Origin of the sequence: Pseudorhodobacter ferrugineus DSM 5888 (genome assembly GCF_000420745.1) — a bacterium.
GTDB classification, from domain to species: domain Bacteria; phylum Pseudomonadota; class Alphaproteobacteria; order Rhodobacterales; family Rhodobacteraceae; genus Pseudorhodobacter; species Pseudorhodobacter ferrugineus.
Genome location: NZ_ATVN01000001.1, coordinates 169,834 through 282,260 on the forward strand (window position 1 = coordinate 169,834; position 112,427 = coordinate 282,260).

Consider the following 112,427-nt stretch of genomic DNA (forward strand, 5'->3'; position numbering starts at 1 on the left):
GTGGCGGCCTATGTTGGGTATACTATATCATTGGTGGCTTAAAACATGGCACGAGCACTCATCACAGGAGCAGGGCGCCGCTTGGGCCGCGCGATGGCGCTCTATCTGGCAGGGCGCGGGCATGACATCGCTGTCCATTACGCCACCTCGGCCGATGACGCGCAAACGCTGGTGGCTGAAATCACCGCAATGGGCCGCCGCGCTGTGGCCCTTCAGGCCGACTTGCTGGACGATGCGCAAACCGAAACCCTTGTTGGCCGCGCGACACAGGCCCTAGGCGGCCCGCTCACCGTCTTGGTCAACAATGCCTCGATCTTTGAATACGACACCATCCACAGCGCCACCCGCAGCAGCTGGGACCGCCACATCGGCTCCAACCTGCGCGCGCCCTTTGTCCTGACCCAATCCTTCGCCGCGCAGGCCCTACCCGCCACCACTGACAGCACGGGCGAACCCCTCGCCCCCTCGCTCATCGTCAATATGCTCGACCAGCGTGTCCGCAAACTGACGCCTGAATTCATGACCTACACGCTGGCCAAAATGGGACTCTGGGCGCTGACCCAAACCACCGCGCAGGCCCTTGCCCCGGCCATCCGCGTCAACGCCATCGGCCCCGGTCCCACAATGCAAGGCGCGCGCCAAACCGAACAACACTTCTCGACCCAGCGCGCCAACACCATCCTGCAACGCGGCGTAAACCCGTCCGATATAACGGCAGCACTTGGTTATTTCCTTGATGCGCCTGCCGTCACGGGTCAACTTCTCTGCGTTGATGGCGGCCAACATCTCGGCTGGAAAACCGCCGATGTCCTTGGGGTAGAGTAGGTTTCCAGCCTCACCCTGCGACAAGTTGTGCACCGCGCGCGATTTCGTTACCAAACCGTTACGTTTTCTTGTGTCTTTTCAACTGTTTGACAAGAGTATAATTAATTACCCATAAAAAACAAATACTTAATAAATCGCCTAAAAATTAGGCAATCACGTGAACCCTGCTAAAAACAAGGGAAAAACCATGGCGCCCGATTATTCCTAACAGACTTATCCACAGAAAGCGGGGATAGGTTTTCTCTTGCTCCCACCCGTGCTTCATTGCAGCACCTACAGGGAATCGATGAATGTCAAAGAAAGGTTTGACGTGACCGCAGCCAACAGCGCCCCACCGACAGGCCACGCAGTTATTCAGGCGTACCTCAAAACGCTTGATGGCTCGCCGGGCGTCTACCGGATGCTGAATGCCGCCAGCGAAGTGCTGTATGTCGGCAAGGCCCGCGCGTTGCGCAACCGCGTGTCCAACTACGCCCGCCCCTCGGGTCATTCGGGCCGCATCGCGCGGATGATATCCGAAACCGCGTCGATGATGTTCCTGACCACGCGCACGGAAACCGAGGCGCTGCTGCTGGAACAAAACCTCATCAAGCAACTTAAACCGCGCTACAACGTGCTGCTGCGTGACGATAAATCCTTCCCCAATATCCTGATCCCAACCGATCACGACTTTCCCATGATCAAGAAACACCGCGGCAAACGCTCGGAAAAAGGCCATTACTTCGGCCCCTTCGCGTCGGCGGGCGCAGTGAACCGCACCCTTAACCAGCTTCAGCGCGTGTTCCTTTTGCGCAATTGCACCGATGCCATGTTTTCCGGTCGCACCCGCCCCTGCCTGCAATATCAAATCAAACGCTGCGCCGGCCCTTGTGTCGGCAAGGTCAGCCAAGCCGATTACGCCAACCTCGTCGCTGACTCTAAGCGCTTCCTCGATGGCAAAACTACCGATGTACAGGCCAACCTTGCCACCGAAATGGCTCGCGCCTCGGATGATATGGAATTTGAACGCGCCGCGGCCTTGCGTGATCGCATCAAGGCACTCACTCAAGTGCAATCGGCCCAAGGCATCAATCCGGCATCGGTGGCCGAGGCAGACGTGATCGCCCTGCATATCGAAGGCGGCCAAGCCTGCGTGCAGGTCTTCTTCATCCGCGCCAACCAATCCTGGGGCAACCGCGATTTCTATCCCCGCATCCCCAATGACGCCGAAATCCCTGAAATCATGGAGGCCTTCGTCACGCAATTCTACGACGACAAGGAACCCCCACGCCTCCTCCTCCTCTCGCATCCCGTCGATAACGAAGATCTGGTCACGCAGGCGCTATCTGACCGCGCAGGCCGCAAGGTGGAAATCACCATCCCCCAACGTGGCGAAAAGGCCGAACTGGTCGAAAACGCCGCCCGCAATGCCCGCGAAAGCCTCGCGCGCAAAATGTCCGAATCCGCCACGCAAAACAAACTTCTGTCAGGTCTGGCCGAAGCGTTTGATCTCGACGCCCCCCCCAAACGGATCGAGGTGTACGACAACTCGCATATTCAGGGCACCAACGCCGTGGGCGGCATGATCGTGGCGGGCCCGGACGGGTTCCTAAAATCCCAATACCGCAAATTCAACATCAAATCGGCCGCAGGTGCCAATTCTGACGACTTTGGCATGATGAAAGAGGTGCTGACCCGCCGCTTTGAACGCCTGTTGAAAGAAGACCCCGAACGCACGTCTGAGGCTTGGCCCGACCTCTTGCTGATCGACGGCGGGGCAGGGCAGGTGTCTGCGGTGGAAAGCATCATGCTTGATCTGGGCGTCGATGATATCGCCATGATCGGCGTCGCCAAAGGCGTCGATCGCGACCACGGCAAAGAAGAATTTCACCGCACTGGCCAACGCCCCTTTGCCCTGCGGATGAACGACCCTGTCCTTTATTTCGTGCAACGCCTGCGCGATGAGGCCCACCGCTGGGCCATCGGCGCCCATCGCGCCAAACGCGCCAAAGCGGTCAGCGCCACGCCTCTTGATGATATCCCCGGCGTCGGTGCGGCTCGCAAACGCGCCCTTCTGGCCCATTTCGGCTCGGCCAAGGCCGTCAGCCGCGCCGCCATCCCCGACCTAATGGCCGTGGGCGGCATTTCTGAACCCCTCGCCCAAAAGATCAGCGATTTTTTCAACGCCAAGGGCTAGGCGTGTGCTCACGCGCACCAGCAAACTGAAGCCAACGCACATCTTACGCCAAGACCGAAACCTATAGCTAAAATTTATCTAAAATCCGCTTTCTTTTCGATCTAAATATCCCGGGGTGAATGCGCCAAAGGCGCAGGGGGGCAGCGCCCCCAAAACATTCAACGACAAACCCGAAAACTCCTCAACAAAGCCCCAAGCTTGCCGTGATGCTGACATGAATCCCCGTCATACAGATCCCAGTAGCGATTAATGTTGGCTTCGGTGGTTCGGACTTATTGCCCCCACCCAGACCGGATCACCGGGGTCAGCCCGCTACACCTAAAAGAACGCCGCCAGAACCGGGTAAGGGGCTGGCGGCGTTTCTTCATGTCAAAGGGCGACCAAGCCCCAGCTCACGCAAACCCGTCAGCCACCCGCAGGGTGCCGGTTTCAAACCCGCGCCGACTGCGTTCAATGGTGTTCAGGTATTTGCGCGTGGCCGGATGGTCGGCCTCCAACACGCCCAACTTGACCAACAAGGCGCAAATCGCAAGCTCGGCCCCCCGCGTGCCGCCATCCGTAACCTTCAACGCAATGCCCTTTTTCAACTCGGGGATAATCGCGATAAACACCGCTTCGGCGCCGGTTTTGATTGCAACCTTGCCACCCATCGCCCGCATCAACTCTGTACAGGCGCGCCCCTCACCCGCCACCATGTCCGGATGCGCCATCATCCCGCGTGACAAACGATATGCCGCATCCTGCCGCGCATCCGCACCGTCTTGCGCCGTGGCAAAATACGCCATCGCCCGGGCCAACCCGTGAACAGATGTCGAATAGTTCGGCGCCGAACAGCCATCGACACCGTATCCGGCGCTCGTCTCGCCCGTCACCTCTTCAAACGCCGCTTTAACGGCCATCTGCACCGGATGGTCGGCCTCAATATAATCGGCATGCCCACCCATGTGCTTGTTCAGCATCAAAAAACCTGCATGCTTGCCCGAACAATTGTTGTGGATCTGGCATGGACTCTCATCGCTTTTGATCAACCGATCCCGCTCCGGCCTGTCCGCAGGCTCTTGGCTGCCACAGCGCAAATCGGCCTCACCCAGCCCCATATCGGCCAACCACGCGCCAACCGCCTCTCGATGAATCGCAGCCCCATTGTGGCTGGCACACACCAACCCCAACTGCCGCGGCGTCAAATCCCGCCCCGCGCCGCTCTCCATCAACGGCAAGGCCTGCACCATCTTACAGCTTGACCGCGGGAAAATCACCGCCGCAGGGTCGCCCCACGCCGCTTCGATCGATCCGTCCGCGCCGCAAATCACCGCATGCCCCATGTGCACGCTTTCCAGCTGCCCACCGCGCCACAGCTCTGCCATTGCCACTGGTTTTGTCATTTTCCCCATCCTTTTGCCTGCAATCCACATCAAACATGCGCGATTTTCTGCGCATAGGGCTTTTACGGACTGCCCTTTTTGCGTTATGCATGAAATATCGAGTTGAAACGACCCGCGCCACAGGAAAAGCTTGGATCTAAGGGCTAAGTGGCTAGGGCACAGAGGCATTAAACAGCTGGAGGCTGTGAACGATATGAAATTACGCATCATTGGCGCGCTATTCGGCGCAGCACTTGGACTAGGGGCCTCCGCAGCCTTTGCCCAATCCGAAACCGAATGTGTCTCGGCCAAAACGGATTGGAGCGTTTGCGTCTGGCAACAACCCAAGGAATGCTGGGGCGTCTCCAAACCCAAGGAAACCGTGAACAGCAAAGACGGCAAGGTCGTCTCGGCCCGTCGCGGTGACATCTTGATGTTCGTCACCTTCCGCCCCGGTTCGGGTGCCAAGGGCGAAGTATCCTTCACCGGCGGCTACCCCTTCGCCTCCGGCTCGACCGTCAACGTCAACATCGATGGCAAACAGTTTGAACTCTTCTCCGATGGCGAATGGGCATGGCCAGCAAGCACATCCGATGACGCGGGCCTACTTGCTGCCATGAAGGCAGGCGGCTCGGCCATCGTTACCGCCCGTTCCGGCCGTGGCACACAAACCAAAGATACCTTCTCGCTTTCCGGCTTTACCGCCGCGATGGGTGAGGCGGAACAGCGCTGCAAATAAGCCGCTTATCCGAACGCACAACGCCCCCCGCGCAGGTCCGCTGGGGGCGTTTTCTTTTGCCCGAACATCCGCTATACGTCTGCCTTGCCCAACAGGATTCCCGCGCCATGACCGTCACGCCCTCTGCCCCCATCACCCAAGATGTCCACACCATCCCGCGCAAACTGCCGGACGGGGGCAAGATCAACATCATCGGCCTCACCCGCGATCAGCTGCGCGAGGCGCTTATCGTCGCCGGATGCCCCGAAAAGCAGGCCAAAATGCGCATGGGCCAAATCTGGCAATGGGTCTATTTCTTTGGCCTGCGTGATTTCAACGACATGACCAACCTGTCCAAAGATTTCCGCGCGCTTCTGGCCGACAAATTCGAACTGGCCCTGCCCGAAGTTGTCACCAAACAAGTCTCGACCGATGGCACCCGTAAATACCTTGTCCGTATTCAGGGCGGGCATGAAGTAGAGGTCGTCTATATCCCCGAAACCGATCGCGGCACCTTGTGTATTTCTTCGCAGGTCGGCTGCACCCTGACCTGTTCGTTCTGCCACACCGGCACGCAAAAACTGGTGCGCAACCTGACTCCGGGCGAAATTGTGGGCCAGGTTATGCTCGCCCGCGATGATCTGGATGAATGGCCCGTCAAAGGCGCCTCCAACGCCGACCCCGCCGCGCGCCTTGTGTCAAACATCGTGCTGATGGGCATGGGTGAACCGCTTTATAATTTTGAAAACGTGCGTGACGCGATGAACATCGTGATGGACGGCGAAGGCATCGCCCTTGGCCGCCGCCGCATTACCTTGTCCACCTCCGGAGTCGTCCCCGAAATCGCCCGCACCGCACAGGAAATCGGATGCCTTTTGGCCGTCAGCTTTCACGCCACCACGGATGAGGTGCGCGATACCTTGGTTCCCATCAATAAAAAATGGAACATCGCGACCCTGCTCGATGCCCTGCGCGACTATCCCGGCCTCACCAATTCCGAACGCATCACCTTTGAATACGTCATGCTCGACGGCGTGAATGACAGCAAAGAAGACGCGCATCGCCTGATCGACCTGCTGCGCGGCATCCCCGCCAAGGTGAACCTGATCCCCTTCAACGAATGGCCCGGCGCGCCCTACAAGCGCTCCTCCGGCAACCGCATCCACGCCTTTGCCGACATCATCAACGCCGCAGGCTACGCCTCGCCCATCCGCAAACCGCGTGGCGAAGATATCATGGCCGCCTGTGGCCAGCTGAAATCGGCGACGGAAAAGGCCCGCAAATCCCGCAAAGGGGTGGAGGCGGGGTAACCGCCCCCACGCCTGTGCGGCTATCCCTGTGCCGCCCAAACATAGGCCACATAGGCCAACACCAGCACCACGCCAACGCCCCGCCCGATGACCTTTTGGGTCAGCAAAAGGGCGGTCAGCACCAGCGATGCACACAGCATAATAGGCAGATCAAAGGTCAAAAACCTGTCAGCCACGGGAATGGGTTTTATCATCGCCGTAACGCCCAAAATCCCCAACACGTTAAAGATATTGGACCCGACCACATTGCCAATCGCAATTTCCGATTGTCGCCGGAACGCCGCGATCACCGATGTTGCAAGCTCGGGCAAGGACGTACCCACCGCCACAATTGTCAAGCCGATAAACGCTTCGGATATCCCGTAACCCCGTGCAATATTCACCGACCCTTCAACCAAGAACCGTGCGCCGAACATCAGCGTGACCAACCCGCCCAAAACCCAAAGCCCCGATATCAGCATCGCTGGCGGGGGCGTGGTGTCCTCTTCCTCGACGGCTTCGCCAGGCTTGATATAGGCCCAGATCAGATAGCCCGCCAAAGCAATCACCAGCATCAGGCCCGGCAACCGCCCCAATTCGCCCATCGCGAAAATGGGCACCAAGGCGGCGGCCCCTGCAACCATCACCGCCGTATCACGCCGCAACGTGCTGCCCGACACGCGAATGGGCCAAACCAGACAGGTCACCCCCACAATCAGCAAGATATTGGCGATGTTCGACCCCACGATATTGCCAATCGCAATATCCGGCACGCCGCGCCACGCCGCCTCGACCGACACCAACAGTTCAGGGGTCGATGTGCCAAACCCGACAACCGTCAGGCCTATCAACAGCGGTGAAATGGCAAGGCGGCGGGCAATCCCGACACTGCCCCGCACCAACCCTTCGCCACCAAAAAACAGCGCAAGCAAGCCTGCGATGACGTAAATATAATCCACGAGAGGTTCCTTTTGGGCAGACCGCCTGCCATTGGCATAGATGGAGGTGGGCTAATCCGCCTTTCAAGGGATAGTGTCGGGCCAACAAAAATAAATTTTTCAAATGGCCCACGAATGTAGCGAGGGTTAGGTGCGCATTCATTGCGCACCTAACCCTATCGACTTGCCTGCCGGCCGCGTCCGCATTAAAATTTGGTTAATGAAAATCTGAAAATCAAACAATATCAACACTCTACAAAAATGTCTGCGCGGGGTCACTTGGGCCTCTATCGCGTTCCACATCCCCCTGCTACCCTATCAAAATGACCCGCCAAACCCTCTCAAACACCCTCGCCCGCCGCCTGTTTTTGCATCGACATGAACTCGGAACCACCCCTTCCGGCACCGGAAAAGGGGCAGATCTTGCGGGCCTGATTGACCGCCTTGGCTTTGTTCAGGTCGATAGCATCCGAACCGTGGCCCGCGCCCATGATTTGATCCTGTTTTCCCGCCGCACTAATTATCGCCCCCCCGCCTTGAAACGCCTGTTGGAAAAAGACCGCGCGCTTTTTGAACATTGGACGCATGATGCCTCGATCATTCCAGCCCCACTTTTTCCGCACTGGCAACACCGTTTCGACCGCGATTCCGACCGTTTGAAACTGGGTTGGAAACGCTGGTTTCGGGATGGGTATGAGGCCCAGTTTGACACCATCCTGGCCCGCATCCAAAACTTCGGCCCCGTCACCTGTTCCGATGTGGGGCAGGGCGAGGCGCGTGGAAAAGGCGGCTGGTGGGATTGGCACCCGTCGAAAACCGCCCTTGAATGGCTGTGGCGTACAGGTGTTCTTTCCATCACGGGGCGCGACAATTTCCAGAAAATCTACGATCTCACCGAACGGGTCATCCCTGCTGCCCACCTCACGCCCAAACCGGACATTGCGAAGCATATCGACTGGGCTTGCATCGCGGCCCTTGACCGTCTCGGCTTTGCCACCGCCACGGAACTGTCGGCCTTTTGGGCCTCGGTTCCCATCGCTGCCGCCCGCGATTGGTGTTCGGGTGCCCTGAAATCCGGCCGGATCATTGAGCTGGATATTGAGGCCGCAGATGGTACCTTGCGTCCCAGTTTTGCCTTGCCCGATGTCATCCAATCCGCCAATAACCTGCCCCCCGCACCGCGCCGCATTCGTATTCTGTCGCCTTTTGACCCCGCCTTGCGTGACCGCGCGCGGGCCGAACGGCTGTTCGGGTTCTTTTACCGGATCGAGGTGTTCGTCCCCCAAGCCAAGCGCCAATACGGCTATTATGTTTTCCCCGTTCTTGAAGGCGAAGAGATCATCGGCCGCATAGATACCAAGGCCTTTCGCGACGAGGCCACCCTGCGCGTCACCGGCTTTTGGCCTGAACAGGGCGTAGCGATGGGCAAAGGCCGCCTGGCCCGGCTGGAGGATGCTTTGGAAAAACTTGCGCAGTTTGCCGAGTGCGACAGGGTGGCGTTTTCTTCTGACTGGCAGCGTGGCAGGTGACCAACGCCGGGGGCTGTCTGCCCCCGGACCCCCGAGGATATTTTTGCCGAAAAGAAAGCATAGGGCGCGCGCAAACGGGGTTGCCTGTCTTGCATCTGGCGCGGGGGCATGGAACCTAGAGACAAGCCTACGCAGGAGCTTCCATCCGATGCTGCCGATCCTCTTAAAAACCCTGCCCTTTTTCGCGCTGATCGGTTTGGGCTATTGGGCCGGGCGGGCGCGTTTTTTTACGCCAGAGGCCACGGCCTGGCTGACCAAATTCGTATTTTATTTTGCGCTGTCGGCGATGCTGTTTCGCTTTGCGTCGAACCTGTCACTGGCCGAAATTTGGGACGGGCGGTTTGTGGCGGCCTATTTGTGGGGCTGTGGGGTGGTCTATGCGATTGCGCTTGGCGTGGCCTTTTGGCGCGGTATTTCGGTTGAGGAAGCCGCGATCGAAGCGCAATGCGCGGTGATTGGGAACACCGGATTTCTGGGTGTGCCGATGCTAGTGGTCCTTATGGGGCCGCAGGCCGCAGGGCCGGTTTTGATGGTTCTGGCAATTGATTTGATTGTGTTTTCGACGATCATTACGCTGATCATCACAGGCGTGCGCCAAGGCCGGATGAGCCTTGGGGTGGTCAAGGCGCTGGCCATCGGTCTGTTGAAAAACCCGATGATTGTGTCGATGGCTTTGGGGTTGGCGTGGTCATCAACCGGCGTTGCCGTGCCTGCGCCGATCAATGATTTTATGGCGATTTTGGGTGGGGCGGCGACACCTGGCGCATTGTTTGCCATTGGCGCATCATTGGCCAGCAAATCGGCGGAGCGCGTGCAAATCGCGGGCTGGTTGTCGTTTTGCAAGCTGGTGTTGCACCCTGCCGCTGTGGCCTTTGCTGCGATTGTGTTGTTCAAGGTTGATCCCGACCCTGCGGGGGTGATGATTGCCGCTGCCGCCTTGCCAGTGGCGGGCAATGTCTACATTCTGGCCCAGCATTTCGGGGTGGCGCCGCAGCGGGTGTCGGCCTCGATCCTGATTTCCACAGCGGTCAGTATTCTGACTGTTACGATTGTTATGGCCCTTGTGATGGGCTGAAGGGGATACTTATGAAAACAATTTCCGAAAACCGTGCTTTTGGTGGCGTGCAAGGCGTCTACAGCCATGCGTCCGAGGTGTGCGGCTGCGACATGACCTTTGGTCTGTTCCTGCCCGAAGAGGCCGAGCATGAGCCGGTGCCGGTGATCTGGTATCTGTCGGGTCTAACCTGCACGCATGAAAACGCGATGGTCAAGGCGGGGGCTCAAGCCTGGGCCGCCGAACAAGGTGTCGCGCTGATTTTCCCCGATACCAGCCCGCGCGGCCCCTTGGTGGCGGATGATGATGCTTATGATCTGGGCCAAGGCGCTGGGTTTTATGTGAACGCGACCGAAGCCCCTTGGACCCCGCATTTTCGTATGTGGGATTACCTGACCGATGAGCTGCCGCATCTGTTGTTCAGCGCCTATCCGCTGGACGAAGGGCGTCAAGCGATTATGGGCCATTCGATGGGGGGGCATGGCGCGCTGACTATTGCGATGTCCTTTCCTGGTCGTTTCCGGTCCGTTTCGGCTTTTGCGCCAATCGCCCACCCCACGGCAAGCGATTGGGGGCGCAAGCAGTTCACGGCCTATCTGGGCCGCGATGAAACCAAATGGGCCGCCCATGACGCCACCTTGCTGATGAAAAAGCGCGGCTTTGACGGGCCGGTGCTGATTGACCAAGGCGGGTCGGATCAGTTCCTCGACAAGCTGATGCCCGAAGCCTTGGCCGAGGCCGCGATGGCCGCCCGTCAGAACGTGATTTTCCGCATGCAAAAGGGCTATGACCACAGCTATTTCTTTGTGTCCACCTTCATGCAAGATCATATCAGTTTCCACGCCGAGGCGCTGTATGAGTAGTTGTATGAGTAACTGGCAATGACCGTGATCTATATCGACGCCGATGCCTGCCCTGTTAAGGCCGAAGTGGAAAAGGTGGCCACGCGCCATGCCGTTCGGGTGATGATGGTGTCCAATGGCGGGATCCGTCCATCGGCCAATCCGTTGATCGAAAGTGTGTTTGTGTCCGATGGCCCTGATGTTGCGGATATGTGGATCGCGGACCGTGCGGGCGCGGGCGATGTGGTGATCACCGGCGACATCCCTTTGGCCGCGAAATGCGTGGAAGCGGGTGCATCGGTGCTGAAACACAACGGCGAAGAGCTGCACAGCCGCAATATTGGCCAAGTGCTGGCCACCCGCGATTTGATGCAGGATTTGCGCAGCGCCGACCCGTTCCGGCAAGGTGGCGGCAAGCCGTTCTCCAAGGCCGACCGCTCGCGCTTTCTAGACAGTCTGGAACGGCTGGTGCAGGCGGCAAAGCGCGCATGATGTCGCCCTTGGAACAGACGGGGCGCCCATCACGGGGCCAAATCGGCTTATGACCGACACCCAAACAGACCGCCGCGTTCTTTTGCTTGGTATTGCCAGTGCGATGGGCGCGTCCTGTTTCTTTTCCATCAATGACAGCGCGATCAAATTCCTCAGCGGTGGCTATGCCTTGCACCAAATTGTGCTGATCCGGTCGCTGATCGGCATGATGGTGATGTTCGCCATCATCGCGCATGCGGGCACGGGGCTGGCGGCGTTTCGCACGCGGCGGCTGGGCTTGCATCTTGTGCGCGGCGGCTTTGTCGTCACCTCGAATTTCTGTTTCTTTTTGGGCCTTGCCGCCATGCCCATTGCCGATGCCGTGGCGCTTTTTTTCATCGCCCCCTTGCTGATTACCGCGCTGTCTGTGCCAATGCTGGGCGAAAAGGTGGGGCCGCGGCGCTGGGCGGCGGTGGGTGTGGGGTTGCTGGGCGTTGTGGTCATGCTGCGCCCGGGGGCGGGGCTGTTTCACCCCGCCATGTTGCTGCCGCTGATTGCCGCCTTGTGCTATGCCATGCTGCATATGCTGACCCGCCGCATGGGGGGCACGGAAAGTGCGGTCACCTTGACGCTGTATGTGCAAATGACCTTTACGGCGGTTTGTATCCTCAGCGGCCTTGTGCTGGGCCACGGTGCCTTTGCCGGCCAGTCGGACCCCTCGCTGATTTTTCTGACCCGCGCGTGGGAATGGCCTGCCGCCGCCGATTGGCCCATCCTTGCGTTGGTGGGGCTTGCCTCGGCCATGGGGGCGCTGCTGATAACCCATGCGTATCGGTCGTGCGAGGCGGCACTGGTCGCACCGTTTGAATATATCTCGATGCCCTTGGCGATTATTTTTGGCTTGGTCATATTCGATGAATGGCCCGACCCGCTGGCATGGGTCGGTATCGCGCTAATTTGCGGTGCGGGGCTTTATACCGTGTGGCGCGAAACCCGCGCAAACCCGACCGCGCCACCCCTTGCATCGGTGCCGGGAAACCTGCGATCCTCGGCCGTGGGCGGAACAGAGGTGGCGGATGACAATGGTTAAGGCTGCGGTTAAGGCAGTGGTGTTCGACATCGGCAATGTGCTGATCGAATGGCAACCCGAACGCTATTACGATGCGCGGATCGGCGTGACGCGGCGGCAGGAATTATTCGCCGCCGTCGATCTGCACGCCATGAATGAACGCATTGATGCGGGCGGGTTGTTTCGCGAAACCGTCTATGACACCGCCGCGCAATACCCTGATTGGACAACAGAAATCCGCTGGTGGTATGATCATTGGATCGGCCTTGCCTCGCCGCGCATCGACCATTCCATAACCTTGCTGCGGCGCTTGCGGGCCAAGGGCGTACCAGTGTTTGCGCTGACGAACTTTGGCGATGACGCCTTTGCCTATGCCCAAACCCAATATGATTTTCTGACTGAATTTGACCGCGCCTATGTGTCGGGCCGTATGCAAATGACCAAGCCCGACCCCGCCATTTACGCGATGGTTGAGGCCGATTGCGGCATCCCGCCAAACGGGTTGCTGTTCGCCGATGACCGCGCCGAAAACATTGCCGCCGCCGCCGCGCGGGGTTGGCAAACCCATCTTTTCACAGGCCCCCAAGGCTGGGCCGACCGGCTGATCGCTGCAGGCGTTTTGACCGAACAGGAGGCCAGACCATGACCATCGAAATCGTCCCCCCACAGGCAGAGAGTATTCTGAACTGGCACACCCTGACCGAAGCGCTAGAGGCCGGCCACCGCTTGCCACGGGCCGAAGTGGCCGATAGTTTTCTCTATCGCGGCCCCGACACGCTGTTGAACCGCGCCGCGTGGATCGACGGTTTGGGCCAATTGGTCAAATGTGCCACCATCTTTCCGGGCAATGGCGCGCATGGTTTGGCGTCGGTCAACGGCGCGGTCACACTTTACGCCGATCAAACCGGCGTGCTTCAGGCGCTGGTCGATTTTCACCTTGTCACCAAATGGAAAACCGCCGGTGACAGCCTGCTTGCCGCCAAAAAACTGGCCCGCAAAGACAGCCGCAAGATTTTGCTGGTAGGTGCAGGCACCGTTGCGGGCACGATGATCGAAGCCTATTCCAGCGTGTTCACAGATGCCGAATTTACCGTCTGGGGCCGCAACCCCGTATCTGCACAGGCCTTTGCCGATGCGCATGGCATCACCGCCGTGACCGATCTGGAAACCGCCGTGCGCGGGGCCGACATCATCTGCACCGCCACCATGTCCAAGGAACCGCTGGTCATGGGCGATTGGCTGCAACCGGGCCAGCACCTCGACCTGATCGGCGCCTACCGCCCCGATATGCGCGAGGTGGATGACGCGGCGATAAAACGTGCCCGTCTGTTTGTCGATGCGCGGGCGACAACCGTGCATCACATCGGCGAGGTGATGATGCCCATCGCCAGCGGCGCGATCACCGAAGGCCATATCGTCGCCGATTATTATGACCTTGCCAAAGGCACCTTCGCCCGCCGCAGCGACGATGAAATCACCATCGCCAAAAACGGCGGCGGCGCGCATCTGGACCTGATGACCGCCACCTATATCCTGCAGGCGTGGCGCGCGCGTTAAAGCGTCTCTTTTGCCTTTTGAACCGAGGCAGACAGGCTGGCATAAAGGTTCGCGTAATCCTGCACGCGGGCTTTGACATCGGGGCGGCTGTCACAAATCTCGGCCACGGATGCCTGAATATCGGCCTGCGCGCGCGCCATTTCCTGCTGCACCCGCGCCAGCATGTTTGGAAACGGATTTTCGGCCAGTTGAAAGAAATCTTGCCGCTCGCCCGGTTTGGTCAGCCGCTTGATCAACGCACGATCTTCCAGCAAGCGGGTCGAGGTGCTGATGCTGCCACGGCTGACCTGCAATTCGCGGGCCAAATCGCCAAATGCCACTGCATCGCCATCAAACAACAACATCCCCAAAACGCGTCCCGCCACACGCGGGATGCCTTGGTTTTGCGCAATCAGCCCCGTCTTTTCAATAAATTCGCTGCGCACAATGCCCATCTGTTTGGTCATGGGGCGTCCACCTTTTGCGGTTGGTTCGCGCCCAGCACTGACACAAACCCCCGCCGCACGCGGGTTTTCATCCCGTTGATCACGCTGAACAAAGACGGCACAAACAGCAGCGACAACACGGTCGACAGCAACAACCCGCCAATCACTGCCACCGCCATCGGCGCGCGAAACTCGCCTCCCGGACCGATGGCCATAGCACTGGGTACCATGCCTGCGGTCATCGCAATCGTGGTCATCACAATGGGCCGCGCGCGTTTATGCCCCGCCTCCAGCATGGCCTTGTTGCGGTCCAACCCCGCCTCCATTTCGGTGATCGCAAATTCGACCAGCATGATCGCGTTTTTCGTCACAATCCCCATCAGCATCAAGAACCCGATGATGACCGACAACCCGATCCCCGCGCCGTAAATATACAGCGCAAAAATCGCACCACCGATGGCCAAAGGTAGCGACAGCAAAATGGTGATCGGCGTCACAAAGCTGGAAAACAGCAGCACCAACACCACATAAACCAGCAAAATTCCCGCGCCCATCGCCAACCCGAACTGGGTGAAAATCTCGCCCATAATCTCGGCATCGCCACCGGCCTTGATCGCGGTGCCTTCGGGCATGTTGCTGGCAAGCGGCACTGTATCCACCGCCGCTGTGGCTGGCCCCAACAACGCGCCGGGGGCCAGATCCGCCTCGATCGTCGTGCGGAACTGGCGGTCATAGCGTTCAATCCGCGTAGGGCCCGTCGACAGCGCCAATTCCGCTACCACACTTAACGGCACCGGCGCGCCTGTGGTGCTGGGCACCCGCAACCCTTGCAGCTGGAACAGATCGTTGCGCGCGCTTTCTTCAACCCGCACGATGATCGGGATTTGGCGGTCGCCCAAGGTGAACTTGGCCGAATTGCCGCCCGTTTCCCCCAAAGTCGCAATCCGCATGGTCGATGCCAGCGCCGAGGCCGACACCCCCATTTCCGCAGCCAATTCAGGGCGCGGGGTGATCTGGATTTCAGGGCGTACCAACGATGCCGCGCTACTGGCGTTCATTACCTCGGGCAGTTGGTTGAACTCGGTCGCCAGCGCGCGCGCCGCCGCGGCGGTTGCCGCATTGTCATCGCCCAACACATTTACCGAAATATCGCGCTGCCCGTCATCCTTCAGCACAAAAATCCGCGCGTCGGGATACGTCGACAAGCGCGCCGCAATGTCATCGGAAATCTCAAAGGACGAGCGGTCGCGATCCTCTTTCTGGCCAAATCCGATAATCAGGTTCGCCTTGGTCTGGCCCGCGTTGCCGCCATCGACCAATACCACCTCGACCTCGGGGATTTCCGCGATCAAAGCACTAACCTCACGCGCGGCTGTGCGCGTTTGGTCCAACAACGACCCGGGCGGCAGCTCAATCGACACCGCCGCACGCCCGGTATCGGAGGCGGGCACAAATTCAGTCGGCAGCAAGGTCGCGGAAAAAATCGATCCCGCAAAGATGAACACACCCAAAATCAGCGTCAGGGTCCGGTTGTGCAGCGTCCACGCCAAAACCCGCATATAGGCGCGCATCACGAGCCCGTCTTTTTCCTCATGTGCCGCAATGCCGTCTTTCATGAAATAGGCGGCCATCATCGGTGTAATCAACCGCGCGACAAGCAAGGAAAACAGCACGGCCACAGCCACCGTAATCCCGAACTGCTTGAAATACTGCCCCGCAATGCCGGACATAAAACTAACAGGCGCAAACACGGCCACGATGGTAAAGCTGATCGCGACCACGGTCATCCCAATCTCGGTCGCGGCCTCTTCCGATGCCTCATAGGCGGGTTTGCCCATCTGGATATGCCTGACGATATTCTCGATTTCCACAATCGCATCATCGACCAGAATGCCCGTGACCAGCGTGATCCCCAGCAAACTAACAGTATTCAACGAAAACCCCATCATCTGCATGACGATAAAGGTGGGGATAATCGACAGCGGCAGCGCCACGGCGGTAATCAACGTGGCGCGCCAGTTTTTCAGAAACAAGAACACCACGATGATCGCAAGGGCCGCCCCTTCATACAAAGTCTCCATCGCCGACTTGTAATTGCCTTCGGTGTAAATCGTCGCATCATCAATCAGCGAAAACGTGGCATTCGGGTATTCCACGGCAAGGCTGGCCAGTTTGGTTTTGGTGTTGTTGGCGGCGTCCAGATCACTGGCGCCCGTGCTGCGAAACACACCAAAGGCCACAACAGGCTGCCCGTTGAACAGTGCAAAACTTGTGGCCTCAACCGATCCTTCAAAGACTTTGCCAACCTGATCCAGCCGCACAATCGCGCCGGATGACAGGGTAATCGGCGTCGCGGCTAAATCCTCTAGGGTCGGCGCGCTGCCCAAGGCGCGGATCGAATATTCCTGCCCCGCCAAATCGCCGTTACCGCCGCCAAGGTCGATATTGCGTTGGCGCAATTGGGTGTTCACATCATTGGCCGTTAGTCGCAGGGCCAGCAAACGATCAGGGTTCAACTCAACCTCGATAGCCTGTTCATTACCGCCAATGCGGGCCACCTTGCCCACGCCACCAACGGTGGTCAGCTCGCGTGCCACCACCTCATCTACAAAATAAGACAGCTCTTCAATCGTGCGGGTCGGGTCTGATACGGCATAGGTCAGGATCGCGCGGCCCGTCACATCAACGCGCTGGACATTGGGTTCGGTGATGCTGTCAGGCAGGTCGCCACGGGCGCGGGTCACGGCATCCTTGATGTCATTCAACGCGCGGTCCGTGTCGGTTTCCAGCGCAAATTCCACTGTAATACTTGCCACGCCATCCGTGGCCGTGGCGCTGACATGTTTTACGCCTGTCACATCGGACACTGCGGTTTCTATCGGCTTGATAATCTGGTTGGCAATTTCAGACGGGGCTGCACCCGCTTGGCCAATGCTGATCGTGATGATCGGAATGTCGATATTGGGGAATTGCGTGACAGGCAGGCGGAAAAACCCGACCATCCCCACAATGCACAGCACCAAAAACAGCGCAAGCGACGGGACAGGTTTGCGGATCGCCCAAGTTGACATATTCATGGCTTGGTCCCCACACCCGTATTTGCACCCGTATCCGCATCTTCGCGGATCGGGTTGATGCGGTCACCATCGCCAAAGAACGCACCAGCCTTTGCAATCACCAATTCGCCCAATGCAACGCCGTCCATAATTTCGCGGGCTCCGTCCCAAATCAGCCCCGCTGCAACGGCTCGCTTTTCGATCAACCCGTCCTTGGACACCAAAACATACGTGCCTAGCGCATCGGTCAGCACGGCGGCGGCAGGCACAGTCGGGGCGCTGCGCTTGGCGGTAATAATCCAACCGCTGGCAAACAACCCTTCGCGCAGGCCCTTTGCATCCGTTTCAATCCGGATCTTGCCCAGTCTGTTCAAAGCATCAACCGTGGGCGAGATTTGACGCACCGTCCCCGCAGCCTTGCCCACGCTAGCAATTGTCAGCTCGGCCGTGTCGCCAAGGCTGATCTCTCCCAGCGCGGTTTCCACCACCTCGGCTTCAATCTCTAGCACGCCACCCGCGATCATGCGGAAAATCGGGTCGCCGCCGGAACTGGCAATCGCGCCAATCTGGCCGTTGCGCACTGAAACCAACCCCGCGACAGGCGCGCGCAGCGTGGCGTGGTCAAGGTTCAAAGCGGCAATATCCAGCTGTGCCTGTGCCTGTTGCAGTTGCGCTTCGGCCACCAGCAACCCGTCCTTGGCCGACGCAAGCCCCGCATCGGACGTGCGCGCCGCCGCAATCGCTTGATCCAGCGTCGATTGGGTCGCACTGCCCGCTTTGAACAAAGCTTGGGTGCGGGTCAGCGCCGAATTTGCCTGTTCGGCCCCCGCAGCGGCCGAGGCAATCTGGCTGCGCGCCTGACTGATCGCGGCCTCAACCCGCGCATATTCGGCTTGCGCCTGCGCCAATTGCGCGGTCAGGTTGCGGTTGTTCAGCGTCGCCAAAACATCTCCTGCCCTAACCTGCGCGCCGATATCGACATTCAGCGTTTCAATCGTAAAGCCGTTGACTTGCGGATAAATCAGCACCTCGTCGCGCGGCAGCAAAGTGCCAGATACGGGAACACGACCAATCACCTCTCGGGTCGAAACTTCGGCCACCGTGACCGTGGCAAGGTGCACGGTCGGGGCTGCCAGGGCGCTGTCTTGGGCGGTCGCAGGCATAACGGATGCGGCGCACAACGTCAGAGTATAGGCAAAAGCAAGGCGGAAACGCATGAGGGCAGTCCTTTGGTTTTCGAAAGCTGGGCAAACTGCCAACAAGAGGCTGTTGGCTATCACGCCGCTATCCGATGTCAATATAATTCGTTCAGAATGAATTGAACGACGTCGTGATTCTGCTGAAAAAGCTGACCAAAGTGCAAATTGCACTGACGGGGTTGCGCAATGGCGGCTTTAAATATTTGGGGCAAACTGCGCGAACCAAGCCGATGAAAATGTTTTTGTCTAAGCACGGTGCCCCTTAGGCGCGCAGGCCTACTTTGACCCCTTTTCGCGCCGCAACAAAAGGCTGATCCGTGGTAAGGTGCCCGTTTCATGCCGCGTCCGCGATTCCAGCACAGGGCTGTTCTTGGACACTTTCCCGCGGCTTTCGCGCAGCACAATATACAACCCGCTCGCCATGATGACCCCCGCGCCAATCAGGGTCAACCGGTCCGGCGTCTCGTTGAAAATCAGATAGCCGAAAATTGCGGCCCAGATCATCTGGCTGTACTGCATCGGCGCCACAATCACCGCCTCGGCCGACCGATAGGCCGCGATAACAAACAGACTGGCAACAAATCCAAATGCGGCGATCACCGCGACCATGCCCAAATGCTCAATCGGCATCGGTTTGTACACAAACGGCAAAGCAAAGCCCAGAACCACGAAATTTGCGATCATCGGAAACAACAACAGCACGACCGACCGCTCTTCTTGTCCGATCTTGCGCACAATCACTGACGCAAGCGATGAACATACCGCAGCGGCCAGCGCCGCCAAATGGCCCAACCCCAGCTCGGCTCCTGTTGGGCGCAGCACAATCATCACGCCGGCAAGGCCCACCACAATCGCAAGACCCCGCCGGATGCCAACCTTTTCCCCCAAAATCGGAATCGCCAGCAGCGTTATCAACAAAGGTGCCGCGAACAAAATCGCATAGGTCTGCGCCAGTGGCAGCACCGAAAAGGCATAAAACGCCGTAACTCCGGTGATCAGCGTCGACACTGTGCGCACCAGCGTCCACCACGGATGCTTGGGGCGCAAATTGCCATCATTGCGGTCCCCGATCAACATCATCGCAATCAGAGGAAAACTTAAAATGACCGAGAAAAAGATGATCTGCACCGGCGAATATTGCCCGCCCAGAAACTTAACAAACACGTCATGCGTGGAATAGATCGCGAATGCGATCAGCGCAAACAGCGCTCCCCGCAGATTGGATTTCACAATGATCATGACGGTTCTCGGTTCGACTAGCAATCTCTTGATAGTGCGCCTGTTAGCGCTAATGTGCAAGGCCCATGACACGCATTTCGGGCCAAACCCGACCAGCCGCGGTTTTGCACAGCCCCTCATCCGCCCTTGCACATCATCCCGAAACCGGCACTGTGGCCCCAAATCCAAAGGTGCGCGCATGACCCCAAACCCAATTCCGCCGACAGCCGTCAAACCGCTTGCAGGTCTGCTGCTTGGCTTTGCAGGCGTTGTCATTTTCGGGGCAACCCTGCCTGCGACACGCATTGCCCTTGGCGGCTTTGACCCAGCGTTCATAACCTTTGGCCGCGCCTGTCTGGCGGGGCTTGCCTCGGCCATTGCTCTTTTGATTGCGCGCAAACGCTTTCCTCGGGACGATCTCGGGGCCTTCGCGCTTATCGGGGTAACGCTGGTGTTCGGCTTTCCCGCCTTTGTGAATGTGGCGATGCAAACGGTGCCCGCGTCACATGGCGGCATTGTGCTGGGCGTGTTGCCGCTGCTGACCGCCGTTTTTGCAGCCGTGATTGGCGGCGAAAAACCGGGGCTGGCCTTTTGGCTTTGGGGCGTGGCCGGCGCCGCCCTTGTGCTGGGCTTCACCTTGCGCGGTGGCGGGTTCGTGCCCGGCGTCGGGTATCTCTGGCTGGGCTGTGCCGCCATCGTCTCGGCCTTTGGCTATGTCGTGTCGGGCAAGCTGTCGCGCAAACTGCCAGGGTGGGAGGTGATCGCTTGGGCGCTGGTTTTGTGCCTGCCGCTCACGGGGCTCGGCAGCGCGCTGACATGGGGGGCGGGAGTACATGCGCCCAGCCACGCGGCGCTTTGGGCGATGGCCTACCTTGCCTTTGGGTCGATGTTCGCCGGGTTTTTCTTTTGGAATGCAGGGCTTGCTCTCGGCGGCATCGCCCGCGTGGGCCAGGTGCAACTGCTGCAAACCTTTGTCACGCTGGCTATTTCCGCTTGGCTTTTGGACGAACAGATCACCCCTGTCATGCTGGTCTTTGCCTGCGCCGTGGCGCTGGTGGTGTGGTGTGGCCGCAAAGCGCGGGTGGCGTAACGCCAAACAGGCGGCGGTCTATGCTCCGCCGCGTTCCGCAACTGCACCTTGCCCTGCCAGCAAAGCCATCAGCGCAGGGTGCGGAAACTTGCGCGGCAAAGTCACGGCAAAGAACGGCTCGGAAATACCAAGGTCAAACGCGGCTGTTTTCAACACTCCGCTTGCAATCTCATCTGCCACAACCACCGTGGGCGCAATTGCAACGCCAGCCCCTTCGCGCGCCAGCAGGCGGACCATCGCCATATCATCCACGCTCGCCAAAATGTGCGGGCGTATCCCCAATGTCGCTATCAGGTTCTCGAATTCGGCCCGTATCACACTTTCGGTGGGCACAATCAGCGGCTCATGGGCAAGCAGCATCGCCAGCGTGTCGTATTCCAGCCGGTCGGGCCGCCCGTGCAGATAAACCGGCTGTTCGGCAATCAGCTGTGCCGCGAATTGAAATTGCGATCCGGTTTGCGGTACTTCGGTCGTCAAAACCACATCAAGCGCAAGCGTTTCCAGATCTTTCAACAGCACGTCCGTATTGCCTGATTTCAGGGAAAATTTGCACGCATCCATCGCCAAAAGAGGTTTCAGAAACTGCAATTGAAAGTTGCGCGATAACGTCGACAACGCACCAATTCGCAACGGCGGCTTTGCATCACCGTTTTGGTGCAGCGTGGCCAACAATTCATCTCCGGCCGTAAAAATCCGGTCGGCGTGGTCCAGCGCAATGCGCCCCGCCTCTGTCAAAACAAGCGACCGGCCAGCGCGGTCAAACAAGGCATAGCCCAACCGGTCTTCCAGCTGGCGCAGCTGAATAGACAACGCTGATTGCGCCACGTTCAGCCGCTCGGCGGTGCGCCCCAAATGCCCTTCGGTGGCAATTTCGCGAAAATAGCGCAGATGATGATAATTCAAACGGGATGACATTCTTTTTTATAGAACAGTAATGGCATAAAGATATATTTTTATTTGAAGCGCCAATCTCGTATCCCCGCAGCACATATCCAGCGGGAGCGAAAACATGGATCTTATCTTTACCATCGCCACCACAGTTGTTGAACAACTTCAAAAACCAACGCTCGCCTTTCTGATCGCAGGCATGATGTTGGCGGCACTTGGCAGCAAATTCGAAATACCGGAACCTGTTTACAAATTTATCGTCATTCTTCTTTTGCTCAAGGTTGGCATGGGCGCAGGCATCTCGGTTCGCGATGCAGACCTTGTGTCTCTGGCAGTCCCCGCACTTGGGGCCACGTTGATTGGGATCATAATCGTCTTTTTGGGCAGTAAAACCCTTGCACGGATGCGCGGCGTGTCCGAAGTCGACGGGCTGGCGACGGCCGGTTTGTTTGGCGCCGTATCGGCCTCGACTTTGGCGGCCGGAATGGCGATGCTGGATGACAGCGGCATCGCCTACGAGGGCTATATCGGCGCACTGTACCCTTTCATGGATATTGCCGCCTTGGTAACCGCGATTGTTTTGGCCAAACTCGGTCTTGCGCGGCGCGCGGCAACCCAGATGACGATCAACAGTGATGGAACAGCGTCTATGGGAGGCCCGTTGTCTTTGAACAGCGGTTCAGGCAGCGACACCACATCGGGTTTGGTCAAAAGCATTATGGTGGATACCTTCCGCAGCCCCGCCATCTCTGCCTTGGTCGCAGGCTTGTGCCTTGGCATCCTGTCCGAACCCGACAGCGTTTACAAAAGCTTTTACGATCAACTCTTCCGGGGATTGCTGTCGATCTTGATGCTGATCATGGGCATCGAGGCATGGACACGGATCGCCGAGCTGCGCAAGGTTGCTCATGCCTATATCCTCTACGGGATCGCCGCTCCCATCTTGCACGGTCTTTTGGGGTTCGGCGTCGGGTTGATCGCCCATCATCTCACAGGCTTTTCAGAAGGCGGGGTGATCTTGCTCGCGGTCATGGCCGCATCCAGTTCGGACATCTCTGGCCCACCCACATTGCGTGCGGCACTGCCCGAAGCGAACTCATCGGCCTATGTCGGCACCTCAACCGGCCTCGGCACACCTGTGGCCATCCTCAGCATCCCTCTCTTTATCGGCTTGGCCGAGCTGGTGATCTAACCGCCGTAAAAGTAGAAAGCCGCGCCGCCCGATTAAGAAAGGGGTGGCGCGGCTTGCTGCGTCCAAAGGTTAAGTCCAAGTTAACAAAAAATGAAATATGTATTATTTACAACAGCTTATGAAAATGTCCGCGCGCGAACATTTCTGTAAAAAAGGGGCATAGCTGCCCCTTTTCCGTTCCAGTCAGGCTTTAAAGCGACGCATCCAAAGCCGCCAAAATCGCATCCCCCATCTGGGTCGTGCTGATTGGCGTGCCGCCATCTTTTGCCATCAAATCAGCGGTGCGGGCCCCGTCTGCCAGCACCTTTTCAACCGCCTTTTCAACCCGCGTCGCCTCATCCCCCATATCAAAGGAATAGCGCAGGGCCATGGCAAAGCTCAGGATACAGGCAATCGGGTTCGCCTTGCCCTGACCCGCGATATCGGGGGCCGACCCGTGAACGGGTTCATACAGCGCCTTTGGCCGCCCATTCGCCTGCACCGCCCCAAGGCTTGCCGAAGGCAGCATCCCAAGGCTGCCCGTCAGCATGGCGGCGCAATCCGACAACAAATCGCCAAACAGGTTGTCGGTCACGATCACATCAAACTGCTTGGGCCAGCGAACCAACTGCATCGCCCCGTTATCGGCATACATATGCGACAGTTCTACCTCGGGGTATTCATGGTCATGCACCCACTGGACTTCTTCGCGCCACAGAATACCGCTTTCCATGACGTTGGCCTTCTCCATTGAGCAGACCTTGTTGCCCCGACGCTTGGCCAGCTCAAATGCCGACCGCGCCACGCGGCGGATTTCATTGGTGGTGTAGCGTTGGGTGTTCACCCCCACGCGGCCGCCTTCGTTATCGGGGAAAATTCCGCGCGGTTCGCCGAAATACACGCCCGAGGTCAGCTCTCGCACGATCATGATATCCAGACCGGCCACGATGTCTTTCTTCAGCGACGAAAAATCGGCCAGTGCGTCAAAACATTGGGCGGGGCGCAGGTTGGAAAACAAATCCATTTCCTTGCGCAGGCGCAACAGGCCACGTTCAGGCTTTACGCTGAAATCCAGCGTGTCGTATTTCGGGCCACCAACGGCCCCCAGCAAAACGGCGTCTACTTCCATCGCGCGGGCCATCGTATCGTCATGCAAGGGCGTGCCGTGTTGATCATAGGCGCAGCCGCCGACCAAATCTTCGGACACATCAAAATGCACGCCACGCTTGTCACCAAACCACGTAATGATCTTTTTGACCTCGGTCATGACTTCGGGGCCGATGCCGTCACCGGCGAGGATAAGAAGGGAAGGGTTGGCCAAGGAAAGCTCCTGCACTTTAAGGGAAAGGGTTAGGTTTTGCGTAGCGTTTCAGGCGGGCAGGGTCAAGGCAGGGCGATATCTACCCAGACAGGGCGATGGCGCGACGCCCGTGCCAAAGTGGCCGCATTCGGAGCGGCATCTTTGGGCCAGTCCACCCCTGAACCTGCCACCCGCAGGTCTGATGAGGGCAGCACAAAATCCACCCGCAAGCCGCCAAAATCATAAAGGGCAGTATCCAAAGCGGGGTCGCCGTTTTGGTCGGGCTCTGCGCGGTTGTGGCTGCCCTTGGGCGCGGGGTCTTGCAGGCGAGGATCGGCGAGCAATGCCCGTATCGCAGCATTTCGCCCATCCCCATCCACGGGGTCAAGATTGGCATCGCCAAGAATGACAAACGGACCATCCGGCGCAGCCATTGGCAAAGTTCCGTCCAAAAGGGCCAGCCAAAACGCCGTCTCATCATGATTTCGCCGCCCGTTTCGGTCCTTGGGGCCATCAAACACCGGCGGCGTGGCGTGCCATATCAGCAGATGAAGGCGGCCTTCATCGGGCAGCATAACTGGCAGATCCCAATGCGCGGTGGTTGACAGTCGCAAAACCGCTTTTTCGCTGTCATCAAGGCTGTCACCAATTACGTTGTCCGGCAAATCCTGCCACAAAAAATCACTGAAATCGCGAAAAGCGGCCGTATCGAACGGTAGTCGTGACAGCACTGCAATCCCGCCTTGCCCCGAGAAATAGCCAAAGCCTTGGGCATCGCGCGGTCCACTCAAACGGGTATCGCCATCCAGATCAAGCCCCGTCGCCATACCGGTGTTGGGCCGTTTGGCAAAGCGGTGGGGATATGGTGCGCCGGCCTTGGCCAATTGATCCGCCAGCGCAGAAAGTGCCACGCGGTCGTGGTCAAAATCCACATCCGTCAGAACCAGAATATCGGCATTAAGGTTTGCCAATGTGGAAACCACCGCCGCAATCTGTGGGTCCGCGCCAGACAAGATATCGCGCAGCAAAAGCCCGGGCCCCCTGCGCGACAGATCGGCGTTATAGGTGGCAATCCGCAAATGATCGGGCTGTTGGGCAAGGGCTGTTGGCGCCAAAACTAGCAGCGCGAAAAGGGCCTGCCTTGCGATCACGCGGGGAAATACCCAGGCACGGCCGTCTCGGAGCTGCGGTCGCGCTTGTTGCGGATCATGCCGGCAATGCGTGACATCGCGATGCCGCGCATAAACAGGGACGCAGGCAAAAACGCCCAAAGCGCCATCACCCAAACCAAAGCAGGGGCATAATGCAGGTCAATCGCGCCTAAGCCCATCCCACCCAGTTTGAATGCTGCAGGCATCAGGAATGGCAACAAAAACCCAAGCACAAGGTTGAAACGTGCATCCCGTTCCAGCCGCGCAACAACATCGCCGCCCACTGTCGGGTCAAAGGTTGGCAGGTTGGTCCACACATTGAACGCGCCGTTTTTCGACGGCCAGTCATAAATCCGCAAGATAAGTGCGAAAATCGCCAGCGCCAGCACCGATGTCAAATAGGCCACACCCGCAGCCGACCGCACCGCCATGGCATGCGCAGGCGTGCTGTTATCCGCGAGAGTGAGCGTGACGAGGCGCACCGGCGAGTAAGGAAAATCCAGCCCTTGGCCAATCAAAATGCCGACCGCCTCGAACAAACGGGCAAGGGTGGACGGGGCGGCATGGCTGCGCGCCATGATAGACAGGAAAAACACGATGCACAAAAGCATCAAGAACCGCGTGCGGTTATAGGGGGGCGCATCGCGAAATTCGATCAGGCCGGGATAGGTGGCATTGTATTCGACAAAGGTTAAAACGCCTGCAAACAGGGCGATCAGCGCCACCATTTGCTTGCCATCAGCCGTCACGCCCGGCAACAATACCGACGGCGTGGCGATAAGCACCATAACCATGAAGGCACGCGTGAGCGCACCTGTGAATTGTGAAAGCACTGCTGCTCTACCCTCATTTAGGGCAGGAGCGATACGACGTCGCTCCTTTATCCCCATCATTTCCCGCACTTTGTGGCGGACTGCCTTAATCTTGCCCAAATTGTGCCTTCTTTCGGATTCTCTAGCAACCGTTGGTGTAAAGAAATCAAAAGTTTGTGGCGTATTAGCGGAAAATGTGTCGCAGGTTTGCATCAAATTATGGTTAAAAAAAGGGCCGCCTGTGGGGCGACCCTATATGTAGTGGGTTAAGCAGGGGTTAGACCCAAGGGCGCAGGGTTGCGGCCTTTGCCTCGTAACTGTCGATATTTGTGGCCTTTTCCATTGTCAGGCTAATATCGTCCAACCCGTTCATCAAACAATGCTTTTTGAACGCATCCACTTCGAACGGGAAACTTTGGCCGTCGGATGTGGTGACAGTCTGGTTTTCCAGATCAACGGTGATGCGGGCATTTTCGCCGCGGCGGGAATCTTCCATCAAGGTATCCACCACGTCTTGCGGCATCACGATGGGCAAGATACCGTTTTTAAAGCAGTTATTGTAAAAGATGTCAGCAAAGCTGGTCGCGATAACCGAGCGGATGCCGAAATCCAACAGCGCCCAAGGGGCATGTTCGCGCGACGAGCCGCAGCCGAAATTGTCGCCAGCGATGATGATTTCGGCCTTGCGATAGGCGGGCTGGTTCAACACAAAGCTGTCGATTTCAGTGCCGTCCAGATTGAACCGCATCTCGTCAAACAGGTTCGCGCCTAGGCCCGAACGCTTGATGGTTTTCAAAAATTGCTTGGGGATGATCATATCGGTGTCGATATTGACCAGCGGCATGGGCGCCGCGACTCCGGTTAGTTTGGTGAATTTTTCCATAGTGGTTTCCAATTCGTAAGCACAAGGCGCGGTTGGTGACTGGGCAATGATAGGCGTCTTTTCTGCGTATGTTTTCCGTATGCCATTCGTACATACGTTTTTCGGGCGGCGGGGTTATGCGCCGCCCAACATTGGCATCAGACGGTTTCAGTCATCAACGTGCGGATATCGGTCAAATGACCCGTGATCGCGGCTGCGGCGGCCATTGCGGGCGACAGCAAATGCGTGCGCCCCCCACGGCCCTGACGCCCCTCAAAGTTGCGGTTCGAGGTGGCAGCACAACGTTCGCCCGGTGCCAATTGGTCGGGGTTCATCGCAAGACACATGGAACAGCCTGCCAGACGCCATTCAAAACCGGCATCAAGGAAAATCTGGGCGAGACCCTCTTCCTCGGCCTGTGCACGCACAAGACCGGACCCAGGCACGACCATCGCGCGCATCCCGTCCTTGATCTTTTTGCCTTTCAGCACGGCGGCAGCGGCGCGCAAATCTTCGATGCGGCCATTGGTGCAGGACCCGATGAAAACGGTGTCGATTTTGATATCGGTCAGTTTCATGCCGGGGGTCAGGCCCATATAGTCGAGTGAGCGCTGGGCTGCCTCGACCTTGCCGCCTTTGAAATCAGAAGCGGCGGGGACGGTTGCGGTGATCGGCAGCACGTCTTCGGGCGAGGTGCCCCAAGTGACCAGAGGTGCGATATCTTCGCCACGGATGGTGATAACCTTGTCGAAATGTGCGCCTTCGTCGGTGAACAGGGTTTTCCAATAGGCCAGTGCTGCCTCCCACGCCGCGCCCTTTGGGGCGTGCGGGCGGCCCATGCAATAGGCAAAGGTTTTCTCATCCGGCGCAATAAGGCCAGCGCGCGCGCCGCCTTCAATCGCCATGTTGCACACGGTCATCCGGCCTTCCATCGACAGTTCGCGAATGGCTTGGCCACAATATTCGATGACATAGCCCGTGCCACCAGCGGTGCCGGTTTCACCGATCACGGCCATAGTGATGTCTTTGGCGGTGACGCCGGGCATCAAGGATCCCGTGATTTCGACCTTAAAATTCTTGGCCTTGCGCTGGATCAGCGTTTGGGTGGCAAGCACATGTTCCACCTCGGATGTGCCGATACCATGGGCCAATGACCCGAACGCGCCGTGGGTGGCGGTGTGTGAATCGCCGCAAACCACTGTCATGCCGGGCAAGGTCCAGCCCTGTTCGGGGCCAACAATATGCACGATGCCTTGGCGCACGTCCGACACGGGGTAATAGTGCAGGCCAAATTCGCGGGCGTTCATGTCCAAGGCTTCAACCTGAATGCGGCTGTCTTCGGTCATGGTTTTGGCATTGGCGCGGTCCAGCGTGGTGGGGACGTTATGGTCCGGCACCGCGATGGTTTTTTCCGGCGCGCGGACGCGGCGGCCCGTCATGCGCAGGCCTTCGAACGCCTGCGGGCTGGTCACTTCATGCACCAAATGGCGGTCGATATACAAAAGGCAGGTGCCGTCTTCGGCTTGGTCGACGACATGGTCGTCCCAGATTTTATCGTAAAGGGTACGAGCGTTCATGGCTATGATCTCTCATCTAGCTAGGGGAATGGGGGACGCCGCGACACGGGCGCGGGCAGGCAGACATTGGGCCGCGATCAAAGTCGCGCAAGCACAGACCGAGCTTGGCCGAAAAACCGCCAAGGCAAGCGCGCCCGTTCATCAATGTCGAAAAATCTGATCATGGGGGATGTGATACGCCTTTCTGGCCGCTTGGGCAATATGGTTGGTATTGGCCGAGCAGGGGGGTAAGCTGTGGGTTCAGCGGACTACGACGATAAGGACAGCTATGGACCCCATCACCCAGATCAACCCCGAGATTTTGGATGCGACCCAAGGGCTGTGGGTGCAGGCAGAGGCGTTTGTTCGATCGCTTTTGGTGCCGTGGCGCTTGTATCAGGTGGCGGGGATTTTGGTTTTGTTGGTTATGGCGCGTGTGCTGCGCGGGCTTGCATCGCGCCGCCTGACGGCATGGGCGCGCGGCCAAGAGGGGCTGCAAAAATGGCAGTTACGGATGGTTGTTGTTCTTGACCGCAACCTGACCCTGATCTTGTTCACGTTGTTCAGTTGGGCGGCGTTTTGGACCATGCGGCAGGTGACATGGCCATCACGCAGCCAGTTGATCGAGGTTGCGGCGACGATCGGCCTTGCTTTGCTGATTGTCAGCCTTGCGGGGCGGCTTATCGGCAACCGCTTTATCGGGCGCATCGCGACATGGGGCGCGGGGATCTGGGTTGTTGCGCTAATTCTTGGCTTTGACGCGGGGGTTTTGTCATTTCTTGACAGTCTTGCGGTGACATTTGGTGACTTCCGGCTGTCTGCGCTGACAATCATCAAGGCGATGATTGTGACAGGGGCTTTGGTCGCGGGTGCGCGGTTTATCACGCGCGGGGCAAGTAGCCGTATTCGCAAGAACCCCGATATCAGCCCATCGATGCAGGTGTTGGCGATCAAGGGGCTGCAACTGTTGCTGTTTGGCGGGGCGATTTTTATCGGGCTAAAGGCGGTCGGGTTTGATTTGACCGGCCTTGCGGTTTTGTCGGGTGCGATTGGTGTAGGGCTTGGATTTGGTTTGCAAAAAGTGGTGTCGAACCTGGTGTCGGGCATCATCATTTTGCTGGATAAGTCGATCAAGCCCGGGGATGTGATATCCTTGGGCGAAACCTTTGGCTGGATCGAAAGTCTTGGTGCGCGCTATGTGTCGGTGGTCACACGGGACGGTAAGGAATACCTGATCCCGAATGAGGATTTGATCACCGGCCAAGTGGTGAACTGGTCGCATTCCGATGAGTTTGTACGGCTGGATTTGTTCTTTGGCACCGCCTATAGCGATGATCCGCATCTGGTCCGCAAGCTGGCGGTTGAGGCGGCGGGGCGGGTGAACCGTGTGCTGAAAGATCGGCCTTCTGTGTGCCATATTGTCGGGTTTGGTGACAGCTCGGTCGACTATATCCTGCGGTTTTGGATCAAAGACCCGACCGAAGGGCTGACCAATATTCGCGGCAATGTCTATTTGGCGCTGTGGGATGTGTTCAAGGAAAACGGTGTTTCCATTCCTTTCCCGCAGCGTGAGGTGAAGGTGATGAACGGCGGGCCGCAGGGTGCAGCCGTTGCAGGGCTGGATTAGAGCCCTGCAAATTTACCGCGGGCAATGTCGCGTTCGCGGCATTCAAGGTCATACAGGCTGACGGCTTGGTTCAGATAGGCGTGTTCCAAATCCTGACGATTCGGGCGGCGTGGGAAAAGGCGTTTTAGAAAAGTCATATAGGTCTCCGGTTCTCCCCTCCCGTAACCTCTATATGCCGCGCTGCGGCATGGTTGAGTAGGGTCAAATTCGGCATCCTGCTTTGCGTCGGGTGCATAGGCGGGCCGATTGCTGCCGCCCGTCTGGCGGGCGGGATGTATCGAATCGGTTGGGTTTTGGCAGGGTCTTGGGCTTGAACAGTCAAGCGGGTACAAACCAAAATCCTGCGAAATTGCTGCAAAACTTTGCTCCTTTGCGGCATAGCCCCTGTTGGAGTGGGCTAAACGCGCCAAAGCCCCGCTCATGCCTTGCGCCCGTGCGCCTGCTGTGATTGAGGTTTGCGCCGCAGGATGATATCTTGCGAATGATACCCGGCGCCGGGGGTGTTGTGACCAAAACCCAAGGCTGGCGCGTGATAATTTTCTGGAGGACAATGTCCTGTCTCATTCTGATCCTGCGACCGGCTTGCCGGTTGGGCCGAGGGCACCGCGTATGACGGGCCAGGCATCTGCTGAACACCAACCGACGTCTGAGGAGCTGCTGGCCCGTGTCATTGCCTCGCTTGAGGATGACAAGGCCGAGGAGATCGTCGAGATTGATCTGCGCGGCCGTTCCGATATGGCCGACTATATGCTTATCGCGTCGGGACGCTCTTCGCGTCAGGTTGCGTCGATTTCCGAAAAACTTGCTGACCGTATGAAGCAGGAATTCGGCATGGTCTGCAAAATGGAAGGCAAGGAAACCGGCGATTGGGTGCTGATTGATACGGGCGATGTGATCGTCCATGTCTTCCGCCCCGAAGTGCGCGAGTTCTATGACCTTGAAAAGATGTGGCTGCCCGGCGGCCATATGGGCATAGGCGTGCGCGAGGAAGACTGATGCGTGTGCATCTGTGCGCTGTGGGGCGGCTGCGTAGCGGCCCCGAGCGCGACCTGATCGACGACTATGTGACACGATTTAACCGGACGGGCCGGGCCCTAGGGCTTGGCCCGTTTGCGGAAATCGAGGTTGAAGACCGCAAAGGTGGCGGGATGGAGGCCGAAGGCCTGCTGCTATCACGCGCGGTGCCTGCGGGTGCTTTGACGGTGGTGATGGACGAACGCGGCCGCACCCTGACCAGCCCGGAATTTGCCGAACAGCTTGCAAAATGGCGCGACGGCGGGCGGCAGGATGTGGCCTTTTGCATTGGGGGCGCCGATGGGTTGGCCCCGTCCTTTCGCCAGAATGCCGATTTTGCCCTGTCTTTTGGCGCGATGGTTTGGCCGCATATGTTGGTGCGGGTGATGCTGGCTGAACAGCTATATCGCGCGGCGTCTATTCTGGCAGGCAGTCCCTATCACCGCGAATAGCGCTGTTTGGCAGGTGTCGGTTTCTGAGTATTTTTGCAAAGATGAAATGAACAGCACAGGGATATGCTGATAAAGTGCAGGGCGGTTGCCCTATCCGCGCGCTGGGCGTAAAACCAAGGCGAAATCAGTGTGAGGCCGTGCCATGACCGTTCCGAAACCCGTTGTCTTGTGCATTTTGGACGGCTGGGGCCTGAACCCAGACACCAGCGCCAACGCGCCAGTTTTGGCCAATACGCCCAACTTTGACTGGCTGATGGCAACCTGTCCCCATTCCACCCTTATCACCCATGGCCCAGATGTGGGCTTGCCACGTGGGCAGATGGGCAATTCGGAAGTGGGACACACCAACATCGGCGCTGGCCGTGTGGTGGCGATGGACCTTGGCGCAATTGATCTGGCGATTGAAGACGGGAGCTTTGGCAAGAACCCGCAGCTGTTGGATTTTATCGCACGGCTGAAAGCCAGCGGCGGGGTGGCGCATTTGATGGGCGTGATTTCCGATGGCGGTGTGCATGGCCATGTGACCCATGTGATTGCCGCCGCCAATACGGTGGCGGCGGCGGGTGTGCCGGTGGTGCTTCACGCCATCACCGACGGTCGCGATGTGGCCCCGAGTTCGGCGCCGGAGCATATGGCGCGATTGTTGGACGGGCTTGCCGATGATGTGCGGATTGGCACGGTCATCGGGCGGTATTGGGCGATGGACCGCGACAATCGCTGGGAGCGCGTTGGCCGTGCGTTTGAGGCGATGGTTTCGGCTAAAGGCGAGGCGGCGACAGACCCGCAAGCCGCGATTGCGGCGGCCCATGCGCGGGGTGAGACGGATGAATTTATCGCGCCCACGGTTATCGCGGGCTATGATGGGGCAAAGGCAGGCGACGGGTTTTATTGCCTCAACTTCCGCGCCGACCGCGCGCGTGAAATTTTGGCCTCGCTTGGCGATCCGGCATTTGACGGGTTTGACGCAACTGCGCGCCCGAAATGGGAGGCGATGTTGGGGATGGTCGATTATTCGGCCAGCCATAACGGTTATATGATCACCGCCTACCCCAAGCCGGTTTTGCACAACACGTTGGGCGAATGGGTGTCCAAGCAAGGGCGCACGCAGTTTCGGTTGGCCGAGACGGAAAAATACCCGCATGTGACGTTTTTCCTGAATGGCGGGTCCGAGGCGCCGAATGTTGGCGAAGACCGTGCCATGCCGAAATCGCCGAAAGTGGCGACCTATGATTTGCAGCCCGAAATGTCGGAACCCGAGGTGGCGGCGAAACTGGTTGGGGCTATTGAGCACGGTTATGACCTGATCGTCGTGAATTTTGCCAACCCTGATATGGTGGGCCATACCGGCGATTTAGCGGCAGCGATCAAGGCGTGTGAGGCCGTAGACAGCGGCCTTGGCCTTGCCCTTGCGGCGTTGGAAAAGGTGGGGGGTGCGATGATTGTCACCGCCGATCACGGCAATTGCGAAACCATGGTGGACCCTGTTACGGGTGGGCCGCATACTGCCCATACCACCAACCTTGTGCCGGTTATTTTATACGGTGGCCCCGCCAACAAAACCTTGCGCGCGGGGCGGCTGTCCGATCTGGCGCCCACGGTGTTGCAACTGATGCGTTTGCCGCAACCTGATGAAATGACAGGGAAAACCCTGATCCAATGATCCGCGCTGCTGCCCTTTTTGTGATGATTGGATGTGCGGCTGCGCAGGCGCAAACGGTTGCGGAACAGGCAAATGTGGCATCGGCATCGCTGGCAAAGGCGGTCGCGGCGATGCAAGAGGCGAAAAGCGCGCGCGACCAGGTTTCGGCATTGACGCGAACGATTCAGGCCTATGAACAAGGTCTAAGCGCGCTGCGCGATGGGTTGCGGCAGGCAAAGGTGCGTGAGGCGGCGCTGTTGTTGCAGTTTGACGCGCAGCGCAACCGCGTGGGGCAATTGCTAGGCGTTTTGGGGCAGTTAGAGGCGACGCCCGGGCCGTTGCTTTTGTTGCATCCGTCTGGGCCTTTGGGCACGGCGCGGTCGGGGATGATTATTTCCGAAGTGACGCCTGCGCTGCAAGCCGAGGTTGGCCGCCTGCAGGCCGAATTGACCGAGTTGCGGGATTTGCGCAATTTGCAGGTGGCGGCCGGTGGCATTTTGGAAGATGGCCTTGCCGTGGCGCAAACCGCGCGCACCAGCCTAAGCCAAGCGATTTCAGACCGTACGACCTTGCCGCGCCGTTTCACCGAAGACCCCGAGGCCTTGCGGGGGTTGCTGGAAAGTGCCGATACCTTGGGGGCATTCGCCAACGGGCTGGAACTGGACACAGACGGCAATGACGCCATGCGCAGCTTTGCGCAGGCGGAGGGCAAGTTGGATCTGCCCACCCTTGGCAGCCTGCTGTTGCGCGCCAATGAGGCCGATGCAACCGGGTCCCGCCGCCCTGGGATTACATTGTCCACCCGGGCGCGTGCCTTGGTGACAGCCCCTTGGGCCGGAACCATTCGTTACCGTGGCCCGCTGCTGGACTACGGAAACGTGATTATCCTTGAACCGGGCGGAGGCTATCTTGTGGTACTCGCCGGTCTTGGAACGGTTTATGGTGAGGTTGGAGAAGTCGTCGGCATGGGTGCACCTTTGGGCCTGATGGGGGGCGGCGAAGAGGATAGTCACAAAGAGTTTCTTGCCAGTTCCACGGATGTGGCTGGTATTCGCGAGACAGAAACGCTTTATATTGAGATTAGAAAAGGCACCGAGCCGGTCGATCCGGCCCTATGGTTCGCCGCAACAAAGGATTGAGACAGGCAATGAAGAAATTCGCTATGGCTGCTTTGGGCGGCACCGTTGCAGGCATTTTGCTGACAACGCAAATTGCGGGGCCCTTGCTGGCGCAAGAAACGAAAAAAACCTCGACTGTCTATGAACAGCTTGATTTGTTTGGTGATATTTTTGAACGCATTCGCGGCCAATATGTTGAGGATGTGGATACCAACAAGCTGATCGAGGCGGCGATCAACGGGATGCTGACATCGCTTGACCCGCATTCCAGCTATCTTGCGCCCAAGGATTTCGACGATATGCGCGTGCAAACCCGCGGCGAATTTGGCGGCCTTGGCATCGAAGTGACCCAAGAAGAGGGCTATGTCAAAGTTGTGTCGCCGATGGACGACACACCGGCTGACGCGGCGGGCATTGAGGCGGGCGATTTCATTACCCATGTGAACGGCGAATCTGTGCTGGGCCTGACGCTGGATGCGGCTGTTGAAATGATGCGCGGGCCGATCGGGTCGGAGATCATCATCACCGTGGTGCGTGAAGGCACTGCCGAGCCGTTTGATGTGTCGATCATCCGTGACACGATCAAACTGACCGCTGTTCGCGCGCGTACCGTGGGCAATACCATCGTGCTGCGTATGACCACCTTCAACGACCAAACCTTTCCGGGGATGGAAACAGGTTTGAAGGAAATGTCCGAAGAGCTGGGCGGTTGGGACAATGTGACCGGCGTTGTGCTGGATCTGCGCAACAACCCCGGTGGTTTGCTGAACCAGGCTATTCAGGTGTCGGACGGTTTCCTTGAAAAAGGCGAAATCGTATCGACCCGTGGGCGCGAGGCCAGCGATGGCGAACGGTTCAACGCGACACCGGGCGATCTGACAGGTGGCAAGCCGGTGGTCGTGCTGATCAATGGCGGCTCTGCCTCGGCCTCTGAAATCGTGGCGGGGGCATTGCAAGATCACCGCCGCGCGATTGTTGTGGGCACCAAGAGCTTTGGCAAAGGGTCGGTTCAAACCATCATCCCACTGCGTGGTGAAGGGGCGATGCGCCTGACCACGGCGCGCTATTACACGCCGTCGGGCCGGTCTATTCAGGCGCTGGGCGTGGCCCCTGACATCATCGTGAACCAGCCACCGCGCAAACCGGTTGAAGAGGAAAAGGAACCTTCAAGTGCCGTTCAGGCGCGGACCGAAGCATCCCTGCGCGGCGCGTTGAACAACGACTCCATGTCCGAAGATGAACGCAAGCAGTTGGAAGAAGACCGCGCGCGCGAGGAAGAAACAGCCAAGCTGCGGGATGAAGATTACCAGATGGCCTATGCCGTGGATATCCTCAAAGGTCTGTCGGCCATCGCCGTAAAGCCTTGATCTGATTACACAGTACAAAAGGGGGGGCATCCGTGCCCCCCTTATTCATGAGAAAGGCGCGCGCCATGACCACCCCCACAAACCTACCCTATCGCCCCTGTGTCGGCGTCATGCTGATCAACGCCCAAGGCAAAATCTTTGCCGCGCAACGCTTGGATGCCACCATCGCCGCATGGCAAATGCCCCAAGGCGGGATTGATGAGGGTGAAAAGCCTGGTGTGGCGGCCCTGCGTGAATTGTGGGAAGAAACGGGTGTGACGGCCGATCTGGTGGAACGTCTGGCCAAGACCGAAGATTGGGTCACTTATGACTTGCCCCCTGAATTGCTGGGCAAAGTTTGGGGCGGCAAATACCGCGGGCAGCGTCAAAAATGGTTTCTCTACCGCTATCTGGGCCGCGACGACCAGATCAGCATCGCCACAGACCACCCCGAATTTTCCGAATGGCGCTGGATTGGGGCCGATGAGATGATCGCGTCTATCGTGCCATTCAAACGCAAGGTCTATGAGGAGGTCGTGGGGGTGTTTCGGGGGTGGTTGGGGTAGGGGATGAGGCGGCGCAAATAAGCCGGAAACGAAGGTTGGGGGAGCCGTTCCACAAACGGTGGTTTTTGAACGGTCTGTGCAAGCGCAGCGAAAGTCGGAAAAGGTGTAGGTTTCTCGGACGCCACGCGCGGACGTTTGAGTGACGCGGATCGTTGCCTGGCGTCGGAGAAGCGCTCAAGCGGGAAATCGCGGGGTTGGGCTTGGTGGGCCGTTTGTTGTGTTATGGGGATTTGAGTAGTGGGTTTGCCTTGGATCCGAACTGACGGACCTGTTGAGCGGCCCCCGTTGGGCTAAGCGCGGGGTCGACCTTGCCAGCATTTGGTCGATATGCGCGGCATTTTTTCGGCGTCATCAACTTTTGCCACATCGATAGTTTGATCAGCGTGAGATGATTGGTTCGCAGGAGATATAGCCTGCGGCGGCGAGTGTCGTTCGTGATGTACGGGGCGCGGGTCATGCTGCGGCCCTTTGTGGTTTTGGCGGTGCTCTGGAATGCTGTGCTGGTGCGATTGTGTCGATGATGATCAGTTGTCCGCCGCAACACGGGCATGGCAGCGCGAGGAAACGGACAGGTTCCACTGTGTTACCGGTGTTGTTGTCGTGGTCCTGCTCGGATGCGCGCACTCCGAGCAGCTGCCGGATCCTGGCGATGTTAGCGGCACGGTTTCCATTTCCGAAGACGCCATAGTGACGGATGCGGTGCTGGCCCTTTGGCAGAACGTGGATCAGGAACCGGCGGATGAACTCGGCCGTCGCCAGCGTCATGGTGGTGTGGCGACCCGCGCCTTTAAGACGGTAGTCTTTGACGCGGAAGGTAACACTGCGCGCATCGAAACGGATCAGTCTGCTGTTGGATATTGCAACGCGGTGGGTGTATCGCGACAGATATGCCAATACTGCTTTGGGTCCGGCGAAGGGTTCCTTGGCGTAGACGACCCAGTCGATTTTGCGCAGCGGTTGCAGGAAAGAATCGAATGCGGCGCGATCAACGAGGCCCGCATGTTCACCGAAGAACTGTAGCTTCCCGGCCTTATGCAGCTTGGTCAGCCCTTCTAAAATGAGGCGGCGATACAGACGGGACAGAACCCGCACGGACAGGAAGAAGTTCTTGCGGCAGGTGATCCAGCTTGCGCCATCCGTGGACAGACCGCCACCCGGGACAATCATGTGAACGTGAGGGTGATGCGTCATTGCTGAGCCCCAGGTATGAAGGACCGAAATCATGCCAGCCTGGGCACCAAGGTGCTTGGGATCGGCGGCGATCTTGATCACAGTGTCCGCGCTGGCCCGCATCAGCAGATTGTAGAGCTCGCGTTTGTTCTGATGCGCAATATCGGCAATGGGCTTGGGCAGGGTGAAGACGAGGTGGAAATACCGCACGGGCAGCAGCTCTGCCTCACGTGCTGCCAGCCAAGTTTTGGCGGCACCCGCCTGACATTTTGGACAATGGCGGTTGCGGCATGAGTTATACGCGATGTGCTCATGCGCACAGTCGGCGCACCGCGCGACATGACCGCCAAGCGCCGCCGTGCGGCAGCGCTCGATAGCACTCATGACTTTGAACTGGTTCCGGCTGATGTGCCCTGCGTTTGCCGCACACCAGGCAGCACCATGGTCACGGAAGATATCCGCGACCTCCCGTGATGGACGGGGCATGGTGGCCTATGAAGGCTTAGGCTTGCCCTTCTTCCGCTGGGCTCCATTCAGATCATCTAGGGGGCTGTCCACCGCCGCGATCATGCCGGTGGCCACGCTGGCATAGCGCGCCGTGGTCGTCAGTTTGGCATGGCCCAAAAGTGCCTGAATGACGCGGATATCGACCCCGCGCTCCAGCAGGTGGGTGGCAAAACTATGCCGTAACGTGTGTAGCGTGACTGGTTTGGTTATCCCAGCTTCCCGCGCGGTCTCTTTGAATAGCCGCGATATTTGCCGCGCCGAAAGGTGCTTGCCACGGTATCCGGGGAAAAGCACGCGCTCGGGCGCGGACACATCCTGATCCTGACCAGTGGGGCGTTCGGTCCACCACTCGCGCAGAAGGCTCAGAATATCGACAGGCAGCATGACGTTGCGATCCTTGCGCCCCTTCGATTGCACGATGCGGATGATCTCCTGATCGCTATCAATATCGCCGACCTTGAGCCGCACGACTTCGCCTGCGCGCAACCCGCAGCCATAGGCCAGCGACAACATCACCCGTGCCTTAAGGCTGGGGGCCATGGCCAAGATGCGCTTGATCTCCTTCTTGCTGAGAACCAGCGGTATCTTTACCGGCTCCTTGAGGTGAAAAATCTCAGCCACGAGATCATGACGCCGAAGGGTCACGCGGAGCAGAAACTTGACCCCGGTCATGGTCTGGTTACGCGTGCCGATGCTGGCCCCGCTCTCAATCAGATGCTGTTGGAAATACTTCACATCGTCTGGCTTGGCAGTCTCTGGCGAGCGTCCGAGCCAAGCCGCAAAACGCTTACAGGCGCGCAGGTGGCTGGACTGCGATGCAGGGCCGAGATTGCGCCCCGTCATATCGGAAATCATGCGCGCGCGAAGGGGTGTCGTTGGTGTGGATTGCTGAATGTTCATCGGAATGTCCTCTGTCAATCGAGGCAAAATCACCTCGACCAACAGCACACACCCAACACCAAAACCCGAGCAACAAATTCCTATGCTGCACAACACCCGCCACAAGCGCCCCTATCGCGGAGCGATTTAGTGCAAGAGCCCATTGCGTCGAATGTTGGACAGCAGACGAAAGGCTGCTTTAGCTAGGACCCCATAAACCGCCGCCTTGTCTCCACGGCTATGTTGTAACGCTGCTCAAGGTCAGCGATCAGAGCCATCGTGACGTGCTTGGCATCGCCATCCTCTGCCTCCCTGTAGCTCTGCTTGGCAGCTTCAAGTAACTTCTTGATTTTGAACTCCTCGGGAAGTGCGCCTGCTTCGGCCATCATTCGGACCGCTACTGCTGTGGCCATGTCAATGAAAGCCTCACCCGAACGGTCGGGCAGCGGCTTGCCCTCGCCTTCTAGTCCGCTGAGCTTGCCTTCCGCGATGGCCTTCTGGATTTGCCGCTCAACAAGGCGGTCAAACGACTGCGTCATACTGTGCTCCTCCCTTTTCACCGGCGCTCAGGCAAATACTCGATGATGCATATCATAGCCGCAGGGATAAAGGGAGACACTCTAAACCTAAGCCGAATGTCTGCAATGTCCACACACCGGACCTTCAGGACCGTTCTAAAACCCTCGTTTTTGGAACACCTGAAATACGGTCGATTTCCCGCCACCAAAAACCCCGTTCAAAACCCAAGCAGTTGATGAATGTTTTTGCGCCCACCTCTCATGGCGTCATCGCCTTCCTCTGCTTGGCCCGCTCCAACCCCAGCCGCCGCTCGCGCCAGATAATCAGTACCCCTGCCGTCACCACAATGGATGCCCCCAGCAGCATGGTCAGCGTCGGCACCTCGCCAAACACCCAGTAGCCGATGCCAAGTGCGAAGATCATCGAAGCATAGTCAAAGGGTGCTACCACAGATGCATCCGCCTCGCGGTAGCTGGAGGTCAGAAAAATCTGGCCAACGCCGCCCAAAAGGCCGGACAGCACCAGCAACACGGCCTCACGCGGGGCGGGGATGACCCAGCCAAAGGGGAGCGTGGCCAGCGACAGAATGGTAGCTGTCAGGGAAAAGTAAAACACGATGGCCGAGGTTTTTTCGCGTAAAACCAGCTTGCGCACGAACACCTGTGCAAGGGCGGCAAACACCGCGCCACCCAGCACCAACATTGCCCCCAAGGTGGCCGCATCATCGCCTGCGCCGGGCAGAACGGACAGGCGCGGGGACAGCACGATCAGCACCCCGATCAGCCCCAGCACAACCGCCGAAATGCGAAACAGCCGCACATCCTCGCCCAGAAACATCGCGGCGAAAATGACGGTCAGCAGGGGGGCTGCATACCCAATCGCCGTGACCTCGGGCAGGGGCAAATAGCCAAGTCCGGCAAAGCCGAGGCCCATCGCCATCGTCCCCACCACCCCGCGCCAGATATGGCCCATAGGGGCGCTTGCCTTTAGGCCGGTGCGTAATTCACCGCGTACAGCCAGCCATGCAATGATCACGGGCATGGCGAACAGCGACCGGAAAAACACCGCCTCGCCAGGGGGCACATGGTCTGCGGTGGCCTTAATCAAGGAGGCCATGACGATAAACGTCACAACCGAACAGATTTTGTAAAAAATACCGCGCATGGGGCGCATGGGCTTGGCCTTTGGTAGGGTGCTTTGATTTGGACCACCCTTTGACCGCCGATGCAAGGGTGGGAATGGGGGCTGGACCTTGCGCGCGGCATGGGCTTTGCTGCGGCAAAACAAAGGATGCCGTCCATGACCCATGCCACCCTTTCTGACCGTATTGCCCAAGGCCAAGGCGCCACCCCCGCCGATATTGTGCTGCGTGGCGGGCGGGTGTTTGATCTGATCACCGGCGATTTGGTCCAAACCGATGTGGCGATTTGCGGTGATACGATTGTCGGCGTGTTCGGCGACTATCAGGGCAAGCAGGTCATTGATGTGTCAGGCAAAATCCTTGTCCCTGGCTTTATCGACACGCATTTGCACATCGAAAGCAGCCTTGTCACCCCGTTTGAATTTGACCGCTGTGTCACGCCTTTGGGGGTGACTACGGCCATTTGCGACCCGCATGAAATTGCCAACGTCTGCGGGTTGGCGGGGATCAATTACTTTCTTGAGGCGTCATCGCTGACGCTGATGGATATCCGCGTACAGCTGTCATCTTGTGTGCCCTCGACCCATATGGAAACGTCTGGCGCGGTGTTGGAAGCGGCGGATATTCTGCCCCTGATCGACCACCCCCGCAGCCTTGGCCTTGCGGAATTCATGAACTTCCCCGGCGTTTTGATGCAAGACGCGGGCGTGATGGCCAAACTGAACGGCTTTCAGGGCCGTCATATTGACGGCCATTGCCCTTTGCTGCGCGGCAATGCGCTGAACGGCTATATATCGGCGGGTATCCGCACGGAGCATGAGGCGACGACCGCCGACGAAGGCTTGGAAAAGCTGCGCAAAGGCATGCGCCTGCTGATCCGTGAGGGGTCGGTGTCCAAGGATCTGCACGCGCTGGCCAGCCTTATCACCGAACGCCACAGCCCCTATATTGCCTTTTGCACCGATGACCGGAACCCGCTGGATATCGGCGAACATGGGCATCTGGATTACATGATCCGCACCGCAATCGCCCTTGGCGCGCCACCGATTGCCGTGTACCGCGCTGCCAGCCTGTCCGCGGCCGAGGCGTTCGGGCTAAAGGATCGCGGCCTGATCGCGCCCGCCAAACGGGCCGATATTGTGGTGATCGACAGCTTGGAGTCTTGCCGCGCATCAATGGTGTTTGCAGGCGGAATCCAAGTCACTGATACCGCCTTTGCCGCCCGTAAAACCATCCCCCCCGTGGCCCGAAATTCGGTGAACGCCCCCGCCACCACCGCCGCCCATTTCCGCACAGGTGGCAACCGCGTGGAAACCCCTGTGATCGGCATCATCCCAGGTAAGATCATCACTGAACACCTGACCTATGACATCGCGCCGCAGGATGGCGATAAAGCCCCCGACATCGCCCGCGATTTGGTGAAAATCGCCGTGATCGAACGCCACGGCAAAAACGGCAACCGCGCCACGGGGTTCGTCAAAGGGTTTGGCCTAACGCGCGGGGCCATCGCCTCAACCGTCTGCCATGACCATCATAATATCGCGGTGGTCGGTGCCGATTACGATGATATGGCGCTGGCCGTAACTCGTTTGGGCGAAATCGAAGGCGGTTTTGTCGTGGTCGAAGGTGGCAAAATCCTTGCCGAACTTGCGCTGCCAGTCGCGGGATTGATGAGCATTGAGCCGTTCGAGTCCGTCCGCGACAGCCTGATCCTATTGCGAAGCGCCGCCCACAGCCTTGGCGTGACGCTGGAAGAGCCGTTTTTGCAGCTGGCGTTTTTGTGCCTGCCCGTGATCCCGCATCTGAAAATCACCGACCACGGGATGGTTGATGTGGATAGGTTCGAGGTGATGCCATGACCGGATTTGACCCCAATGCACAGCCGCAGAACACCGTAGAAACATGGGCCTGAAGCCGAGACATTGAAAACCGGTCTTTGCCCGATGCGCTTGGCGTGACGATTAAGGGTCACTGCGAAATGTGTCGGTAAATGCGCCGCATATTCCAAGTAGGTTGTCCGGCAGGTGGGGTGGTGACGCATGGAATCATCACGATGGCTGGCCAATGCGACCCAGTGTCAGATGACGGCAGGTTTTATGCGATAACATCACCGCGGCAGACGCTAAGCTATATCTGTACGAAAAAGGCGCTTGTTCACGTGCTTTTCCTGCAGTCGGTGCGGGGCTGCGCGGGCGAGGACCGGCCTTGACTGTCTTATGCTGCGATTTTGGCGCATAGGCGTGCTGTTTGGCGTGTAAAACAGGAACCAAGCCCCCGAAAAGCAAAAAGCCGGACAAGCCGCCCGGCTTTTTTGGAGATTTGGTGGAGCCAGGCGGGATCGAACCGCCGACCTCTTGAATGCCATTCAAGCGCTCTCCCAACTGAGCTATGACCCCACGTTGCATCCAAAGCAAGATGCTTTGCGCTATTTAGGTGAGGGGGGCAGGCGCTGCAAGAGGAAAAATCATCCCCGCAGAAAATCTGCAAAACTCTGACTGTTTTGCAGAAAAGCCCGCCCCGCCTTTATCAGCTATCGTCGTCTGGGTTGCTGACATCGGCCAGATCATCCAGCGAAACGGTGTCGTCGCTGTCATCTTCCAGCAGATCATCATCCACGTCATCCGAATCGTCTGCGCCTGCAACGGCGAGCAGATCATCATCTGCGTCCAGATCATCATCGACCACCACGTCATCATCATCCTTGGCCGCCGCAGGCCGGCTTGCCGCAGCAGCTGTGATCTTGCGACGCACGCTTTCAATATCGACAACTTCGCCCGTGTAGGGGCTGACGATCGGCGTTTTGTTCAGGTCGTAAAAGCGTTTGCCTGTGGTTGGGCAAAGGCGCTTAGTACCCCATTCTTCTTTGGGCATGATATTCCCCTTATTAGATCGGCTCGGGCTGGGTCCGTGATCGGCCCTGCAATTCCGGCAAAAATGTCGCTTGCCACAGGCTGGGGCGGCTGTCAAAGCCTTTTGCACGTGTTTTGTGTGGCCGTAACGCCATTGGCATCACGTTATTGCATCAAATGCGAAACCTGCCAGCGTGAACAAAGCAAACAGGCTTGCAGCCGCGCCCGCCCAGGGGCATCTTTGACCGGATATGGAATTGAGGGCCAATGCCGATACTTCCCGGATCTCCGCCAGTCGAGGTCACGCTGCGCCGCACAGACCGCGCGCGGCGGATGTCGTTGCGCGTGTCCCGGCTGGATGGGCGCGTCACCCTGTCGCTGCCCACCCGCGCGCGTGAGTCTGAGGCGATGGCCTTTCTGCGCGCCCAAGAGGATTGGATTCGCAAGGCGCTGGTCAATGTAGTGCCAAGCGATGCGGTGGGCATTGGTGCCGAAATTCCTGTTGAAGGGCAAATACTGCGCCTTGTGGCAGGGACCGGCCGCAGCCTTATGGTTGTCGGCGATGCGCTGCATGTGCCCGGTGATGCAGCGCGCGCAGGTATTCGGGCGGCGGCCTTTCTGAAACATCTGGCCCGTGACCGTCTTGCCGCCGCGTCTGATACTTATGCCCATCGTATCGGGCGGCGCTACCGCACGCTTACCTTGCGCGATACCCGTTCGCGCTGGGGGTCTTGCACCGCCGATGCGGGCCTTATGTATTCGTGGCGCCTTATCATGGCCCCGCCGCAAGTGCTTGATTACGTCGCAGTGCATGAAGTGGCGCATCTGGCCGAAATGAACCATTCGTCGCGGTTTTGGGCCATCGTTGCCGATCTGATGCCGGAGTATGAACGCCATCGCCGTTGGTTGAAAACCCACGGTCATGCGCTGCACAGCTATCGGTTCACCGAATGACGCGCGCCGACATCCGCCAACGCGCCAAGGTGCCCCCATGCTGACACCGCCCACCACATCTTTGTCGCGGCCCGTGGACCCAAACGCCTCGGCCCATGAACGGCTGTACCGCACTTTGCGCAGTCAGGTCATGCACGGCGAATTGCCACCCGGCCAGGCGCTTACCCTGCGCGGCCTTGCCCGCACCTTTGGCGTCTCGATGACCCCCGCGCGCGAGGCGGTGCGCCGTTTGGTCGCCGAAGGGGCGCTGTCGCTGTCGTCCTCGGGCCGCGTGGCGACCCCCGAACTCAGCCCTGAACGGATAGAGGAACTGGCCGCGATCCGCGCGCTGCTGGAACCCGAACTCGCCTCGCGCGCGTTGCCCCGCGCGCATTTTGCTCTGATTGACCGTTTGACGGCCATCAACGCGGCCAACAGCGATGCGGTGATGAAACAGGATGCGGTCGCCTATATCCGCACCAATCTGGAATTTCACCGAACGCTGTATCTGCGCGCCCAAGCGCCTGCGATGCTGGCCCTGACAGAAACCGTCTGGCTGCAACTTGGCCCCACCATGCGCGCCCTATATGGCCGCCTGCGTCGCAATGAGCCGCCACCCTACCACCGCCTGATCCTGTCGGCGCTAAAGGCCGGCGATGAACCTGGCCTGCGTCTGGCAATCCGCACAGATGTGACCCAAGGCTTGCGCCATCTGGCGGGCTAAGTGTCGCTAAAAAATCTACCGAAAAAGGAACTCCCATGACTGTCCATATAGGCGCAAAACCCGGCGAAATAGCCGAAACCGTCCTCATGCCCGGTGATCCCTACCGCGCCCGCTGGGCCGCTGAAACCTTTTTGACCGATGCGAAACTGGTGAACGAAGTGCGCGGCATGCTGGGTTATACCGGCACTTGGCAAGGCCACCGCGTGACCATTCAAGGGTCGGGCATGGGTATGCCGTCGCTGTCGATCTATGCCAATGAATTGATCCGCGATTACGGCGCGCAAACCCTGATCCGCATCGGGTCGGCGGGCGCGATGCAGCCGCAAATCAAGGTCCGCGATCTAGTGCTGGCGATGTCGGCTTGCACCCTGTCGACCCCCTCACGCGGGATATTCCGAGAGTTGAACTTTGCCCCCACCGCCGATTTTGGCCTGCTTCAGGCGGCATGGAAGGCGGCAGAGGGCCGCGATGTGGCCACCCATGCGGGCCAGATCTATTCGTCGGATGTCTTTTATGATGAACGCCCCGACCTTACCGAACAAATGCAGCGCCACGGTGTCCTTGCCGTGGAAATGGAGGCAGCCGAGCTTTACACCCTCGCCGCTCGCTATGGTCGCCGCGCGCTGGCGGTCCTGACCATTTCCGACCACCTGATCACGCATGAGGCGCTGCCCTCGGACCAGCGCGAACGCAGCTTTGGCGATATGGTCGAAATTGCGCTGAAAGCGGCCTTCGCCTGAACAGGCTGTCAAAAATAAGGATAACTTTATGAAACAACGCCAGCTCGGCGCTAACGGCCCACTTGTCTCGGCCATCGGCCTTGGCTGCCTCAGCTTTGGCGGCATCTTTGGCGCGACCAACCCTGCGGAATCCTTTGCCGCCCTTGATGCCGCGTGGGAGGCGGGGATTACCTTTTATGACACTGCCAATATCTACGGTTCTGGCATATCCGAAACCATTCTGGGCGAATGGTTGGCTGATCGCGGCCACGCCGCCATTGTTGCCACCAAGGTCGGCATCGTCACTACCCCGCCGCGTGGGTTCAACAACTCCGAAGCCTATATTCGGGCAGAGTTAGAGGCATCGCTAAAGCGCCTGAAAACCGACCATGTGGCGCTCTATTACATCCATCGCCGCCAGCAGGATATTCCCGTTGAGGATGTCGCGGGCTTTATGGGGCGGCTGATCGACGAGGGCAAAATCGGCGGCTACGGCTTGTCCGAAGTGGCCCCCCACACCATCCGCCGCGCCCATGCCGAACGTCCCGTGCGGGCGGTGCAGAACGAATATTCGCTGTGGACGCGCCTGCCGGATATCGGCGTGATCCGCGCTTGCAAGGATCTGGGCGTGGCCTTTGTGCCGTTTTCGCCGCTTGCGCGGGGGATGCTGACCGATGCACAGCCCGATCCGGCCCTGATGCGGGACGGTGATATTCGCCGCAGCATGCCTCGGTTCTTACAGCCGAACTTTAGCGCCAATTGTGCCGCGATTGACCCTTTTCGCGCCTATGCGGCAGCCAAGGGTGTGACCACTGCCGCGCTGGCCTTGGCTTGGGTGCTGGATCAGGGCGACCATCTGATCCCCATTCCCGGTACGCGCACGGCGGGGCATCTGAAGGACTGGCTGGGGGCCGATCGGTTGGAACTGACCAACGCGGATAGGGCCGAGATTGACCACATCCTGCCCCCCGGTTTCGCCCATGGCGACCGCTATGATGACGCCCAAAATATCGGCCCCGAACGCTATGCCTGATCGCCCCGGCCATGGCTGCGGTCATATCCGTTTGGCGCGGGTGGGGCCCAGCCTTGGGGGGACTTCAAGGGTTCAAAAACCTCGACCAGCAAGGGGTGGCAGCTTGCGGTATCAGATGAATGTTCGGCCGAACAATCGCCACCCGGGCAGGCAGACAGGCCCCCGAGCAGATCAATCTGGGCAAAAAACTCCAGATAATCGCCGGGGCGGACGGGGCTGGATTTCATGAAATACTGCCCCGTGTCGCGGGTGAATCCGGTGCACATAAAGACGTTCAAAACGTCATGCACATGCTGTTCCGCCTCGGGCAAACTTAGGCCCGTATGATCGGCCAAGGCGCGGGTCAGGTTGGAATGGCAGCAGTGATGATACTGCCCGCCATGGGACAAAAGGTTGTGGGTATAGGGGTCGCAGCGGGTGCCGATCACATCATGGACCGCGCCGCCGAAGGCATCAAAACCGTACCAATCTAGGCTGTCATCGGTGATCAGGGCCATAGGTCGCAGGGTAGGAAAACTGGACCACATCTGATCGCCTGTGGACAGGTGGGTGCCATGCAGAGCGCGGGTTTTGCCGGAATAAAACCGCTGCGAAAGGTCATCTGCCGCCCAAAGGTTTAGATCGCCGACTTGCGGGCCATCGACGCAGGTGATCCGGAAAAAATGACCCTTTGGCACAGAAAAACAGCGGGCATCGCGGGCTGGAACAAGGGTTTCGGACTGCTTGGTCCAGCCCGCCCGCGCCGCCTGAAAAGGGGCCGGATCAGGCCGAGGCAGGGCGGCCACGGGATAGCAGATCACGGGCGAAATTGCAGCCCGAATTGCGGCATCTTTGGGGGCGGGGTGCTGGGGATTTTTGGGTTTCATTAGGGGATGGTGGGGTGAAATCTTGGACGGGTCAAGCGGGATTTTGTCTGGCCCTGTCAAGGCTGACCGCAAAATGTCCGCGCGCGAACAAATTTGTAAATCACTGATAATAATATGTTTTACTGTTTTTGTTAACCTGAAATTAACCTGCGAACACAGGCCCGTACACGGTCCACTGATTATCAAATGTGCGGACAGCCCGCACGATTGGTGATTTCCAAAAACCTGTTTGGCGTGCCATTCTGGCCGCCGGATACAAGGAGAGATGTGATGACGGTTGAGCGGATTGCTGCCTTTGCAAAGGATGGCGCGGGTGGAAACCCTGCGGGGGTGATGTTGGCCGATGCGCTGCCAAGTGCTGCGGAAATGCAGGCGATTGCCAAAGAGATCGGCTATTCCGAAACGGTGTTTGCGGCGCGCCAAGGGGCGGGCTGGCGCGTGCGCTACTATGCGCCCGAAGGCGAAGTGCCGTTTTGCGGCCATGCGACGATTGCGCTGGGGGCGGAGCTGGGCGAACGCTTTGGTGCGGGGCGGTATGATTTGTCGCTGGCACAGGCCGAGATTTCGGTGGAGGCGGAACAGGCCGCGAATGGCTGGCGGGCGGTTCTGACCTCGCCACCTACCCGTTCGCAGGATTTGGCGCCTGCGGTGCTGGTGCAGGTTTTGGCGCTGTTCGGCTGGCAGGCCGGGGATCTGGACCCTGCCTTTCCACCGCTTGTCGCCCATGCGGGCGCGGACCATGCCGTATTGGCGCTGACGGATCGCGCTGTGTTGGCGCGTATGACCTATGACTTTGAAACGGGCCGCGCGTTAATGGCGCAGCAGGGCTGGACCACGATCAGCCTGATCCAGTTTGCCGCCCCTGACCGCGTCAATGCCCGCAACGCCTTTGCCATTGGCGGCGTGGTTGAAGATGCGGCCACGGGGGCTGCGGCGGCGGCGCTGGCGGGTGCGATGGTGGACCGCGATTGGAACGGGTTGTCCAAGGGCGGGCGGTTTGTGATTTTGCAAGGCGAGGATATGGGCAGCCTATCAGAGCTGCTGGTCGAGGTGACAGGCGTGGCGGGGGCAGGCGTGCGCGTGGCTGGGGCGGCGCGGCGGATTTAGGGCTTGGCCTTGCGCAGGCAATCGCGCGGTGGTTTGCCCGCCGTGTCCATTTCGGCGTTACACGCGGCGCAGCGGTAATGGTTTGGCCCACCCGTGCGATCCAGCCGCCAGCGGCAGTGCCGCGTCAGCGTAGAGTTGCGGCGTGAGAGCCACATATAGGCCAAGGTGCCAAGCAGCAGGATTAGGAGAAGAAGGGGCATGGCGCGGTTATGCCATGCCCGTTCGTGGCTGCAAAGCCTTGGGGTTATGCTGCGGCGACATACTCGTAATATTCCAGCGGTTGCGGCAGTTTGGACTGCGTGGGTGGGGCATCATAATAGGCATAGGCCTGTGCAAGGATGTCCAGTGCCAGCTGTGCTGGGGTTTTGGTGATCTGTGTCATGTGAACCTCGGGTGTTACGGGGTTCCTCCCACGCACAAGATAAGCCCTGAGGCGTAGATGCACCATGACTTTTTCTGCAACGCAGCAATGCGGATAGGGCATGTGTGCAATCCAGCACTGCGCTTGCGGGGCAGATTGTGATGGATATTTGTGAACAGAAAAAGGGGGCGTCTTTGGTCGAAACGGCGGCCAAGGCGCTTTAGGGTGCCTTGGCCGCGCGGGCATTAGACCACGCGTTCGACCATTTTCTTTTTGATCGCGGCGATGGCCTTGGCGGGGTTCAAGCCTTTGGGGCAGGTTTTGGCGCAGTTCATGATGGTGTGGCACCGGTAGAGCTTGAACGGGTCTTCAAGGTCATCAAGGCGCTGTGGCGTTGCCTCATCGCGTGAATCGACGATCCAGCGATAGGCGTGCAGCAAGGCGGCGGGGCCAAGGTAGCGGTCCGAGTTCCACCAGTAGCTGGGGCAGGACGTGGAGCAGCAAGCGCACATCACGCATTCATAAAGCCCGTCGAGTTTTTCGCGGTCCTCAATCGACTGGCGCCATTCCTTGGCGGGCGTGTTGGTTTTGGTTTCCAGCCACGGCATGATCGACGCGTGCTGGGCATAGAAATGGGTCAGGTCGGGGATAAGGTCGCGGACCACGGGCAGGTGGGGCAGCGGGTAGATTTTGACATCGCCCTTCACCTCATCCAGCCCGTAGATACAGGCCAGCGTGTTGATGCCGCCGATGTTCATGGCGCAAGAGCCACAGATGCCTTCGCGGCAAGAGCGGCGGAAGGTCAACGTGGGGTCGATCTCGTTCTTGATCTTGATCAGCGCGTCCAGAACCATCGGGCCGCAGGTATCCATATCGACGAAATAGGTGTCAACCCGCGGGTTTTCGCCATCATCGGGGGTCCAGCGGTAGATGCTGAATTTGCGGACATTGCTGCCGGATGGTTTGGGCCATGTTTTGCCCGTGCGGATGGTCGAATTTTTGGGCAGGGTGAACTGAACCATGGGTCCGTCTCCTTTAAGAAGCGTGGTTTTGGGGGGCGGGGGCGTGGGGGTGCCACCGCGTGAACAGAATATCCATAAGGCGGGGCGCGCCTCCGCCTTTGCCATCGCCTGTCATCCGCAGCACATCGCGGAATTCAAGGCCGGCAACAGCGAGGCGGTTGATGAGGTGGGACGGCGGGGCGATACCGGCAAAGCGCTGAATAAGCGACAGTTCCAGAATGACGAAATCGGTGCGCAGGAGGGTTTCGGTGGCGCCAGACAGCACCTCATCCTCGAACCCTTCGGTGTCGATTTTTAGGCCCACGCGGCCTTTGAACGTGGCGGCGATATGGTCAAGCGTGGTAACCTCGACGGTGCGGGTTTCAATGCGGTTGAACTTGGTCGCCATCGTATCGGTGCGTTGGCGCAGGCTGGCCATAGCGCCTTGTTCGCCCTTATCGGAATGCGGGATGTTCAGGGTGAGTTTGGCGGGGGCCGAGCCAAGCGCGGTTTCAAAGAACTGCGCAAGGCGGGGCGCGTCGGGGCCTGTCAGCGCCGCGCGCGATTCCGCGCGGGGGTCGATCAGGGCGAAACGGGCATCGGGGAAGGCCTGATACAGGAACGGCGTGCCCATATCGACGCCGATATCGAACACCACATCGGGGGCAAGGCCAAAGCTTTGCAGATGTTCGGCGCGGGATTTATCGGCAATCGCGGTCAGCCCCTTGCGCCGCAAAAAGCGGTTCACTTGGGCGCGGTCGATTTGGGCGGTGTCAGGGGCCATCTGTCACCCTTTCCAATCGGCGCGGGAATAGAGGGGACGGCTGGGGGGCATGCCACTTTTTTGAAACACGCAGGAGTCGTAGACGGCCGAAGGGTCACGGCCCATCAGGAAATCGCTGCTTACCCCCAGCTCTAGCCGCCCCACTGGCTTGCCGTTGCTGACACCGACCACAACCTCGCCCCGAGGGGCGGCGGCGTTGTAGGCGCGGGCAAAACACTGGCGTTCGGCCTCGGCCTGCGAAACGGGGCCGCAAGCGGTAGACAGGAGCAACACAGCAAAAGGCGCCACCAGCTTTATCATCCGGCCAGCCCCGACAATCCGGGAATACCTGCCCGAAGGACACATTGGGCCGTATTGGGCCGCTGCAAGATGGTGGCCACCGTTTGCACAGTGGTACTGCCTGCGCGGGTGCCAACATCACGGGCAAGGCTGAAAATCTCATCCGCGCTGGCGTTGTCGATCACGCAGACAGCCACAGCCTCGGCCTGCGGGCCGGGTAGGCGCTGCTGCACGATTGGTAGAACCACCGATTTGGCCGAGGCCCGCGCCACCGCTTCGACCGGATTGGCGGTGGTGCAAGACGCCAGCGCCAGCACAGAAAACGCGGCCCAGACCGCAAAGCGGGGCAGGCAGGCCTTATGTATCAGACGCTGGGTCATTGGATCAAAACTTTCGTTCTGCGGGGGCGATGCGGGCAAGCGCGATGCCGCCTTCGGCCTCGGTTGTTAGCGGATCAAGGTGCACTGGGCGGTAATCCAGCTTTACCTTGTTGCCCGTCACAACGGCCAAAGTGTGCTTGCGCCATTCTTTATCGTCGCGGGTTGGGTGATCTTCGTGCGCATGGGCACCGCGGCTTTCGGTGCGGGCATGGGCGCCGTGGATCGTGGCCAAGGCGTTCGGCATCAGGTTCGCCAGTTCCAGCGTTTCCATCAGGTCCGTGTTCCAGACCAAGCTGCGGTCGGTGACTTTGATGTCATCCAGTTTGGCCGCGATCTCGGTCATTTTCCGTACACCTTCGGCCAGTGTGGCATCGGTGCGGAACACGGCTGCATCCTCTTGCATGGTTTTTTGCATTTGCAAGCGCAGATCGGCGGTGGGTGTGCTGCCGTCGGCATGGCGGAACCGGTCAAACCGCGCAAGGGCGGCATCAAGGCTGGCTTGGTTCAACACGGGCGAGGGTGCGCCACGGTCAACCACCGTGCCCGCGCGAATGGCAGCCGCACGACCAAACACCACCAAGTCGATGAGGGAGTTCGAGCCAAGACGGTTTGCGCCGTGCACCGATGCACAGCCTGCCTCGCCCACGGCCATCAGGCCGGAAACGGTGGCGTCCGGGTCCGTTGCCGTTGGGTTCAATACCTCGCCCCAATAGTTGGTGGGGATGCCGCCCATGTTGTAATGCACGGTTGGCAGAACGGGGATCGGTTCTTTGTTCAGATCGACGCCTGCGAAAATCTTGGCCGATTCCGAAATGCCGGGCAGGCGCAGCGCAAGCTGTTCTGGCGGCAAGTGGTTGAGGTGCAAGTGGATGTGGTCCTTGTTCGGGCCAACACCGCGGCCTTCGCGGATTTCAATGGTCATGCAGCGCGACACGTAATCGCGGGGGGCCAAATCTTTGTAATGCGGGGCGTAGCGTTCCATGAAACGTTCGCCTTCGGAGTTGGTCAGATAGCCGCCTTCGCCGCGCGCCCCTTCGGTGATCAAGCAGCCCGAGCCGTAGATGCCGGTGGGGTGGAATTGCACGAATTCCATATCTTGCAGGGGCAGGCCTTGGCGGGCAACCATGCCGCCGCCATCGCCGGTGCAGGTATGCGCAGAGGTGGCGGAGAAATAGGCGCGGCCATAGCCGCCCGTTGCCAGCACGGTCATTTTCGCCTTGAACACATGGATGGTGCCATCGTCGAGTTTCCAGCAGACAACGCCTTGGCATTTGCCATCGTCGTCCATCAGCAAATCAAGCGCGAAATATTCGATGAAGAATTCAGCGTTGTTTTTCAGCGATTGGCCGTAAAGCGTGTGAAGGATCGCGTGGCCGGTCCGGTCGGCGGCGGCACAGGTGCGCTGTACAGGCGGGCCTTCGCCGAATTCGGTGGTGTGGCCGCCAAAGGGGCGCTGATAAATCTTGCCTTCTTCGGTGCGCGAAAACGGCACGCCGTAATGTTCCAGTTCATAGACCGCCTTTGGCGCCTCACGCGCGAGGTATTCCATCGCGTCGGTATCGCCCAGCCAGTCAGACCCTTTGACGGTGTCATACATGTGCCACTGCCAGTTATCTGGTCCCATGTTTGACAAGGACGCCGCGATACCACCTTGGGCCGCGACGGTGTGCGAACGGGTTGGGAAAACCTTGGTTACGCAGGCGGTGCGCAGGCCTTGTTCGGCCATGCCAAGCGTGGCGCGCAGGCCAGCGCCGCCAGCCCCCACGACAACAACGTCGTATTCATGTGTTTCATATTCATATGCGGTCATGGTCAGTCCTTTAGAGCGCGATACGGGCGAGGGCGAAAAGCCCCGTCGCGGTGATCGCGTAAGAGAGGGAAATGGCGAGGATAATCAGCGCGCGGCGGGCAGAGCCTCTGGCGTAATCCTCGATCATCATGGTGGCGCCTTTGGCGAAATGGCGCATACCGATGAAAATGACCAAGCCGGTCAGAATGGCGGGGAACGGGCGAGCAAAGGTGGCAAGCACCTGTTCATGCGTGCCGCCAAGGGCCGAGCCGAAGATGTAGATCCAAGTCGGCACCATAAAGGCAAGGCCAACGGACGACACTGTCATGAACCAATGGTGTTCGGTGCCCGAGCGGGTAGAGCCCTTGCCCATAGCGCGTTTGCGGTCGGTTAGGTAACGCATGATCGCAGCCCTCTTATTGCACAAGAATGATGGTGAGGATGGTCAGAATGACCGACCCGCCGATGATGGCCCAACCCAGCTTTTCGGCTGTGGGAATATCCATGCCTTTGCCGCTGTCCCAATAGAGGTGCCGCATGCCAGCAAGATAGTGATACCAGATCGCCCAAAGCGAGCCGGTGAACACCAGATCGCCGAACCACGAGGTCGCAACGGCATTGGCCACCGCGAAATATTCGGGCGAGGTTGCCGCCGCCAAGAGCCACCACACCGCCAGCATCGTGCCAACGATAAGCCCGTTGCCCGTGATGCGCGTCAGGATCGAGGTGATCGATGTCAACTGCGGGCGGTAAATCTGAAGGTGGGGGGAAAGGGGGCGTTCAATCCGTTTTGCGTCTGCCATGCTGTATTCCTCAAGGCTGTGCCGTGCCGGACCTATCCGCGCGCGGTCTTTCTGCTTTGACAATGAATAGCGCATTTTTGGCGCGAGTCACCTAGAGAGACGGGATATTTAGGCGGTTTTTGGCTGGGCCCATGCAGAAAGTTGGGTCATGTGATCACAATATCGAAAGCTGTGATCACAATTTTGAGCGCATGGGAGGTGGTGGACAATTTAAGAGAGTCGTGTCGAAAGTGCAGGAAAGTCACGGGAACACGATCAAGGCCAGTGCTTTGGGTCACGGTCTGTCTGCTGTGATCTGGGGCTGGGCTTGTGGTTTGTGATCACAAATCATTGGCGATGGCTTGGCGTTCCAAGAATTCGACATATTCGGTGCAAATTGTAATGGTTGCGGTTTCGGGGTCGTAAAAGGCATTCTCTTCACCGCAAGATGTGAGTGCGACGGTCACGGGTTTGGGCAGGGTAAAGGCTTGGTTCAGGTCTGTGACCTCGCTTGCAATCAGTGCGCCGATATCGCTGCTGGTTTCGCCGTCAAAGCCGATGGATTTGGTGGGCTCTGAGGCGGTGAGCGGGTCCAGTACAGCGGCCCAAGAGGCTGCAGCCAGATCATATTCCTCGACACAGGTTTCGGCGCGTTCGGCAGGCAGGGCGAATTCTTCGGCCAAAGCTGCACGGGTGTCCGGGTCTGCGCCGTAAAACAGGCAGACCTGATTGTAATAGCGTTGCATATCAAGGCCATGCACATCCCAATAGGCAGGTTCTTCGGCCTCTTGTGCAGCCAGTTCGAACGACAAAGCCGTCAGGGCGGTAATGGATTCTGCCGCGTCTTCTTCCCAAAACTCATCCAGCAAAATGACTGAAAGGATATCGGCGGCGTCTTCTTCGCGGCCCAAGACCGACGCATCGGTCAGGTCGATCAGCGCATGGCCGAATTCATGGTACAGCGTCGAGATGACGTTGGCGGTGACAAAATCCTGCGCGCCATCGGCATGGGCGGGGGCTGCAAGCAACAGCGAGACGGCAAGCGTGCGGAGCATTGGACATCCTTGGGGTGCGAGGGGCCGCAGAGTGGTAGGCAACTGCGGTGTGTCTAACAGAGTCTGCGGGATCGGAACAGTGGACGTCGGTGGCGATGGCCTGCGCGCGGGCATCAGGGGGCGCATCAAAGCCCCCCGATGCGGTAAGATATCAGCGCGAAAACAGCGAGGTGTCAAATGCAAGGCCCACCACAAGGCGGCCGCGGGCATCATTGGCATCATGATAACGCATATCTACCGTCGATGTGTCATTCAAGCTGTAAGATACGCCCAGATCCGCATAGGTCTGCGCGTGCTGAACCTTGCCAAGTGAACCCGACAGGCTGAACTGGTCGTTCAACGCATAATCGCCGGTCAGCTCAACCGTATTTACCTTGGACCCCGGATCATAGGACACAGAGCCGCCCACTGTCGTCACATCGGACGGGCTGTAATCCATGCCCAAGGCAAATTCGCCACAGCAATTGCCGGAATTGTTGTAAAGATAGCGGGTATAGCCAATGTCATAGCCAAGGCCATTCGGCAGTTCGTTGCGATAGCCTAGCGACAGGTCGGTTTCGGTATTGTCGGTGCCATCGTTCAGCGACGACATCCAGATACCGCCGTAAAAGCCGGAAAACGACCCTTCAATATAGCCTTGAACGGCGGGTTTGTCGTTCGACAGGGTATGGCCGTTGGAGATATAGTTGGAGGTCACGCCCAGGCCGGCTGTGACCTCTACCGATTGGGCAGTCGAAACGGTTGCCAACCCGATCAGGGCGGCAGAGAGGGAGAGGATACGCAAAGCCACGATGGGACTCCGTTTAATATGAGGGGGTCAGAGGGGCATAAGCGCCCAATAATCAAGATCAAGCAACACAGATGGGTCATATTTGCCATCGGGCCCGCGCAAAGCAAAGGGCTTTGTTTCGGTATTTTCAATGTGTTGCACGGCAACCAGACGCAAGCGGATCGCCCCCACGCCGGGTGCGTCGGTTTCTGCCTTGTCCAGCACCTGCGACCATGCCCGCACGGTGGTTCCGGCAAAGCAGGGATTGGCATGCGCGCCTGCGTTCAGCGCCACGATCATCTGCGCATTCGCCAGCCCGTTGAACGACAGCGCACGCGCCAAGCTGATGATATGGCCGCCATAGATCAGGCGGCGGCCATCATCGCGGTGGGTGGCATCAAAATGCACCTTGGCGGTGTTTTGCCACAGCCGAGTGGCGAGCATATGTTCGGCTTCTTCAATCGTGACGCCGTCGACATGGTCGATCTGTTCGCCGATGGCGTAGTCGCCCCAGCGGTGCGGCTCACCCGCCAGCGTGAAGTCGTAATCGGTGAAATCCAATCCCTCGGGGATGACAAGCCGGTCTGGCGTGACGGTTTCGGGCAGGTCTTGGATCACGGTTTCGGGCGCAGGCGTGTCGCGGTTTTTGCGGACCATGACCCAGCGCACGTATTCAAGGACGGGCTCATCCCGTTGGTTCAGGCCGGTGGTGCGTACATAAACCACGCCGGATGTGCCGTTGGAATTTTGTTTAAGCCCGATCACCGTGCTTTGCGCCCGCAGCGTATCGCCGGGGTAGACGGGGGCCAGCCAGCGACCATCTGCGTAGCCAAGATTGGCGATGGCGTTCAAGGAAATATCGGGGACGGTTTTGCCGAACACGGTGTGAAAGGCGATGAGATCGTCCAGCGGCGACCCTTCCAACCCGCAATTACCCGCAAAATCATCGGATGAATACAGCGCGTGGCGGGCGGGATAAAGCGCATGGTACAGCGCGCGTTCGCCTTCGGCCAAGGTGCGCGGCACGGCATGGTGGATGGTTTCGCCCAAGGCATAATCTTCGAAAAAGCGGCCGGAATTGGTTTTCATGGGATGGTCCTTGGGGTGGGGGCGGTGGGTTGGTGTGGTGCGCTAAAGCACACCCTACAACAGCCGTAGGGTGTGCTTTAGCGCACCGTTTGCCGGTGTTAGTGCTGGCCCAGCTTGGTGTCGGGCGTATAGGTGCCGGGGGCCTCTTTCACCACAGCTTGACCGCAGCGCATGACGCCCTGAGCCGCATCCCACGCATAGGTGGGAGAGCCGTAAAGCTCCCACCCTTTGTTCAGCGCGTCGGTGACTTTGTGGCAAAAGGCCGAAGTGTCTTCTTCGGTTAGCAAGCGATAAAGTTTCATGGATCACCCGAATGGATTGTAGCCGAGCCAGATATGGACCGCGGCGGTGAGGAAAAAGACGACGATGGTTGCGACGACTGCGGTAATCTCTTTCTTGATTGGAACAGCGTGATAAGGGCCGGGCGGTGCCACGCGGTTCAGCACAATCACCTCGGCCAGCGCCCAAGCAAACAGGCCGCCGAACAGCAGAAAGGATGGCGTGTCGCCATTCACCAGCAAATGCGCGATGGCAAACACCTTGACCGACGTTAGCTGCGGGTTGCGCACCCATTTGGTCACGCGGGTTTTGGCACCCGATGCGGCGAACAGGTAAAAAGCAAACAGCATCAGCAGGTTGTTGATGCCGGTCATCGCAGAGCTGCGGCCCCAAAAGACCGTGCCTTCGGCGGCGCGGTAGCCGATGACCATCAGCACAATCGCGATCACCGAGCCTATGGCGACGATCGCTTTGCCTTTGTCCCCGAACCGTGCGCGGTGGTCGGGGGCGATGCGTTTCCAGAAATGGACGCCGGACCAGAGGATCAGGCCGAGAAGAATAAGGAACATGGGGTCGCCTTTTGGTTTAGGATTGGGCCTCGATGGCCTTTGCTTTTGCCAAAGTCGCCTGTGCCGTGACGATATGCAAGTTCTCTACGATCTTCCCATCCACAACCGCCACACCTTGCCCTGCGGCTTGTGCCGCATTGAACGCCTCAATCTGGCGCTGGGCGAGGGTAATTTCGGCCTCACTTGGGGCAAAGGCTGTGTTGGCGATCTCCAATTGCGCGGGGTGGATCAGGGTTTTGCCGTCAAACCCCATATCGCGCCCCTGTTCGCATTCGGCGCGCAGGCCTTCGTCATCCTTGAACGCGTTATAGACCCCGTCGATGATGGTCAGGTTATGCGCCTTGGCCGCGAGCAGGCACAGGCCAAGCCCCGCCTGCATCGGCAAACGGTCGGCGCGAAAGCGGCTGTTCAGCTCCTTGGCCAGATCATTCGTGCCCATCACCATGCCTGCAAGGCGCGGATGTGCGGCGATGGATGTGGCGTTCAGCATCCCCAAGGCGGTTTCCATCATCGCCCAAAGCGGCACATCGGGGGTCAGGTCGGCCACGGCGTCCAAATCCTCGGGCGTCGACACCTTGGGGATCAGCAGCGCGTCGATATCTGATCCGACAAAGGCCGCAACATCATCGGCGCCCCATTCCGTATCCAACCCGTTCACCCGCACAATCTTTGCGCGCCTGCCATAATCGGCCTTCGCCAAAGTTTGCACCAACAGCGCGCGGGCGGCGATTTTTTCATCCGGTGCCACGGCATCCTCTAGGTCAAAGATGATCGCATCGGTGGCAAGGGTTTGCGCCTTGTCCAGCGCACGGTCTTTGGACCCAGGGATGTAGAGGGCAGAGCGGTAGGGGCGAATGGTGGACATGATTCTCTCTCGCAATTTTGTTACGTTATGGGTCACGATTTTAGCAGATTCCTCAACCCCAAATTTGCCGCAATGCAGCATCCCACCTGCATGGCGCGGCTGATTAACCTTTCTTGCGCATTTCAGGCGCAGGCTTTGACCCTAAGATTGCTGGCCATAGAAAGGGACTACCATGACACAGAAACTCTTTGCGCTGTCGCTTGGGTTCGGCGCGCTGATCCTTGTGGCGCAGGCCCATGCCCAAACCCCGCAATGCGGCCCGCGCGCCACGGTGTTGGCCCAGCTTGCCGATAAATATGGCGAAACGCGCCAGTCTATGGGGATTGCAGCGAATAATATGGTGATGGAACTGTTCGCATCCGCCACATCGCAAAGCTGGACAATCACCGTGACCACGCCGCAAGGCCAAACCTGCCTTGTGGCATCGGGCGAAGGGTTCGAGGCGATGGTTGACGCGCTGCCCGCCAAGGGCGAACCGGCCTGAGGTCAGGCCAAAGCCACCCACAACATGCGCAAGGACAACAACAAAAGCGCCCATAGTACCAAGGTGTAGAACAGCTTTTCGGGCAGTAACCGCACCAGCCGCACGCCTGCGAACACCGCCAAGGTTGCGGGTAAGAACAACCACACCGCAATGTGCAGGCTGTCAAACGACAAAATCCCGACGGACATATAGGCCGGCAGTTTGACCATATTCACCCATGTGAACAAAATGGTCGACGTACCAGCAAACACCGCCTTTGGCAGGCGCAGGGGCAAGGTGTAAATCTGATAGGGCGGGCCACCTGCATGGCTGACAAAGCTGGTGAACCCCGCCGCCGTGCCCCAAACCACCCCCGGCACAACACGCGGTTCCTGCGCGCCAGCATTTGCCCCCCACCCCAACAAACGACTGGCGGCAAAACTGCTGCCCAACGCCCCGATCACTCCGCCCACCATCGCCTCGGAAATCAGGTTGGCCGTGGCCCAACCCAGCCCAATGCCAATGGCTGTGGCCGGAAACATGATCTTCAACACCCGCAGATCATAGGCGCGGCGGTATGCCCAAACGCCAAACCAATCCGACACAATATAGATCGGCAACAACAACCCCGCCGCCTGCAACGGCGGCATCACCAGCGACAGAATCGGCACCGACATCATCGCCACCACCGGCAATCCGCCCTTCGACAGCCCCACGGCGACTGATGCAAGCACAGCTGCGACCCAAAACCCCGTGCCGTCCATGTCTTGCCCCACAAGTTTCTGATGACTTTAGCGCAAACATTAACCTTTGCGCGCTAGCAAGGGCAATGCCGCGTTGCGGCACTCTTGCTTAATGCCCGCCAAGGGGCTAGGCATCCACGCATTCAAACACACCCGACCCGGAGATGGATATCATGGCTAGACCCAAGATTGCACTTATCGGCGCGGGGCAGATTGGCGGTACACTCGCCCATCTCGCCGCGATCAAGGAACTGGGCGATATCGTCCTGTTCGACATTGCCGAAGGCACCCCGCAAGGCAAGGCGCTGGATATTGCGCAATCCGGCCCGTCCGAGGGTTTTGACGCCAGCATGAAAGGCGCCAACGACTACGCCGATATCGCAGGCGCCGATGTGTGCATCGTGACCGCAGGCGTTGCCCGCAAGCCGGGGATGAGCCGCGATGACCTGTTGGGCATCAACCTGAAAGTGATGAAATCGGTTGGTGAAGGCATTGCCAAACACGCGCCGAACGCATTCGTGATCTGCATCACCAACCCGCTGGATGCGATGGTTTGGGCGTTGCAGCAGTTTTCCGGCCTGCCCACCAACAAGGTTGTCGGCATGGCTGGCGTGTTGGATAGCGCCCGTTTCCGCCACTTCCTGTCGGTCGAATTCAACTGTTCCATGCGCGATGTGACCGCATTCGTTCTGGGCGGCCACGGCGACACGATGGTGCCCTTGGCCCGCTATTCCACCGTTGGCGGCATTCCACTGCCCGATCTGGTCGAAATGGGGTGGACGACCCAAGACAAACTGGATGCAATCATCCAGCGCACCCGTGATGGCGGCGCCGAAATTGTTGGCCTGCTGAAAACAGGTTCGGCGTTTTATGCACCTGCGACCAGCGCCATTGAAATGGCCGAAGCCTACCTGAAAGACCAAAAGCGTATGTTGCCTTGTGCCGCCTATTGCGATGGCGAGCTGGGCGTGAAGGGCATGTATGTGGGCGTCCCCACAATCATTGGCGCGGGCGGCATTGAACGTATCGCCGACATCAAGATGAACGTGGCCGAGCAGGCGATGTTCGACAAGTCGGTAGACGCGGTAAAGGGCCTTATGGCGGCCTGCAAAGAGATTGACCCGTCGCTGGTCTAAGGGCGAACGGATTTTGGCCATGTAAAGTGGCCTAGTCGAATCAGAAAAAGCGGCCGTTGGGAAACCAGCGGCCGCTTTTTTGTTACAAAAAAACCTATATGTTTCAGTATGTTGTTTGTGGGTTTTGCGAGTGTTATCTGACTGTGATCTGGATGTCATCTTAGCGTTACATAGCGTTTGCTACATTTTCCCAACGAGCGTGTAACAGAATGAACAAAGGCGGCCCCAAGGATGCATCGCTGTGGTGTTGGGGAAAGGCTAAGAACCGGCAAACCGGAATAATCCTGCCCGACACTATTCGCGAAAGGGAGAGCGAACATGCAAGATCTGCTGACACTTTTGCCCGATTGGGCAGTCTATACCGGCCTGTTTCTGAGCGGTGCGGTTGCGACAAAGGCCGTAAGCACGGGGATCAAGGTTTCACACCGTTGGAGTGGGAAGAAGGGTCCACGTACAATAGTGACCCTGAACTCTCAGCGGAGGGGGATCGCTTATCCTCCGCTGCCAACGTCGCGGTTTCAAAAGCGGCGCATGCCACCGCTTGCCCCAATCGCAAAGCAGCGGCAAACGCCTGTTGTCCGTGAAACGAACCTTATCTTCGTGCTGCCCGATAGGGGGCAAACACCACCGAAGAAAGCAAAGTCAAAATCGCGTAAAGCGGCAAAGCGGTAAATTGGCGTGGGGGCTGTTCAACGGGATAGGCCCCCATTTTGGCGTGTAATGCTTGCCTTTATCTTGGCTGAAAGGCCATCATTGAAGCCTGCGAATCATAAGGGTTCGTTAAACCGATCAGCTTTGTGATCACACTTTTCAAGGCTGTGATCACAAATGTCGGAATTTTCCGTCAAAAGCTGCTTTTCCGATAAATCCCTTTTGAATCGGCCTGTTTTTGTGGCATGACGGGCCAAATTCCTTACCGATGGGACAGTCGATGAACATTCACGAATACCAAGCCAAAGCCCTGTTGCGCAGCTATGGGGCGCCTGTGTCCGATGGTCGCGTTGTCCTGAAAGCCGAAGAGGCCAAGACGGCGGCGGGCGAGATGGATGGCCCGCTTTGGGTGGTAAAGGCGCAAATCCACGCAGGCGGTCGCGGCAAGGGCCATTTCAAAGAGGCGCAGGCCGGTGAAAAAGGCGGCGTGCGCCTTGCAAAATCGGTGGCCGAAGCGGCCGAGATGGCCAAGCAAATGCTGGGTCGCACCTTGGTCACGCACCAAACCGGCCCTGCGGGCAAGCAAGTGAACCGCATTTATATCGAAGACGGTTCCGACATCGCGCGCGAACTGTACCTTGCCCTGCTGGTTGACCGTCAATCCAGCCGCATTTCCTTCGTCGCCTCGACCGAAGGCGGTATGGATATCGAAGAAGTCGCCGCCAACACGCCCGAAAAAATCGTGTCCTTCTCGGTCGATCCGGCCTCGGGCTTGTCTGATTTCCACGGTCGCCGCGTGGCGTTTGCCTTGGGTCTGACCGGTGGTCAGGTCAAGCAATGCGTCGGTTTGATTAAAATCCTCTACAAAGCCTTTGTCGAAAAAGACATGGAGATGCTGGAGATCAACCCGCTGATCGTGACACCCGATGGCAACCTGAAATGCCTTGATGCCAAGATGAGCTTTGACGGAAACGCGATGTATCGCCACGCCGATATCGCATCCTTGCGCGATGAGACCGAGGAAGACCCGAAGGAGCTGGCAGCGTCCAAGTTCGACCTGAACTATATCGCGCTGGACGGTGAAATTGGCTGCATGGTCAACGGTGCCGGCCTTGCAATGGCGACGATGGACATCATCAAGCTCTATGGTGCCGAGCCTGCGAACTTTTTGGATGTGGGCGGCGGGGCGACCAAGGAAAAGGTCACCGAGGCGTTCAAGATCATCACATCCGACCCGAATGTTAAGGGTATCTTGGTCAACATTTTTGGCGGTATCATGCGCTGTGATGTGATCGCCGAAGGGGTTATTTCGGCCGTGAAAGAAGTGGGTCTGAAAGTGCCGCTGGTTGTGCGTTTGGAAGGGACCAATGTTGAAGAAGGCAAAGCCATCATCAACAATTCCGGGCTGGCCGTGATTGCAGCGGAAAACCTCAAAGATGGCGCGCAAAAGATTGTAAAGGCGGTAAAGGGTTAAGGCCCAGCCGTGAAAAACCGCTTACGGGCCAGACTGGCCCGTAGCCAAAACCAAACCCCGTGAAAAAGGCCAAGCGCCTGCGGGTAACGTCAACAGTGGTGAAAGGGTTTACGATGATCAAGTTTGTAATGGGTTCTGCGGTTTTGTTGATGCTTGCAGCGTGTGGTGGCTATGGCGGGAATACCGCGGGCGGCACTGCCAGCGATGGCAACGAAGAGATTGTGTGTGACCAGCAATCGGCTTGGGCACAATCCGGCAAAATCGGCGGCGGCGACATTACCATCACCTGCCCGGGCAACGCGCGCCCCGCCTACTGATAACCAGCGCCTTCGGGTGCTTTTCTGACCGCATAAGGAGGCCCGAATGGCCGTTCTCGTCAATTCCAATACCCGTGTTATCTGCCAAGGTTTTACGGGAAGCCAAGGTACCTTCCACTCCGAGCAAGCGATTGCTTACGGCACCAAGATGGTCGGCGGCGTGACCCCCGGCAAAGGCGGTTCCACCCATCTGGACCTGCCGGTGTACAACTCGGTCCACGAGGCGCGTGCAGCAACGCAGGCCAATGCCACTGTGATCTATGTGCCGCCGCCCTTTGCCGCCGACAGTATCCTTGAGGCGATAGACGCCGAAATGGAGCTGATTGTCTGCATCACCGAAGGCATTCCGGTGCTGGATATGATGCGGGTAAAACGCGCGCTGGAAGGGACGAACAGCCGCCTGATCGGGCCAAACTGCCCCGGTGTCATCACCCCCGGCGAATGCAAAATCGGCATCATGCCCGGCCACATCCACCGCCGCGGGTCGGTCGGTGTTGTGTCGCGCTCGGGCACGCTGACCTATGAGGCGGTCAAGCAGACCACCGATCTGGGCCTTGGCCAATCCTCGGCTGTGGGCATCGGCGGCGACCCGATCAAAGGGTCCGAACATATCGACATCTTGGAAATGTTCCTGGCCGATCCGGAAACCCAGTCGATCATCATGATCGGTGAAATCGGCGGTTCTGCCGAAGAAGAAGCCGCGCAGTTCTTGGCGGATGAGCGTAAAGCTGGTCGTTGGAAACCCACCGCAGGCTTTATCGCTGGCCGCACCGCCCCCCCCGGCCGCCGCATGGGCCACGCAGGCGCAATCGTCGCCGGTGGCAAAGGCGATGCGGAAAGCAAGATCGAAGCGATGAAGCGCGCCGGTATTGTTGTTGCCGAAAGCCCTGCCCATCTGGGTGAAGCCGTGATGCAGGCGATCAAAGCGTAAAATTCTTAAGGCGGGGGCAACCCCGCCTTGCCTATGCCAATTGTCGGGGTGAACCCCGGCCTACGGAGCAGATGTTGGGACCAATACAAGCCATTACGACCTGTTTTGCCAAGTCGTTCCAATTCTCGGGCCGCGCCTCGCGGGCGGAGTTTTGGTGGTTCACATTGTTTGTGAATGTCGTGCTTCTGGTTGCTTTCGGGGTATTCGATGTCTGGCTTTATGGCATTGATCTTTACGATGAGCATTCAATAGCCCCTGCGACAGAGCTTTTGTGTGTGGTCATGTTCTTTCCCGCCACAGCAGTGACCATGCGCCGGCTACATGACTGTGGTTGGCAAGGCTGGCCTGCGCCTGTCGTCATCGCCGGATTTTATCTAACGTCCTACATTACCATGTTAATGAAGGACGAAACATGGCCTTGGATTTCACAGCTGGAAACGGGGCTACTTACGCTGAACGTCGTCCTTCTTATCGCCGCACTCTTTCCCGGAAAACCGGGCCATAATCCCTACGGTCCTAACCCCAACGAGGTTCCCCAATGACCGAGCAGTCCCCCACAGCCCAATTCCGCGCCCAGTCCTATCTGGATGGCGCCAATGCTGATTACATCGACCAGATGGCGGCAAAGCATGCCCAAGACGCGGCATCGGTCGATGCAAGCTGGGCCGCGTTCTTTGACCAACTGGCCGAAGGGGACCGCGTGGCCGAAGCCGCCGCCGCTGGCCCGTCTTGGGCGCGCGCCGATTGGCCGCCTGTACCGAATGATGACCTGACCGCCGCCTTGACAGGCGAATGGCCGGTGATGCCCTCCAAAGAGGGCAAAGCGGCAGGCCAAAAGATTGCCGCCAAAGCAGCCGAGGCTGGCGTGTCGCTGACCGATGCACAGGTGCAGCGCGCCGTTTTGGACAGCATTCGCGCGTTGATGATTATCCGCGCTTACCGCATCCGTGGCCACCTTGCCGCCGATCTTGACCCGCTGAAAATGCAGGACACGACAACCCATCCCGAACTCGACCCCAAGGCGTACGGCTTTGCCGAGGCCGATATGGACCGCCCGATTTTCATCGACAATGTTTTGGGCCTGCAAATGGCCTCGATGCGCCAGATCATCGAGATTGTGAAACGCACCTATTGCGGCACGTTTGCGCTGCAATACATGCATATTTCCGATGCCGAACAAGCCGCTTGGCTGAAGGAACGTATCGAAGGTTACGGCAAGGAAATTGCCTTTACCAAGATGGGCCGCAAAGCGATTTTGAACAAGCTGGTCGAGGCGGAAGGGTTTGAAAAATTCCTGCATGTGAAATACATGGGGACCAAGCGCTTTGGCCTTGATGGCGGCGAAAGCCTGATCCCCGCGATGGAACAGATCATCAAGCGCGGTGGTGCGCTGGGTGTGCGTGATATCGTGATCGGCATGCCGCACCGTGGCCGCCTGTCGGTTCTGGCCAACGTGATGCAAAAACCCTACCGCGCGATTTTCAACGAATTTCAGGGCGGCAGTTCCAAGCCGGAAGATGTTGATGGCTCGGGCGATGTGAAATACCACCTTGGCGCCTCCAGCGACCGCGAATTTGATGGCAACAGCGTTCACTTGTCGCTGACCGCCAACCCGTCGCACCTAGAGGCGGTGGATCCGGTCGTATTGGGCAAAGTGCGCGCCAAGCAAGACCAGATGAATGATGTCGACCGTGAACATGTGCTGCCGATCCTGCTGCACGGCGATGCGGCCTTTGCGGGCCAAGGCGTTGTGGCCGAATGTTTCGGCCTGTCGGGTCTGCGCGGCCACCGCACGGGGGGCACCATTCATATTGTGGTGAACAACCAGATCGGTTTCACCACATCGCCATCGTTCAGCCGCTCTTCGCCCTATCCCACCGATATCGCGCTGATGGTTGAGGCACCGATTTTCCATGTGAACGGTGACGACCCCGAGGCTGTGGTTCATGCCGCCAAGGTGGCCACCGAGTTCCGCCAAAAGTTCCACAAAGATGTGGTTCTGGATATCTTCTGCTATCGCCGCTTTGGTCACAACGAAGGCGACGAGCCGATGTTCACCAACCCCGCGATGTACACCCAGATCAAAAAGCACAAAACCACCCTGTCGCTTTACACCGAGCGTTTGGTCCGTGACGGTCTGATCCCCGAGGGTGAGATCGAGGATATGAAAGCCGCGTTTCAGGCCTACCTGAACGAGGAATTCGATGCGGGCAAAGATTACAAGCCGAACAAGGCCGACTGGTTGGATGGCCGTTGGAAAAACATGTCCCGCGAAGGGGCGGAATATGAAGCAGGCAAAACGTCGATCACCAAAAAGGCGATGGCCGAGATCGGCGCAGGCCTGACCCGTGTTCCCGACGGATTTGATCTGCACAAAACCGTTGGTCGTCAGCTTGAAGCGAAAAACAAGATGTTCGCTGACGGCAAAGGCTTCGATTGGGCCACCGCCGAGGCGCTTGCCTTCGGGTCCTTGGTCACCGAAGGCTTCCCCGTGCGTCTATCGGGGCAGGATTGTACCCGTGGCACATTCAGCCAACGCCATTCCGCCTTTATCGACCAGAAAACCGAAGAACGTCACTATCCGCTCAATCACATCAAAGCGGGTCAGGCGCGGTATGAGGTGATCGATTCCATGCTGTCGGAATATGCGGTTTTGGGCTTTGAATACGGCTATTCGCTGTCTGAACCCAACGCGCTGACCATGTGGGAGGCGCAGTTCGGCGATTTTGCCAATGGCGCGCAGATCATGTTCGACCAGTTCATCAACTCGGGCGAAAGCAAGTGGCTGCGGATGTCGGGCCTCGTTTGCCTGCTGCCGCACGGCTACGAAGGGCAGGGGCCGGAACACTCCTCTGCGCGGCCCGAACGCTTCTTGCAGCAATCGGCGAATGACAACTGGATCGTGGCGAACTGTTCCACCCCCGCCAACTATTTCCACATTCTGCGCCGCCAGCTGCACCGCGATTTCCGCAAACCGCTGATCCTGATGACGCCGAAATCCTTGCTGCGTCACCCGATGTGCATTTCGGATGCCGAAGATTTCACCACCGGCTCGTCGTTCCACCGCGTGTTGTGGGATGATGCGCAAAAGGGCCATTCCGACCTGACGCTCAAACCCGATGCCAAAATCAAACGTGTCGTGATCTGTTCCGGCAAGGTCTACTATGACCTGCTGGCCGCCCGCGATGCCCAAGGCCTTGACGACGTGTATCTTTTGCGGCTGGAACAGTTCTATCCCTTCCCTGCCATGTCGATGGTCAAGGAACTGGAACGCTTCAAAGGCGCCGAGGTTATCTGGTGCCAGGAAGAGCCGAAAAATCAGGGCTATTGGACCTTTGTTGAACCCAATATCGAATGGGTTCTGGGCAAGATCAACGCGAAAACCAAGCGTCCGCGCTTTGTCGGTCGTCACGCCAGCGCCTCGCCGGCCACAGGTCTGGCCAGCCGTCACAAGATGGAACAAGAGGCGCTGATCGCAGATGCGCTGACGGGGGGCTAGGGCGCATGGCAACCGAAATCCGCGTTCCCACCCTTGGCGAAAGCGTCACCGAGGCGACCGTCGCCACCTGGTATAAAAAACTGGGGGATACCGTCGCCGTCGATGAAATGCTGTGCGAGCTGGAAACCGACAAGGTCACGGTCGAGGTGCCAAGCCCCGTTGCAGGCACCCTGACCGAAATCGTTGCCACTGAGGGAACTACCGTGGGCGTCGCCGCCCTGCTGGCCCAAATTGGCGCGCTGTCCGAAAATGCCGGGGCCGCCGCCCCGAAAACCAATGATAAAAGCGCACAGGCCACGGCCAGCGCGGAAGAGGGTAAAATGACTGACGTAAACGTGCCAACCCTTGGTGAATCTGTGTCCGAGGCCACCGTGTCCACATGGTTCAAAAAGGTCGGCGATACCGTCGCCCAGGATGAAATGCTGTGCGAGCTGGAGACTGATAAAGTATCGGTTGAGGTGCCAAGCCCCGTCGCCGGTGTGCTGACCGAAATCATCGTCGCCGAAGGCGAAACCGTTTCCGCCAACGCCAAATTGGCCGTGATCGCCGAAGGCGAAGCGGCCCCCAAAGCGATTGACGCAGGCCCCGAAGAGATGAAGCCGCGCAAGGCCGAAGACACCGTCAAAACCAAGGATGTCGAAGACGCCCCCTCCGCCAAAAAAGCGATGGCCGAAGCTGGCATCACCCGCGATCAGGTCACGGGTTCAGGCCGCGATGGCCGCGTGATGAAGGAAGATGTCTCCACCGCCAAGGCCCCCGCCGCCGCCGCGCCAGCCCCCGCCGCCGTGCCCCGCGCCCCTGTGCCTGCCGATGATGCCAGCCGTGAAGAGCGGGTCAAAATGACCAAGCTGCGCCAAACCATCGCGCGCCGCCTGAAGGAATCCCAAAACACCGCCGCCATGCTGACCACCTATAACGAGGTGGATATGTCTGCGGTCATGGCGCTCCGCAACCAGTACAAAGACGAGTTTGAGAAAAAGCATAAGGTCCGCCTTGGCTTTATGTCTTTCTTTACAAAGGCGTGCTGCCACGCGTTGAAAGAAGTGCCCGAGGTGAACGCCGAAATCGACGGCACCGATATCGTCTATAAAAACTTTGTCCACATGGGTGTGGCGGCGGGTACACCCTCGGGCCTCGTGGTCCCTGTGATCCGCGACGCCGATGCGATGTCATTCGCCGAAATCGAAAAAGCCATTGCCGAAAAGGGCCTGCGCGCGCGTGATGGCAAGCTGTCGATGGCTGAAATGCAAGGCGGCACCTTCACCATTTCCAACGGCGGCGTCTACGGCTCGCTCATGTCCTCGCCCATCCTGAACCCGCCGCAATCGGGCATTTTGGGTATGCACAAAATCCAGGACCGCGCGATGGTTGTGAACGGCGAAATCGTCATCCGCCCGATGATGTATCTGGCCCTGTCCTATGACCACCGGATCGTCGACGGCAAGGGTGCTGTGACCTTCCTTGTGCGGGTGAAAGAAGCGCTGGAAGATCCGCAGCGGTTGTTGATGGATTTGTGAGGGGCGGTGGGTTTCACCCACCCTACGGGCAACCTGTAGGGTGGGTGCCAACCCACCAACGGTCAAATACGATTCGAGCGTAGGGCGGGGTTTAGCCCGCCGTTTTCCCCAAAAGGAGATCGACGTGGACCTTAAGGATTTTATCGTTGAAACGGTCTCGTCAATAGTCGAGGCATCGGCTGACCTTACTATTAAGTTTGAATCCCATGGCGTAGTGGTTAATCCACCGGCCAATAGCTACGGGCGAGGAAATGAGAGTTTCGCAGAAGACAGTGTTAACTTTGCCAACAGACGTGTTCAGAATATAGAATTTGATGTTGCTGTTACTGCATCCAGTTCGACTTCTGGAAGTGGCGGTGGTGGCTTTAAAATATGGGTCGCCGAAGGGTCCGCAGAGGGTAGTCATGTTCGTTCGAACGAACAAGTTAATCGGATAAAGTTTTCTGTCCCATTGTCGCTGTCTGCGAGCAGACAAGAGAAAGACAACGTTCAGAAAAAGCTGAACACGCCGACAACGCGACATGTAGATGGTATGTATTGATGACCCCCGAACTCACCACCCTAGCCCTCGCGGCCCTGCTCCAAACCGTCCAATTCGCCCTCTTCGCGGTCCCCGCAAATATGGAACTTGGCACCGGCTACACCTCTTCGGCCCGCGACCGCGCGCCCTCACGCCAACTCTCGGAACGCACCGCACGCCTGCAACGCGCGATGAACAACCATTTTGAAGGGTTGATCCTGTTCACCATCGCCGTGGTCGTCGTCACCTTGGGTCAGCAATCGACCCAAGTGACCCAAACCGCCGCTTGGGTATACCTAGCGGCGCGCGTCCTATACATTCCGGCCTATGCGTTTGGCTGGCGGCCGTGGCGCTCGGCTATCTGGGGCGTCGGCTTTTTTGCGACCGTGACCATGATCGTCGCGGCTTTGATCTGAAATAAACGGCATACGGGTGTATGTACGGATGTCATACGCATCGCATACGCCAAACATACGAAAGGCTAAAACATGGCGAGTTTTGACGTAATCATCATCGGTGCGGGCCCCGGCGGCTATGTGTGTGCCATCCGCTGCGCGCAACTGGGGCTGAAAGTGGCCGTTGTTGAGGGGCGCGAAACCCTTGGCGGCACCTGCCTGAACGTGGGTTGTATCCCGTCCAAAGCACTGCTGCACGCGACCCATAGTTTGCATGAGGCCGAGCATAATTTTGCCAAGATGGGCCTGAAGGGCAAGTCGCCTTCGGTCGATTGGGACCAGATGAAAGCGTACAAACAAGACGTGGTCGATGGCAACACCAAGGGCATCGAATTTCTGTTTAAAAAGAACAAGGTAACTTGGCTGAAAGGTTGGGGAACGATCCCCGCTGCGGGCCAGGTTAAGGTCGGCGATGAGGTGCATGAGGCCAAAAATATCGTCATCGCCACCGGGTCCGAGGCGGCATCGCTGCCGGGTGTTGAGGTCGATGAAAAGACCGTCGTAACCTCGACCGGCGCGCTGGTTTTGGGCAAGATCCCCAAGTCGATGGTGGTGATCGGCGCGGGTGTAATCGGGCTTGAAATGGGCTCGGTCTATGCGCGGTTGGGATCGGAAGTGACGGTAGTAGAATACCTTGATGCGATCACGCCGGGCATGGACGCCGAAGTGGCTAAATCTTTCCAGAAGATCCTGACGAAACAGGGTTTAAAATTCATTCTGGGCGCCGCCGTTCAGGGCGTTTCGACGAAAAATGGCAAGGCCAAAGTGACCTATAAGCTGCGCAAAGATGACAGCGAAACGGTGCTGGACGCCGATTGTGTTCTGGTAGCGACCGGTCGTAAACCCTTTGTCGATGGATTGGGGCTAGAGGCTTTGGGCGTTGAGATGGAAAAGCGCGGGCAAGTAAAAACCGATCATTTCGCGACCAATATCAAGGGTTTGTACGCGATCGGCGACGCGATTGTTGGCCCGATGCTGGCCCATAAGGCCGAAGACGAAGGCATGGCGCTGGCCGAGGTTCTGGCGGGCAAAGCGGGCCACGTTAACTATGACGTCATCCCTGGCGTGGTCTACACGACGCCCGAGGTGGCATCCGTGGGCAAAACCGAGGAGCAGCTGAAAGAAGCGGGTCGTGCCTATAAGGTGGGTAAGTTCTCCTTCATGGGCAACGCCCGCGCCAAAGCAATTTTCCAAGCCGAGGGGTTTGTGAAAATTCTGGCGGACAAGGAAACGGATCGGATTTTGGGCGCGCATATCATCGGCCCGATGGCGGGTGATTTGATCCATGAGGTTTGTGTCGCGATGGAATTTGGTGCCTCTGCGCAGGATTTGGCGCTGACCTGCCATGCGCATCCAACATATAGCGAAGCAGTGCGTGAAGCAGCGCTGGCATGCGGCGATGGTGCTATTCACGCCTAAGGACAGTTTTGCGGATAATCTGAGCCTCCGGCGGAGGTATTTTGGCCAAGATGAAATGGGGCGCCCAGTTTTTGGGCGCCCCTTTTGTGTTGGTGCTGCGGGCCGCCTATTGCGCCGCGATGGTTTGGTCGTTCACCAAGGTAACGATGTCCATCATGATCCGGTTCAGTTCAAAGTCCTTGGGGGTGTATACGGCGGCCACGCCAAGGGCGCGAAGCTGGGCGGCGTCTTTCTCGGGGATGATGCCGCCGACCACAAGCGGGACATGTGAAAGCCCAGATTGTCGCATGTTTTCAAGTACCTCTGTGATGAGCGGTATGTGAGAGCCGGAAAGGATCGAGAGACCGACCACATGGGCATCTTGCTCTACCGCCGCACTCACAATCTCTGCTGGAGTCAGGCGGATGCCTTCGTAGTGGATATCCATGCCGCAATCGCGCGCGCGGGCGGCGATTTGTTCGGCACCGTTGGAATGGCCATCAAGCCCGGGTTTTCCGACCAAAAACTTCAACTGGCGGCCCAATTTGGCAGACACGGCCTGCACAGCCTCGCGGATTGGTTCCAGCCCCTCGGTCCGGTTCGATGGGTTGCGCGAAACGCCGGTAGGGGCGCGGTATTCGCCAAAAGTGGCGCGGATTGTCGCCCCCCATTCGCCGGTCGTCACACCAGCTTTGGCGCAAGCAATGGAGGGGCGCATGATGTTTGTCCCGTCCTGCGCGGCACTGCGCAGCGCGGCGAGGGCGGTCTCGACGGCCGCATCGCTGCGGGCTGTTTTCCAATCGGTGAGACGTTGAATCTGGTCAGCTTCTGCCTTTGGGTCGGCCACCATGATTGACCCATCACCAGCGGTCAGCGGGCTGGGCGTGGTTTCCACCCAGCGGTTCACACCAACCACGGTCGTCTCGCCCGACTCGATGCGGGCAATGCGTTCGGCGTTAGCCTCGACCAAGCGGCCCTTCATATAGTCAATCGCGGCGACAGCGCCGCCCATCGCGTCGATCTGGGCCAACTCATCCCGTGCACCTTGCTTTAACGAATCCACCTTACGATCCACGGCAGGGTTGCCATCAAAGAGGTCGTCATATTCCAGCAAATCCGATTCATAGGCCAAAATCTGTTGCATCCGTAGCGACCATTGCTGGTCCCAGGGGCGGGGCAGGCCAAGCGCCTCGTTCCATGCGGGCAGCTGCACAGCGCGCGCGCGGGCCTTTTTGGACAAGGTTACGGCCAGTGCCTCGATCAAAATCCGGTACACGTTGTTTTCGGGTTGTTGTTCGGTCAGGCCAAGAGAATTTACCTGCACGCCATAGCGGAAGCGGCGGTATTTTGCGTCTTGCACGCCATAGCGGGTTAGGCAAATCTCATCCCACAGGTCGACAAAGGCGCGCATCTTGCACATTTCGGTGACGAACCTGATGCCTGCGTTCACAAAGAACGAAATTCGCCCCACCATATTGGGGAAGTCCTCAGCTGCAACCTTGCCTTTTAAATCATCCAACACCGCGCAGGCGGTGGCCAGTGCGAAGGCTAATTCTTGTTCCGGTGTCGCCCCAGCCTCTTGCAAATGATAGGAACAGACGTTCATTGGGTTCCATTTTGGCAGGTGCTTTTGGGTATAGGCCGCAACATCGGTGATCATCCGTAGGCTGGGCACGGGCGGGCAGATGTAAGTGCCGCGCGACAGGTATTCCTTAATGATATCATTCTGCACGGTGCCGTTTAGGTCAGCAATATCAGCGCCTTGTTCCTCGGCGACCGCGATATACAGCGCCAGCAGCCAAGGTGCTGTGGCGTTGATGGTCATTGAGGTGTTCATCTGATCCAGCGGAATGTCGGCGAAAAGCGCGCGCATATCGCCGAGGTGCGAAACTGGAACTCCCACTTTGCCCACTTCGCCCCGCGCCAATTCGTGATCGGAATCGTAACCTGTTTGGGTTGGCAAATCGAAGGCGACAGACAGGCCTGTTTGCCCTTTGGCCAAATTGCTGCGGTAGAGCGCATTGGATGCCGAGGCCGTGGAGTGGCCGGCATAGGTGCGAAACAGCCAAGGCTTGTCTTTAACAGGGGCGGCGGTTTGGTCGGGCATGGCGAGCCTCCTAGATTCGTGTCACGCAATTTTCTTACGTTGTGGGATTGATAGGCGACATTTTGTGCCAATGTCAATTCGCTGCAGCGCAGCGGTAAGGGATTTGCGGTTGCGGCATTCCCTTGCGGTACATTCCCAGCGCACGCAGGTAAAACCACGCGGGGGAGTAGCTCTTGACCTGCAATCTGCGCTAGGTTGGCCAGTATGACCCAAAGCGTAACGCTTCCCCTTTGGCTGCTGATCCTGATCGTGCTGTTTGGCGCGGTTACCTTTGCATCGCATTTCGTGTTCCCATCGGTGCGCTGGTTTCTGCGCGGTCGGGCCGAGCGGGCCTTGGCGCAGTTGAATGCCAAGTTGCAGCGCCCTGTTGATCCCTTCAAGCTGATGCGCAGGCAGGATAAAATTGTCCGGCTGGTCTATGACCCCGCCGTGATGCAGGCGATCGCCGATCATGCCCGCGAGACCGGAAAACCGCAAAATGTGGTGTTTGAAGAGGCCAAGTCCTATGCCCGCGAAATTGTGCCGGGGTTTTCGACTTTGCTGTATTTCGGGGTGGCTACACGGGTCACGCGCTGGCTGACCAAGCAGCTGTACCGCGTTAAAATCGGCAGGATTGATACGGAATTGAAGGGCATAAACCCAGAAGCTACGGTGATCTTCGTGATGAACCATCGCAGCAATATGGATTATGTTTTGGTCACTTGGCTGGTCGCGGATCGCTCTGCGCTGTCCTATGCCGTGGGCGAATGGGCCAGAATTTGGCCGCTCAGCCGGATAATCCGCGCGATGGGGGCGTATTTTATTCGGCGTGGTAGCAGGAACGCGCTCTACCGAAAGGTTTTGGCCCGCTATGTGCAGATGGCCACGGCCGAAGGGACGACGCAAGCCGTGTTTCCCGAAGGCGGGCTAAGCCTTGATGGTCGGGTCGGTGAGGCCAAAATGGGGTTGCTGAGCTATATCGTTGCAGGATTTGACCCTAAGGGCCGCGACGTGGTGTTTGTGCCGGTTGGCCTTGCCTATGACCGTGTGCTGGAGGATCGGGTTTTGACCGAGGCTGCGCAGGACGACACTCGGCGGTTTCGGGCGCGGATTGGGGTGATGCTGCGCTTTGGTGGCAAGATGCTGTGGCAAAAGTTGCGCGGGCGGTTTGCGGGCTTTGGCATTGCCGCTGCGGGATTTGGTGCACCTGTGTCGTTACGCGATTGGTTGGCCAAGTCGCCTGATACGGGCCCAGAAGTGCTGGGTGCAGATTTGATGGCGCGGATCACCGCTTCGGTGCCGATTTTGCCTGTGCCTTTGATGGCCGCAGCGCTGACCCTAGGGCCGCTAACCCGCGAGGCGCTGGTCAAAAGGGCCGAAGCGCTGGTGCAGGCATTGCAGGCCAAAGGTGCGGTTTTGCGGTTGGGGCCAGTGGACGATTGGACCGCAGACGGGCTTGGCCCGTTATTGGCGCGTGGATTTGCGCTTGAGGTGGATAGCAAGCTGGCGGTGACCGAACGGGGCGCGCGTATCACTGCGTTTTATGCGGCACCGGTTTGGCAGGCCTTGGGGCACGACGCTCAAGATGCCGCAACGCAGCAGACATAAAATTACAAAAATTGCACTTCTCACTATTGCAAAGTTGCGTGATGGTCCGTATTCCTAGGCTTGAGCCGCCTGCGATTCTGCGATGCGGCATAATTGACCCGCGAGAGGAGGCCCCAATGGCTTTGGATACCCAGCTTGATATCGTTGCCTATGAGGCACCGCAAAAAGACCTGTATGAAATCGGCGAGATGCCCCCATTGGGCTATGTTCCGGCGCAGATGTACGCGTGGACCATTCGCCGCGAACGCCACGGTGAACCCGACACCGCCATGTTGGTCGAGGTGGTCGACACACCCAAAATCGACAGCAACGAAGTGCTGGTTTTGGTTATGGCGGCGGGCGTGAATTATAACGGTGTTTGGGCCGCGTTGGGTGTTCCGATCAGCCCGTTTGATAGCCACAAGCAGCCGTTTCACATTGCGGGCTCTGATGCGTCGGGTATCGTTTGGGCTGTCGGTGACAAGGTGAAACGCTGGAAGGTTGGCGATGAGGTGGTGATCCACTGCAACCAAGATGACGGCGACGATGAGGAATGTAACGGCGGCGACCCGATGTTTTCGACCAGCCAGCGGATCTGGGGATATGAGACGCCGGACGGGTCGTTTGCGCAGTTCACCAATGTGCAGGCACAGCAGTTGATGCCCCGCCCCAAGCACCTGACGTGGGAAGAAAGTGCCTGCTATACCCTGACGCTGGCCACCGCGTATCGCATGCTGTTCGGCCATGAACCGCATGACCTGAAGCCTGGGCAAAACGTGCTGGTTTGGGGCGCGTCGGGTGGCCTTGGGTCCTATGCGATCCAGTTGATCAACACGGCAGGCGCCAATGCGATTGGCGTGATTTCCGAAGAGGACAAGCGCGAGTTTGTTATGGGCCTTGGCGCGAAAGGTGTGATCAACCGCAAGGATTTCAAGTGCTGGGGGCAACTGCCCACGGTGAACACACCGGAATATAAGGTGTGGTTCGATGAGGCGCGCAAATTCGGCAAGGCGATTTGGGATATCACCGGCAAGGGGAACAACGTCGATATGGTGTTTGAACACCCCGGCGAGGCGACGTTCCCAGTGTCCACCTTGGTGTGCAAAAAGGGCGGCATGGTCGTGATTTGTGCAGGCACAACGGGGTTCAACTGTACCTTTGACGTGCGTTATTTGTGGATGCACCAAAAGCGTATTCAGGGCAGCCACTTTGCACATTTGAAACAGGCATCATCGGCGAATAAGCTGATGCTGGAACGGCGCTTGGATCCGTGCATGTCTGAGGTATTCCCTTGGGCCGAAATCCCTGCGGCCCATATGAAAATGCGCCGGAACGAACACAAACCCGGCAATATGTCGGTGCTGGTGCAGGCACCCCGTACGGGTCTGCGCACGTTCGAGGATACGCTGGACGCCAGCAAGAACCGTTAATCGCGGCAACGCCTTTGTAGCCGCCGTGCCCTTTGGGCACGGCGGCTTTTTGTTGGGCGCAAAGAAACCCGGATTTGGTTACTATTTATTGACAGTTAGGCAGCTAATCTGGCTGGGTCGACAGGTGTGATTTGGCGGCGTTTTCATAACCTTGTATTGGGGGCGCAATGCGCCATGACTGGATCTTTGATGTATTGGCCGATCTGCGGGCCTATGCGGATGAAAATAACCTACCCGCACTGGCGGCGCAGGTAACCGCCACGTTGCGGGTCGCAGATATCGAGGTGGCCGAGGAGGCGTTTGCTCGCGCGCAGCATGCCCCAGCGGGTGCCAAAGATAAGGGGAAACACGCGCGGCGCGCGCATTAGGGCACTGTGCGTCACGATTTGTGGTCTGCACCGCTGGTCTCGGCGCGGCGGGTTGGCTATGGTCGCGCGATGACCAGCACCGCACTTACATTTTCGGACGATCAGGCAGAGGCTTGGGACCGGCTTGCCGATCAGCTTCGCGGTATGGGCATTGATTTGGCCAATGCCACCTTGACCCCGGTGACTGAGGGGAAGGCCAGCGTTATGGCGGTCGTGGGCAAGGCGGGGTCGGGCAAAACCATGCTGCTGGCGAGCCTGTACAAGGCGATGGTTGCAGCAGGCGTTGATGTGGTGTCAGGCGATTACGAGGGGAAAAAGCGCAAAGACCGCCGAACATTGGCGATTTTGGCCCCGACCAACAAGGCGGCATCTGTGCTGCGGTTGCGCGGCGTGCCCGCGACCACAATCCACCGCATCCTCTATACCCCGCTTTATGATCCGCAATATGAGATGATCGCCGAATGGCTGGCAGGCAACGGCCCGCGCCCCCAAGTCGAAGGGTTGACCGAACTGGCGCTCGACCGTGCCAAGGCGTTTTACGATACGGTGGCTTCGATCCCCGGGGCTTTGGCGGCGGCTGGCCTGCGGGGCAGCGATTTCATCAAGGGCTGGAAGCGCCGCGAGGAGCCGCTGGACGTGGGGTTTGTCGACGAATCCTCGATGCTCGACCAGCGCCAGTTTGATGACCTGCGGGAAATTTTTCCAACGCTTGTGCTGTTTGGCGACCCTGCACAGTTGGCCCCAGTGGGCAATTCCGGCGAGATGGTGTTTGACAAACTGGGCGGCACGCGGCGGCTGGAATTGCAGCGTATCCACCGCCAGACCGAGGGTAACCCGATCCTCGATCTTGCCCATGCGCTGGCAGACCCCGACCTGACCTTTGAGCGGTTTGAGCGGATGGTCGAAGAGGCCGCTGCCCGTGATCCGCGCGTTGTGATGGCGCAGCGGGTGGACAGTGATTTGATGGCCCGCAGCCCCGTTCTGGTCTGGCGCAATGCCACCCGCATCCGTCTGATTACCGCCTTTCGGGCCGCGCATGGCGCGCCGGAATTTGAGCTGGTTCCCGGCGAGCCGTTGATTTGTGACGGTATCGAATTGCCGTTGAAGCATCGCAAAAAGCGGATCGACCTAGAGGCGCGCGGCCTGATCAAAGGCGCGCAGGTCATCTATATGGGGCCCGGCAACCGTGACGGCTTTGCCCGACTGCATGTCGTGGGTGCCGAAGAACCGCAGGTATCAGCCGCCAGTATTATCAAAATCGAAAAACCGGATGAGGATGAACCCTTTATCCCATCCGCCGCCAAAATGGGTGCAGCCTTTTTGCATGGCGCGGCCGTGACAATCCATAAAGCGCAAGGCAGTCAATGGGATACGGTGCAGGTGTTTGCCCCCGACCTGTGGGCCGCAGCCCAAGCGGGTCGGTCCGAGGCGGGGATGCCGTTGTGGAAACGGCTGGCCTATGTGGCCATCACGCGGGCGCAGGACCGATTGCTGTGGGTGGTGCGCAACCGTTTGGCCTTGCCGGTCACGGCGCTTGGCGTGTCCGATCTGGTTGCCAAACCCGCACCGTTGGAACTGCAACCCGAGGAATAAGGCTTTCCCCCCGCCGCGCCCGCGCCTATGTTTTGCGCAAAGCACAGGGAGCCACATCATGACCGCCGTATTCGTCCAATTCCGCTGCACCCCCGGCAAAACCTATGAGGTAGCCGACGCTATTTATGACCGCGAGGTGGTGTCAGAGCTGTTTTCCACGAGTGGCGAATATGACCTGATCGCCAAGATCTATATTCCTGACGGGCAAGATGTGGGGCATTATCTGTCGGCGGCTTTGTTCGATATTCCGGGTATCGTGAGGACGCTGACTACGATGACGTTCAAGGCGTTTTAAAGCCAAGAATCGCGGTCAGTCCCCACAGCATCGGCCACGCTGGCAAACCCGTCCCGTTCCAACAGGGCATCAAGCCCGCTGGCGATATCCGACGCAAGGCTGATCCCGTGATAGACCATCGCGGTGTACAGCTGCACCGCCGAAGCACCGGCGCGGATTTTGGCATAGGCTTGTTCGGCCGTGGCAATGCCGCCGACGCCGATCAGAGGCAGCGCGCCATCTGTCAGCTGCGACAGCTGCGCAAGAACGCGGGTCGATTTTTCGAACAATGGGGCACCGGAAAGCCCGCCCGCCTCATCCTTGTGGCGGCTTTGCAGCCCGTTGCGCGACAGGGTTGTGTTGGTGGCAATGATACCCGACAGACCAGAGGCAAGTGCCACCTCGGCTATTTGTGCTAACTCATCACCTGTCAAATCAGGTGCGATTTTCAGGAAAATCGGGATCTGGATTGGCAGTTCGTCACGCACATCCATCACCCCATCAAGCAGCCCCGCAAGGGCTGCGGGCCCTTGCAGATCCCGCAGCTTTTCGGTGTTGGGGGACGAGACATTCACGGTGGCAAAATCGACATGCGGGCCGCAGCGCGCCAGCACACGGGCGAAATCGCCTGCGCGGTCGTCAGATGTTTTGTTGGCACCAAGGTTCAAACCCACAGGCACGCCGTTGGGTTTGGCGGCCAAGCGTTCGGCGATGGTTTCCATCCCTTGATTGTTAAAACCGAATCGGTTGATCGCAGCATGGTCTTTTGTCAGCCGGAACAGCCGTGGTTTCGCGTTTCCAGGTTGCGGGAGCGGCGTCGCGGCCCCAACCTCTAACCAGCCAAACCCCGAGGTCATAAGCGCGGAAAGGGCCTCGGCGTTCTTGTCATATCCTGCGGCAAGGCCAATGGGGTTTGGCAATGACATGCCGGCAAGGGATGTCACCAAACGCGGTGTGGCATAGGGGCCTGGTTCAGGCGCCAGCCCCAACCGCAGCGCCAAAAGCGACAGGCTATGGGCGCGTTCGGGGTCAAGTTTATGCAGGGCTGCAAGGGCAAGGCGTTCGGCAAATGTCACGCTTTGGCCCCCGAAAACATGTGTGTTTCAGGGAAAATATGGCCAGATGCGCCCAGTGGCAGCGCCTTGTCCCAAAGCACATCGGCCATGCGCAGATGGCGGTACAGGTGCGGAAACAGCGCGCCATCGCGCGACGGTTCCCATTTCAGGGCCCCGCCCAAACCATCTGCCTCGACCGCGACAAGCACCAGATCCGACTGGTCAGCGAAATGGAGCGCGGCCGTTTTGGCCACCTGTGCGGCAGTCGAAAAATGCACATAACCATCGGCCAGATCAATCGGCGCGCCAGCGGTTTCGCCAAGGCTGCGGAGGTCGTTCCATTCGGGGCGGCGGAAGATTTTGAAAATAAGCATGGGGATGTACATGCACCGCGCGTAATTTTGCGTCAATGGGCTGCGTTTCGTTACGTCAGCGCTTTGACGCGCGGGTCATATGATCATGAGCTTTGACTCATTGCCGCCGTGGCGCAATGATGGGGCCATAAACCGATAGGGAGATTAGATATGAACATCCTAGCCAAACCTTTGTCCGCCTTGCTGCTCGGCGCGACCGCCTTGGTCGCAGTGCCATTGAATGCTGCCACGGCAGACACAATCAAACTGACCTTTTTGGGGGTCGGAGACGTGTATAATTTTGCTGACGAAAATGGCCGTGGCGGTTTTGCCCGCCTGAACGCCATCGCCAAGGCGGAACGCGCGGCCAACCCGAATACGATCTATGTGTTTGATGGCGATATGTTATCGCCGTCGATTTTATCAGGCTTTGATAAGGGCCAGAACACGATTGATTTGACAAATCTGGAACCGTTCGATCTGGCCGTTCCGGGCAACCATGAATTTGACTTTGGCCCTGAAAATTTCGCGGAAAAAGTTGCCGCGTCCAAATATCCTTGGGCTGCCATTAACATCACCCAAGCTGATGGCTCTGCGTTCCCGGGTCTTGGCGGTGTGATGGTCAAAGAGGTGGCAGGCCTTAAAATCGCGCTGATCCCTGTGGCGCAAGATACCTCGCCCACAGTGTCATCGACTGGCGACCTGAAGTTTGGACCGACGGTTGAAATGGGTGTGGCCGCTGCCAAACAAGCCCGCGAAGATGGGGCCGATTTGGTGGTTGGTGTCGTGCAAACCGACAAAACCAACGATGCAAAGCTGATCGAGTCCAAGGCGTTTGACGTGATTTTGTCGGGCGATGACCACAGCTATGCCACGTCTTATGATGGCATTACGGCCTATGTTGAAACCTCGATCGACGGGCGCTTTTTGTCACCAGTGGACCTGATGGTGGATGTATCGGAAAAAGACGGCAAGCGGGTGGTCAAATGGACACCGATGTTCCGCTTTATTGATACGGCCAATGTGACGCCCGATCCTGAAAGCCAGGCGATGGTAGATGCGTTTCAAACCCAGCTGGATGAAAGCCTGAACGTGGAAATCGGTACGACCGAAGGGGCGCTTGATTCGCGGCGCAACGTGATCCGCGGCGAGGAATCGGCGATGGGCAACCTGATTGCTGATGCGCTGCGCGACGCAACAGGCGCCGATATCGGGTTGGCCAATGGCGGTGGCATTCGGGGCGACACGACCTATGACGCGGGCAAGGTCCTTTCTCGGCGCGATATTTTGACAGAGCTGCCCTTTGGTAACGTCACGGTCTTGACCGAATTGCCTGGCAGTCAGGTGCTGGCGGCCTTTGAAAACGGTGTAAGCCAAGTTGAAAAAGGTGCAGGCCGGTTCTTGCAGCTTTCGGGGGCTACGATTGTCTATGACCCGACAGCGCCTGCCGGATCGCGCATTACCGAAGCAACCGTTGGCGGCGCGCCGTTGGATGTTAACAAAGTCTATACGGTTGCTGCCAATGACTACATTCTGGGCGGTGGCGATGGGTTTGCGGCCTTGGGTGGCGGTAAGGTTCTGATCAACGCGGGCAATGGCAATCTGATGGCCAATGACGTGATGGATTATGTCGTCAAGATGGGCGGCGTGACCAGCAAGGTTGAGGGGCGTGTGAAAAAGGTCGGCGAGTGACCTTTTGAAGGGATCTGAACAAGAGGCAAAGGCCGCGCGCACTGCGTGGCCTTTGGTCTTTTGGCTACAGGTGTGATTGAGTATTTGAGCAAAGATGAAGCAGCAAGGGTTAGGCGATGTGCGGCCGCATCTTGATGACCCATCCGAATGAGGCGATGGCTGGCGTGTTCAAGGCTGTGCCGGACAATGATTTGCCCGAGGTGCCGCGCTATAATATTTGCCCCACCCGACCTGTGGCCGTGGTCACTGGCAATGCGGATGGCGGGCGGCGGTTGCGGGCGCGGCGCAGTATTGTTCCGGCGACAGGGTTTTACGAATGTTTAACGGGTGAAGGTTGCACCCGCCTGCCGTGGCTGATGACGCGCACCGATGGCCTTTGCCGCTGTTTGGCAGGCATAGGAACAAGACTGCCAGCACCTGACCACTTGCGCGATGGTCACGACCGAGTCGGGGCATGGCGCAGCCCCTTTGATGGTGGCGGGAAAAGCAGGGGTGTTGCAGGCGCGGCGCGTGGCACCAATGGTCAATTCCAATCGCGCGCAAGGGCCGGAATTGATTGAACCCTTTGATGGTTGAATTTGCGCAGAACCTGCGCCACCCGCTTGCACCGGACCGTTACGGCGACTATACCAGCCTTAGTGCGGGTGTTGTGTAATGGTAAGACCCTAGCCTTCCAAGCTAGAGACACGGGTTCGATTCCCGTCACCCGCTCCAATCCTTTAAAGCGTTTCGACATAAACCTGAATCACATATCGCTACCTGAAATCAAAGATTTCAACGCGTTATGTGATGCGCCGTGTTTCAAGTTGAAGTCGAAACGCTCTAGCGTTGGTTTTGCCTCAGCCGCTGTGTGTGGGGATCGCCGTTGGGTCCATCCAGAACAGTTCAAACACATTGCCATCCGGGTCTTGGAACGTGCGCGTGTACATAAAACCATGATCGTCCGCAGGTTTGGGTTCTGTGCCACCAGCGGCCACGGCGGCATTTGTGATTGCATCCACGGCGGCGCGGTCATTTTGCGACAGGGCCAGCATGACCGATGTGGTTTTGCGTGTATCGGCGCGGGGGAGGGTGGCAAAGCCGTCAAAGCGCGGATAGGTCAGGATCATCAGAAAAATCGTGTCCGAAATGACCACGCAACAGGCGGTTTCATCGGCAAAATTTAGGTTCAAGGAAAAACCTAAGGCGAGGTAGAACGCTTTGGAGCGTTCAAGATCGGCCACCGGAATATTCACAAAGATGGATTGGGGCATGCGGCGGATCCTTTGCTTTGCAAAAAAGGATCACGCCTATTATATGCGTCTGTCAACCGATGTGTTCGGCCCGTGGCATCCCCAACACGTGATAGCCGCCATCCACGCGGACAATCTCGCCCGTGGTGTGCATACCGTAATCTGACGCAAGATACACCGCCGTGCCACCGACCGAGTCGAGAGAGGCGTTGGTTTGCAAAGGCGCGTTCGCTTCGGTGTGGCGGTAGGTTGCGCGCGCGCCGCCGATGGCCGCCCCCGCAAGGGTTTTCATCGGGCCCGGCGAGATGGCGTTAACGCGGATGTTTTGTGGCCCAAGGTCAGCCGCCAAATAGCGCACAGCCGATTCCAGCGCCGCCTTGGCCACGCCCATCACGTTGTAATTCGGTGTCACACGGTTCGATCCGCCATAGGTCATGGTCATCAAGCAGCCGCCATTCGGCATCAACTCTGCCGCGCGGCGCGACACGTCGATGAACGAAAAGCAGCTGATATCCATCGTATGTTTGAAATTGCTACGGCTGGTGTTGCTGATCCGGCCTGTCAGCTCATTCTTATCCGAAAAGGCAATCGCATGGACCAGAAAGTCGATACTGCCCCATTCCTCTTTGATACGGGCAAAGGCCGCGTCCAAAGATGCATCATCGGTCACGTCCACATCCACCATCAGGCTGGACCCAACTGATGTTGCCAGCGGCTCCAGCCGCTTGCCAAAGGCATCACCTTGATAGGTAAAGGCCAGCTCTGCCCCTTCAGCCGCCAGCGTACGCGCGCAGCCCCATGCGATGGATCGCTCATTCGCGACGCCCATCACAAGGCCCCGCTTGCCCTTCATCAGATCGGCCATGTGTTAATCCTTGTATTTCGACATCAGCAGCGTGGCGTTGGTGCCACCGAATCCGAAGGAGTTGGACAGGATGCTGTCATGATCACAGTCGCGGTATTCGGTCGCGATTTCTTCGGGCTTCAATTCAGGGTCCAACTGCGTGACGTTCGCCGATGCGGTGATGAAACCGCCCTGCATCATCAGCAAGGAATAAATCGCCTCATGCACACCGGTCGCACCCAAGCTGTGACCTGTCAGCGATTTGGTGGATGAAATTGGCGGCACCGACCCATCGCCAAACACACGGCGAATGGCCTTCACCTCGGTCACATCGCCTGCGGGGGTCGAGGTGCCGTGCGCGTTGATATAAGAAACCTTGCGCCCTTCGGGGATGGTGGACATGGCAAGCCGCATTGACCGCTCGCCGCCTTCACCCGATGGGGCCACCATATCGGCACCGTCTGATGTGGCACCGTAACCCGTGACTTCGCCGTAAATCTTGGCCCCGCGGGCCAGCGCGTGGCTCAGTTCCTCCAGCACCACAACGCCGCCACCCCCTGCGATGACAAACCCGTCACGCGTGGCATCGAACGCACGCGCCGCGAGTTCTGGCGTATCGTTATACTTACTGCTCATCGCGCCCATCGCGTCGAACAGGCAGGACAGGGTCCAATCCAACTCCTCGCCGCCGCCCGCAAAAACGATGTCTTGCTTGCCCATCTGGATTAGTTCCACGCCATTGCCGATGCAATGCGCCGAGGTCGAGCAAGCGGAGGTGATGGAATAGTTCACGCCTTTGATTTTGAACGGCGTGGCCAAACAAGCCGAGTTGGTCGACGACATGCAGCGCGTGACCATGAACGGGCCCATCCGCTTGGGCGCGCCCTTTTCAATCACAATATTATGCGCCTGGAAAAAGTTGGATGTCGACGGCCCGCCCGACCCCATAATCAACCCCGACCGTTCGTTTGACACATCGGACGCGTCCAAACCGGAATCGGCAATCGCCTGTTCCATGGCGATAAAGTTATAGGCCGCCCCCGGCCCCATGAACCGCAAGTCGCGCTTGTCGATATGGTCCTCTAGCACGATTTGCGGCATGCCGTGGATCTGGCTACGAAACCCGTGTTCGGCATATTGCGGGGCTGCCACGATGCCGGACTTGCCTGTGCGCAGGCTGGCCTCGACTTCGGCCGCGTTGTTGCCAATGGAGGATACAATACCGATACCGGTGATGACGACGCGGCGCATGGGCGCACTCCTTATTCTAAACCGTAATGGATAGGCGTTCTGCCAGCCTTAGCTTTCAGACAAAGCGACTTTCATGTCTTTGACGATATAGATCACCTCGCCGTCCGCTTCTACGATACCATCAGCCACGCCCATGGTCAGGCGGCGGGTTTGGATCGCCTTGGTGAAATCAACCTTATAGGTCAGCATCTTGCGGTCAGGGCGCACCATGCCTGTCAGTTTCACTTCGCCCACACCCAGCGCGTAACCGCGACCCTGCCAGCCACGCCAGCCAAGGTTAAAGCCGGTCAATTGCCAAAGACCATCAAGCCCAAGACAGCCGGGCATGATCGGGTTGCCGGGAAAATGGCAGTCGAAAAACCACAGGTCTGGGGTGATATCAAACTCGGCCACGATATGGCCTTTGCCATGTGCGCCGCCATCGCCAGACACTTCGGTAATGCGGTCCATCATCAACATCGGCGGGGCGGGCAACTGCGCATTGCCGGGGCCAAACAATTCGCCCCGCGCGCATTTCAGCAGGCCTTCTTTGTCGAAACTCGTTGGATACTGCGACATATGGCAATGCCCCTCTCTTGAACGCTTTTTCCTTCATTAACACCCCACTTTGCGCAGTGGCAAGTGCGGCGCAGGGTCAGCCCCGTATTTGCGCCCTGCATTCGGGTTGAAATTAGCCTGAAAAAGGCTTTATATAAAGGTAACTGGAATAGGACATACCCGAATGCTGGATCAGGCGGTACAACGCGGCACAGAATGGCTTGCCAAAGGGGGGCTTCGGCCCACACGGCAGCGTGTTGCGCTGGCGGGCCTGCTGGTCGGTGATGGTGTCGACCGCCATGTCACGGCTGAAAGCCTGTTTGCCGCCTCGACGGGCACGGGCGAAGGCGTAAGCCTTGCCACCGTCTACAACACCCTGCGCGCCTTTTGTGAGGCAGGGCTGATGCAGGAAGTCGTTGTTGACGGGTCCAAAAGCTATTTTGATACCCGCATGGATGACCACCCGCATTTCTACTGGGAAGACACGGCAGAATTGACCGATGCCCGCGCTGACCAATTGGAAATCGCTCGTCTGCCCGACCTGCCACCCGGAACCGAGATTTCAAAGGTTGATGTGGTGATCCGCCTGCGCCGTTTGGCCTGATGCTGCGTGCGTGAGGCTGATCTATACGCCCCCCTCAAGGCCTATCTGGAAAGCCAAGGCTATGAGGTGAAAGCCGAGATCGGCGATTGCGATATCATGGCGCGGCGTGGCGACGAACGGCCCGTGATTGTGGAAATGAAGCTGACGTTTTCGCTGCAACTGGTCATGCAAGGCGTAGTGCGGCAAGGCTTGTTCGACCATGTGTATCTTGCCGTGCCTGTCAGCAAAGGCTGGAAGCTGCGCTACCGTGACATCATCGCATTGTGCCGCCGCCTGTCGCTGGGTTTGCTGGCCGTTGGGCCAACGGGGGTCGAGGCGCATCTGGACCCCGCCCCCTATGCCCCGCGTCTGAAAACCAAAGCCGCCCAGCGGTTGCTGCGTGAATTTGACCGCCGCGTGGGTGATCCGAATGAAGGCGGGATTTCCGGCGCGAAAATGACGGCTTATCGCCAAGACGCAATCCGCTGCGCGCTGCATTTGCAGGCAGGGCCGTGCAAGGCGGCTGTGGTGGCCAAGGCCGTGGGGGTTTCGCGGGCGGCGGCGCAAATGCGCGATGATCATTACGGCTGGTTCGAACGGGTCGATCGCGGGATTTACCAGCTTACCCCCAAAGGGCAGGCGGCCCTGTTGGAACATGCCGAAATGGCGCAGCTTTTGGTGAAATGATGGGGCGGGGGGCCAATCCCCCGCCCCGATCCGTTTGCGCCCAAAGGGACAGACGCAGACGGATTACTTGGGCAACAGCACCTTGTCGACCACATGGATAACGCCGTTCGACTGGATCACATCGCCAATTGTCACACGGCCCGCATTCCCGCTTTCATCATAGATATAAACGGTGTTGCCACGAACCTTTGCCGACAGCGCATCGCCCGAAACCGTAGTCATGTTGCAAAACCCGTCCTTGCTTTTCGCTGCACAGGTTTTCAGCCGTGCCGCCGTCAGCGTGCCAGCAACCACATGCGCTGTCAGCACCTTGGTCAGCGTCGGTTTGTTTTCCGGCTTTAGCAGCGTGTCCACTGTGCCCGCAGGCAAGGCGGCAAAGGCCGCATTCACAGGCGCAAACACCGTAAACGGGCCGGGTGACGCCAATGTATCCACCAACCCTGCGGCCTTTACGGCGGCCACCAGCGTTGTGTGATCTGCCGAGTTTACGGCGTTTTCAACGATGTTTTTCGTTTCGAACATCGCGGCACCACCGACATCGGGATTGGCGGCCAAGGCGGGCACGGATGTCAGGGCAATCGCGGCGGATGCCACAAGGCGGGTGATCAGGTTGGTCATAGTTTCCTCCATCTGCCCAGACCATCCGGGCTGTTGTATGGAAGGAACGGGAGCAGGTTGGCGAAAGTTTCAACCAACCAGAAGAATTTGTGCCTCGCGGTGCAAGCCCTGCCGCGTTACAGCCCGAACCGCTTGTGAACCCGCGCAATAACCTTGCCGGATTTCAAGGTAACATCGGGCGCAGGCTGACCATCGCCAAACCCCATGCGGCTGTAATAGGCAAGCCCGCCTGTGTTGTCACAACGGATCTTGGCGTTCAGCTGGGTGAGCCCCAAACCACGCGCCGCCCTAATTGTTTCGGCAAACAGCGCAGAACCTACACCTTTCTGGTTCTGGCCAATCCGCGCATAAGTGCCCATCTCGCCGCAAGCCGCAGGCAAATAATCCGCGCGCCCCACCGATTGGAACCCGACCATAACACCGTCTTGCACGGCGACCGTGCAGAAAAACACCCTTGGGCCGGGCATCAAGAACCATTCGACCATCTCGGCCTTTGTTAACGGGGTCTCAATCGCGGTCGTTCCACCCAGCGCGATAATGGCGTTCAAAATATCGGTCGCCTCGGCTGCATCGGCTGTGCTGGCAGGGCGTAGGATCAGAACCATTGGCCCGGCTCCATCAAACCCAAATCCATTAACTGCTGGCTGTTCCACTGAAATTTGGTCGAATTGTGCCATTTGAAATCATGGATGTCATAGCGCGACCCGGGGTTGGATTTCAGCGCCTTGGCGGTGCGAAAGGATACGATTGCCGTCGTGATGTTGTGATGCCACGGGCAGGCATAGGTGTTGTACTCTTCATCCGAAAAGGTGAAGTCGGGCCGCAAAATCAACCCCGGCTTGGTGCGAAACAGTGCGATGCGGTCAATTTTGCGCCGCGCGGCGGGGATGTGTTCCTCAAACCGCCAACGCAAGCCGCCGAAAAAGTCCAATTGCCGGTCGCGCGGGTGATTGTGGTTGGCAGGGTCAGGCCGCCCAAGCGCATAATATCCCGATCTGTCCAGTAGCGCATTTTCAAGCGATACGGCGTTCGGGTGGGTTTCCAAATCATCGGCATAAAGGTCGATCACATAAGACAGCACGGCATCACGCCGCTCTTCGGTGTGAAAGGCCAGCAATTCCCGAATGTTGCGGCTTTCGCAAAACGGATGGAACAAATATTCGGCGTTAAACCCGTAATACATCCATATTCCGGACACGGCCTCGCTCACCTGATTGACGGCCGCTTGCATGGCATCGCGAACATGCGTCGCATAATCAATCCGCTCGACTTTTTCTTCAATCGATGCAGGCACAGCCGTTTCAGGGTTGGTCAGCAGCAAAACGGTCCGAAAGCCGATATCAAGGTGGTGCAAAACAGTGCTTTCCACCTCAACCGCATCTTCGGCCATGATGATCGCAATCGGCCCTTTGGCAAGGCCAGCGCGCCCCTTTTCCAAAAACGCCGTCAAACTCTTGTACCGCATGATGTCCCCGATGCCTGACCCAAGGCGCTGTTATGTACCAAAGGCTACGTACCAAAGGTTAAAGGGTTGGACCTGCCAAACGCAAGTCCCGACCGCAAAAGGTGGGGGCGTTGCGGGTTGGGGCAGGGCGGTGTACAAGCTGCGACGATCTGGAAAAGGTGCCGCCATGACTGACCCCAAAAAGCTGTTCATCAAAACCTACGGGTGCCAGATGAACGTTTATGACAGTGAACGCATGGCCGAAAGCCTTGGCGCCAGCGGTTATGTGCAAACCGACCAGATCGACGGCGCCGATATGGTGATGATCAACACTTGCCATATCCGCGAAAAAGCGTCGGAAAAGCTTTTTTCCGATCTGGGCCGCCTTCGCCCCGCCAAAGAGGCCAATCCGAACCTGAAAATCGCCGTGGCTGGCTGTGTCGCACAGGCCGAAGGTGCGGAAATCATGCGTCGGATGCCCTTGGTTGATCTGGTTGTCGGCCCGCAAAGCTATCACCGCCTGCCCGAAATGGAGGCGAAAATCCAAAAAGGCGAGCGCGCCATTGAGACGGAATTTCCGGTCGAGGATAAGTTTGATCACTTGCCCGAGCGCAAAGCGATGCGCGGCCCTGCCGCGTTTTTGACAGTGCAAGAAGGCTGCGACAAGTTCTGCGCCTTTTGCGTGGTCCCCTATACCCGCGGGTCCGAGGTCAGCCGCCCGCCGGAACGCCTGCTGGCCGAGGCCCGCAATCTGGCCAGCCGTGGGGTGCGCGAATTGACCCTGCTGGGCCAAAATGTGAACGCCTACAGCGCGGGCGGCTACGGCCTTGCCCGCCTGATCCGCGAAATGGCGCAACTGGATGGCATCCAGCGCCTGCGCTATATGACCAGTCACCCGAATGATATGGAAGACGACCTAATCGCAGCCCACGGCGATTGCCCCGCCCTGATGCCCTATCTGCACCTGCCCGTGCAATCTGGGTCGGACCGTATTCTTAAGGCGATGAACCGCAAGCACACCGCCGATGACTATTTGCGCGTGCTGGACCGCGTGCGCAACGCACGTCCCGATATCTTGCTGACCTCGGATTTTATCGTGGGCTTTCCCGGCGAAACCGATGCCGACTTCCAAGACACCCTTAATCTGGTGCGCAAGGTCGGCTACGGTATGGCATATTCGTTCAAATACTCGGCCCGCCCCGGCACCCCTGCGGCGGAAAAGCTCGATGTCGACACAGCCGTCGCCGATGCCCGCTTGCAAGAACTGCAAGCCCTTCTGACCAGCCAACAACGTGCGGCCCAAGATGCGATGGTCGGGCAAGTGGTCGATGTTCTTTATGAAAAGGCGGGGCGGCTGGATGGCCAGATGGTTGGCAAGTCGCAACACCTGCATGCGGTGCATGTAACGGATGCCGCTGGCCAAGTCGGTCAACTGGTGCGTGTGCGCATTACAGAATCCAAATCCAACTCTTTGGCGGGCGTGCCGCTGGGTTAACAATTTCTGCGTTTCCTAAACCTGTGGAAAAGCGATATGTGCCCCTGATTGCAGCGCAAAGCGCAACTATTGGTGCGAACTCTGCCAGTCATGGGCAGTTTTTGCTTTACAATGCTGCGACTGGGCTGCAAATCTTTGTGGGTATTATATAGTCTGCGGAATGCCCGGGGGGGTTACCACTGTGAAGCGAAAAATTAGTGCAACAATGAAAATGGTGATAGGTGGGGCCGCTCTTGCGCTGGGCCTGTCAGGGCCCGCTGCCGTGATGGCGCAGCCCAAGGTGTCCGGCCAAATCGAATGGGGTGTGTGGGTCGATGATGACGGCTGTATGCACTGGTGGGCGGATGGTGGTCTTGAAGGCTACATGGTGCCGCGCCGCAACCCGAAAACCGGCAAGCCGGTTTGTCTAAAGAAAAATACCTGTCTGGTCGAAAACACCGACACGCTTTTCCACACCGACTCAGCGCAGCTGACCAGCAACGGCCGCGCCCGTTTGCAGCAGTTTTTCCAAAGCACGGATGCGTTCGGCTATGCCATCTATGGCCATACCGACAGCCGCGCATCGCATGGCTATAATCAAAACCTGTCCGAACGCCGCGCTGCCGCTGTTGGTGGTGTTGCCCGTTCGGTTGGTGCAGCGGTTGAACGCCAGATCGGCTTTGGTGAAACACGTCCCGTCGCGTCGAACAATTCTGCCGCAGGTATGCAGCAGAACCGCCGCGTCGAAGTCATTTGCTACAGGTGGTAACAGATATGATCAACGCAATGAAAATCAGTGCAGGTCTGGTTGCCGCCGTGGTCCTTTCGGGCTGTGTTGGCGAGAGCTTTGAAGGTACCGAACGGTATCGCGGGTCGAATTCCATCATCGCAACAGGTCAGGATCAAGGTCGTGATACGGGTGTTTTGAACAACGGTGTCGCTGCAATCGCCTATGACCCTGATGGATGTCAGAACTGGATCATCGACGATGGTTTGGAAGGGTATTCCTCGCCACGCTATGACCCCGTGTCGGGTCTACCGATCTGTAACGACCTGTATCCACCGGGCACAGTGATCCGTGAATACCAATCCAACACTGAGGGTATTCAGGACAAAGTATCCGGCCCGGGCCGAAGAACCGTTGTCGTGCGCCGTTAATGGCAGGCATGCCCAAAATAAAGGCCGTAGCGAAAGCTGCGGCCTTTTTCGGTTTCCAGAGTGAAAAAATCTCTTGGTTATAGGACTTTACGAAATTGTCACTTGTCAGAGACCCACTTGCGCCCCACTCTAAGGCTATAATCTTTTGTAAAAGGAGACCTCCTTGGGCATCAGCGCGCTGACCCCCCCGACACCACCGCAAAACAGCAATGAAACCTTGCTGGAATTTCCCGACAATCGTTTGCTGATCGATCTATGTGGGGAATATGATCGTAACCTGAGCCAGATCGAACACCAAACAGGTGTGAATATTTTGCGACGCGGCAACCGTCTGGCCGTGTTGGGCGAGCTTTCGGCGCGTGACTATGCGGCTTCGGTTCTGACCGCCCTTTATGCGCGCCTGGAGGCCGGTAAAGGAATAGAGGCAGGCGACCTTGACGGCGCAATTCGGATGGGTCGCCCTATGCCAGACCGCGCCTTGCCTGCTGTGGAACAGATCGAAATGTTCTCGGGCGAACGCTATGAATTGCGCACCCGCAAAAAACCCGTTGAACCTCGGACCGCTGCGCAAAAAGCCTATGTCGGCAATTTGTTCGACAATGACCTTGGTTTTGGCATCGGCCCCGCTGGTACAGGCAAAACCTATCTGGCCGTGGCCGTGGGCGTGACCATGCTGCTGGCGGGGGCTGTCGACAAAATCATCCTGTCGCGCCCTGCGGTTGAGGCGGGCGAACGGCTTGGCTTTCTGCCCGGCGATATGAAGGAAAAAATCGACCCTTATATGCAGCCGCTTTATGACGCGCTGAACGACTTCCTTCCGCAAAAACAGCTGGCAAAATTGATGGAGGACAAGCGGATTGAAATCGCGCCGTTGGCCTTTATGCGCGGGCGTACCCTGTCAAACGCTTTTGTCGTGTTGGATGAGGCGCAAAACGCCACGACCATGCAGATGAAAATGTTCCTGACCCGTCTGGGCGAAGGGTCGCGCATGGTCATCACCGGCGACCGCACACAAATTGACCTGCCGCGCGGCACTGCAAGTGGTCTGGCCGATGCCGAACGCATCCTGAAAGGGGTCAAAGGCGTCAGTTTTAACTACTTTACCTCCAAAGATGTCGTGCGACACCCGCTTGTCGCCCGCATCATCGAGGCGTATGAGGCGCATGATGGAGCCTCTGGTTGACACAGTAATCGAAGACCCACGGTGGCAGACGTTTGACCTGCCCACCGTGGCCACCCGCGCCTGCAGGGCGGCGCTGGCGCATCTTAACCTACCCGCACAAGGCTTTACCCTGTGCCTGATGGGCTGCGATGATGCGCATATCGCGGGCCTGAATGCCGATTTTCGCGGCAAGCCAACCCCCACCAACGTGCTGTCTTGGCCATCCGAAGAACGCGCCGCCGACTATGCAGGCGAGGTGCCAGACCTGCCCGAACCCGGCCCCGCCGATGACCCCGAACACCTTGGCGACATCGCGATTGCGTGGGAAACCTGCGCGCGCGAGGCCGAAGCTGCAAACAAGCCGATGGTCGATCATGTCACCCATTTGGTTATTCATGGTCTGTTACATTTGCTGGGTTACGATCACATTGACGACATAGATGCCACATTGATGGAAACGACTGAGGCAGAGATACTTGAATCTTTGGGGCTTTCAGACCCATATGCTTAAGGTGCGCCCCCGTTTCGGGGCGATATTTATTTGGAAAAGGACAGATGGGTAGTACGCATAACGGATCCGTTGCCGCAGTTGAGGCACAAGATCCCTCCGATCCGGACAGTGATGAACCTCCGCAACGCGGTTTTTTCGGTCGCATCATTGACGCACTCAGCCCGTCTGATACCGACGCTGACAACACGGCCCAACCCGTTCAAGGTCCCATAAGGCCATCTTCCGGCGCCACGACGCATGGCATTGCCAACCTGCGCCGGATGCGGGTCGATGATGTGGCCGTGCCAAAGGTGGAAATCACCGCAGTCCCGATCACAATCGGCAAAGAGGAACTGGTCGAAGTGTTCCGCGAAAACGGGTTCAGCCGCGTTCCGGTCTACAAAGGCACGTTGGATCACCCGCTCGGCCTTGTGCTGCTAAAGGATTTGGCGCTGCAATACGGCTTTGCCGGCGCGTCGGGCAAGTTCTCCTTGCGCAAACTGCTGCGGCCTATGCTTTACGCCCCGCCCTCCATGCCTGTCGGTGTTTTGCTGCAAAAAATGCAAAAAGACCGTGTGCATATGGCGCTTGTGATTGATGAATACGGCGGCGTTGACGGTCTTGTCACGATCGAGGACCTGATCGAAACCGTCATCGGCGAAATCGAGGATGAACATGACGAGGCCGAGGGCCAGTTGTGGAAAGAGGAACCTCAAGGCGTGTTCCTGGCCCAAGCCAACGCGCCCTTGGACGAGTTTGAACAGGCCCTTGGCCTGACGCTGCGCAACGGCGAAGAGGATGACGATATCGACACCCTCGGCGGATTGGTGTTTTTGCGTTTGGGCCGTATCCCCGCGCGGGGCGAAATTGTGCCACATGAAAGCGGGGCCGAGTTTGAGGTGGTGGATGCCGACCCGCGCCGCCTGAAACGCCTGCGCGTCCGTTTGCCGGGCGCGGTTGCCCGCCGAACTGCTGCCGCGGCGGCGGCCGTGGTGGCGCCCCCTGTGGTTGCAAACCCTGTTGCGGCGCCCCCCATGGTGGCCGCCCCGACTGACGTCAAAGCCAGCGACGCATGATCCGGCGCGCCCTGCGTTGTGCTTCAAACGCGCTGTTCGGGTCTTGGCCGGGCTGGGTGCAAACGGGTGCGGCCTTCGGGATCGGCGCTGTCATGGCCTCCGGGCAGGCCCCGTTGGACTTTTGGCGTCTCGCGTTGCTCGGGCTCTTCGCGGCGTTGCTGCTCATCGCGGGGGCGCCCACAGCGGGGGCCGCCGCGTGGCTGGGCCTGTTCCTTGGCGCGGGGTATTTCCTTCTTGCCCTGTCGTGGATCGTTGAACCCTTTCTGATTGAACCCGAAGTTTACGCTTGGATGATCCCCTTCGTCCTTGTCCTCATGCCGTTTGGGTTGGGGTTGTTTTGGGCGGCGGCCTCCGGGGCGGCCCATCGCCTTGGGCAAGGGCACATCACACGGGTGCTTTGGCTTGCCATTCTGCTGACCTTGGCGGAAATCGCGCGCGGCTATGTGTTTACGGGTTTTCCTTGGGCCATGATCGGTCATATCTGGATTGATACGCCTGTGGTGCAGTTCGCCGCCATCTTTGGCGCCAGCGGCCTAACCGCATTGGCGTTGTTTCTGGCCGCAGTGCCTGCCGCCTTTGGCTGGCGCACGGCGGCGCTGCCGATCTTGATGATCGCCGCACTTTATACCACAGGGGATGATCGCCAAAGCCCCGCCTCTCCGCCCGATCCGGCCATTGTCCGGCTGGTGCAACCCAATGCCGAACAGCACCTGAAATGGGACCCCGAGCGCGCCCGCCTGTATTTCGACCGATTGGCAGACTTGTCCGCCATGCCCTCCGAAAAAGCGCCCGATCTTGTGGTCTGGCCCGAAACCTCGGTGCCATACCTGTTGAACGAAGAGAGCGGCTTGCTACAGGCCATCGGTGCTGCGGGGCAGGGCGCGCAAATGGCCGTGGGCATCCAGCGGGTGATCGGAAATCGTGGCTATAACAGCATGGCGATCATCACCCCCGATGGTCGCGTGGCGCAAGTTTATGACAAACACCACCTTGTCCCGTTTGGCGAATATATCCCCTTTGGCGATCTGGCTTACCGCTTGTTCGGCATCACGGCCTTTGCCGCCCAACAAGGTGCTGGCTATTCCGCAGGCACAGGGGCGGCCGTGCTCGACCTTGGCCCGCGCTTGGGCCGCGCCTTGCCGCTGATCTGCTATGAGGCGGTGTTCCCCCAAGACCTGCGCGCAGCTCCAACCCGCGCCGACTGGATTTTGCACATCACCAATGACGCTTGGTTTGGCACCTTGACTGGCCCGTGGCAGCACTTGGCCCAAGCCCGCCTGCGCGCGGTTGAAAACGGCTTGCCTGTGCTGCGCGCCGCAAACACGGGCATTTCTGCGGTGATTGACGCGCGGGGCCGTGTGGTGGCCGCCCTCCCGCTTGGCGTGGCCGATTTCCTTGATGCGCCCTTGCCGCCCCCGCTGCCCGAAACACCCTATGCGCGCAACGGCGATCTGCCGATTGTATTGTTGCTGCTGGGGCTCGCAGGCCTCTTGCTGATTCTCAGGCGGTTGGCAAAGGCTTGACTTGCCTATCCCGCCCGCATAGTCCGGAAAAATAGAACGTCACAACGGCTTCCTGGCGTGGCGTGAACAACAAACGGAGCACTTCCCCATGTCACGTAACAACTATGTATTCACCTCCGAGTCCGTCTCGGAAGGCCACCCAGATAAGGTCTGCGACCGTATTTCGGATGCGATCCTTGATGCCTTCATCGCGATTGAGCCCAACGCCCGCGTTGCGTGTGAAACCTTTGCCACCACCAAACGCGTTGTCGTCGGCGGCGAGGTGGGTCTGTCTGATCCGGTCAAGCTGAAAGAAATGATGGGCAATGTCGAAGGCATCGTGCGCGACTGCATCCGTGACATCGGCTATGAACAGAAAAAGTTTCATTGGGAAACCGTAAAGGTTCACAACTACCTGCACGAACAATCCGCCCATATCGCGCAGGGCGTGGATAAGGATGGCGCTGGCGACCAAGGCATCATGTTCGGCTATGCCTGCCGCGAAACCGATGCGCTGATGCCCGCGCCGATCCAGTACAGCCACGCTATTTTGAAGCGTCTGGCCGAGGTGCGCAAATCCGGTCAGGAAAGCACTCTGCGCCCCGATGCCAAAAGCCAGATTTCCTTGCGCTATGAAGATGGCAAGCCGGTGGAGGTGACCTCGATCGTGTTGTCGACCCAGCACGAGCATAAAAAACAAACCAGCCACGACATCCGCGCCATTGTCGAACCCTATATCCGCGAAGTGCTGCCAGCCAGCTGGATCACCCCCAAAACCGAATGGTGGGTCAACCCGACGGGTACGTTTGTGATCGGCGGGCCGGATGGTGACGCAGGCCTGACAGGCCGCAAGATCATCGTCGATACTTATGGTGGTGCAGCCCCCCACGGCGGCGGCGCGTTCTCGGGCAAAGATCCAACCAAGGTAGACCGTTCTGCCGCCTATGCCGCGCGGTATCTGGCGAAAAACGTCGTGGCCGCAGGGCTGGCAGATCGCTGCACCATTCAGGTGTCTTATGCGATTGGTGTGGCCAAGCCGATGTCGATTTACGTCGACACGCATGGCACCGGCAACGTACCAGACGCCGAGCTGGAAAAGGTGATTTGGGATGTGATGGACCTAACCCCCCGCGGCATCCGCACGCATCTGGGCCTGAACAAGCCGATCTATTCTCGCACCTCGGCCTATGGTCACTTTGGCCGCGCCCCCGAGGCGGATGGCGGCTTTAGTTGGGAAAAAACCGACCTGGTCGACGCGTTGAAAAAGCCGTTCTGATTGGGATGACAAGAATAGGAAAAGCTCCGTGAAAGCGAGGCTTTTTGCATTTCATACATTGGGTAGCCGCATGGGCACACTCAACGCGACACGTGTTCAGGCGCCAGCCCTGGAAAGCCGCCAATGACCCCTTGCAACCAAGTCCGCGCTTCGGGGATTACGGCTTCCAACTGGGGCAAATCGTTGACACACAAAAACTTTATGTGTGGCGCGCTGACCGCATCCAAAACCGACCACGTCTCTGTCGATGGTCGCCCAATACCGCAGCCGCTTTGGATATGGATATGGTCCTCTGCGGTGTGGAGCACAGCAGCATTCGCGGCGATACAGGCGTGATTGTGCAGTCCCTGCGGCAAGAACTGGTTCAAATCGCGAAACCGATATTTGATGTTGTCAACAAAGGCATCGGCGTGGCGCTCAAACAGGTCTGCCATAACCTTACGGCACAGCGGATGAACAACATGGGCAGACGAAAATAACCTATCCGCCTTGAAGCCCGCAATCGTCGCCGCGTTTATCTGCATGAAATGATTGAACTTTGACGGATCCTGCTGCATGTCAACATCGTGCAACATCTGGCTGTAATCAACCCAATCGCCGCGCAAAACAGGGCGCTGCCCGTCAAACACATCCCTTGGATGCAGCGGCGCTGTCAGAAATACATCATCGTTAAAATATAGAAAACGGTCGCTTAGTCCGTCAATCCGCCACAGCATGGTTTCAATGGCAAGCGAGTTGAAGGTCGGCAAAACCGCGCTGTATTCTGCAAAAATCTCCGCGTGAAACATAAACCGTATCTTGGCCCGCATCGCAGCAGACAGGGACGACAGGTTAGGCGTTTCATCGTCGACAACGATCCAGATATGTCGAGTCCAGGGTGCGAAATTTTCAATGGATTGAAGGCAATACAAAATTTCGTCGTTATTTGCCCAGCGATGTGGATTTATCGCATTTTCATGCAACGCGCGATCCGATTGGGCCATGTAAAGGGCCCGCTTTTGGCGGTGCGCATCCGTGTTGCCATTAACCCAGGTGATAACGGCGTCGATGGTGCAGGCGCTTGTATTTTGATCTTTGATCACGTTTTGGGTCCCGTATATCGTCACTACGGGACTTAGGTCTGCCAAGGCGGGTTGGTAGGGAATACTGCCAATTTTTGGCGGCATGCGTGTCGTTCGGCGTGCTGCAGCCGCAAATGCCGCGCCTGCCTCCAACCGCTGATCCCGTCAACTGGGGTCTGCGGTATCCCACTTATTCACATAATCGGTCTGATAGGCCCGTCCGCCCAATCCGCCCGTAGCTGGCTTGCGCACCACATAATGCATGATGATCGGCGCGTTTTGCGGCAAATCGCCAAGAATACGCGGCCGCTTGCCAGTGACATTCGGATCCGTAGTGCGGGCGATTTTTTCCACCGATGCAGGCAGGGTTGGTTGCAAAATCAACTCAAGAACCTCATAGCCCATCGCCTTTGCCCAAAACCCGTAAACCATTTCGGGGCTGATCTGGACAAAACCGTGATTGATCCAGTTATTGCAGGGTGAATGCCCGATCAACACACCGCCGGGCCGCAGCATTTTGTCGATGTTGCGAAAGGCGGTTGGCAGCTCGAACACATGCTCGCAGGTGCCACCATCATAGACCACATCGAACCGTTCGGTCAGCTTTTTACCAACCGGCTTCGACAGATCGTGGATAAGGCTGGCCTCTTCGAAGTCCGAAAAATCAAGCGAGTCGACCGACGTAAACCCCAAACGCGAAAAGAAGGTTTCGGCGTAGTCATCTTTGGGGTTGCACAGGTCTTCTTCCGCTACTCCGGGCAGGTATTTTTGGATCGCCTGCGCAAAAAGTTCTGCGGACCGGCCCTTTCGGCTCCCGATAAACCTTTGCCGTCCCAACATCAGAAATGCGCCGCCAAGCTGATGGTCCTTTACAGCCTGCAACAGCAAACTTGCCAATACGTCGGGAATAGCCATTCGTTTTTCCTCAATATGTTTGGGCAGGCCCGTTCGGTGCTTTGCCTAACTCAGTCGTTCCGTTCAATAGCCTGTACCAAATCCCACCAGCGCCGCGCCTGATTGTGCCTGTCTTGGCAGTCAGGATGCAAGGTTTAAACCTGCCACAGCGCGGGCGGTCCTTCACCCTTTCCAGTCTTTCACCAGCGCCTTGCACCCTGCCAGCAACACGCCAATATCCAGCCCAACGGCGGTAAACGTGGTTCCTGCCGCCACGGCCTCACGCAAAAACGCAGGGTCCGAACTCAAAATCCCCGCCGCCTTGCCCGTGGCCTTGATCCGCGCGATTGCATCCAAAATCGCGGCCTTTACGTCCGGGTGGTCCAACTGCCCCGGAAAGCCCATCGACGCCGCCAAATCGGCAGGGCCAATGAAAATACCGTCCACACCGTCCACCGCCGCAATCGCTTCGATCTGGTCCAAGGATGCTTTGGTTTCCACCTGCACCAGCAAGCAAATCTCATCATTCGCGCTCGCGGTATAGTTCGGTATGGCCCCAAACCGACTGGCCCGCGACAGGCCCGATACACCGCGCATCCCATGCGGCGGGTACAACACGGCAGCCACCGCCGCCCGCGCCTCATCGGCGGTCTGAACATAAGGCACCAAAATCGTCTGCGCGCCCACATCCATGATCCGCTTGATTTCCACCGCGTCGTTCCATCCCGGCCGCACGCCCGCATGGGTGGGGTAAGGGGCCATCGCTTGCAACATCGCCTGCACTTGGGCAGGGTCGTTCGGCGTATGTTCGGTATCGACCATCACCCAGTCAAACCCGCAGGTCGCGACCGCCTCGGCAGATGCCGCATTGGCTATGGACACCCATAGCCCGATCTGCTGCTTGCCCGCCTTTAGTGCGGCTTTAAACTCATTCTTTGGCAAATCCATATCGTCCCCCTAACCCAATTCCACCCGAACGCCTTGCGCCGATGACGCTAAAATCGCTTCAATCACCGCCAGCGTCCGCATCCCTTCGCGCGCGGGAACCAACGGCGGCTCTTCGCCTCGGATCACCCGCGCAAACTGTTCTATCTGCAACACCAACGGATCGCCATGCCCACGGGAATGCGTGGTGGCCGCAATCGGCGCCCACCAACTGTGCGCGCCCTCATGCTGCCAAATCCGCAAGCGCGGTAATTCCAGCGCGCCGTCCCGTCCGCCAATCATGTAGCAGGCCTGATCGGTCGGCGGATAGGCAGGGTTCTCGCCACTCGTCAGTTCCCAAGACCAAGGCGCGGGGATCGTGTCGGAGATATTCACCGTCCCCAACGCACCATTCGCAAATTCCAGCGTGGCGACACAGGTATCTTCAACCGCATGGCCACGGTGTGATGCGATCCGTGCCTGCACGGCCACCACATCCCCCACCAAATGGCGCAGCAAGTCGACATCATGGATCAGGTTCACAAACACCGGCCCCGCCCCCGCTTCGCGCCGCCATGCCACGTCGAAATACTCATCCGGTTTGCACAGCCAAAACTGCGCCTGAACGGATATCACAGGCCCGATCCGCCCCGCATCAATCATCGCTTTGGCCGCCGCAATCAGCGGGTTATGCCGCCGGTGATGCCCCACCAGAACGGCCACGCCCGCCGCCTCGGCCGCTTCAACCAAGATGCGGGCCTCGGCCACATCGGTCGCAATCGGCTTTTCGACCAAAACAGGCAAACCCCGCGCCACACAGTCTAAACCACCCGCAACGTGCAACCTGTTCGGGGTGGCCAAAATAACGCCATCCGCCAGCCCTTCTGGCACGTCCTCCAAACCAGCAAACCACGGCACACCCTGCGCCACAGCCACACCCCGCGCGCCTGCATCAGGATCAACCACACAGGCCAAATCGGCCCCCGATGCCGCCCCAATCGTCGCAATATGGCGCAAGCCAATCAGCCCCGCACCCACAACGGCGATCCGCACCGTCATGCCAGCAAGGTCGCCAACCGCCGCACGGCCGCTTGATAGCCTTCGGTCCCCAGCCCCGCAATCACCCCCTCGGCCCGCAACGACACATAGGAATGGTGCCGAAACGCCTCACGCTTATGGACATTGGAAATATGCACCTCAATCACCGGCCCTTCAAACGCATTCAGCGCATCCAGAATGGCGACTGATGTATGGGTAAACGCACCAGGATTGATCACAATCCCCGCCGCCTTGTTCCGCGCCGCATGGATTTTGTCGATAATAGCACCCTCGTGGTTGGATTGGAACGCCTCCAACCCCAACCCCAACCCTTTCGCCAAAGCCGCACAATCACGCTCGACATCGGCCAAGGTCTCATGCCCGTAAATCTCGGGCTGGCGCTTGCCCAACAGGTTCAGGTTCGGGCCGTTCAACAAATAGATCGTCTTCATAAGGGGCACACTCCGGCAAGGTCTGAGGCAATTCTTGCGCTAACTTTCACCCCGCACAGTTAAAATAGCAACGCCCCCCAACTCATCTGTTCATAAATATCCGCGCCGCAGGCTCCGCCCTGTCCGCGCAACCACTGCCGCACAGCTTGACGCGCGCGCCCCCGCAGGCTACGCCCGCCCCGCGCAAGCCAAGGGGGCCGCCATGACCGATGACATCAATTCCACACCCGAACGCCGCAATTTTTACGGCCGCCATCACGGCAAAACCTTGCGCCCCAGCCAAAAGGCATATCTGGCCGAAGATCTGGAACCCTTGCGCCCCGCAAACACCAGCCAGACCGACAATCCGCAGCGCGCAGTCATCGACCCGGCGACACTGTTCAACGACACCCGCCCTCTCTGGCTGGAAATCGGCTTTGGCGGCGGCGAACATCTGGTGCATATGGCGGCCCTGAACCCTCAGGTCGGTATCATCGGCTGCGAACCCTTTGTGAACGGCGTGGCGATGCTTTTGGGTAAAATCCGCGCGGCCAATGTGAACAACCTGCGTGTCCACCCCGAAGATGTGCGCGATCTGTTCGACATCCTGCCCGATGCCTGCATCGCCAAAACCTTCCTGAACTATCCCGATCCGTGGCCAAAGGCCCGCCACCATCGCCGGCGCTTTGTCACGCCAAACCATCTGCTGCCACTGGCGCGGGTGATGATCCCCGGGGCGGAATTCCGTGTGGCCACCGATATCGACGATTACGTCCGTCAAACGCTGGAAGAGGTCCCTCCCGCAGGCTTTACCCTGATCAACCAATCGGCAACCCCGTGGGATGATTGGATTTCAACACGGTATGAGCAAAAAGCCATCCGCGAAGGCCGCCCGCAGCATTACCTGACCTTCCAGCGCAACGGATAAAGGGGGCCTCCCGCCATTCGTTGCTTTTTGCCTTTGGCAAAAAGCGCCTCAATGTTGGGCCGCGCCCCTTCGGCGCGCGGCGACCGCTCAGGTCCTGTCAGCTTTGCTTTGGGCTTTCTGGGCGAGGCGGTTTGGTCCGGTACACAGGCAAGCCCCAGCCAAAGGCAATGCTCCCCGCCCGCAAAACGAAGGTCACACCGGCGCAGGCCAGCAGCGCATAGCCGCTGGAATAGCCCAATAACACCGCCAAAACTGCCGCCCCAGCCCCCGCAAAGGCGGCCGTGGCGTAAATCTCGCCCTGTTTTAACACCAACGGCACTTCGTTGCAGACAACATCGCGCATCAACCCGCCAAAGCAACCCGTTGCCACGCCCATCACCATCACGATAGCCCAGTGGTGGCCCAACCCCATCGCCACGCCCACACCCGCAGGCACGGCAATGGCCAAGGCGAACGCATCCAACCACACAATCGCGCGGTACCGGCTTTCCAGCAAATGCGCGCCGAAGAACACCAGTACCGCTGCCGCAACGGCTGCCAATAAAATCGAAGGATCCGCAATCCAAAACACCACATCACGGTTCAACAGCACATCGCGGATCGTCCCGCCCCCCACTGCCGTAAGGCAAGCGATAAAGATGAACCCGACAAGGTCCAGCTGGCTGCGCGATGCCACCAGCGCGCCCGTCAAGGCAAACACCGCGACCGATGCAAAATCCAAACCCAGCAACAACGTCACTTTGGCGCCCCCGCCTTGGAACCCATAACCTTGGCAGGCTTGAACGGCGCCATCCCCGCCCGCGCCAACTCATCCGCCCGCTCGTTTTCGGCATGGCCCGCATGGCCCTTGATCCAGCGCCATTCCACCGTGTGACGCAAACGCGCCTCATCCAGCCGTTGCCATAAATCCACATTCTTCACCGGCGACCCACCCGCCGTGCGCCAGTTCTTGCGCTTCCAACCGGCCAACCATTCGGTAATCCCGTTTTTCACATAGGCACTATCGGTCACCACAATCACGGCCGAAGGCCGCACAAGCGCCTCGAGCGCCGAAATCGCGGCCATCAATTCCATCCGGTTGTTGGTGGTGTCCGCCTCGCCGCCTTGCAAACAGCGCTCTTTGACCACCACATCGCCGTCGCGCGCCAGCATCAAGACACCCCAACCACCAGGGCCAGGGTTGCCCGAACAGGCACCATCCGTATACGCATAAAGGTCGGGCATTGCGGTCTCCTCGTTTTGCGCAGGTCTAAGCAGACGGGCGTCAAAGGTCCAGAGACTGCGCTGATTTCATCCACGGCCAACTGCCTAGGCGGCGCAACCTTGCCAGCCGACATGGGGGTGATGATCGCCCCCGCCTTGGGCATCCTCCGTCACCGCACAAAACCGCGCTGTTGCAGGGTGTCGCAGATCAGGCAAGATCAAACGCCGTGACACACAAACAAGCCAATACCACAGATGTCAGCAGCACACGCAATTGCATCCACCAACGCGGGGCAAGCCGCCATTGCCAGAACAGAAAATCAAGACATAACAGCCCCGCAAATCCGATCATCAAGTTGATCGCGGCAAGTTCCGGCCCGCCCCCAACGGTGAAAAAAGCCCACAGCGCCGGGAGTACCGACACAGCATAGGCCAGACCTGCGCGGTCGCCTGCCCGTGTTGCAAACCCCCACAAAACCCCAGACATGAACGATAAAATCACCGTGCCATAGGCAAGCCCCGCATAGGCACCCACAAAGTGCGGACCCAGCAGGGCCAACCCCCAGTCAAAAAGCGGCGCCGAGAGTTGCGTCGCAACGCTCCAAAGAAAAGGCAGCAACCCGGCCAGTCCCAACCAAAGCGCTGCGCGCGGGACGGGCTGCATCACACGCTTTCGCGCAGAACGCGCGGCACTTTAAACTCGACCGTTTCCTGCGCGGTTTCCACCAATTCGACTGTGGTGTCATAGCGGGCGCGAAACGCATCAATCACCTCATTGACCAACACCTCGGGCGCACTTGCCCCAGCGGTAATGCCAACCGCGCCAATCCCCTCCAACGCCCGCCAGTCAATATCAACCGCGCGCTGCACCAGTTGCGCATAGGCGCACCCCGCCGCGCGACCAACCTCGACCAAGCGCTTGGAGTTGCTGGAATTGGGCGCACCAATCACCAACAACGCGTCAATCTTGGGCGCAATCGCCTTAACGGCAGCTTGCCGGTTGGTGGTGGCATAGCAAATGTCTTCCTTATGCGGCCCCACAATCGCCGGAAACCGCGCCTGCAAGGCGGCCACGATCCCTGCCGTATCATCGACCGACAAAGTGGTCTGGGTGATATAGGCAAGCTTGGATGGATCGCGCACCACCAACCCCGCCACATCGGCCTCGGTTTCCACCAAAACCACCTCACCCTCGGGCAATTGCCCCATGGTGCCCACGGTTTCGGGGTGGCCCTCATGGCCAATCATGACCATTTGCAACCCGTCCGCCGAATGGCGCGCCGCCTCATTATGAACCTTGGTAACCAACGGACAGGTCGCATCAACGGCAATCATCGCGCGTGCCTGCGCCGCCGCAGGCACTGATTTCGGCACGCCATGCGCCGAGAATATGACGGGCCGATCATCGGGGCACTCGTCCAGTTCCTCGACAAACACCGCCCCTTTGGCGCGCAAATCGTCGACGACAAACTTGTTATGAACAATCTCGTGGCGCACATAAACCGGCGCCCCCCATTTTTGCAGCGCCAATTCAACAATCTTGATCGCGCGGTCCACGCCCGCACAAAACCCGCGCGGGGCGGCGAGATACAGCGTTAGGGGCGGCAAAGTCATCAGGTCGTCTCCGGTTGCGATCGCCTTACAGGTAAGGCCCAAGCCACCACAGGTCCAGCCCAGACCGCATTCTTTTCACCCGAAATGTCGGCCCCTGCTAGCCGATCAGCCCCGCCGTGATCAACGCCAGCCCGATATAGCGCGTGGTCTTGGCAATGCCGACCAGCACAATAAACAACCAAACAGGCGTGCGCATCACCCCCGCCATCACGGTCATCACATCCCCTGCAGGTAACCAACTGACCAGCAGCACCCAAACGCCCCACCGCTGAAACCAGGCTTCGGCGCGGGCCATCTGCGCAGGCGTGGCCGGAAACCAGCGTTTGCCTTCAAACCGCGTGATGCCAAAGCCGATGTAATAATTGACCAACGCCCCCAAGGTATTGCCGATGCTCGCGACCACAATCAACCAAACCACGGGAACACGCCCGGCGACTTGCAGGGCCGCAAAGATGATCTCTGATTGAAACGGCACAATGGTGGCCGCCACAAACGCTGCCACAAACAACCCAAAAAGTGACGAGAGTATTACCATGCCCTGCTATTGCCGCAGATCACTCCGCCTTGCAAAGACAATCCGCAGCGCCCCAAAGTGCAATCCCACCAACGCATAAACAAAAGGGGCGCAACCCTGCGCCCCTTTTTCCGTTTCTTGCCGCAAACCACCTCGTCCCCACAAGGCAGCCGCAGCCAGTGCTTATTTTACCGCAACAGGTTCCATCACGTCTTCACCATCCAACCGTGGTTCACGGGGTGGGCGGCCGATCACATCGCGCAGCTCGTCCAACTCGATGAAATTGTCGGCCTGACGGCGCAATTCATCGGCAATCATCGGCGGCTGGCTGCGGATGGTCGACACCACCGAAACGCGCACGCCCTGGCGTTGCAGGCTTTCGATCAGCGGGCGGAAATCACCATCGCCTGAAAAGATAACGGCATGGTCGATCCGCGGCGCAAGTTCCATCGCATCCACGGCCAGCTCGATATCCATATTGCCCTTCACCTTACGGCGACCTTGGCTGTCGGTGTATTCTTTGGCCGGCTTGGTTACCATCGAAAAACCGTTGTAATTCAGCCAATCCACCAGCGGGCGAATGGGCGAATACTCGTCGTTTTCCAGCAAGGCGGTGTAGTAGAACGCGCGCAGCAACTTGCCCCGACGCATGAATTCATGGCGCAGCAGTTTATAGTCGATATCGAACCCCAGCGCCTTTGCGGCTGCATAAAGGTTAGACCCGTCGATAAACAACGCCAGCCTTTCGTCCTTGTAAAACATTATTTTTCCCCTCAAATAATCTCGCACATGTCAATTTCGCGGGTCGTGCCTGATCGAAAAATGAATTGATACGAATATTCAGTCTTTATCGGTTTATTGGTCGTTATATCAAGCTTTGAATGTAAACCTGTAACGGGGAAAAACGAGGAAAAATGCGCATTCTTGTCGCCCTTGGCGCAAACCTGCCCAATGATGGGGTGTCCCCGGTGCGAACCCCCGCCGATACTGTGGCGGCGGCGCTGTCTGATATTGCCGCATCCGGTTTCACATTGCGGGCGCAAAGCCAGCTTTTCGCCACACCCTGCTTTCCGGCAGGCGCTGGACCGGATTACGTGAATGCGGCCGCCGTCTTTGATGCCCCCGATGCCCTTTCGCCCGATCAGGTTTTGGCATGTCTACATCGGGTCGAGGCGGCGCATGCCCGTGCCCGCAGCTCTCGTTGGGCGGGCCGCACGCTTGATCTTGATCTGTTGGCCATTGGCGACTTGGTGTTGCCCAACCTTGATGTCCATGCTCATTGGCAAACCCTTGTCCCCGCCGATCAGGCCCGCCTGACCCCCGATCAGTTGATCTTGCCTCACCCCCGCTTGGCCGATCGGGCCTTCGTTTTGGTCCCCTTGGCCGAGGTGGCGGCGGATTGGTGCCACCCGACGCTTGAGAAAACCACCGTCCAGTTGCGGGATGCCTTACCATCCGCCGATCTGGCATCCGTCAGGCCAATCGGGCAAGGCTAGGCTATCCCGATTCGCCTTGCGCCGCCAAATCCGCGCCCATTCACGGCAAATTGTCGCGTTTCAAGGCAAAACGAACGGCATAAGGCGCTTGTCAAGGGTTTTGCCAACCCTTACACAGGCCACTCCTAAACTCATTACTGAAAGGGTGTCTTTATGGCCCGCGTCACGGTTGAAGATTGCGTTGATAAAGTCCCGAACCGGTTTGAACTGGTCATGCTTGCGGCGCACCGCGCCCGCGAAATTCAGGCAGGCTCGCCGATCACGGTTGACCGCGATAACGACAAAAACCCTGTCGTATCTTTGCGCGAAATTGCAGATGAAACGCAGCTGGCCGACAGCCTGCGCGAACGGATGATCGAAAGCCATCAAACCCAGATCGAGGTGGATGAGCCGGAAGAAGACCAGATGTCGCTGCTCATGGGTGGCGAAATGGACCGTCCGGCACAGGATGACATGTCCGAAGAGCGTCTGCTCCGGGCTTTGATGGAAGCCCAAGGCTCCAACTAAGGCACGACACTTCGGGGCGCCGCTATGGGCGCCCTGACCCTAGGCAAACCGCCCAAAACAGGATGTGGCGAGGATGATCGACGTCGAAGACCTTGTCGCCCTCGTTCACAACTATAACCCCCGCACAAATGCCGATCTGATCCGCCGCGCCTATGCATATGGTATGCGGGTGCATGACGGTCAGGTGCGCCATTCGGGTGAACCCTATTTCACCCATCCCGTCGCCGTCGCCGCGATTCTGACCGAACAACGGCTGGATGATGCCACCATCATCACCGCCCTTCTGCACGACACCATCGAAGACACCAAAGCCACCTATACCGAAGTTGCGGAAAAGTTTGGCGATGAGGTCGCCGAGCTGGTCGATGGCGTAACCAAACTTACCAATCTGCAGCTGTCTTCGACTCAATCCAAACAGGCCGAAAACTTTCGCAAACTGTTCATGGCGATGTCCAAGGATTTACGGGTAATCTTGGTCAAACTCGCCGACCGTTTGCACAACATGCGCACCATCAAATCCATGCGCCCTGACAAGCAGGTCCAAAAGGCGCGCGAAACGATGGAAATCTTTGCCCCTCTTGCAGGCCGGATGGGCATGCAATGGATGCGCGAGGAACTGGAAGATCTGGCCTTTCGCGTCATCAACCCCGATGCGCGCAATTCCATCATTCGTCGCTTTATCACGCTTCAGCGTGAGGCGGGCGATGTGGTCTATAAAATCACCGCCGATATCCGCACCGAACTGGACCGCGCCGATATTGATGCCGATGTGTTTGGCCGCGCCAAAAAACCTTATTCCGTCTGGCGCAAGATGCAGGAAAAGGATCTGTCCTTTTCCCGCCTCTCCGATATCTACGGGTTCCGTATTATCACGCGGTCCGAGGCCGATTGCTACCGTGTCCTTGGCGTTATTCACCAACGCTGGCGCGCCGTTCCGGGTCGGTTCAAGGATTACATCAGCCAGCCGAAAAACAACGGCTACCGGTCCATCCATACCACCGTATCGGGGCGCGATGGCAAACGGGTCGAGGTGCAAATCCGCACCCGCCAAATGCACGAAGTGGCCGAGGCAGGCGTGGCCGCCCATTGGTCCTATCGCGAAGGTGTGCGCGCCAATAACCCCTTTGCCGTTGATCCGGTTAAATGGGTCGCCAAGCTGACTGAAAATATGAACGAGGATGATCACGATGATTTCCTCGAAAACGTAAAACTGGAAATGTACACCGACCAGGTGTTCTGCTTTACTCCCAAAGGCGATGTCATCCAGCTGCCACGCGGCGCCACCCCTTTGGATTACGCTTATTCCATCCACACCCGCATCGGCAATTCCACCGTCTCGGCCAAAATTGATGGCATCCGTGTGCCGCTCTGGACCCGTCTTAAAAACGGCCAGTCTGTTGAAATCATCACCGCCGAAGGTCAGCGCCCGCAAGCGTCGTGGATTGAAATCGTCACCACAGGCCGCGCCAAAGCTGCGATCCGCCGGTCCCTGCGCGAAGAGGATAAGGGCCGTTTCATCAAACTTGGCCGCGAACTGACCCGCGCCGCCTTTGACCACGTGGGCCGCAGAGCCACCGACAAGGCGCTGCGCACCGCTGCCCGCATGCTGGCGCTGCCCGATGAAAACGAACTGCTGGCCCGTATCGGCTCGGCCGAACTGACCGCCCGCAAAGTGCTTGAAACCCTCTACCCCGAACTGACCCAAGCGCCGGGCGATACTGTCGATTCCTCGCGCCCCGTCATTGGCCTCAGCGATGATCAAACCTTCCGCCGTGCCGCCTGTTGCCAGCCTGTGCCCGGCGAACGCATTGTCGGCATCGCCTACCGTGGCCAAGGCGTTGTGGTTCACGCCATCGACTGCGCAGCGCTGGAAGAGCTTGAGGATCAGCCCGAACGCTGGGTCGATCTGAACTGGCAATCGGGTCGCCACGCGCCCGTAAACACCGTTAGCCTTGATTTGACCATTTCCAACGATGCGGGCGTTCTGGGCCGCATGTGCACCCTGATCGGCCAGCAAAAGGCAAACATCTCGGACCTGCAATTTGTTGACCGCAAACCAGATTTTTACCGTTTGCTGATTGACGTTGACCTGCGGGACGTAGAGCATCTTCACATGATCATGACCGCACTCGAAGCCGAAACCGATGTGGCCGAGGTGGGCCGCCATCGCGACCCTCGGCGCAAGCCCTGATGCTATGAATAGGAAGACCTCAGGGTATGGTGTTTAAGCGGCGCGACAAACGGTCTTGGGGGCGGGTCATGGCCGAAGGGTTCTGGCCGCGCGGCGGTTGGACACGTGCAGCCCATTACATGAAACACCGCCTTCGCCGTTTGCCCGACGCACCCCACCGCATCGCGCGCGGTGTGCTGGCGGGAGTGTTTATCTCTTTCACCCCGCTGTTCGGGTTCCACTTTGCCGGTGCCGCGCTTCTGGCGTGGATCATACGCGGCAATATCATCGCCTCGCTCATGGCCACCTTCGTCGGCAACCCCATTACCTTCCCGTTCATCGCGGGCTTCGGCGTGGAACTGGGCAATTACCTGCTTGGCCACCCCGGCGTGATGTCGCCCTTGGAAATCTTTACCGATTTCGGGCAGGCAAGCGTTGAATTTTGGCACAACATCACCTCGCTGTTCAATGACGCCCCCGCGCATTGGGACCGGCTTCATCGCTTTTTCTTTCGCGTCTATCTGCCATATCTGCTGGGCGGCACCGTTCTGGGCATTTTCAGCGGCATTGCAGGCTATTACATCAGCCTGCCCTTGATCCTTGCCTATCAAAACCGCCGCAAGAAAAAGCTGCGCGAACGCTTGGCCAAACGCCTCGCCGCGCGTGAGGCCGAGGCAGAAAACCGCGCCGACCCGCTCGTCTCAGGGGATGACGTGGGGCCATCAAACGTCTAAACTTTGGCATAACGCCCTGCGGCAAGGCGGGGCACTTCGCAGATGAGACAAAAAGGAAAGTAAGATGAACACTTTTGGCAAGCTGCGGCTGGGCATCAACATCGACCACGTGGCAACCATCCGCAATGCTCGGGGCGGTGCGCTGCCCGATCCTTTGCGCGCGGCCCTGTTGGCCGAGGTGTCTGGCGCTGATGGCATCACCGCCCACTTGCGCGAAGATCGCCGCCATATCCGTGACGGCGATATCGAGGCGCTGATGGCGGGCATCTCGATCCCGCTGAATTTCGAATGCGCCGCCACGCCGGAAATGCAGGCCATCGCCTTGCGCCTCAAACCCCATGCCGTCTGCCTTGTCCCCGAAAAGCGCGAAGAACGCACAACCGAAGGCGGGCTTGACGTGGCAGGCGACGAACAGCGTCTTGCCGCCTTTATCGCCCCCTTGCGCGATGCTGGCTGCCGCGTGTCCTTGTTCATTGGCCATGAAGCCGCGCAAATTCATGCCTCGGCCAGAATTGGTGCTGCGGTGGTCGAACTGCATACAGGCCGCTACTGTGACCTCATGGCCGAAGGCCTGCACGACGAAGCCGCCCAAGAACGCGAAGCCCTGCGCAAAGGCGCCATGCTTGCCCATAGTCTGGGCCTAGAGGTGCATATGGGCCACGGGCTCGATTATGAAACCGCCAGTCATGTCGCCCTTTTCCCCGAAGTGGTCGAACTGAACATCGGCCATTTCCTTATCGGCGAAGCCGTGTTTCGCGGCCTTGGCCCCGCGATTGAGGAAATGCGCCGCCGTATCGACGGCGCGCGTGCGGGCGTCCCACAGGCATGATCCTTGGTATCGGCACCGATCTGGCCAATATCGAACGGATAGAGGCCACGCTGGCCCGCTTTGGCGACCGCTTTCGCAACCGTGTGTTCACCGACAGCGAACAGGCCCTTGCCGAACGCCGCGCCCATGCCCCTGCCACCTATGCCAAACGTTGGGCCGCCAAAGAGGCCTGTTCCAAGGCGCTTGGCACAGGTTTGCGCATGGGCATCGCATGGAAAGATATGGCCGTGTCAAACCTGCGTACGGGCCAACCGCAAATGCACCTGACAGGCTGGGCCGCCGAACGCCTGAAGGCCATGACCCCCGCAGGGCACGAGGCGGTTGTGCATGTGACCCTGACCGATGATCACCCTTGGGCGCAGGCCTTTGTGGTGATCGAGGCACGGCCCCTTAGCCCCTAATCCACAGCCGCAAATCTCTCACAAAACCCGCCCAAAACC

General features: G+C 58.6%; 118 protein-coding genes, 2 tRNA genes and 1 riboswitch (1 of these 121 running past the window's edge). Of the genes, 63 read left to right on the forward strand and 57 right to left on the reverse strand.

Features of this window, described 5'->3' with window-relative positions; all coding sequences use genetic code 11:
* The 3 genes from G560_RS0100850 to uvrC form a co-directional block, all read left to right on the forward strand.
* A protein-coding gene (locus G560_RS0100850) for a calcium/sodium antiporter (RefSeq protein WP_022702416.1) crosses the window boundary here: on the forward strand, positions 1-42 show its final stretch. It extends 909 nt beyond the left edge of the window; only the last 42 of its 951 coding nucleotides appear in the window; its start codon lies beyond the left edge, outside the window; the stop codon is at positions 40-42.
* A 3-nt stretch (positions 43-45) separates the two neighbouring features.
* The gene (locus G560_RS0100855) at positions 46-825 is read left to right on the forward strand and encodes an SDR family oxidoreductase (RefSeq protein WP_028913574.1); all 780 of its coding nucleotides are present in this window, start codon (positions 46-48) and stop codon (positions 823-825) included.
* Positions 826-1,111: 286 nt separating this feature from the next.
* Positions 1,112-3,001 carry an excinuclease ABC subunit UvrC gene (uvrC, locus tag G560_RS0100860; RefSeq protein ID WP_022702418.1) on the forward strand — a complete coding sequence of 630 codons (1,890 nt, stop codon included), beginning with the start codon at positions 1,112-1,114 and terminating at the stop codon, positions 2,999-3,001.
* A 392-nt stretch (positions 3,002-3,393) separates the two neighbouring features.
* Here uvrC and G560_RS0100865 read toward each other — a convergent pair whose 3' ends face one another.
* Complete coding sequence (locus G560_RS0100865; RefSeq protein ID WP_028913576.1) at positions 3,394-4,383, reverse strand: asparaginase; 990 nt, start codon at positions 4,381-4,383, stop codon at positions 3,394-3,396.
* A 193-nt stretch (positions 4,384-4,576) separates the two neighbouring features.
* On the opposite strand from G560_RS0100865, the gene G560_RS0100870 reads away from it, so the two are divergent.
* Both G560_RS0100870 and rlmN read left to right on the forward strand, forming a co-directional pair.
* Positions 4,577-5,101, forward strand: coding sequence for an invasion associated locus B family protein (locus G560_RS0100870; RefSeq protein WP_028913577.1), 525 nt, complete (start codon positions 4,577-4,579; stop codon positions 5,099-5,101).
* Positions 5,102-5,208: 107 nt separating this feature from the next.
* Complete coding sequence (rlmN, locus tag G560_RS0100875; RefSeq protein ID WP_022702421.1) at positions 5,209-6,390, forward strand: dual-specificity RNA methyltransferase RlmN; 1,182 nt, start codon at positions 5,209-5,211, stop codon at positions 6,388-6,390.
* Between the two features lie 20 nt (positions 6,391-6,410).
* On the opposite strand, the gene G560_RS0100880 is transcribed toward rlmN, so the two are convergent.
* Entirely contained in the window at positions 6,411-7,328 is a 918-nt protein-coding gene (locus tag G560_RS0100880) for a calcium/sodium antiporter (protein ID WP_022702422.1), read from the reverse strand.
* 302 nt (positions 7,329-7,630) lie between these two features.
* On the opposite strand from G560_RS0100880, the gene G560_RS0100885 reads away from it, so the two are divergent.
* From G560_RS0100885 to G560_RS0100915, 7 genes are all read left to right on the forward strand, one after another.
* Complete coding sequence (locus tag G560_RS0100885) at positions 7,631-8,836, forward strand: winged helix-turn-helix domain-containing protein (RefSeq protein ID WP_022702423.1); 1,206 nt, start codon at positions 7,631-7,633, stop codon at positions 8,834-8,836.
* 148 nt (positions 8,837-8,984) lie between these two features.
* A complete protein-coding gene (locus G560_RS0100890; protein WP_022702424.1) occupies positions 8,985-9,911 on the forward strand; it encodes an AEC family transporter in 927 nt (308 codons plus the stop codon).
* 11 nt (positions 9,912-9,922) lie between these two features.
* Complete coding sequence (gene fghA, locus G560_RS0100895) at positions 9,923-10,753, forward strand: S-formylglutathione hydrolase (protein WP_022702425.1); 831 nt, start codon at positions 9,923-9,925, stop codon at positions 10,751-10,753.
* A gap of 18 nt (positions 10,754-10,771) precedes the next feature.
* A complete protein-coding gene (locus tag G560_RS0100900) occupies positions 10,772-11,224 on the forward strand; it encodes a YaiI/YqxD family protein (RefSeq protein ID WP_022702426.1) in 453 nt (150 codons plus the stop codon).
* Positions 11,225-11,273: 49 nt separating this feature from the next.
* Positions 11,274-12,293, forward strand: a complete 1,020-nt coding sequence (locus G560_RS18180) for a DMT family transporter (RefSeq protein ID WP_022702427.1) — start codon at positions 11,274-11,276, stop codon at positions 12,291-12,293.
* Positions 12,280-12,918, forward strand: coding sequence for an HAD family hydrolase (locus G560_RS0100910; protein WP_028913579.1), 639 nt, complete (start codon positions 12,280-12,282; stop codon positions 12,916-12,918). The genes G560_RS18180 and G560_RS0100910 overlap by 14 nt, the downstream gene beginning before the upstream one ends.
* A complete protein-coding gene (locus G560_RS0100915) occupies positions 12,915-13,829 on the forward strand; it encodes an ornithine cyclodeaminase family protein (RefSeq protein ID WP_022702429.1) in 915 nt (304 codons plus the stop codon). Before G560_RS0100910 ends, G560_RS0100915 begins: the two co-directional genes overlap by 4 nt.
* On the opposite strand, the gene G560_RS18185 is transcribed toward G560_RS0100915, so the two are convergent.
* From G560_RS18185 to G560_RS0100940, 4 genes are all read right to left on the reverse strand, one after another.
* Positions 13,826-14,275: a GbsR/MarR family transcriptional regulator gene (locus G560_RS18185; RefSeq protein WP_022702430.1), complete on the reverse strand. Its 450-nt coding sequence runs from the start codon at positions 14,273-14,275 to the stop codon at positions 13,826-13,828. The genes G560_RS0100915 and G560_RS18185 overlap by 4 nt on opposite strands.
* Positions 14,272-17,331 carry an efflux RND transporter permease subunit gene (locus tag G560_RS0100925; RefSeq protein WP_022702431.1) on the reverse strand — a complete coding sequence of 1,020 codons (3,060 nt, stop codon included), beginning with the start codon at positions 17,329-17,331 and terminating at the stop codon, positions 14,272-14,274. The genes G560_RS18185 and G560_RS0100925 overlap by 4 nt, the downstream gene beginning before the upstream one ends.
* Complete coding sequence (locus G560_RS0100930; protein ID WP_022702432.1) at positions 17,328-18,527, reverse strand: efflux RND transporter periplasmic adaptor subunit; 1,200 nt, start codon at positions 18,525-18,527, stop codon at positions 17,328-17,330. Before G560_RS0100930 ends, G560_RS0100925 begins: the two co-directional genes overlap by 4 nt.
* A 258-nt stretch (positions 18,528-18,785) precedes the next feature.
* On the reverse strand, positions 18,786-19,742 hold the full coding sequence (locus G560_RS0100940; protein ID WP_028913581.1) for a DMT family transporter: 957 nt from the start codon (positions 19,740-19,742) through the stop codon (positions 18,786-18,788).
* A gap of 184 nt (positions 19,743-19,926) precedes the next feature.
* Here G560_RS0100940 and G560_RS0100945 point away from each other — a divergent pair, with 184 nt between their 5' ends.
* Complete coding sequence (locus G560_RS0100945) at positions 19,927-20,817, forward strand: DMT family transporter (protein WP_028913582.1); 891 nt, start codon at positions 19,927-19,929, stop codon at positions 20,815-20,817.
* Positions 20,818-20,835: 18 nt separating this feature from the next.
* Here the strand turns inward: G560_RS0100945 and G560_RS0100950 are convergent, their stop codons facing one another.
* Positions 20,836-21,732, reverse strand: a complete 897-nt coding sequence (locus G560_RS0100950) for a LysR family transcriptional regulator (protein WP_022702436.1) — start codon at positions 21,730-21,732, stop codon at positions 20,836-20,838.
* 94 nt (positions 21,733-21,826) lie between these two features.
* Between G560_RS0100950 and G560_RS0100955 the strand changes: the two genes are divergently transcribed.
* On the forward strand, positions 21,827-22,897 hold the full coding sequence (locus G560_RS0100955; RefSeq protein WP_022702437.1) for a sodium-dependent bicarbonate transport family permease: 1,071 nt from the start codon (positions 21,827-21,829) through the stop codon (positions 22,895-22,897).
* A gap of 190 nt (positions 22,898-23,087) precedes the next feature.
* On the opposite strand, the gene leuB is transcribed toward G560_RS0100955, so the two are convergent.
* From leuB to leuC, 5 genes are all read right to left on the reverse strand, one after another.
* Entirely contained in the window at positions 23,088-24,197 is a 1,110-nt protein-coding gene (gene leuB, locus G560_RS0100960; RefSeq protein ID WP_028913583.1) for a 3-isopropylmalate dehydrogenase, read from the reverse strand.
* Positions 24,198-24,259: 62 nt separating this feature from the next.
* The gene (locus tag G560_RS0100965) at positions 24,260-25,291 is read right to left on the reverse strand and encodes an endonuclease/exonuclease/phosphatase family protein (protein WP_022702439.1); all 1,032 of its coding nucleotides are present in this window, start codon (positions 25,289-25,291) and stop codon (positions 24,260-24,262) included.
* A gap of 32 nt (positions 25,292-25,323) precedes the next feature.
* Complete coding sequence (locus G560_RS0100970; protein ID WP_231575845.1) at positions 25,324-26,121, reverse strand: hypothetical protein; 798 nt, start codon at positions 26,119-26,121, stop codon at positions 25,324-25,326.
* Positions 26,122-26,416: 295 nt separating this feature from the next.
* Positions 26,417-27,022 carry a 3-isopropylmalate dehydratase small subunit gene (gene leuD / locus G560_RS0100975; RefSeq protein WP_022702441.1) on the reverse strand — a complete coding sequence of 202 codons (606 nt, stop codon included), beginning with the start codon at positions 27,020-27,022 and terminating at the stop codon, positions 26,417-26,419.
* Positions 27,023-27,159: 137 nt separating this feature from the next.
* Entirely contained in the window at positions 27,160-28,578 is a 1,419-nt protein-coding gene (gene leuC, locus G560_RS0100980) for a 3-isopropylmalate dehydratase large subunit (RefSeq protein ID WP_022702442.1), read from the reverse strand.
* A 268-nt stretch (positions 28,579-28,846) separates the two neighbouring features.
* On the opposite strand from leuC, the gene G560_RS18190 reads away from it, so the two are divergent.
* Positions 28,847-30,184: a mechanosensitive ion channel family protein gene (locus G560_RS18190; RefSeq protein WP_022702444.1), complete on the forward strand. Its 1,338-nt coding sequence runs from the start codon at positions 28,847-28,849 to the stop codon at positions 30,182-30,184.
* Here the strand turns inward: G560_RS18190 and G560_RS20910 are convergent.
* Positions 30,181-30,321 carry a DUF3563 family protein gene (locus tag G560_RS20910; RefSeq protein WP_022702445.1) on the reverse strand — a complete coding sequence of 47 codons (141 nt, stop codon included), beginning with the start codon at positions 30,319-30,321 and terminating at the stop codon, positions 30,181-30,183. The genes G560_RS18190 and G560_RS20910 overlap by 4 nt on opposite strands.
* A gap of 472 nt (positions 30,322-30,793) precedes the next feature.
* Here G560_RS20910 and rsfS point away from each other — a divergent pair, with 472 nt between their 5' ends.
* The 6 genes from rsfS (at position 30,794) to G560_RS0101025 (ending at position 36,319) form a co-directional block, all read left to right on the forward strand.
* Positions 30,794-31,180: a ribosome silencing factor gene (gene rsfS, locus G560_RS0101000; protein WP_033419164.1), complete on the forward strand. Its 387-nt coding sequence runs from the start codon at positions 30,794-30,796 to the stop codon at positions 31,178-31,180.
* Positions 31,180-31,650, forward strand: coding sequence for a 23S rRNA (pseudouridine(1915)-N(3))-methyltransferase RlmH (gene rlmH, locus G560_RS0101005; RefSeq protein ID WP_022702447.1), 471 nt, complete (start codon positions 31,180-31,182; stop codon positions 31,648-31,650). The genes rsfS and rlmH overlap by 1 nt, the downstream gene beginning before the upstream one ends.
* A gap of 142 nt (positions 31,651-31,792) precedes the next feature.
* Positions 31,793-33,310 (forward strand): 2,3-bisphosphoglycerate-independent phosphoglycerate mutase, encoded by a 1,518-nt coding sequence (gene gpmI / locus G560_RS0101010; protein ID WP_022702448.1) that lies wholly within the window; start codon positions 31,793-31,795, stop codon positions 33,308-33,310.
* Positions 33,307-34,428 (forward strand): murein hydrolase activator EnvC family protein, encoded by a 1,122-nt coding sequence (locus tag G560_RS0101015; protein ID WP_022702449.1) that lies wholly within the window; start codon positions 33,307-33,309, stop codon positions 34,426-34,428. The genes gpmI and G560_RS0101015 overlap by 4 nt, the downstream gene beginning before the upstream one ends.
* Positions 34,429-34,436: 8 nt before the next feature.
* Positions 34,437-35,774, forward strand: a complete 1,338-nt coding sequence (locus G560_RS0101020) for a S41 family peptidase (RefSeq protein WP_028913586.1) — start codon at positions 34,437-34,439, stop codon at positions 35,772-35,774.
* Positions 35,775-35,839: 65 nt separating this feature from the next.
* Positions 35,840-36,319, forward strand: a complete 480-nt coding sequence (locus G560_RS0101025; protein WP_022702451.1) for an RNA pyrophosphohydrolase — start codon at positions 35,840-35,842, stop codon at positions 36,317-36,319.
* A gap of 453 nt (positions 36,320-36,772) precedes the next feature.
* Here the strand turns inward: G560_RS0101025 and G560_RS0101035 are convergent, their stop codons facing one another.
* The 4 genes from G560_RS0101035 to G560_RS0101050 all read right to left on the reverse strand — a co-directional run bounded on the left by G560_RS0101035 (position 36,773) and on the right by G560_RS0101050 (position 40,567).
* A complete protein-coding gene (locus G560_RS0101035; RefSeq protein ID WP_022702453.1) occupies positions 36,773-37,975 on the reverse strand; it encodes an IS91 family transposase in 1,203 nt (400 codons plus the stop codon).
* Positions 37,976-37,981: 6 nt separating this feature from the next.
* Positions 37,982-38,896, reverse strand: coding sequence for a tyrosine-type recombinase/integrase (locus tag G560_RS0101040; protein ID WP_028913587.1), 915 nt, complete (start codon positions 38,894-38,896; stop codon positions 37,982-37,984).
* A gap of 182 nt (positions 38,897-39,078) precedes the next feature.
* Positions 39,079-39,414, reverse strand: coding sequence for a DnaJ family domain-containing protein (locus tag G560_RS0101045; RefSeq protein ID WP_022702455.1), 336 nt, complete (start codon positions 39,412-39,414; stop codon positions 39,079-39,081).
* 238 nt (positions 39,415-39,652) lie between these two features.
* On the reverse strand, positions 39,653-40,567 hold the full coding sequence (locus G560_RS0101050; protein ID WP_022702456.1) for a DMT family transporter: 915 nt from the start codon (positions 40,565-40,567) through the stop codon (positions 39,653-39,655).
* A 126-nt stretch (positions 40,568-40,693) separates the two neighbouring features.
* On the opposite strand from G560_RS0101050, the gene ade reads away from it, so the two are divergent.
* Positions 40,694-42,394: an adenine deaminase gene (ade, locus tag G560_RS0101055; RefSeq protein ID WP_028913588.1), complete on the forward strand. Its 1,701-nt coding sequence runs from the start codon at positions 40,694-40,696 to the stop codon at positions 42,392-42,394.
* 461 nt (positions 42,395-42,855) lie between these two features.
* Here the strand turns inward: ade and G560_RS0101065 are convergent.
* Positions 42,856-42,931: transfer RNA gene (locus G560_RS0101065), tRNA-Ala, on the reverse strand.
* A gap of 130 nt (positions 42,932-43,061) precedes the next feature.
* Positions 43,062-43,406, reverse strand: coding sequence for a TIGR02300 family protein (locus G560_RS0101070; RefSeq protein WP_022702459.1), 345 nt, complete (start codon positions 43,404-43,406; stop codon positions 43,062-43,064).
* Positions 43,407-43,651: 245 nt separating this feature from the next.
* Between G560_RS0101070 and G560_RS0101075 the strand changes: the two genes are divergently transcribed.
* Genes G560_RS0101075 through G560_RS0101090 form a run of 4 tightly spaced genes read left to right on the forward strand, consistent with a single transcriptional unit; the run spans position 43,652 to position 46,793 of the window.
* Positions 43,652-44,338, forward strand: a complete 687-nt coding sequence (locus G560_RS0101075) for a M48 family metallopeptidase (RefSeq protein WP_022702460.1) — start codon at positions 43,652-43,654, stop codon at positions 44,336-44,338.
* Positions 44,339-44,375: 37 nt separating this feature from the next.
* Positions 44,376-45,041: a GntR family transcriptional regulator gene (locus G560_RS0101080; protein ID WP_022702461.1), complete on the forward strand. Its 666-nt coding sequence runs from the start codon at positions 44,376-44,378 to the stop codon at positions 45,039-45,041.
* A gap of 35 nt (positions 45,042-45,076) precedes the next feature.
* Positions 45,077-45,781: a purine-nucleoside phosphorylase gene (gene deoD, locus G560_RS0101085; protein WP_022702462.1), complete on the forward strand. Its 705-nt coding sequence runs from the start codon at positions 45,077-45,079 to the stop codon at positions 45,779-45,781.
* Between the two features lie 28 nt (positions 45,782-45,809).
* Complete coding sequence (locus G560_RS0101090; protein WP_022702463.1) at positions 45,810-46,793, forward strand: aldo/keto reductase; 984 nt, start codon at positions 45,810-45,812, stop codon at positions 46,791-46,793.
* On the opposite strand, the gene G560_RS0101095 is transcribed toward G560_RS0101090, so the two are convergent.
* Positions 46,784-47,659 (reverse strand): urea carboxylase-associated family protein, encoded by an 876-nt coding sequence (locus G560_RS0101095; RefSeq protein ID WP_022702464.1) that lies wholly within the window; start codon positions 47,657-47,659, stop codon positions 46,784-46,786. The genes G560_RS0101090 and G560_RS0101095 overlap by 10 nt on opposite strands.
* Before the next feature lie 186 nt (positions 47,660-47,845).
* Between G560_RS0101095 and G560_RS0101100 the strand changes: the two genes are divergently transcribed.
* Positions 47,846-48,766 (forward strand): PhzF family phenazine biosynthesis protein, encoded by a 921-nt coding sequence (locus tag G560_RS0101100; protein ID WP_231575846.1) that lies wholly within the window; start codon positions 47,846-47,848, stop codon positions 48,764-48,766.
* Here the strand turns inward: G560_RS0101100 and G560_RS0101105 are convergent.
* The 15 genes from G560_RS0101105 to G560_RS0101180 all read right to left on the reverse strand — a co-directional run bounded on the left by G560_RS0101105 (position 48,763) and on the right by G560_RS0101180 (position 58,768).
* Complete coding sequence (locus G560_RS0101105; RefSeq protein ID WP_022702466.1) at positions 48,763-48,966, reverse strand: hypothetical protein; 204 nt, start codon at positions 48,964-48,966, stop codon at positions 48,763-48,765. The two genes, G560_RS0101100 and G560_RS0101105, sit on opposite strands and share 4 nt — an antisense overlap.
* A 44-nt stretch (positions 48,967-49,010) precedes the next feature.
* Positions 49,011-49,148, reverse strand: coding sequence for a hypothetical protein (locus tag G560_RS20915; protein WP_022702467.1), 138 nt, complete (start codon positions 49,146-49,148; stop codon positions 49,011-49,013).
* 224 nt (positions 49,149-49,372) lie between these two features.
* Positions 49,373-50,149 (reverse strand): succinate dehydrogenase iron-sulfur subunit, encoded by a 777-nt coding sequence (locus tag G560_RS0101120; protein WP_022702469.1) that lies wholly within the window; start codon positions 50,147-50,149, stop codon positions 49,373-49,375.
* 13 nt (positions 50,150-50,162) lie between these two features.
* Positions 50,163-50,912, reverse strand: a complete 750-nt coding sequence (locus G560_RS0101125; RefSeq protein ID WP_022702470.1) for an FkbM family methyltransferase — start codon at positions 50,910-50,912, stop codon at positions 50,163-50,165.
* A 3-nt stretch (positions 50,913-50,915) separates the two neighbouring features.
* The gene (locus G560_RS0101130) at positions 50,916-51,212 is read right to left on the reverse strand and encodes a hypothetical protein (protein WP_022702471.1); all 297 of its coding nucleotides are present in this window, start codon (positions 51,210-51,212) and stop codon (positions 50,916-50,918) included.
* The gene (locus G560_RS0101135; protein WP_022702472.1) at positions 51,209-51,571 is read right to left on the reverse strand and encodes a hypothetical protein; all 363 of its coding nucleotides are present in this window, start codon (positions 51,569-51,571) and stop codon (positions 51,209-51,211) included. The genes G560_RS0101130 and G560_RS0101135 overlap by 4 nt, the downstream gene beginning before the upstream one ends.
* 4 nt (positions 51,572-51,575) lie before the next feature.
* Positions 51,576-53,381 carry a succinate dehydrogenase flavoprotein subunit gene (gene sdhA / locus G560_RS0101140; protein WP_022702473.1) on the reverse strand — a complete coding sequence of 602 codons (1,806 nt, stop codon included), beginning with the start codon at positions 53,379-53,381 and terminating at the stop codon, positions 51,576-51,578.
* A 10-nt stretch (positions 53,382-53,391) separates the two neighbouring features.
* A complete protein-coding gene (locus tag G560_RS0101145; protein WP_022702474.1) occupies positions 53,392-53,763 on the reverse strand; it encodes a succinate dehydrogenase, hydrophobic membrane anchor protein in 372 nt (123 codons plus the stop codon).
* Positions 53,764-53,776: 13 nt separating this feature from the next.
* Positions 53,777-54,163 carry a succinate dehydrogenase, cytochrome b556 subunit gene (gene sdhC / locus G560_RS0101150; RefSeq protein ID WP_028913591.1) on the reverse strand — a complete coding sequence of 129 codons (387 nt, stop codon included), beginning with the start codon at positions 54,161-54,163 and terminating at the stop codon, positions 53,777-53,779.
* Between the two features lie 320 nt (positions 54,164-54,483).
* Positions 54,484-55,197, reverse strand: a complete 714-nt coding sequence (locus tag G560_RS0101155; RefSeq protein WP_022702476.1) for a DUF4344 domain-containing metallopeptidase — start codon at positions 55,195-55,197, stop codon at positions 54,484-54,486.
* 151 nt (positions 55,198-55,348) lie between these two features.
* Positions 55,349-55,987: a TorF family putative porin gene (locus tag G560_RS20160; protein WP_022702477.1), complete on the reverse strand. Its 639-nt coding sequence runs from the start codon at positions 55,985-55,987 to the stop codon at positions 55,349-55,351.
* 27 nt (positions 55,988-56,014) lie between these two features.
* Positions 56,015-57,055, reverse strand: a complete 1,041-nt coding sequence (locus G560_RS0101165) for a MaoC family dehydratase (RefSeq protein WP_022702478.1) — start codon at positions 57,053-57,055, stop codon at positions 56,015-56,017.
* 98 nt (positions 57,056-57,153) lie between these two features.
* Positions 57,154-57,357, reverse strand: coding sequence for a DUF1737 domain-containing protein (locus G560_RS0101170; protein WP_022702479.1), 204 nt, complete (start codon positions 57,355-57,357; stop codon positions 57,154-57,156).
* 3 nt (positions 57,358-57,360) lie between these two features.
* Positions 57,361-57,903 carry an NnrU family protein gene (locus G560_RS0101175; protein ID WP_022702480.1) on the reverse strand — a complete coding sequence of 181 codons (543 nt, stop codon included), beginning with the start codon at positions 57,901-57,903 and terminating at the stop codon, positions 57,361-57,363.
* 16 nt (positions 57,904-57,919) lie between these two features.
* The gene (locus G560_RS0101180; RefSeq protein WP_033419191.1) at positions 57,920-58,768 is read right to left on the reverse strand and encodes an HpcH/HpaI aldolase/citrate lyase family protein; all 849 of its coding nucleotides are present in this window, start codon (positions 58,766-58,768) and stop codon (positions 57,920-57,922) included.
* 172 nt (positions 58,769-58,940) lie between these two features.
* Between G560_RS0101180 and G560_RS0101185 the strand changes: the two genes are divergently transcribed.
* Complete coding sequence (locus tag G560_RS0101185; protein ID WP_022702482.1) at positions 58,941-59,252, forward strand: hypothetical protein; 312 nt, start codon at positions 58,941-58,943, stop codon at positions 59,250-59,252.
* A gap of 2 nt (positions 59,253-59,254) precedes the next feature.
* Here the strand turns inward: G560_RS0101185 and G560_RS0101190 are convergent, their stop codons facing one another.
* Positions 59,255-59,995, reverse strand: coding sequence for a sulfite exporter TauE/SafE family protein (locus G560_RS0101190; RefSeq protein ID WP_022702483.1), 741 nt, complete (start codon positions 59,993-59,995; stop codon positions 59,255-59,257).
* 152 nt (positions 59,996-60,147) lie between these two features.
* Between G560_RS0101190 and mdh the strand changes: the two genes are divergently transcribed.
* From mdh to lpdA, 10 genes are all read left to right on the forward strand, one after another.
* The gene (mdh, locus tag G560_RS0101195; protein ID WP_028913593.1) at positions 60,148-61,110 is read left to right on the forward strand and encodes a malate dehydrogenase; all 963 of its coding nucleotides are present in this window, start codon (positions 60,148-60,150) and stop codon (positions 61,108-61,110) included.
* Between the two features lie 931 nt (positions 61,111-62,041).
* The gene (gene sucC / locus G560_RS0101205; protein ID WP_022702488.1) at positions 62,042-63,235 is read left to right on the forward strand and encodes an ADP-forming succinate--CoA ligase subunit beta; all 1,194 of its coding nucleotides are present in this window, start codon (positions 62,042-62,044) and stop codon (positions 63,233-63,235) included.
* Positions 63,236-63,348: 113 nt separating this feature from the next.
* Positions 63,349-63,552 (forward strand): hypothetical protein, encoded by a 204-nt coding sequence (locus G560_RS0101210; RefSeq protein ID WP_155947075.1) that lies wholly within the window; start codon positions 63,349-63,351, stop codon positions 63,550-63,552.
* Positions 63,553-63,598: 46 nt separating this feature from the next.
* Positions 63,599-64,483 (forward strand): succinate--CoA ligase subunit alpha, encoded by an 885-nt coding sequence (gene sucD, locus G560_RS0101215; RefSeq protein WP_022702490.1) that lies wholly within the window; start codon positions 63,599-63,601, stop codon positions 64,481-64,483.
* 71 nt (positions 64,484-64,554) lie between these two features.
* Positions 64,555-65,025 (forward strand): DUF805 domain-containing protein, encoded by a 471-nt coding sequence (locus G560_RS20165; RefSeq protein WP_022702491.1) that lies wholly within the window; start codon positions 64,555-64,557, stop codon positions 65,023-65,025.
* A complete protein-coding gene (locus G560_RS0101225; RefSeq protein ID WP_022702492.1) occupies positions 65,022-67,982 on the forward strand; it encodes a 2-oxoglutarate dehydrogenase E1 component in 2,961 nt (986 codons plus the stop codon). Before G560_RS20165 ends, G560_RS0101225 begins: the two co-directional genes overlap by 4 nt.
* A gap of 5 nt (positions 67,983-67,987) precedes the next feature.
* Positions 67,988-69,499, forward strand: a complete 1,512-nt coding sequence (odhB, locus tag G560_RS0101230) for a 2-oxoglutarate dehydrogenase complex dihydrolipoyllysine-residue succinyltransferase (protein ID WP_022702493.1) — start codon at positions 67,988-67,990, stop codon at positions 69,497-69,499.
* Between the two features lie 124 nt (positions 69,500-69,623).
* Positions 69,624-70,040 carry a trypco2 family protein gene (locus G560_RS20920; RefSeq protein ID WP_050525157.1) on the forward strand — a complete coding sequence of 139 codons (417 nt, stop codon included), beginning with the start codon at positions 69,624-69,626 and terminating at the stop codon, positions 70,038-70,040.
* Complete coding sequence (locus G560_RS0101235; RefSeq protein ID WP_022702494.1) at positions 70,040-70,435, forward strand: MAPEG family protein; 396 nt, start codon at positions 70,040-70,042, stop codon at positions 70,433-70,435. The genes G560_RS20920 and G560_RS0101235 overlap by 1 nt, the downstream gene beginning before the upstream one ends.
* Before the next feature lie 72 nt (positions 70,436-70,507).
* Positions 70,508-71,893, forward strand: a complete 1,386-nt coding sequence (lpdA, locus tag G560_RS0101240; protein ID WP_022702495.1) for a dihydrolipoyl dehydrogenase — start codon at positions 70,508-70,510, stop codon at positions 71,891-71,893.
* Between the two features lie 106 nt (positions 71,894-71,999).
* On the opposite strand, the gene G560_RS0101245 is transcribed toward lpdA, so the two are convergent.
* The gene (locus G560_RS0101245; protein ID WP_022702496.1) at positions 72,000-73,979 is read right to left on the reverse strand and encodes a protein meaA; all 1,980 of its coding nucleotides are present in this window, start codon (positions 73,977-73,979) and stop codon (positions 72,000-72,002) included.
* Positions 73,980-74,183: 204 nt separating this feature from the next.
* Between G560_RS0101245 and G560_RS0101250 the strand changes: the two genes are divergently transcribed.
* The 5 genes from G560_RS0101250 to G560_RS0101270 all read left to right on the forward strand — a co-directional run bounded on the left by G560_RS0101250 (position 74,184) and on the right by G560_RS0101270 (position 79,231).
* Positions 74,184-75,566 (forward strand): 1-acyl-sn-glycerol-3-phosphate acyltransferase, encoded by a 1,383-nt coding sequence (locus G560_RS0101250; RefSeq protein ID WP_022702497.1) that lies wholly within the window; start codon positions 74,184-74,186, stop codon positions 75,564-75,566.
* 116 nt (positions 75,567-75,682) lie between these two features.
* Positions 75,683-76,975 carry a crotonyl-CoA carboxylase/reductase gene (gene ccrA, locus G560_RS0101255; RefSeq protein ID WP_022702498.1) on the forward strand — a complete coding sequence of 431 codons (1,293 nt, stop codon included), beginning with the start codon at positions 75,683-75,685 and terminating at the stop codon, positions 76,973-76,975.
* Positions 76,976-77,142: 167 nt separating this feature from the next.
* Positions 77,143-77,343 (forward strand): hypothetical protein, encoded by a 201-nt coding sequence (locus G560_RS18210; RefSeq protein WP_022702499.1) that lies wholly within the window; start codon positions 77,143-77,145, stop codon positions 77,341-77,343.
* A 69-nt stretch (positions 77,344-77,412) separates the two neighbouring features.
* Positions 77,413-78,936 carry an ATP-dependent DNA helicase gene (locus G560_RS0101265; protein ID WP_028913594.1) on the forward strand — a complete coding sequence of 508 codons (1,524 nt, stop codon included), beginning with the start codon at positions 77,413-77,415 and terminating at the stop codon, positions 78,934-78,936.
* A 58-nt stretch (positions 78,937-78,994) separates the two neighbouring features.
* On the forward strand, positions 78,995-79,231 hold the full coding sequence (locus G560_RS0101270; protein WP_022702501.1) for an Lrp/AsnC family transcriptional regulator: 237 nt from the start codon (positions 78,995-78,997) through the stop codon (positions 79,229-79,231).
* On the opposite strand, the gene G560_RS0101275 is transcribed toward G560_RS0101270, so the two are convergent.
* Both G560_RS0101275 and G560_RS18215 read right to left on the reverse strand, forming a co-directional pair.
* Positions 79,228-80,286 (reverse strand): quinone-dependent dihydroorotate dehydrogenase, encoded by a 1,059-nt coding sequence (locus tag G560_RS0101275; protein ID WP_022702502.1) that lies wholly within the window; start codon positions 80,284-80,286, stop codon positions 79,228-79,230. The two genes, G560_RS0101270 and G560_RS0101275, sit on opposite strands and share 4 nt — an antisense overlap.
* Positions 80,283-80,639, reverse strand: a complete 357-nt coding sequence (locus G560_RS18215) for a DUF952 domain-containing protein (protein WP_033419194.1) — start codon at positions 80,637-80,639, stop codon at positions 80,283-80,285. The genes G560_RS0101275 and G560_RS18215 overlap by 4 nt, the downstream gene beginning before the upstream one ends.
* A 150-nt stretch (positions 80,640-80,789) precedes the next feature.
* On the opposite strand from G560_RS18215, the gene G560_RS0101285 reads away from it, so the two are divergent.
* The 3 genes from G560_RS0101285 (at position 80,790) to G560_RS0101300 (ending at position 83,024) form a co-directional block, all read left to right on the forward strand.
* Positions 80,790-82,310, forward strand: a complete 1,521-nt coding sequence (locus G560_RS0101285; RefSeq protein WP_022702504.1) for a bifunctional metallophosphatase/5'-nucleotidase — start codon at positions 80,790-80,792, stop codon at positions 82,308-82,310.
* Positions 82,311-82,426: 116 nt separating this feature from the next.
* A complete protein-coding gene (locus tag G560_RS0101290) occupies positions 82,427-82,870 on the forward strand; it encodes an SOS response-associated peptidase family protein (RefSeq protein WP_028913596.1) in 444 nt (147 codons plus the stop codon).
* Positions 82,871-82,950: 80 nt separating this feature from the next.
* Positions 82,951-83,024, forward strand: a tRNA-Gly gene (locus G560_RS0101300).
* A gap of 125 nt (positions 83,025-83,149) precedes the next feature.
* On the opposite strand, the gene G560_RS0101305 is transcribed toward G560_RS0101300, so the two are convergent.
* Genes G560_RS0101305 through fabA form a run of 4 tightly spaced genes read right to left on the reverse strand, consistent with a single transcriptional unit; the run spans position 83,150 to position 86,195 of the window.
* The gene (locus G560_RS0101305; protein ID WP_022702505.1) at positions 83,150-83,563 is read right to left on the reverse strand and encodes a VOC family protein; all 414 of its coding nucleotides are present in this window, start codon (positions 83,561-83,563) and stop codon (positions 83,150-83,152) included.
* A 52-nt stretch (positions 83,564-83,615) separates the two neighbouring features.
* Complete coding sequence (locus tag G560_RS0101310) at positions 83,616-84,407, reverse strand: enoyl-ACP reductase FabI (protein WP_022702506.1); 792 nt, start codon at positions 84,405-84,407, stop codon at positions 83,616-83,618.
* A gap of 3 nt (positions 84,408-84,410) precedes the next feature.
* Complete coding sequence (gene fabB, locus G560_RS0101315; protein ID WP_022702507.1) at positions 84,411-85,637, reverse strand: beta-ketoacyl-ACP synthase I; 1,227 nt, start codon at positions 85,635-85,637, stop codon at positions 84,411-84,413.
* A 48-nt stretch (positions 85,638-85,685) separates the two neighbouring features.
* Complete coding sequence (fabA, locus tag G560_RS0101320) at positions 85,686-86,195, reverse strand: bifunctional 3-hydroxydecanoyl-ACP dehydratase/trans-2-decenoyl-ACP isomerase (RefSeq protein ID WP_022702508.1); 510 nt, start codon at positions 86,193-86,195, stop codon at positions 85,686-85,688.
* A 163-nt stretch (positions 86,196-86,358) separates the two neighbouring features.
* On the opposite strand from fabA, the gene irr reads away from it, so the two are divergent.
* Positions 86,359-86,778, forward strand: a complete 420-nt coding sequence (gene irr / locus G560_RS0101325; protein ID WP_022702509.1) for a Fur family transcriptional regulator Irr — start codon at positions 86,359-86,361, stop codon at positions 86,776-86,778.
* Positions 86,779-86,784: 6 nt separating this feature from the next.
* Positions 86,785-87,444 (forward strand): DUF2161 domain-containing phosphodiesterase, encoded by a 660-nt coding sequence (locus tag G560_RS0101330; RefSeq protein ID WP_022702510.1) that lies wholly within the window; start codon positions 86,785-86,787, stop codon positions 87,442-87,444.
* A gap of 63 nt (positions 87,445-87,507) precedes the next feature.
* On the opposite strand, the gene G560_RS0101335 is transcribed toward G560_RS0101330, so the two are convergent.
* The 3 genes from G560_RS0101335 to G560_RS0101345 all read right to left on the reverse strand — a co-directional run bounded on the left by G560_RS0101335 (position 87,508) and on the right by G560_RS0101345 (position 89,527).
* Positions 87,508-88,062, reverse strand: coding sequence for a fasciclin domain-containing protein (locus G560_RS0101335; RefSeq protein WP_022702511.1), 555 nt, complete (start codon positions 88,060-88,062; stop codon positions 87,508-87,510).
* Between the two features lie 116 nt (positions 88,063-88,178).
* On the reverse strand, positions 88,179-88,667 hold the full coding sequence (locus tag G560_RS0101340) for a GNAT family N-acetyltransferase (RefSeq protein ID WP_022702512.1): 489 nt from the start codon (positions 88,665-88,667) through the stop codon (positions 88,179-88,181).
* Entirely contained in the window at positions 88,658-89,527 is an 870-nt protein-coding gene (locus G560_RS0101345; protein WP_022702513.1) for a hypothetical protein, read from the reverse strand. Before G560_RS0101345 ends, G560_RS0101340 begins: the two co-directional genes overlap by 10 nt.
* 166 nt (positions 89,528-89,693) lie before the next feature.
* Here G560_RS0101345 and miaB point away from each other — a divergent pair, with 166 nt between their 5' ends.
* The 8 genes from miaB to metK all read left to right on the forward strand — a co-directional run bounded on the left by miaB (position 89,694) and on the right by metK (position 97,644).
* Positions 89,694-91,001 (forward strand): tRNA (N6-isopentenyl adenosine(37)-C2)-methylthiotransferase MiaB, encoded by a 1,308-nt coding sequence (gene miaB, locus G560_RS0101350; RefSeq protein WP_022702514.1) that lies wholly within the window; start codon positions 89,694-89,696, stop codon positions 90,999-91,001.
* Positions 91,002-91,206: 205 nt separating this feature from the next.
* Positions 91,207-91,749 (forward strand): OmpA family protein, encoded by a 543-nt coding sequence (locus tag G560_RS0101355; protein WP_033419166.1) that lies wholly within the window; start codon positions 91,207-91,209, stop codon positions 91,747-91,749.
* A gap of 5 nt (positions 91,750-91,754) precedes the next feature.
* Entirely contained in the window at positions 91,755-92,138 is a 384-nt protein-coding gene (locus G560_RS20170; RefSeq protein ID WP_022702516.1) for a hypothetical protein, read from the forward strand.
* Between the two features lie 163 nt (positions 92,139-92,301).
* On the forward strand, positions 92,302-93,321 hold the full coding sequence (locus tag G560_RS0101365) for a PhoH family protein (RefSeq protein WP_022702517.1): 1,020 nt from the start codon (positions 92,302-92,304) through the stop codon (positions 93,319-93,321).
* The gene (gene ybeY / locus G560_RS0101370; protein WP_022702518.1) at positions 93,305-93,811 is read left to right on the forward strand and encodes an rRNA maturation RNase YbeY; all 507 of its coding nucleotides are present in this window, start codon (positions 93,305-93,307) and stop codon (positions 93,809-93,811) included. Before G560_RS0101365 ends, ybeY begins: the two co-directional genes overlap by 17 nt.
* Positions 93,812-93,855: 44 nt before the next feature.
* Positions 93,856-94,866 carry a hemolysin family protein gene (locus G560_RS18225; RefSeq protein ID WP_022702519.1) on the forward strand — a complete coding sequence of 337 codons (1,011 nt, stop codon included), beginning with the start codon at positions 93,856-93,858 and terminating at the stop codon, positions 94,864-94,866.
* The gene (gene lnt / locus G560_RS0101380) at positions 94,863-96,389 is read left to right on the forward strand and encodes an apolipoprotein N-acyltransferase (RefSeq protein WP_022702520.1); all 1,527 of its coding nucleotides are present in this window, start codon (positions 94,863-94,865) and stop codon (positions 96,387-96,389) included. Before G560_RS18225 ends, lnt begins: the two co-directional genes overlap by 4 nt.
* Positions 96,390-96,422: 33 nt before the next feature.
* Positions 96,423-96,470, forward strand: a riboswitch (SAM-SAH riboswitch).
* A 7-nt stretch (positions 96,471-96,477) separates the two neighbouring features.
* Positions 96,478-97,644: a methionine adenosyltransferase gene (gene metK / locus G560_RS0101385; protein ID WP_022702521.1), complete on the forward strand. Its 1,167-nt coding sequence runs from the start codon at positions 96,478-96,480 to the stop codon at positions 97,642-97,644.
* Positions 97,645-97,724: 80 nt separating this feature from the next.
* Here metK and G560_RS0101390 read toward each other — a convergent pair whose 3' ends face one another.
* From G560_RS0101390 to aroQ, 5 genes are all read right to left on the reverse strand, one after another.
* Positions 97,725-98,810: a stealth family protein gene (locus tag G560_RS0101390; protein WP_155947076.1), complete on the reverse strand. Its 1,086-nt coding sequence runs from the start codon at positions 98,808-98,810 to the stop codon at positions 97,725-97,727.
* A 60-nt stretch (positions 98,811-98,870) separates the two neighbouring features.
* Complete coding sequence (locus G560_RS0101395) at positions 98,871-99,620, reverse strand: methyltransferase domain-containing protein (protein WP_022702523.1); 750 nt, start codon at positions 99,618-99,620, stop codon at positions 98,871-98,873.
* A gap of 162 nt (positions 99,621-99,782) precedes the next feature.
* Positions 99,783-100,547, reverse strand: coding sequence for an aldolase/citrate lyase family protein (locus tag G560_RS0101400; protein ID WP_022702524.1), 765 nt, complete (start codon positions 100,545-100,547; stop codon positions 99,783-99,785).
* Between the two features lie 9 nt (positions 100,548-100,556).
* A complete protein-coding gene (locus tag G560_RS0101405) occupies positions 100,557-101,582 on the reverse strand; it encodes a Gfo/Idh/MocA family protein (protein ID WP_022702525.1) in 1,026 nt (341 codons plus the stop codon).
* Positions 101,579-102,013, reverse strand: coding sequence for a type II 3-dehydroquinate dehydratase (aroQ, locus tag G560_RS0101410; RefSeq protein WP_022702526.1), 435 nt, complete (start codon positions 102,011-102,013; stop codon positions 101,579-101,581). Before aroQ ends, G560_RS0101405 begins: the two co-directional genes overlap by 4 nt.
* Positions 102,014-102,215: 202 nt before the next feature.
* On the opposite strand from aroQ, the gene trmB reads away from it, so the two are divergent.
* On the forward strand, positions 102,216-102,920 hold the full coding sequence (trmB, locus tag G560_RS0101415; protein WP_022702527.1) for a tRNA (guanine(46)-N(7))-methyltransferase TrmB: 705 nt from the start codon (positions 102,216-102,218) through the stop codon (positions 102,918-102,920).
* Between the two features lie 97 nt (positions 102,921-103,017).
* On the opposite strand, the gene G560_RS0101420 is transcribed toward trmB, so the two are convergent.
* The 6 genes from G560_RS0101420 to G560_RS0101445 all read right to left on the reverse strand — a co-directional run bounded on the left by G560_RS0101420 (position 103,018) and on the right by G560_RS0101445 (position 107,013).
* Positions 103,018-103,659 (reverse strand): trimeric intracellular cation channel family protein, encoded by a 642-nt coding sequence (locus G560_RS0101420; RefSeq protein WP_022702528.1) that lies wholly within the window; start codon positions 103,657-103,659, stop codon positions 103,018-103,020.
* Positions 103,656-104,144 carry a ribonuclease HI gene (rnhA, locus tag G560_RS0101425; protein ID WP_022702529.1) on the reverse strand — a complete coding sequence of 163 codons (489 nt, stop codon included), beginning with the start codon at positions 104,142-104,144 and terminating at the stop codon, positions 103,656-103,658. The genes G560_RS0101420 and rnhA overlap by 4 nt, the downstream gene beginning before the upstream one ends.
* 187 nt (positions 104,145-104,331) lie before the next feature.
* Positions 104,332-104,787, reverse strand: a complete 456-nt coding sequence (locus G560_RS0101430; protein ID WP_022702530.1) for a DUF3429 domain-containing protein — start codon at positions 104,785-104,787, stop codon at positions 104,332-104,334.
* Entirely contained in the window at positions 104,787-105,737 is a 951-nt protein-coding gene (gene ispH, locus G560_RS0101435) for a 4-hydroxy-3-methylbut-2-enyl diphosphate reductase (RefSeq protein ID WP_028913601.1), read from the reverse strand. Before ispH ends, G560_RS0101430 begins: the two co-directional genes overlap by 1 nt.
* A gap of 97 nt (positions 105,738-105,834) precedes the next feature.
* Positions 105,835-106,272, reverse strand: coding sequence for a YqaA family protein (locus tag G560_RS0101440; RefSeq protein ID WP_022702532.1), 438 nt, complete (start codon positions 106,270-106,272; stop codon positions 105,835-105,837).
* A 162-nt stretch (positions 106,273-106,434) separates the two neighbouring features.
* The gene (locus tag G560_RS0101445; RefSeq protein ID WP_022702533.1) at positions 106,435-107,013 is read right to left on the reverse strand and encodes a LabA-like NYN domain-containing protein; all 579 of its coding nucleotides are present in this window, start codon (positions 107,011-107,013) and stop codon (positions 106,435-106,437) included.
* 152 nt (positions 107,014-107,165) lie between these two features.
* Here G560_RS0101445 and folK point away from each other — a divergent pair, with 152 nt between their 5' ends.
* The 6 genes from folK to acpS all read left to right on the forward strand — a co-directional run bounded on the left by folK (position 107,166) and on the right by acpS (position 112,388).
* Positions 107,166-107,747, forward strand: a complete 582-nt coding sequence (folK, locus tag G560_RS0101450) for a 2-amino-4-hydroxy-6-hydroxymethyldihydropteridine diphosphokinase (RefSeq protein ID WP_022702534.1) — start codon at positions 107,166-107,168, stop codon at positions 107,745-107,747.
* Positions 107,748-107,900: 153 nt separating this feature from the next.
* Complete coding sequence (gene rpoZ / locus G560_RS0101455) at positions 107,901-108,254, forward strand: DNA-directed RNA polymerase subunit omega (protein ID WP_022702535.1); 354 nt, start codon at positions 107,901-107,903, stop codon at positions 108,252-108,254.
* Between the two features lie 73 nt (positions 108,255-108,327).
* On the forward strand, positions 108,328-110,445 hold the full coding sequence (locus G560_RS0101460; protein ID WP_022702536.1) for a RelA/SpoT family protein: 2,118 nt from the start codon (positions 108,328-108,330) through the stop codon (positions 110,443-110,445).
* 26 nt (positions 110,446-110,471) lie between these two features.
* The gene (locus G560_RS0101465) at positions 110,472-111,158 is read left to right on the forward strand and encodes a DUF2062 domain-containing protein (protein WP_022702537.1); all 687 of its coding nucleotides are present in this window, start codon (positions 110,472-110,474) and stop codon (positions 111,156-111,158) included.
* Between the two features lie 64 nt (positions 111,159-111,222).
* Positions 111,223-111,987, forward strand: a complete 765-nt coding sequence (locus G560_RS0101470) for a pyridoxine 5'-phosphate synthase (protein WP_022702538.1) — start codon at positions 111,223-111,225, stop codon at positions 111,985-111,987.
* Positions 111,984-112,388 (forward strand): holo-ACP synthase, encoded by a 405-nt coding sequence (acpS, locus tag G560_RS0101475; protein WP_022702539.1) that lies wholly within the window; start codon positions 111,984-111,986, stop codon positions 112,386-112,388. Before G560_RS0101470 ends, acpS begins: the two co-directional genes overlap by 4 nt.
* The last annotated feature ends 39 nt before the right edge of the window (positions 112,389-112,427 follow it).

Coding starts and splice junctions, on each gene's coding strand:
- ade (WP_028913588.1), top strand. CDS start 40,694: ATGACCCATGCCACCCTTTCTGACCGTATTGCCCAAGGCCAAGGCGCC.
- G560_RS0101025 (WP_022702451.1), top strand. CDS start 35,840: ATGACCACCCCCACAAACCTACCCTATCGCCCCTGTGTCGGCGTCATG.
- G560_RS0101460 (WP_022702536.1), top strand. CDS start 108,328: ATGATCGACGTCGAAGACCTTGTCGCCCTCGTTCACAACTATAACCCC.
- G560_RS0101430 (WP_022702530.1), bottom strand. CDS start 104,787: ATGCAGCCCGTCCCGCGCGCAGCGCTTTGGTTGGGACTGGCCGGGTTG.
- G560_RS0101040 (WP_028913587.1), bottom strand. CDS start 38,896: ATGAACATTCAGCAATCCACACCAACGACACCCCTTCGCGCGCGCATG.
- aroQ (WP_022702526.1), bottom strand. CDS start 102,013: ATGAAGACGATCTATTTGTTGAACGGCCCGAACCTGAACCTGTTGGGC.
- G560_RS0101155 (WP_022702476.1), bottom strand. CDS start 55,197: ATGCTCCGCACGCTTGCCGTCTCGCTGTTGCTTGCAGCCCCCGCCCAT.
- G560_RS0101185 (WP_022702482.1), top strand. CDS start 58,941: ATGACACAGAAACTCTTTGCGCTGTCGCTTGGGTTCGGCGCGCTGATC.
- G560_RS0100890 (WP_022702424.1), top strand. CDS start 8,985: ATGCTGCCGATCCTCTTAAAAACCCTGCCCTTTTTCGCGCTGATCGGT.
- ispH (WP_028913601.1), bottom strand. CDS start 105,737: ATGACTTTGCCGCCCCTAACGCTGTATCTCGCCGCCCCGCGCGGGTTT.
- G560_RS18210 (WP_022702499.1), top strand. CDS start 77,143: ATGCGCCATGACTGGATCTTTGATGTATTGGCCGATCTGCGGGCCTAT.
- leuD (WP_022702441.1), bottom strand. CDS start 27,022: ATGGAAAAATTCACCAAACTAACCGGAGTCGCGGCGCCCATGCCGCTG.
- G560_RS0101015 (WP_022702449.1), top strand. CDS start 33,307: ATGATCCGCGCTGCTGCCCTTTTTGTGATGATTGGATGTGCGGCTGCG.
- mdh (WP_028913593.1), top strand. CDS start 60,148: ATGGCTAGACCCAAGATTGCACTTATCGGCGCGGGGCAGATTGGCGGT.
- G560_RS18185 (WP_022702430.1), bottom strand. CDS start 14,275: ATGACCAAACAGATGGGCATTGTGCGCAGCGAATTTATTGAAAAGACG.
- metK (WP_022702521.1), top strand. CDS start 96,478: ATGTCACGTAACAACTATGTATTCACCTCCGAGTCCGTCTCGGAAGGC.
- sdhC (WP_028913591.1), bottom strand. CDS start 54,163: ATGGCAGACGCAAAACGGATTGAACGCCCCCTTTCCCCCCACCTTCAG.
- G560_RS0101310 (WP_022702506.1), bottom strand. CDS start 84,407: ATGGCCGATCTGATGAAGGGCAAGCGGGGCCTTGTGATGGGCGTCGCG.
- G560_RS0101395 (WP_022702523.1), bottom strand. CDS start 99,620: ATGGCTATTCCCGACGTATTGGCAAGTTTGCTGTTGCAGGCTGTAAAG.
- G560_RS0100855 (WP_028913574.1), top strand. CDS start 46: ATGGCACGAGCACTCATCACAGGAGCAGGGCGCCGCTTGGGCCGCGCG.
- G560_RS0101470 (WP_022702538.1), top strand. CDS start 111,223: ATGAACACTTTTGGCAAGCTGCGGCTGGGCATCAACATCGACCACGTG.
- rlmN (WP_022702421.1), top strand. CDS start 5,209: ATGACCGTCACGCCCTCTGCCCCCATCACCCAAGATGTCCACACCATC.
- leuC (WP_022702442.1), bottom strand. CDS start 28,578: ATGAACGCTCGTACCCTTTACGATAAAATCTGGGACGACCATGTCGTC.
- gpmI (WP_022702448.1), top strand. CDS start 31,793: ATGACCGTTCCGAAACCCGTTGTCTTGTGCATTTTGGACGGCTGGGGC.
- G560_RS0100910 (WP_028913579.1), top strand. CDS start 12,280: ATGACAATGGTTAAGGCTGCGGTTAAGGCAGTGGTGTTCGACATCGGC.
- G560_RS0101400 (WP_022702524.1), bottom strand. CDS start 100,547: ATGGATTTGCCAAAGAATGAGTTTAAAGCCGCACTAAAGGCGGGCAAG.
- G560_RS0101210 (WP_155947075.1), top strand. CDS start 63,349: ATGATCAAGTTTGTAATGGGTTCTGCGGTTTTGTTGATGCTTGCAGCG.
- G560_RS0101390 (WP_155947076.1), bottom strand. CDS start 98,810: ATGCCGCCAAAAATTGGCAGTATTCCCTACCAACCCGCCTTGGCAGAC.
- G560_RS0101135 (WP_022702472.1), bottom strand. CDS start 51,571: ATGACCCAGCGTCTGATACATAAGGCCTGCCTGCCCCGCTTTGCGGTC.
- G560_RS0101270 (WP_022702501.1), top strand. CDS start 78,995: ATGACCGCCGTATTCGTCCAATTCCGCTGCACCCCCGGCAAAACCTAT.
- fabB (WP_022702507.1), bottom strand. CDS start 85,637: ATGCGCCGCGTCGTCATCACCGGTATCGGTATTGTATCCTCCATTGGC.
- G560_RS0100925 (WP_022702431.1), bottom strand. CDS start 17,331: ATGAATATGTCAACTTGGGCGATCCGCAAACCTGTCCCGTCGCTTGCG.
- G560_RS0100950 (WP_022702436.1), bottom strand. CDS start 21,732: ATGTCATCCCGTTTGAATTATCATCATCTGCGCTATTTTCGCGAAATT.
- fabA (WP_022702508.1), bottom strand. CDS start 86,195: ATGTCGCAGTATCCAACGAGTTTCGACAAAGAAGGCCTGCTGAAATGC.
- fghA (WP_022702425.1), top strand. CDS start 9,923: ATGAAAACAATTTCCGAAAACCGTGCTTTTGGTGGCGTGCAAGGCGTC.
- G560_RS18225 (WP_022702519.1), top strand. CDS start 93,856: ATGGGTAGTACGCATAACGGATCCGTTGCCGCAGTTGAGGCACAAGAT.
- G560_RS0101345 (WP_022702513.1), bottom strand. CDS start 89,527: ATGCGGTACAAGAGTTTGACGGCGTTTTTGGAAAAGGGGCGCGCTGGC.
- G560_RS0100885 (WP_022702423.1), top strand. CDS start 7,631: ATGACCCGCCAAACCCTCTCAAACACCCTCGCCCGCCGCCTGTTTTTG.
- G560_RS0101105 (WP_022702466.1), bottom strand. CDS start 48,966: ATGCCCCTTCTTCTCCTAATCCTGCTGCTTGGCACCTTGGCCTATATG.
- G560_RS0101080 (WP_022702461.1), top strand. CDS start 44,376: ATGCTGACACCGCCCACCACATCTTTGTCGCGGCCCGTGGACCCAAAC.
- G560_RS0100900 (WP_022702426.1), top strand. CDS start 10,772: ATGACCGTGATCTATATCGACGCCGATGCCTGCCCTGTTAAGGCCGAA.
- G560_RS0101445 (WP_022702533.1), bottom strand. CDS start 107,013: ATGTTTTACAAGGACGAAAGGCTGGCGTTGTTTATCGACGGGTCTAAC.
- G560_RS0101145 (WP_022702474.1), bottom strand. CDS start 53,763: ATGCGTTACCTAACCGACCGCAAACGCGCTATGGGCAAGGGCTCTACC.
- G560_RS0101175 (WP_022702480.1), bottom strand. CDS start 57,903: ATGTTCCTTATTCTTCTCGGCCTGATCCTCTGGTCCGGCGTCCATTTC.
- G560_RS0101045 (WP_022702455.1), bottom strand. CDS start 39,414: ATGACGCAGTCGTTTGACCGCCTTGTTGAGCGGCAAATCCAGAAGGCC.
- sucC (WP_022702488.1), top strand. CDS start 62,042: ATGAACATTCACGAATACCAAGCCAAAGCCCTGTTGCGCAGCTATGGG.
- G560_RS0101285 (WP_022702504.1), top strand. CDS start 80,790: ATGAACATCCTAGCCAAACCTTTGTCCGCCTTGCTGCTCGGCGCGACC.
- acpS (WP_022702539.1), top strand. CDS start 111,984: ATGATCCTTGGTATCGGCACCGATCTGGCCAATATCGAACGGATAGAG.
- G560_RS0101095 (WP_022702464.1), bottom strand. CDS start 47,659: ATGAAACCCAAAAATCCCCAGCACCCCGCCCCCAAAGATGCCGCAATT.
- G560_RS0101290 (WP_028913596.1), top strand. CDS start 82,427: ATGTGCGGCCGCATCTTGATGACCCATCCGAATGAGGCGATGGCTGGC.
- G560_RS0101035 (WP_022702453.1), bottom strand. CDS start 37,975: ATGCCCCGTCCATCACGGGAGGTCGCGGATATCTTCCGTGACCATGGT.
- G560_RS0100915 (WP_022702429.1), top strand. CDS start 12,915: ATGACCATCGAAATCGTCCCCCCACAGGCAGAGAGTATTCTGAACTGG.
- G560_RS0101130 (WP_022702471.1), bottom strand. CDS start 51,212: ATGATAAAGCTGGTGGCGCCTTTTGCTGTGTTGCTCCTGTCTACCGCT.
- G560_RS0101120 (WP_022702469.1), bottom strand. CDS start 50,149: ATGGTTCAGTTCACCCTGCCCAAAAATTCGACCATCCGCACGGGCAAA.
- G560_RS0101335 (WP_022702511.1), bottom strand. CDS start 88,062: ATGACCAACCTGATCACCCGCCTTGTGGCATCCGCCGCGATTGCCCTG.
- G560_RS0101125 (WP_022702470.1), bottom strand. CDS start 50,912: ATGGCCCCTGACACCGCCCAAATCGACCGCGCCCAAGTGAACCGCTTT.
- G560_RS20165 (WP_022702491.1), top strand. CDS start 64,555: ATGTTGGGACCAATACAAGCCATTACGACCTGTTTTGCCAAGTCGTTC.
- G560_RS0100945 (WP_028913582.1), top strand. CDS start 19,927: ATGACCCCAAACCCAATTCCGCCGACAGCCGTCAAACCGCTTGCAGGT.
- G560_RS18215 (WP_033419194.1), bottom strand. CDS start 80,639: ATGCTTATTTTCAAAATCTTCCGCCGCCCCGAATGGAACGACCTCCGC.
- rnhA (WP_022702529.1), bottom strand. CDS start 104,144: ATGCCCGACCTTTATGCGTATACGGATGGTGCCTGTTCGGGCAACCCT.
- trmB (WP_022702527.1), top strand. CDS start 102,216: ATGACCGATGACATCAATTCCACACCCGAACGCCGCAATTTTTACGGC.
- deoD (WP_022702462.1), top strand. CDS start 45,077: ATGACTGTCCATATAGGCGCAAAACCCGGCGAAATAGCCGAAACCGTC.
- G560_RS0100865 (WP_028913576.1), bottom strand. CDS start 4,383: ATGACAAAACCAGTGGCAATGGCAGAGCTGTGGCGCGGTGGGCAGCTG.
- sdhA (WP_022702473.1), bottom strand. CDS start 53,381: ATGACCGCATATGAATATGAAACACATGAATACGACGTTGTTGTCGTG.
- G560_RS18190 (WP_022702444.1), top strand. CDS start 28,847: ATGGACCCCATCACCCAGATCAACCCCGAGATTTTGGATGCGACCCAA.
- G560_RS0101465 (WP_022702537.1), top strand. CDS start 110,472: ATGGTGTTTAAGCGGCGCGACAAACGGTCTTGGGGGCGGGTCATGGCC.
- G560_RS0101305 (WP_022702505.1), bottom strand. CDS start 83,563: ATGCCCCAATCCATCTTTGTGAATATTCCGGTGGCCGATCTTGAACGC.
- G560_RS0101020 (WP_028913586.1), top strand. CDS start 34,437: ATGAAGAAATTCGCTATGGCTGCTTTGGGCGGCACCGTTGCAGGCATT.
- G560_RS0101235 (WP_022702494.1), top strand. CDS start 70,040: ATGACCCCCGAACTCACCACCCTAGCCCTCGCGGCCCTGCTCCAAACC.
- rsfS (WP_033419164.1), top strand. CDS start 30,794: ATGACGGGCCAGGCATCTGCTGAACACCAACCGACGTCTGAGGAGCTG.
- G560_RS0101355 (WP_033419166.1), top strand. CDS start 91,207: ATGAAAATGGTGATAGGTGGGGCCGCTCTTGCGCTGGGCCTGTCAGGG.
- irr (WP_022702509.1), top strand. CDS start 86,359: ATGCTGGATCAGGCGGTACAACGCGGCACAGAATGGCTTGCCAAAGGG.
- G560_RS0101405 (WP_022702525.1), bottom strand. CDS start 101,582: ATGACGGTGCGGATCGCCGTTGTGGGTGCGGGGCTGATTGGCTTGCGC.
- G560_RS0101180 (WP_033419191.1), bottom strand. CDS start 58,768: ATGTCCACCATTCGCCCCTACCGCTCTGCCCTCTACATCCCTGGGTCC.
- G560_RS0101250 (WP_022702497.1), top strand. CDS start 74,184: ATGACCCAAAGCGTAACGCTTCCCCTTTGGCTGCTGATCCTGATCGTG.
- G560_RS0101070 (WP_022702459.1), bottom strand. CDS start 43,406: ATGCCCAAAGAAGAATGGGGTACTAAGCGCCTTTGCCCAACCACAGGC.
- G560_RS0101170 (WP_022702479.1), bottom strand. CDS start 57,357: ATGAAACTTTATCGCTTGCTAACCGAAGAAGACACTTCGGCCTTTTGC.
- sucD (WP_022702490.1), top strand. CDS start 63,599: ATGGCCGTTCTCGTCAATTCCAATACCCGTGTTATCTGCCAAGGTTTT.
- G560_RS0101090 (WP_022702463.1), top strand. CDS start 45,810: ATGAAACAACGCCAGCTCGGCGCTAACGGCCCACTTGTCTCGGCCATC.
- odhB (WP_022702493.1), top strand. CDS start 67,988: ATGGCAACCGAAATCCGCGTTCCCACCCTTGGCGAAAGCGTCACCGAG.
- lnt (WP_022702520.1), top strand. CDS start 94,863: ATGATCCGGCGCGCCCTGCGTTGTGCTTCAAACGCGCTGTTCGGGTCT.
- rpoZ (WP_022702535.1), top strand. CDS start 107,901: ATGGCCCGCGTCACGGTTGAAGATTGCGTTGATAAAGTCCCGAACCGG.
- lpdA (WP_022702495.1), top strand. CDS start 70,508: ATGGCGAGTTTTGACGTAATCATCATCGGTGCGGGCCCCGGCGGCTAT.
- G560_RS0101245 (WP_022702496.1), bottom strand. CDS start 73,979: ATGCCCGACCAAACCGCCGCCCCTGTTAAAGACAAGCCTTGGCTGTTT.
- miaB (WP_022702514.1), top strand. CDS start 89,694: ATGACTGACCCCAAAAAGCTGTTCATCAAAACCTACGGGTGCCAGATG.
- G560_RS0101340 (WP_022702512.1), bottom strand. CDS start 88,667: ATGGTTCTGATCCTACGCCCTGCCAGCACAGCCGATGCAGCCGAGGCG.
- G560_RS20915 (WP_022702467.1), bottom strand. CDS start 49,148: ATGACACAGATCACCAAAACCCCAGCACAGCTGGCACTGGACATCCTT.
- folK (WP_022702534.1), top strand. CDS start 107,166: ATGCGCATTCTTGTCGCCCTTGGCGCAAACCTGCCCAATGATGGGGTG.
- ccrA (WP_022702498.1), top strand. CDS start 75,683: ATGGCTTTGGATACCCAGCTTGATATCGTTGCCTATGAGGCACCGCAA.
- G560_RS0101050 (WP_022702456.1), bottom strand. CDS start 40,567: ATGCGCCCCATGCGCGGTATTTTTTACAAAATCTGTTCGGTTGTGACG.
- G560_RS0101190 (WP_022702483.1), bottom strand. CDS start 59,995: ATGGACGGCACGGGGTTTTGGGTCGCAGCTGTGCTTGCATCAGTCGCC.
- G560_RS0101225 (WP_022702492.1), top strand. CDS start 65,022: ATGACCGAGCAGTCCCCCACAGCCCAATTCCGCGCCCAGTCCTATCTG.
- G560_RS0100955 (WP_022702437.1), top strand. CDS start 21,827: ATGGATCTTATCTTTACCATCGCCACCACAGTTGTTGAACAACTTCAA.
- G560_RS0101100 (WP_231575846.1), top strand. CDS start 47,846: ATGTGCGGACAGCCCGCACGATTGGTGATTTCCAAAAACCTGTTTGGC.
- G560_RS0101075 (WP_022702460.1), top strand. CDS start 43,652: ATGCCGATACTTCCCGGATCTCCGCCAGTCGAGGTCACGCTGCGCCGC.
- rlmH (WP_022702447.1), top strand. CDS start 31,180: ATGCGTGTGCATCTGTGCGCTGTGGGGCGGCTGCGTAGCGGCCCCGAG.
- G560_RS0100930 (WP_022702432.1), bottom strand. CDS start 18,527: ATGCGTTTCCGCCTTGCTTTTGCCTATACTCTGACGTTGTGCGCCGCA.
- ybeY (WP_022702518.1), top strand. CDS start 93,305: ATGGAGCCTCTGGTTGACACAGTAATCGAAGACCCACGGTGGCAGACG.
- G560_RS0101165 (WP_022702478.1), bottom strand. CDS start 57,055: ATGAAAACCAATTCCGGCCGCTTTTTCGAAGATTATGCCTTGGGCGAA.
- G560_RS20170 (WP_022702516.1), top strand. CDS start 91,755: ATGATCAACGCAATGAAAATCAGTGCAGGTCTGGTTGCCGCCGTGGTC.
- G560_RS0101265 (WP_028913594.1), top strand. CDS start 77,413: ATGACCAGCACCGCACTTACATTTTCGGACGATCAGGCAGAGGCTTGG.
- G560_RS0100870 (WP_028913577.1), top strand. CDS start 4,577: ATGAAATTACGCATCATTGGCGCGCTATTCGGCGCAGCACTTGGACTA.
- G560_RS18180 (WP_022702427.1), top strand. CDS start 11,274: ATGACCGACACCCAAACAGACCGCCGCGTTCTTTTGCTTGGTATTGCC.
- G560_RS0100970 (WP_231575845.1), bottom strand. CDS start 26,121: ATGGTTATGGTGCTTATCGCCACGCCGTCGGTATTGTTGCCGGGCGTG.
- uvrC (WP_022702418.1), top strand. CDS start 1,112: ATGAATGTCAAAGAAAGGTTTGACGTGACCGCAGCCAACAGCGCCCCA.
- G560_RS20910 (WP_022702445.1), bottom strand. CDS start 30,321: ATGACTTTTCTAAAACGCCTTTTCCCACGCCGCCCGAATCGTCAGGAT.
- G560_RS0101440 (WP_022702532.1), bottom strand. CDS start 106,272: ATGGTAATACTCTCGTCACTTTTTGGGTTGTTTGTGGCAGCGTTTGTG.